The following is a 115,343-nucleotide window of genomic DNA, read 5'->3' as shown; positions in this document are numbered from 1 at the left end:
ATTCAGTCGCTTTCTACGGTTTGTTGCTAATGTATAAATGCCTGCAATCAGTAATAATACAGAAACGGTTGTTAAGACGAAGATCATACTGCATCACCCCCTCCTTCCCACGTCCATGTTATGGCTTCTGCTGTTTTATCAAGTTCAGGTTCCGAACGGGGGACTGTTTCGTTAAGAACAACACCGAAGTGTTCCAATTTGTCCTGTAACGCCTTTGAAGGTTCGGCCACTTTTTCCAACTGTCCATTTTGCCATTCAAATAAGTTTCTTGTTTGTACTTTTCCGTTTTCCATATTCAATATCTCAGCAATTTGAACGACACGCCGGTCACCGTTTATTTGCTCGGCATGGACACCGATATCCAAAGCATCAGCAACCCGTTTAAGGATGACTTCCGGCTCTAATGTAGTATTACCTTCCGATACCAAATCAGGCAACCGGTTATTACACATACTTTCCACATTATCTGCGTGAACGGTACTCATGGAGCCGGAATGTCCGGTCATCATCGCTTGCAGCATATCCACTGCAGTTCCATCACGAATTTCTCCGACTATGATCCGGTCGGGGGCCTGACGCAAACTGTTTTTAACTAAATGCCGGATGGATACCTCACCTTCCCCTTGCAGATTCGGGCCTCTTGCTTCCATCCGTCGCACCCATTTCCCTTTCAGGTTCAATTCTGCCGGGTCTTCAATCACAACAACGGAGTCCATCTCACCCCAGTATTCAGACAAACAATTCAAAAGCGTGGTTTTGCCACTTGATGTACCACCGGAAACCATTAAATTAGCACGCCCGGAAACAGCTTTAGACAAAAAGTCTGCTGATTCTTCCGTAAGCGTGCCACTCTGAATAAGATCATCCAATGTTAAGCTCTTTTTAAACTTTCGTATCGTGACTTGAGTTCCATCTACAGCAATCGGCGGAATAACCGCATTTAACCGACTCCCGTCCGGCAAACGGGCATCCACTCTTGGTTCTGATTCATCCAATCGCTTACCGACAGGGGCGAGGATTTTTTCCAGTGTATTTCTCAGGTGGTCATCGTCACGAAATACTGCGTTTGTTTTCTTCCGTTCCCCGTTTTGTTCAATAACGATTTTGTCATAACCATATATCCAAATTTCAGTTACTTCCGGATTTTGAATAAATGTTTCGATTGGCCCGTAACCCATCACATCTTCAATCAGTTCTTCAATGAATTGATCACGTACCTGAAAATCAAGTCTTAATCCCTGGCGGTGAATAGCATCAAGAATTTGGACCTGTAACTCTTCCCGATTTGGTTTCTTTTCAGCATTTTTGGTTTGTCTTTCCATTTCCGCCAGTATTATCTTTCGGGCATTTTCTAAATCCTGACTCATCCTAATTTACCTCCAAATAACCGTTCTAATAAGGAAGGTTTCTTTTCAGTATCCTTTGGAAGGTAATCCTGAATAAGATTTCGGGCTATTTTCTCAATTTCCATTGCTGCTGGTGATTTACCTTTTAGTGTCAATGGTGTACCTTCTGATAGTGCATCCAATACAGCAGGGTCATCCTGCACCTCTCCAGCAATATCCATACCAATGTATCGTTTAACCTCCTGCGGGTTTAAAGGCGGACGTCCTTTTTTCGGCATCCGATTAATAATTAGTTGTGATTGCGTCAAATTAATATTGTGTTCATTCAAAGATTTCTTTGCTCGTGTCATATCCCGTACCGCCGGTGTATCCGGTGTTGTGACAAACAGTGGATGTGTTGACATAGACATGGCCATAAGCGACGATTTGCGAATGGAATATCCCATATCTACGACAACAATGTCAAACATTTGATGAGTACCGGAAATAACGTGTTTTGCTTGTTCCTCGTTCAGTAAAAATTCCATTTCCGGACGTTCCGGCCCTGCTAGTATCATCACGCCTGATGGTTGATGGAACGTAAACAGGTTTTTTACATAGTCAGGATTAAAGTTTTCATCTTTTGGCCAATCAACAACACTGCCACGTGGGACTAATTGCAAACTGGCTGCAACGTCACCAAAGTCCACGTCAAAGTCAACCAAGCCCACATTAAAAGCATTCTGTGAACCTAAATACTTCATGGACAATTGCCTTAATGCTACCGCAATATTCAAGCTCATAGTCGTCTTGCCAACCCCACCTTTAGGGGAGTACACGGTAACAATCATCTTCGGACGAGGAGGAGCCTGCCCGAACATCTGCATGCCACCACCGCTTTGTTGCATTCCCATTGGTTGTTGTGGCATGCCCATTGGTCTATCCATTGGCTGCCCGTTCATCATCGGATTCATGCTTTGGGGCTGACCCTGCATTTGCCCCTGTTGCCCCTGCATAGACTGTCCACCGAATAGTCCTGCGCCACCACCTGTATTAAACTTATTCTGTGGCTGCTGTGGCTGTTGTCCACCAAAAGGACTGTCTTCCGATTTTTGCTGTGCCTGGAATACCGACGACACGGAAAATTCCTGTGGTTGCCAGGACACATCATTGTTTTGTTCCGGTTGTGCCGGTTCTTGAAAAAGATTCGGCAATTCATCCTGCACCTGATGGAGTGGCTTAATCAGGATAGCAACTGCCCCGACACTTTTCGCTTCCTGTTCCAGCCCGCTGTTTTGCTGGTTCGTTGTCACAACGATTTTCGTCTGTGGTGATTGTTGCGCTAATTGCTGACAAAAGCTTTGCCAGCCTTGTACTTTCTCGTCAATGGCCACAAGAAATGGCGGCTCCTGCCCAATTTTATCCAATGCCAGAGAGATAGATGGCGTTAAGAGGGCTATCTCAGCCCCTTCAACCTGTGAAAGGGCACGCGCTCCTTGCTGTGCATCCTGCTCATTGGTTTCAATTACCATCACTTTCTTTGTTTTGGTCGCTGCTGCCATCACTACTTATCTCCTCCTTCTGTTTCGCTTTCTTCTTGTTCATCGCCCTTATCATCTTTATCTGCTGTTGCGCCTTGTGCATTATAAGGAACAAGTGCTATTTGAATATCATTCATGACTGGTACGATTTTCTTGACCTGTTCTTGACTCAAAGCCAATATCAATCCCACCGGATTATCATCATCTTTCGCAATCCCCAGTACCAGCACATTGTCCGCAAGTAAATAAGATGGTTCGTTGCCATCTTTGGACTGTACATATAAATCTATCTGGTTACCGGGTTGCATGTTTTTAATCATGGGATTTTCCGATGGTAGTGCAAAACCTCTTACGCTAGGATCATCGAAATTAGTCAAGACTGAACTTAAATCACCATTACCCGGTAATGCTAGATGTTCCTTTTGTACCGCATTCCCCTTAACAATTGTGGTCGTTGTGAAGTTTCCGGCAACCGTCTTCATTGATGTTGCCACTTGGTTTGGTAAACCGGAAGCCGGTCTTGTCACTTTCTTCAAATCTTCCGTTTTAATTTGTGTAAATGGTTCGATATCATGTTTGGCTACAATTACCGTCGTGTCTTTCATTGCCTTTGATACCATATTATTGGCAACCAGACCGACAACCACCGCCAGTATTACACCACATACGATAAATACAATACCTTTTGTTGGACGTTTCAGTTTTGGTCACTCCTTTCTGCTAGCACTTTTTCACATGCCAGTGCGAGATCATAAGACATATCATGAAGCCTTCTGATTTGTTCGTTATTTAAATCGCCTGCTAACTTTTCCAATCCCATTTCAGCTGTGACATATATACCATCCAGCACCCTTTCAAGGTTATCTTCATGCTTCGTTAAACCTAAATCGTCATTAAACTGTGCCATGTTGTTTCCCCCCATTAGAATAATGCTATTAACTGTACACTCCAGACACTAGCACCTATCAGCACTGCCCCCGGAAAATGAATGGGCTGAATGACTGAACCGGTCTTGGTTGTGAACCCGATTGCGTCCTGTTTCAACACTGCCAGCAGCGACATTTTTTTCCTTCGACATGCTTTAACCATGGCATATATCGCCATGCCAAATTGAATTAACATATATGCAACTATCGCCGCAGCAACAATCGTGAAATTGGCAACAATAGAACCGGCAACTGCAAATAGCTTCACATCTCCAGGACTTGTCATGCCAAATATATATGCTAGAAAAAAGAAAGCGAACGCAAAGGCCATCGCAATAAACGAATCAACCAGCGTCCCATTAATGGTGTGCAGTAATAACGATAGAATGATACAGGGCAATAAGAACTTGTTATAAATCTTTCGATACTTCAAATCCGTATAAGTCGTAATGAGAACCATTACAGTTAATAAGGCAAAGAAAACTAAAGTCATGATCCCTCCCCTTCCGTGATTGATAAGTCAACTTCGGCAACTGCCGGTACATAATAAGTGGTTTCATCCGTCCCCCAAATATCTGTTACGGTTGTTTGAACAACCGCCAACACACCGGGATTTTGAAACGTATGACGGAATTGAACATCAGATCGTTCAACCGTATAGGGGAGTGACTCTTCATCAATGATGCTGAAATCAACAATTTGAAACCCATTTTCAAAAACACTGTCCTCTGTCGGGTTTAGTGCATTATTCAGCTTCAAATTATCTGTCAGGTATGTTTTAAATTCCTGTTTTGCTTTGTCTTTCGGGATAACAATTTTCGCATTCTCAGATAACTCTTTTGTATCATATTGCATCGTTGCTGCTTTCACAGCACGATTCATCGCTGTTTTAATCTTGTTTTGCTGAACATTGGCATAACCTTCTGATAACACAAAAGAAGCCAGTGAGATAATGAGAACAATAGCAATCATATACCATATTGTTGCAAACCCATTATTACGGGAGATGTTCGGACATAATTGATCCTTCAACCATAAACGTATCGGATTCAATATCATCCCCTCCGATCAACGCCATCACACCTGAGAACATCGACTCTTCCGGACGTTCAGCAACAATTCCAACATGAACCGTTCCACCTCTTTCCACTGGATCGGTTGTCGTATCCGGTGTAAAAGAAACATTCTCCATACCTGTTTCAGCCAGGTTTTGCTCGGTAATTTGCTTTATCTCCGGTGTTACCTCACCTTGTACTGCTGCCATTTGTAAAGTCCGGTTCAATTCCTGCTCTAATGATTGGATGGAGTGCATTTGCATCTGTGTGACAATCGGGAAAAAGATGATAAACGTCATTAAAATGGCTCCAATTAAAAACTCGATGGTGCTAAAGCCTTTTTCGTCTTTAACCATTGATACTACGTTTACCCTCCCCCCATTATTGTAATGGCATCTTTAATGTGATTGGCTGTTCCACTAAAACTATCCTGTAAACTCAAGAATACAGCTAACGCAACGGCAGCGATGACACCTGCACCGACAATATATTCAATCGTCGAAAAACCCATTTCATCCTGAAATATATTAAAATCCATTTTAATCACCCCTTCCCAAAACAATATCCCCCTGCCAAAAGGCAGAGGGATGTTTTGGAGGTTATTCATTTTTAGTTGCCTACCTCATCGACAGCATTAGAGGATTGTTGTCCCGCTTTATCAATAGCACCACCCACATCTTCACCTGTACCACTAATCTGTCCTTGTAGTGATGAGAATACACCAATAGCCAGTGCAGCCATTACGCCGGCACCGATGATGTATTCCAATGTACTCAGACCACTTTCATCTTTCAAAAATTTCTTCACGTTAATTTCCTCCTTTGTTGGTCTATTAATAATGCAGCCCTTTTACGAACAACTTCTTATTTTTTCCAAAAAACAGCCCCCTTTTCACAATAAAAAAGTGGGGCACACCTTTGGAGTTTTTTTACATCTTTAGTTGCCTACTTTATCGACAGCATTAGAAGACTGTTGTCCAGCTTCATCAATAGCGCCGCCTACATCATCACCTGCACCGGTGATTTGTCCCTGTAAGCCGGTGAACACACCGATTGCAAGTGCAGCCATCACACCAGCGCCGATAATGTATTCCAATGTCGATAATCCGGATTCGTCTCTCAAAAATTTTCTCATGTGAACACCCCCTTTCAAAATTTGTGGTCTGTTTACTTCAAGCACCAACCATTTCACCCCTTATATAATTGAACGGAACTCATTCCTTCCCCCGCATTCCCCCTTTCAAATGAAATAGTTTTAACCTTCATCAGTCAGATAATAATCACTGTAATACGTATCGGGCTGTTGTTCTTCAACTGAATCTGCTGCCGGTAGTAGTGTGTAAATAAAAGCACCGAGTGCAATACCCGCAACCACACCAGCGCCGACTAAATACTCCACCGTGGAATAACCTTTTTGCTTTTTCATAACAACACCCCTGAGAATCCATCAAACATATTTAAGGCTTTAATAAAGAATGGATAGAACCATGTCACAATAGCTGAGGCAAATGGAAGAAACAAAAGGGCAGTATAAAAAATCGGCTTAGTCGCCGATCCTGCCTCTTTATTCAAATGCTCCATTTCCGCCAGTTGCTTTTTCCATTCTTTCAAAAACTCGAGTGACCGTTCTCCGCCTCTGACAACCTGTATGAACATGGTTGAACATGTCTTTAATTCCGCAATTTCCAAGTCTCCTAATAATTTTAGGGCTTCCTCCGGCCCACCACGATCCTGCCACTTAAAAAGGACTGGACGGAACGCATAAGGCAACTGTTTTGTTACCACCAAAGCATCCTCAATTGCCACTTCCATTTTGGCTCCTGATTGATACAGGGACAAAAATGTATCTAAAAACACCGGTAGTTCCTGTACCATTTCCTTTTTGACACGTTTTTCTTTTGATTCAATGACGCGTTTAAAGGCAATGCCCACAAAAAAACAAATGGTAAACACAATAAATGCCGGCTGCAAACCACTTGTAAAATAAAGCAAAATACCGACAACAATGCCGGTATAAAAGCCAATCTTTTGTATGATTTCCGCCTTACCGGGTGTCAAGCCAAAAGGATAAGGGATAATGCGTTCAGTCCCTTCCAGTTCCTTTTCCTTTGTGTTATGCGGAATATAATCCAGTATGTTTAACAATTGCCATACGATGTAACCGATAGACCCGGCAATCACGCCAGCAGCACCATAGATCATTTAATCCAGCTCCTTTCGATTCATCAACATGAAAATGGCAAGACTTATCAAAAGAGAGCCAACAATAAACACAAGTGCCCAACGTCCACCGGTTGTTGTCGTAAAGAATGTATAACTATCAGGGCGTATGACAAGGTTCACCAAGAATAGTACAATTGAGCCAATCATCAATATTAAATGAACCAGCCTTACCTGCGCCAATTCAGACCGGTCTTTTTTGGCTTCCATCTGCCGTTTCTTTTGTTCCGCAATCATATTCAAAAGTGGCTGTTCGATTTGTGAGCCTCTATTCTCTTTCATGGTCAACAATGCGGTAAAAAGTCTCACCCAACGATTATTCATTCGACGGGAAAAACCATCGAGCACCTGATTGACGGAATTACCTGCATAAATTTCATTGGACATCCGGCTGAATTCATCTTTAGCTGGTTCGGGGGCTTGTCTTGCCACAACATCCATTGCCTTTGGTACATTCCGTGTAATCGTGTATTCTGAGTAAAATGTTTCAAATGCTGGTATTAACCCTGAAGCAACCTTTTCCCGATACTGTACCGCATAGTAATTTAAGAGCCATGTTGGAATAGCAGCAAGTGTCACTCCAAGCAAAATACCCACGATAATATTTTTTAAGAGAATAGCACCAAGTATAAAACCAACAATCAAACCAATTAGACTCAACAACAACCATCTTGAAAAGGGCATATTAATTCCGGACGCATCCCGTATTGTTGCGATCCAGTGGAACCAGTGCGGCTCTTTTTCCTGCTTTTCCGCCTTACCAGCAACTCGCTGCATGATATTTCTTCGTGCAACAATCTCATCAAAAAAGACACGGATTGCTACATAGAAACAACATGCTATCACAACAGAGATTACCATGTACGCCCATGTCATGCGAAAACCCCCTCTCGTTTGAGGTTTACGCCTTGAAGTTCCAATTTCTCATGGAGTGCTTGAGAGGCATTGTTTGGTGTCACATCCCATGACTCTTTGAATGCGTCAAAACGAATTAAATCGTTAAACTGCACATCCTCCGCCAGTTCCGGGCAATAGACTTCTGCCACACGCCACAGGCGACGAATCCCTGTTTCCGGTTCCAAATGAAGTTGGACGATTGTGTCGATGGAACGGGCTACCCGTAAATAAAGAGACTTCTGATCCCAATTACGCCCGTCTTCCATAATCATATCGGCTAAGTCTTGAATTGCAGCTTCCGGTGAATTGGAGTGAATCGTTCCAAATGAGCCCGGATGACCACGGCGGAACGTTTTAATCATCTGGTCGGCTTCCTCACCACGTGCTTCCCCTAATACAATCACATCAGGTGACTCCCTAAGCATCGTGTGAAACTGTTTAATCAATGTCCGGCCAAGTCTTGGCTGTTCCTCAAAACAAATGACGTTACGATCAGCTAAAAATTGATCCAACGCCAGCTCATATGTGCCTTCTAATACACCCACTCTGAGGTTTGGCCGGATAAATTGTGTCAACCACTTTAACATGCTCGTTTTACCGGAACTGGTTGCACCAATCAAAAGCGTATTGCTCCGTCCCCGGACTAATTTCTTTAATAATTCCGAGCTTTCCCTATCCAGTGTACCCTGCCGGATATATTCATCCTCGGTCATATCAATGGTGTTATGTTTCCGTAGTGTGATGGTTCGCTGTGATGTTTCCGGCGGGCAGGTAAGCGTAACCCGTGTACCATCCAACATTTTGGATTCCACAATAGGATTTGTTTGATTAAGTTCCTGGTTTTCCACCGAAAGCACCCGTTGTTGTACTTCACGAATAGCATCATCATCCGGAAAGGATACATCCACTTTCATGCGTTGTCCTTTCCGTTCAACCCACACATTGTTTTCACCCGGTCCGTTTACCCATACTTCATTGACACTGGGTTCATCGTAAACACCCTGTATCGGGCCAAGTCCCCAATTACGCTTAAAAATTTCCTGTACCAATACGTCAGGGGATAAACCACTGGCCATAATGCGTTCATCTCGGACAACGTTCCAAATACGGTGACGTACACCTTCGGCTGATGTCTGATCGCCTGCACGAGCCAGCCGAAACAGCTGATTCTGCATATCATCCCCGGTTTCCGCCATTCGTGTTTTTACTTTGTCAGCAATCCGGTCTAAATCATGATTCAAATCTCCATTCCTCCCTTCTATCCGGTGTTGAGTAATACCATTCTTCTTGATTTGGTTCCGGCGATTCTTTTTCCCATGACTCCGGCATTACCCATTCTGTCGGTTTCTCATGCTGTTCATAAGAAAATGCTTTTGATTCAAACATGTCCATCGTTTTTGTGAATGGTTCAATCAACTGTTGCTTTACCATCGTATTCGTTTGTTCCATACGATGGATAGAACGTTCTCCAATCTCTTTCAATTTCCTCAAAAATACTTTTGGAAAAGCTTCATCCAAATTCCCCTGATTCAAGGCATCTGTCATTTTCTTTATAACCGGTAAATCACCGGCAAGCCACAAATCCGTCAGTGTTGCAATATCTTTTGCTGTTACAGATCCATGAAATTGATTAACAATGAGTCCTGCTTTCTTCGTTTGTTCATATGGAATAAAAAAGTCATTTTGCCACATCTGCCATAAATTGTGGTATGTCATGAGATATGGTGTTACAACAACTAAAATCACATCTGCCCGTAACAACAATTCCTTTTGTAAAGGGTGTACAACACCAAAACCGGCATCTACAATCACCATCTGTTCTTTGGTTGCTTCTTTTATAGTTCGCATTAATAATTCACTATGTTGCATATTTTTTGGTGGATATTGCACACCAGGTAATAAAGAAAATCCTTCGTGCTGTACCCAATTTTCGTGCAGTGCTTTTTCAATAGTGTCAGCATCCGAATGCAGTAAAACACGGTCAAGGCCGTACTGTGTATCTTCTAGTCCCATCAGTGCGGCAAGCGTGGGACTGAACATGTTGAAATCCATGAGAATAAGGTTATCTTCCTCCATAGCTTTGGCGAGTCCCAGTGTTAATGTACTAACGCCTACGCCTCCTTTAGCTGACCAAACGGCTATCATCATCGTGAAGCACTCCTTGTTACATTTCCTGTTGTAAAGAAGACGCCTGAACGTTGTTGTGCTGTCGAGACAACCGAAATATCCGCTTCATCTAATGCCAATACCACTGTTACATTACCATCTGATGAATTTTCATTACTTACAACTTGTGATACCAGCACATTCGAGAGTATCTTACGAGATTGTTCTGTGTCTCCCGCATTTTCCCAAATATTCACTTCTGTACCAGCTTCAAGTAAAGGACCGCCTGCTTGAACCGCAGGTAATGTTAACGTGTAATGGCTCTTATCGCTATCGGTTTCCGCCGTAACAACCGCAGGTGTAATCCATTCTCCCTCTTGGATATTATTCGCTGCTTTCTTTCCAATCATGCTTTCAATATCAATAGCCGGGACATTTGCTTCGGAATGAACGGTCATCTTGCGAATCATACTTGTATCAATCGTATGCCCTTTCGTTATGTCCTGTCCGGCAATGTAGACAGTTTTCCCTTCCGGTGGTTGTGCGAAAACAAAAAAACCGCCGCCAGCTGTCGCAGCAATGACTAGGGCAATCACCGTTTTGAATATAGATGACTTCATAAGAGATTTATCCCTCCTCCAGGTGCTAAATGCGTCGTTTTTTGAATTTGCCAAAAAATTATAAACAACATGAAAAATGTCAGTGTGAAGCAAAAGGCTCGCATTGGTATAGAAAGCCCTCTAATAAAAAGTAACGGGGAACTCATAAAACCTCCCGCTATAACGGCATATAGCAACTTATTCACCCCATTTATAATTTAAAATTGAAATAGCTGAATATCCAGCTACCGATTCCCCATAAAACAATCACCCCTAATCCCAAACGTGTTATACGATCAATCAGCAAATAATTGAATCTGGAAACCGGAATCCCGATGGATACCTGTAATGGATACAGGAATTTCACTTTTCCCGTTACCATATCCCCTGAAATGTGCGCCAGCATGCCGGCAACTGTTCCAAGTACGATACTTGATGATAAAAATGGCCATAAAATGAACCCTAACACCACCGTAAATAATAACGAATGGGTTAGGGTACGGTGACCAAATATTTTATTAATTGGAATAGCTAAAAAGAAAAACGGTCGTCCAATATGAGAACGTGGTTCATCAATATCCGGAACCATTCCGGCTATTCCCCCGGCAACTGCTCCTTTCCAATCCCCTCCAGTTACTGCAAAACCAGCAACCATGCCACTTAAGCTGTGGGTTGTCCACTCGATGAAGATTTCCTCCTTTCATCTTGTTTATTTTTTCGAAGAGAAAATTCCGCCCCGCAACGCCTGCATTGTTGATACATTTGGTCACGGGCTACATGCAATTCCAATAAATTGCTGCCACAACTGCTACAACGTTTCACTTTATATCAACCCTTTCCCTGAAAGTACCCGCAATTGTCCTTGTATTCCTTCTGCTATGGCACTTTCCAGTTTCCTTAACTTCTTTTTCTTAGTTGCCCGGACCGTTTTTCGTTGAACAGTACTTTTTTTCTCGTTGTCAGAAATCAAGTCTTGCATTTCCCTCGTTGAAAGACCTTTAGCCGCCGCCTCTCGAATATAATAATCCGGATCAAGCGAATTTGCCGCAACACGGTGATGATACCAGTTCATTTCCGGCATACGTGATTGTTTTTCCGGAAACGCCCGATAGACCTGCATTAATACTCTTATTTGTGCAGGACTAACGTTTAACTGTGAAGCCAACCATTTTTTTGATACAGATTTGTTGGCTAAAATGATATTCAACACCTGACCTTTCAGCCACCGAGCTTCCTGTTCACTTTCATCAATCTGGACATAGGTTTGTAACATTTTTTCTAAAGATGGTTCATTATCATGTTGATTTTTTCGATTTTGTTTCAGACAATGTCTTTTCCCCTCCTTCCTAAAAAAACAATATAAAAAAAGCCCGTCATAACAGGCCTTCCAGGAGATTTATTATTTTTGCACAGACTGGTTTCTGATGACTTTTTCAACTATATTTAGTAGTTTACCAGGAAATTTTTGGAATATCAACCTTTATTTTCAATTTTTTCGATTGCTTCCAAAAAATCCTATCCGGTTCTTCCGCCTTCTCTGATCAGCTGCATCTCCCAACGAATATTTTCATGCGGAATTGATTTCCTTCCGCCATCCATGCATTTTCCCAATTAATGAATCGTTTCTTTTCTTTAAGTGTTTAGAAAGCTATCATTTCTTACCTCCTTCTTTTTAGTAAATAGACTTTCCATTGCGTTTCATTTCCGATAGAATGAAACCTAAAGGAGATGATTTTATGACAAAACGTGAATCTCGAATTATTATCGGCTGCCGGGAATGTGAACGAAATCATAGAGAAGCACGTGCAATTAATGGTTTTGCTTCATTCCCGACCACCACAAGCTTCCAAAAACATGATCTCATATCTTTGGCAGAGTCCGGTTATACCTGCCTATTTTGTGGTGACAAATTGGAAATCACCGACACCATGCTGGAAATGTGTCAACAACTAATGGATGGTCCTGCACATATCGTTTCACGTCCTGACACCACCGAGATATTATCAACGGATACCCATGTTCATATTCCGCATAATCAGGTTTATCAATCCCTAGAAACTATTTGGGCGGAATATGGCGTTCAAGTCGAAGGACTGGATGAACTTGTTTTTCATAATCCGCAGGAAGACTTGGCTTTAATCCATCGAGCAATGAACGACTTTGACACGGGCAAGTGGCTGCTCATGATTGAGTCTGCCGGTAATCCGGAACCATATCCGCAGGATGATGCTTTTTGGTTTAGCATACTGGACGACCCGGAATAGGGGGTCCAACCATAGTTTTGACACTTTCCATAAGCAAAAGAAAGGCTGGAGTAGTATGAACTCACAAACTACCTCTTAGCCTTTTTCTTTATCTTTTTATGAAATTCAAGAAGTTGTCCAGCGTCATAACAACCCTCCTCTCAGTACCTTTTCCTCATACATGCTTTCGAGCTCCTCATCAGACATTTTGTCGAGATACTCCTGACTATACCGAGTGCTTGCCTTAATCCATTCCGCTATTGTTTTACGTTCAGTATCGGTCATTTTACTTCCCCCTTTATCAAAATAAATAGTCACCCTTATAAAAAATTAGAGTATGACAGAAGAACATTAAGGGACTGGGACAATCTCTGCTGGACAATGGTTCGAAATCCACTTTATTTTGTTTAGATCCTCAGGTATGTGCTGACGGGCGAGTAATGTTGGTTTCAATGGAACACAGTAACGCCCATGGAGATAATGACCATCTATGAAGCGCACCAACCGTTGTCCCCGAAGTCTTCAGTCCCTCAATACACAAACTGTTTTCCTGCAAGCTGCATACTGATTGTTTTTTGACTTTCTTCACATAATAAAAACCACCCCCAAAATGGATAAGTGGTTCTTAAGAAGTATTTCGTTTTAGGGGGGTGTATATTTTTCTTTACACCCTCAATTCTTAGACGGTACTTTTTGGTATCGGAATCTATATTATAATAGAGTGAGAAAGGGCTTCACTCCTTTTAGCGCCGTGAATCCCGTCATGACAAGGTTTATGGTTAATTTAGGGTGTCAATTTTTCTTTACACATGTGTAAACTTTTGTTTACACCCCCTTCTTATACTACCCCCTACATTACTTAAGTTTTTAAAAAATTATTGATAAATTTCAGCTTTATTGGCATCCATAATCCATTCTCTTGGAATAACCATCCCGTACTCTGCATTCGCAGGGTACCAAATCTTATAAGGTAGCTTGATACGTTGGTCAAGTTTATCAAAATGTGATGTTAATGCAGATAGTGTAGCATCAATTTCATGAATGTCCCCCTTATATACAATTTCCGGATTGAAAAAGAGTGGTCTTTTGGATATTTCAGGATCAAATTCTTTTATCTGTGGCCCATGCAAAAACTCAAAAAGGATTCCTTTTTTGTCTAAGCACTCTATCATTCGACCAGTTTCTTTTTTGTCCTGTTTAAGGGATTCCGCAATTTCACTGAGTGTCATAAAGTCGATAATATTTTTGGCGATAGCGTTAGAATGATCGTGAATCAAAAAAAATAAACTACTCATAAACTGGTATTCATCATTCGACAGATATTCTTCCTCCATCAAACGTTTTAAATTATCTTTCATCACATGTAGTTTAGCCATGTTTTACTCTCCTTTTGTTTCTTTCCGCAATTTTAGATAGGTTTGTCTTCTATATAACCTTCCACCATTATGATTTTGACTGAACCATACCTTCCATGGTAAATATATTTTCTGTTCTTCAATTTTGTCAGAGGAAACAAGAAATTTTGTTAAGGTTAAATCAATATCGTTTCTATCGCCACGATAAGAAAATTCTGGGTTCAATAGCAAAGGACGTTCCGAGACAGAACGGTTAAATTTCAGTAAGTCATTTGCGTCTGTAATTTCAAATATAATTCCTTTCGTAATTAACTTATTCATCGTATTACTAATGCTTGCTCTACTCTTTTTCAGGTACTTTGCTATACCAGTTATAGATAGTAATTTTCCTGTTCCAGGATCAATAATGGCATTACTTCCCATTTCTATTAAAGGAGAGATTGCAGAAAGAAAGCCTAATTCTGTGAATGATAAATAATTATGTTGATTTAAGGCATCTATGTTCTCAATATTTTGTTGTCCAAATGGGGCTTTGTTAGTATCTTTAATTTTGTAAAGTCCGTACCCCATTTCGTTAGCATTCTTCTCCTGTTCGTTAACTTCGGCAAGATTTACCGGTTCTTTTGGCATTATATCCCTCAATTCACATTTAAAACTAAAACGCATTATGGAGTTTGATAAATTCATCAAAAACAGTTGAGACTTCATTGAATATTTTTCTGTATCATAGTCAATTTGCTTATAATGGACGTTTCCATCTATATCTTCATAGAGAGCAAATACTACTTCTCCATCTTCTTTGTGTTGAAAGAAGCATTCGTATTTTCTTTTTAAATAGATTTTGGTCATTTCTTCACCATCTTCTACATTATGAGTTACTAACTCTTGACAAAATAATTCTTTCTGCTTGGGAAATTCTTTCATAAAGCTCATCAATTTCCTCATCATCAACACCAAATAAAGAGGTCATCGATAATTTAGTCTGCAAATTTCTAATCAGTCTTAATAATTCTTTAGTTGTTTTATCTTCCATTTATGACATCCTCGTTTAAACAAATGTTAGCCTGCAAAGTTATTACCTTGCAGACTTTACAGCAAATTTACTATCAATATTGGATAAAATTCTTTTAGCAAGTTTGGTATTGCGTTGTGTTACTTTATTGTTGCCAGCAGCAATATGCATGGCCTTTTTCGTACCGATAAATACCATCCGTTCCTCAGCCCTTGTCATGCCGGTGTAGATTAGGTTTCTTGCCAACATGATGTAATGACTGGTGGACACTGGAATAATCACTACAGGAGCCTGTCCGCCCTGGGACTTGTGTATAGTGATACAATAAGCCAACTGTAATTCATTGAGCTGATCTTTGGTGTATTCCACTTCCTCACCCATGAAGTCACATATCATGACGTCTATGATTTCATCATCGCTTTTAATTTGGGTGATGTCCTTAATCGTGCCAATATCCCCATTAAACACGTCTTTATCGTAGTTGTTTTTCGTTTGGATGACTTTATCACCCTGCCGGAAGATGGTGTTTCCTTTCTTCCATTCCTTTTTGGAAGAACTAGCAGGATTCAGTGTTTCCTGTAAAGCTTCATTTAGCGTTATCGTGCCTATCGGCCCTTTTTTTATCGGACTGAGGACTAATATGTCCTCTAGGGCATACCCGAGCTCTACAAAGCGCACAGCACTTTTTACAAGCATATGAGCAATCTTTTTCGGGTCTTCCTTTTGAATAAAATAGAAATCGTTTTTACTATCATCAATCAAAAGCGACTGACCTTGATTGATCCGGTGGGCATTGGTCACAATTTGGCTTTCCTGTGCCTGCCGGAAAATCTCAGTTAGTTTCACATTCGGAATACCGCCTTCAATCATGTCTTTTAACACATTACCTGGGTTTACACTCGGTAGTTGGTCGGCATCCCCAACAAATAGCACTATTGCATCTTTTTGAATGGCTGCCATGAGTTTAGAAGCTAATCGAACATCAACCATTGACATTTCATCAATGATAATTAATTGTTCTGACAAGGGATTATCCTCACTATATTGCGGAGCTTCTCCCGGCTGTAAGCCAATTAAACGATGAATGGTAGATGCTGCATGTCCTGTTACTTCTGCCAGTTTCCTGCTTGCTCTACCGGTTGGCGCACAAAGGGCAATGTCATCCTTTTTATACACCTTTTTGTAAATATCAATCATAGCCTGAACGACAGTCGTTTTACCCGTTCCGGGGTTACCGGTCAAAATAAGCAGGTTTTCCTCAAACAGCTTTCTAATGGCCTCACGCTGCTTTTCTGCAAGGACAACATTATGCTGTTTTTGGTAGTTTTTGATGTGCTTTACGACAGAAGATACACCTTTCCCGCGGGTGGAACCTTGCATTTTTGCGAGCTTCCACGATAGATTCATTTCATGTTCATGTAAAAACTTCGGATAGACAAAACCATTGTCGTTTACAATACGTTTTTCTTCCAAGTTGCTGATGCTTTGTATGACTTCATTGTTTGTCACTTTCTCATCGGTGTTATGGTTCAAGCATCGTAATGTTTCTTCAATCAGTTCATCTTCCGGTAGATAACAATGTCCCGCCTGAAAACATTTCTCTTTCAATACAAACTGCACACAAGCGTTTATACGGAATCCGGATAAAGGTGTAATGCCCATGTTTTTAGCAATTTCATCGGCCTTATGAAAACCGACAAGATTTAATTCTGTCAGTTTATACGGGTTTTCCTCAATGACTGCCACGGCATTGGAACCATACTCTTTATAAAGTTTCATCGCCATTTTGGCAGAGATTCCATATTGCAGAAGTTTACCAATAATTTTTTGTACCTCAAATGTTGATATAACGCTATCTGCAATCTTTTGTGCTTTTTTCTCGCCAATCCCTTTGATAGCTGTCAGACAGCTTACACCTTCATCTGCAATACGTTCTAATGCGTTTGTTCCCAAATGATTCACGATTTGTTTTGCCCTTTTCTCACCGCAACCCTTGATTAAAGGTGAAGCAAGAAAAGCGATAGCCTGCTCGTCTGTTTTCGGTAATGGACGTTCCCAACGTGTTACCGCAAATTGTTTTCCGTATTTCGCATGGTGTTCCCAATTTCCGTAGACCGTTAATTTTTCCCCTTGTTTAACCCCTAAAATTGAACCCTTAATGGTTGTTTCCTGACTGTCTCCCGAGAATCTTGCAATCAGAAAATCATCATTCCGATAGATTATCTTACTTACCGTTCCAGTGTAAGTTTCTTCTGTCATTGTAACGATACTTCCATTTTCAATGTTTTCACTAATTCCGGAATGATGAAATCTCCATCTGTTAACTCTCGGATTGTCATTTGTTTGTTTGGGTCAATCCGGTCACGTGTTTTATGAAACAGGGAAAACGGGAATACGAATGTTTCTTTTTTACGTTGGATATACGCTTTACAACGCCCAATCATGCGTTTCAATGCACTTTCGTCTTTCACTTGTTCCTGAAGATCGTGAACTTGATCCACTGTAGTTTCCGTTACATCTGTTTCAACTTGCTCGCCTTTCACATTTGCTTGATGGAGAGCTTCCTGTTCGGCTGCAATCTTTTGTTCTTCTGTTTGCGTATCATGGTTCAAACGAACTTCAATATCCGGTTCAACATCGCACGTTTCAAAGAAATAATCCATTTCTTCTTCCGGTATCTCATTCCTGAAAATCTGACAGACTTTCGGAATGCTTTTAATTAAGTGCCAAAGCTCTTTACGCATGAGAGGGAAATTGTCGTTAGTTTCTACAAATATATAGCCAGGCACTGCACTTTTCATTTCTTTTCTTGCTGTACTCTTCCCTCTAAACACTTGTGTAAATGTTTCGAAGGCATGAATAGCCTTTACAAAATGGCATTGTTGCCTTTCCAGCGTATATTTAAGCATTTCCTTCACTTCAATTTCTTCCCCGGTAAAACAACGGACTGCATAAATTGACATCTTATTCCCTCCCAGCTTGTTTCATCACTTGTTGAAGCGATGATCTAACAATTTTTTTAATTTCCTTTTGTTCCAATTCCATCAGAGAAGCAATTTCGGTGTAGCCTCTTCTATTTTCAAAGTATTCCAAGAATATTTGCTGTTCTTTTTCAGTTAGTCCTTCCAGCCATTCACGCGGTATTTTTTCACCACGTCTAATGCCTAAGAAGTTGTAAGCTGTTCTTAAATTCGTTAATCTATATTGAACACGTCGTTTATGTAGATAATTTATGATGTCTTTATCCTCAACGTCTCCACTTAAACTGTCTGTACCATTCGGCAATATTGTTTCCAGCTCGTGGATATGCGCCTTATAATTGGCTCGAAGTTGAAGCGATTTTGACATGCAATCACCTTTTTTAAAGTTCAATTATTTTCTAATAGGAATTTACTGTCTTTCTGTCGAATACTAGTCACATGAAGGAGGAATAATCTTAATAAAGAATTTTTGATGTGATCGTTGATTATTGTCTTAATTCAGCATCGAACTAGGTATTCAAACAATTTATGACCGCATTTTTTGCAGATATGTTGAAAAAAAGTAGAGGTATTACCCTCATATTTGGAGCACCATGTTGTTTTGTTTATTTTTTGGAAACCTGTTTACGCTTTCTCTCATTTGCAATTCGCCTTGCATCAGGCAAGCAAATTGAGTAAAGTTTCAAGGTTTGCTCCTTATTCAACTTGATTCTTAAGGGTGATTCTTTTGACATGATTCATCCCCCTTATTTTTCTTTTGATTAATATATATGCGCATTTAACCGCAATCTTCACGTTCCTATATAAAATAAAGCCAATGAATTAAAAAAACTAAACTTTTTTGGGATTTTCTGGTACTTCAAAAAAAATATAATCATTGAAATCAATATTTTCCGAAAGACAATAGGCGGCTAACTTTGAAAGAAATTTTGGTCCTGCATTACTTTCTGAATTTAAAATCCTATGTAGCTGTCCAGGATCAACATTTAGCTTTCGGGCGAATTTGTTATAATTCCCGTCTGACTTTTTATTCATTAATTGCTTTGTTCTTTGCTTATTTAAATACAAATTCGTCCCCCCTTTGTTGATTTTTTTCAACACTTGATCTACATATATTGACTTAATTCAATGTTGAATATATTCCATAGTATAAATGTTTCATTGAAAAAAATCAACACTTTTTATGGGATTTTTTCAATGGATTTTATGATTTCATTGATTATATACAATAATAATCTTAATATTAAAGATAAGATGTTTTAGGAGGATATTAATCCATGGGTGAATTTAACAAAGGATTATTTGGTGAATTATTAAATAAGGCAAAAGGAAATAGATCTATAAATAATTACGCTCAGCGTTCCGGTGTTGATTCTGCTCATATATCCAGATTAATTAGAGGTAAAGTTGCAAATCCGCCAACGCCTTCTACTATAAAAAAATTATCAGATGTTGCACAAAACAATATAAGCTATAAAACATTGATGATTGCAGCTGGTCATATAGACGTAGACTACAATCAATATGCTTTGAATGATAATGTAACTGATCAGAAAGAATTAAAGGACAAAAATTCTAGGCTAGACGACAGTTTTGTGTCCAATGAAGTAAAAAAAAATATGTCTTTTGAAGAAGCTAAAGACGAGAAAGACATTGCAAAAAGAATGAAACAAATTAGAGAAGATTTATCAAGTGAAGATGGATTAAGTTTTGATGGTGAACCAATGAGCGAGGAGGCGGTTGAATCACTATTAGATGCTATGGAGTATGCTGTACGACAAACGCAACGTATTAACAAAAAATACATTCCTAAAAAGTATAGAGATAAAAAAGGCAACGATTAGGGATGCGGGGAGATTAGTTTGACATGGATCAAAAACATTGTACATCAGGTAGAAAAAAAGTATAAATCAAACAACCCATTTGAAATTTGTTCATTGATGAATATCCATGTTATTCCGTGGGATTTACACAAAGAGATAAATGGATTTTACAAATATGATAGAAGAAATAAGTACATTTTTATCAACTATAATTTGAGCGACGAAATGCAACGTTTTGTTTGCTCTCATGAGTTAGGACATGCTGTTTTACATCCAAGATCAAACACACCCTTCCTAAGAAATAAAACACTGTTTTCAATAGATAAAAATGAAGTTGAGGCTAACACCTTTGCAGTGGAGCTCTTAATGGATGATGAAAAAATTAATAAATTTAAAGAGACTAATCTTTCTATTCAAGAAATAGGTAAAATTTGTGGAGTTCCAGGAAAAGTAGTACATTTAAAAAATTTATCCAATAAATAAGAAAGGAAAAGGATTTATGCGATGCGCAATTTATAGACGTGTTTCTACTGATATGCAGCGTGAAGAAGGCTTCTCCTTAGAAGCCCAAAAAGCACGATTATCTGCGTTTGCAGAGTCCCAGGGTTGGACAGTTGTTGACGATTACTCTGATGAAGGATATTCGGCAAAAAACATGGATAGGCCTGCACTCCAACGTCTAATACATGACATGAAGCAACAGAAGTTTGACGTTATCTTAGTGTATCGTTTAGATCGTTTTGTTCGTTCTGTTGTTGACTTGCATGAGTTATTACAAATGATGGACAGGTATGACGTGAAGTTTAAATCCTCTACAGAAGCTTTTGACACAACTTCTGCTACCGGAAGAATGTTTATCACGATTATTGCTACGTTAGCTCAATGGGAACGTGAAACGATAGCAGAACGTGTGTATGAAAATATGCTAAAACGGTCTGAACAGGGGAAACGTAACGGCGCACCGGCTCCATATGGATACGACGTCATAAATGGTAATTTGATCAAAAATCCTGAAGAAGCTAAATGGGTTCAGTTTATTTTCTCACAATACCAAACCCATGGCTCCCAAAATATTGCCAAAAAGCTTAATACACGTGGAGTTAAGACTAAAAAAGGTGAAATATGGAGTGATTTCTCAATTCGATATACGCTTAAAAACCCAATCTACTCTGGTTATGTTCGCTGGAATTATGAATCCTATTCCGATGGTTATAGAAAGAAAACTGGTGAAGAGATTATTGTGCCAATCGAGCAAGAAGGATTTGAACCAATTATCACGAAAGAAACATGGGATGAAACTCAAAAATTGATAAGCCGACGGTCCCAAATGGCTTTTCGTTCTCAAACACATTATCCTTTTAGTGGTGTAGCAAAATGCGGAAAATGTGGAAAAAGCTTTACTGGTGGGAAAAAGAAAAGAAAATCCGGTGGGTATTACCGTTTTTATAAATGCCAGGGACGTTTTAAATTCGGTACATGTGATGTACAAACCATTGCCGAATCATCAATAGAGAAAGCATTTCTTTCAATACTTGAATTAGAAGATGTAGATCCTAATGTTCATTCAAACATTGAATCAGAGATAAGTCCTGATCAAATCAAATTACAACTTGAAAAAATTGATGAGAAAAAAGAGCGACTGGAAGAACTATACATTGATGGTGACATAAAGAAAGACCGGTACCGAAAAAAAATGAAAAAAATAAAGTTAGAGGAAATGGAAATGGCAAAATTATTAGAGGTTGAAAATGAAGTTGCATCTGATATTGAAGTGAAAGAGGTATTACAGCAAATAAAAAAAGAATGGCATAACTTTAACAATGAGACGAAAAAGCAAGCCATTCATTCACTGTTTGAACATATAACGATTAGAGTCGTTGAACCGACTAAGCCTGGAAAAAACCCAGTTCCGCCGGTTATAGAAATCACTGACTATCAATTTCGGTAGTTTGTTTTTTGAGGGTTACTTATCATATGTGCGCATCTTCATGCATCGGACAGCCTTTAATCGCATACACAGCACCTTCGTCTGTCCGTGAATATTGCTCAAGTCCGCGTTTCAGCATATTCACAATCGTTGACTTTCCGCCACTGACCGGGCCCATCAACAGTAAAATTCGCTTCCTGACATCAAGCCGTTTGGCTGCCGGATGAAAATATTCCTCCACCAGCTTTTCAATCGTTTCTTCCAGCCCAAAAATCTCGTCGCCAAAGAAGTTATACATCTTTCGTCCATCGCGTTCGGTCAACCCCGAGTTTTTAATCATATTATAAACACGTGAATGGGCGGTCTGTGCCACTTCCGGTCTCTCTTTCACAATTTCCAAATATTCGGCAAATGTCCCTTCCCACTTAAGGCGCTGTTCTTCTTCACGATGATGCTTCACTTTGTTGAGAATATTCATTCGCTTTCCTCCATCCAGTGCCTGATTATTACAGCCTATGCAAACGGACACATGATGATGCCGGTCAGGTTTCAGTTTGACTATTTTTTAAATCGCCATAGTTATTAACAAATCTTATTTTTAAATGACAAAATAAGCCTTTCAATTTTTATATTCATAATTCCCGGTCTTTGGCAAAAACTATGGCAAGAAATCTGACAAAGGATGAATCCGAATGAATGTAGCTGAATTACTCGTCAAATGCCTTGAACAGGAGGGCGTCGAATACGTTTTCGGCGTTCCGGGAGAAGAAAATGTCGATCTGATGGACGCGTTTTATGATTCTGAGATTGATTTTATTGTGACCCGGCACGAAACTAGCGCAGCCTTTATGGCGGCGACATATGGCCGGCTGACCGGTAAACCCGGTGTCTGCCTGGCCACACTCGGCCCCGGTGCGACGAACCTGATGACCGGTGTGGCCAACGCCAATATGGACCATGCACCGCTTGTCGCCATCACCGGCCAGGCTGGGCTCGACCGGCAGCATAAAATTTCCCATCAGTACTATGACCTGATCAACATGTATGAGCCTGTGACGAAGTGGAATGCGCAGATTAAATCGGCCAAAATCACGCCAGAAGTGGTACGTAAAGCGTTTCAAGTCGCTGGCCAGGAAAAGTGGGGCGCCACCCATATTGATCTTCCGGAAGATGTTGCCAGTCTGGACATCGACGAGACAACACCACTTCAATTCAATGAGCGGCCCCACACCAGAGCCAGTGAAGCCGTCATCGAGCAAGCGGTGCGAATGATCGAAAAAACGAAACACCCGCTCATCCTTGCTGGTAACGGCATCAGCCGGCAACAAGCTAAAGAAGAATTGCGGGCGTTTGTGCAAAAAGTGCACATTCCGGTTGTCCATTCGTTTATGGGAAAAGGTGCGATTTCCTGGCAGGATGATTTGAGCCTTCTGACAGCTGGCATTGGCGGCAATGATTACATCACGTGCGGCTTTAACGATGCCGATCTGATTTTGACGATTGGGTTTGATATAGCCGAGTACCCGCCGAAAAACTGGAACAGGAGCGACACGCCAATTATTCATATTGACACAGAAGAGGCTGAAACAGATGCCAATTATCCGGTTGCCCTTAATATTTTAGGCGACATCCCAGCGAACCTGGAACAGCTCGGCAAACATATGAGCGCCAAGGAACAAGATAACCAATGGATCACCGATGTCCGGAACAAGGCCCTGAATGAATTGCAGACCTTTGCCGACGACACAAACTTTCCGGTCAAACCACAAAAAATCATTTCCGATTTGCGCGGAGTTTTAAATGAAGACGACATCGCCATATCAGATGTTGGTGCCCATAAAATGTGGATGGCCCGCATGTATCACGCTTATGAGCCAAACACGTGCCTTATTTCCAACGGCCTTGCCTCCATGGGGGTTGCTGTCCCGAGCGCGATTGGGGCGAAAATGGCACATCCAGAACGTAATGTTGTGGCCGTTTGCGGGGATGGTTCGTTTCAAATGACGGGTGCTGAACTCGAAACAGCGAAACGTCTCGACTTACCGATTATTGTCCTGATGTGGCGTGATGACGGCTATGGTCTGATTGAATGGCACCAGCTAAAGAAGTTTGACCGATCATCCTACATCAAATTCGGCAACCCGGACTACCGCCAGCTGGCAGCATCCTATGGTTTTGAAGCGATGTCGATCACAGCAGCGGACGAGCTGAAGCCAGCCCTAGAAAAAGCGATCAACCTGGACAAGCAGGTATTCATCGACTGTCCGGTTGACTACAGTGAAAACATGAAATTGACCGAAAAACTCGGCGACATCATTTGCTAGCTCAAGAGGTGTGAACGCCCGGCGAGCCACCTATTGCTAGTGAATGCCTTCTTATTTTAGAGAAAGGAAGATAGCTTATGATAGGTTCCATCATTAATGGCAAACAAATCAATACAAGTAACGACACGATGGAAGTGACAAACCCGTACAATGGGGAGAAGGTAGAAGATATTGCATTGGCATCCGATGACGTATTTGAGCGTGCTGTCACCACTGCCTTTGAGACGTTCCATGACACAATGCAGGATATGCCGGCGCATGAACGTTCAGATATCTTGCGCCAAACAGCAGATCTGATGGAGGAGCGGGTGGAGGACTTTGCCCAAACGATTGTAAAGGAAGCGGGCAAACCCATCTTTTTCAGCCTTGGTGAGGTAAAGCGCGCCATCCAAGTGCTCCGCTTTGCCTCCGAGGAAGCGAAACATATCAGTGGTGAAGTGGTCCCGATGGATGCAGCCATCGACGGCGATGGGCGCCTCGGGTTGGTTAAACATATCCCGCTCGGCGTCGTGGCAGCCATCACACCGTTTAATTTCCCGCTCAATCTGTCGCTGCACAAAATTGCGCCAGCCATCGCCGCGGGAAATACCGTCGTTTTCAAACCGGCGGAAAAAACGCCCGTTTCTGCACATAAACTGGCCAAACTGTTTCATGAAGCCGGGTTGCCTGACGGCGCGCTGAACCTGCTGATGGGGACCGGGGAAATCGGCGAAAAACTGGTGACCCATGATCACGTACACAAAATATCGTTCACCGGAAGCTTACCGGTCGGACGGTCTATCAAGGAATCAGCCGGTTTCAAAAAGGTGACCCTTGAACTGGGCTCCAACTCGCCCAACATCATTTTTGATGATGCCAACCTCGATGAAGCCGTCAAACTGCTTGTTAAAGGTGCCTTTTCCTTTTCCGGCCAGGTTTGTATTTCCGCCCAGCGCATTTATGTGCAAAAGGGCATTTATGATGACTTCCTGAAAGCCTATATCAAAGCGACAGAAGAGCTGTCCATCGGTGACCCGGCATCTGAGGAAACCGATATTGGGCCGATGATTTCGGAAGAGGAGGCCAAGCGAGCCAAACAATGGATTGATGATGCGGTTGAAAATGGGGCAAAGGTGGCGGCAGGCGGTGAACGCGACGGCACCGTACTGCAACCGACGATCATGACCAACGTGGAAAGCCATATGAAAATCATTGCCGAAGAAGTGTTCGCCCCGATTGTATCAGTCATTCCGTTCGACACGGAAGACGATGTTATCCACTACTCGAATGATTCGATTTACGGGCTGCAGGCGGGCGTCTTCACCAAAGATGTTGACCGAGCATTCCGGGTGGCAGATGCGCTGGAAATGGGTGGTGTCTGGATTAATGAAATTTCCACTTACCGGCAGGACAACCACCCGTATGGCGGGGTCAAACAAAGCGGCGTCGGCAGAGAAGGCGTCAAATATGCCGTTGACGATATGACCGAGACGAAATTTATCGGCTTGAAATTGAAAGAGCAACGCAGCGAATAAGTTAAGGAAGGGGGAGCAAGCTTATCGGTAGGCTCCCCCTTAAGCTATTTGCGGTGGGGGAGATTTATCAGTACGAGCGCGCCTATAGATAGCAAAAAGCTCCCTTCATAACAGGAGCCTTTTCCTTATCGCTGTTTTTTTATTGCCTGCCTGAATACCTCAATAAAGTGTTCCGGCGATTCCTTCAAGGTGTAAACGTGGACACCTTCGCTCGTGTGCAAATACAAAAGGCCGCCGTCATCGCTGACAGGACGATAGGACATGTCCCACACTTTTTCGATGGGAAATACGTGATGCCTGCTGACAATACGGTCGGCATACAAGTAGAGGCGGCGGTTCTCCTCAACATAATGCTGTCCTGTCAGCCCGATTTCACGTTCCATTTTCACGTATGGCTGTTCGGCAAGCCGTTTCATATGGTACCAACCCCCATCTGCCAGATTAAAGATTTTCCAAAAACAGACGGATGACATCAGCCCCGCCGATAAACGTTCCGATTGAACTGCCGATATTCGCCAAAACGACAATCAGGAGGATCCGCGTTACTTTATTGTGCCAAAAGCCTTTCACACTGTAAACGTCTTCGGTTAATTGTTCAAAGTCGCTGACATGCGGTTTCCGGATAATCGCCTGCACAATACCGGCAAACCAGCCAGCCGCAATCAGTGGATTCAATGATGATAACGGTGCCGCGAGAAAAGCAGTCAAAATGGTCAGTGGGTGTCCCAAAGCAATAGCTGTCCCAATTGCCGACAAGCTGCCATTCCATAAGATCCAGCTAACGGTCTGCTGCCATCCGGCTGACGGGTTAGCGAAAAATGTATAGGCAATAATGGAAATGATTAAAATCGGGATCGCCCAGGCAATCACTTTAGGCGCTTTGGACTTCGGCGGCCGTTTTCGGAGCTGCTGTAAGTCGTGTTCCTGACTGATTTCACGGCTGATCCCGGGCACGTGTGCAGCGCCAAGGACAGCGACCACCTTCTCACCCGGCGCTTTTCTAATTTTTTCAGCAAGGTACTGGTCCCGCTCATCAATCAACGGCTTTTTTAACCGCGGGAAATGCTCGGTAAATTCCTCCAGCATACTGTCCAGCATATCCTTTGATTTGAGCTTTTCCAGTTCTTCTTCGGAAATCGTTTCCCGACTGAAAATACTGCCGATCACCTGCATTAAGAGCATCGCTTTGCCCTTGAAACCAAGATTCGCCCAAATACGGGAAAAGGTGATTTGAATATCGCGGTCGGCCAGCACGAGTTCGGCACCGGTATCGTTCGCGGACTCAATCCCTTGAATCATTTCCTGGCCGGCATTAATGCCGAATTGTTTGGCCATGCGCTTCTGGAATGAGGAAATGGCCAGATTCATCAACAAAAGGGTTGCTTTTTTCGCCTTAATGACCTGGAAGATGTCCATATCCTTCCATTTATTGCCTTCGGTGACCGACTTGTACCGCTGCTTATCCAGCTCAATGCAGACGGCATCTGGCTGTTCCGCCTCAATGACGTCCTTGACCTGTTCAGCACTGTTTTTGGAAACGTGTGCAGTCCCGATCAGTATGTACGCCTTATCATCCAGATGGATTCTCGTAATATTCTCTTCGGACATATGGTAAACTCCTGTTTTAATTGTCTGCCGGTTATAGCGGTCCGGCCCGCGAATAAGCTAAACCTTATTTTACCATAAAGTGAAACTTCATTCAGTGGAGTGCTCTTTTCCACTGAATGTTAGTTGAACAGAATCGGACATTTATGGACAGTTATCCCCCGTATTTTGGGGGATTAGTGTCCGTTACATGCGGGATAAAGTGAAACTTCATTCAGTGGAGTGCTCTTTTCCCCACTGATATTAAAGAACAAAGGCTAAAAGCGCCACGTCTTGTGGCAACGCCTTTGTGACCTGCATCCTGCAGGCCCGAACAGAATCGGACATTTATGGACAGTTATCCCCCGTATTTTGGGGGATTAGTGTCCGTTACATGCGGGGAAAAGTGAAACTTCATTCAGTGGGGGTTCGTATACGTCGTAAGTGGTCAGCAATCGGCATAAGTAAACAAAAACCCGGTGCAAGACCAGGCTTCGCTTATCACGCCATCCACTTTGGCGGACTATTTTTATCCCAGTAAATGTCGCCGATTTCATGGTGATTCTCAAAGTCATCACTTTTCACATGATAGTGAAAGTTAAACCAATAGCCTTCCATGGGACGGTTTTCACGCCTGACATCGAATCTGGCAATATCCTTTCCGGTCCGTTCGTCATAAATATTGAAAATCCGTTCACCAAACCCCTCGGATGGCTGCTCGGTGACACTATAATAGTGAAAATCAGTCGCTTTTGTTTCGTCCATAATCAGATGGAGTGCTTCTTCCATTTTTGGCAAGATAACGGTCTGGAACTCATCTTCCACTTTAGCTGTTATTCGCGGTCCCATCTTCATCAAGGCCTGTTCTTGTGCTTTGTCACGCAAGTCCTGGATTGGATCAGGCTCCGAAACATCTGCTTGCACGTCAGGCATCTTGGCTGTCAGAATTGGCGTTTCACGATTTTCATGGTTCGGTTCATCGTGTAAATCCGGGTCAGAATCCGCCGTTTCCTTACTTTGCTCTGCTTCAACATCGACATTTAATTCCGGGATATATAACCCTAATGTGATGACAGCGATTAGTGCTACTGATATTTTACGCAACCAACGTTTCATCAACATGTTCCCCTTTTATGTGCTCTCCTTGAATGTTATCATTTATCTAACAAAAGCGCCATATGGGGGACACTTTTTAACATAAATGAAACATTCTTGATACATATTTGCCGTCATTCCTTATCGCTGGATTTTTCTTAATGACGTTTCATAGGTTGCATAATCGTTCTCTGAAAATAGCACCATCACGACGTTACCGAGGTCATGGTCCGTTAAAAAATCCGTGATCGTCTGCAAAGCTATGTTGGCAGCCAATTCTACCGAAAAGCGGTACACGCCTGTTGAAATCGATGGAAAGGCAATGCTTGTGGCATTATGTGTCATAGCCAATTCAAGGGAGTTCCGATAACAATTGACAAGCAAGTCTTCCTGATGTTGATCACGTTCGTTCCAGACCGGACCGACCGTATGGATCACATAGTTGGCCGGCAGGTTATAGCCATTTGTAATGACAGCTTCACCGGTCGACAGTTTTTCGCCTGCAAGCTGCTCCTGCCGTACTTCTTTGCACGCTTCCAACAATTCCTTCCCAGCTGCCCGATGGATCGCGCCATCAACACCACCGCCGCCGAGCAGTGATCCATTGGCCGCATTGACAATCGCATCTGTCTCCTGCTCCGTAATGTCACCCGTGATTAGCTCAAGTGTGTTCCTGTTTATCTCGGTTTTCATCGTTTCACCCTTTTCTGTTTTAATATCATTTTCGGTGATGACGGGAAACCATGCAGGTAAATGTCCGCTTGGCCGTCCCGCTCGACCGTAACGAATTGGACGTGGATGAAGTGAAAAACAGCATTCCATACAGCTCGGTAACCGTCGATGTGACAGACGGCGGCATGGCGACATCAAGCGGGATCATGTGGAAGACAAAGGCAACGCGAATGATTTAATGTACATCGTCAATGCAACCGTTGAAGTCGGTTATTAAAAATCGTCCAAAACCAATCTTTCACCAGATTGGTTTTTATTGCGCCAGCTCTTCATCCCCGGGTATTATTTTTCAAGAAAAATAATACCGTGTGCCCCTATAATCGAACACCAGGCGGAAATGGGGGCGTCTGACACCTTAAAATTTAATGACATTTTGACTGGCCTGCAAGCTGACCCGCAGCCCGGACTAACCAGGGACCCGCCGCAGTCTGCTGACAGGGAGGGACCCCTATTACATATAAAACTCATGCGCCGCCAGTGTTGTGGCAATGACATCTACCAGCTGGAATCTGAGTTTCACCATTGAATAACCAAACATTTTGCCACCACCTTTCAATTTCGTCTGTATGAACGATTGGTGGTACAGCAACGGTATGCGCACATTCATGGCAAAAAACAGGCTAATCGAATATGGCGGCCAACCCAACAGGCCCCTTGGCAAGTCGGACAAATAAGCGGCTCGGTTTTGTAAAGGAAGGTTAAATACGCTAGGCAGAATGGGTGTATGACCATTACGTCGACTATGTCATCTATAGCATGCTGGCACAGGAGCGGAAAGATCGCAGGCGTTAAAAAAATGCGGGCTTTAACGCGCCCGCATTTTTTATGTCGCTACTTGTTCGTAAAGTTCATCAAAATGGTTCACCATTTCAAAGTCCAAATCGGTCAGGCCCTTCATCTGCCATGACGATATTTTCAAAGTGACCACCTTATAATCAATCGAAATGAACGGGTGGTGATTTTTGCTTTCAGCGTATTCAGCAATCTGATCGACAAAGCGGACACCGTTTAAGTAGTCTTTAAAACGGTAACGTCGTTCGATCCACTTATCATCAAGCCGCTTCCAGTCCGGCAGCTTCGCCAGTTCTTTTTCGATCTGCTCTTCACTCAGACGCTCCATTCCGTTCGCCTCCATTCCATTATTGTTTGCCCGTATCCTGTTGTTATCTCCAGTTTAACAAATTTCCCTGCTATAAACAGCCAATCAACACACTATCCACAAAGTATCCACAGAATTTTGGGGATAACTAATGAATGGGTTCTATATCTGTTGATCTGGCACGAATGCACAAAGGGATGAATCGGTTTTATATACGGCTTATAGATATCGCAATTGCTTTCATCGCCTTCTCGGTTACAAACCCTTTCCTGAAAATTAACGTACGAAAAGAAGAAAAGCGCTAGGATTATACTAATATTATAGTGCTCTTTTGACCGTTAATAAAATGAACAAAAATCCCGGGTAGTAGCTTCCCGAATCATTTTACCTATTAAAAGCTTGTCAAGATTGTTCCACTACCTGCATAAGGATTGACTATCAGGACGTGGAGGAGGTGCTTCCCGTTGCGGACGATGAATATGTCTAAATGGGTTCGTTATGCGGTCGGCTATGTATTTTTGACATCGGGTGTTTTAAAATTGGTTGCCAGTGATTTCAAAGCCATGTTTATGAGTTTTGGACTGCCGTTCCCGGAAACCATGCTATTTCTAGTTGCCATCACAGAAATTGCCTGCAGTGCGCTCATCATAGCGCGGTTGTATGTAAGACAGGCTGCTGCACCCCTGATTTTGATCATGTTTGGGGCGATTTGCCTGACCAAACTGCCGGTATTGATGAAACAGGGTTTGCTGTCATTTGCGTTTGATGCCCGGCTTGATATTGTCATGTTTACCCTGTTAATTATGCTGTGGCAGCATAAACCGGTAAAGGAACCTTGATATCCACAGATTTATCCACATATGCACAAATGTTCGCAGCTATTTTGGTGTGGAATTGATGTTCCATACGAAATATGGAGTTATCTACAAATTATTCACAGTCTGTGGATAACAAACGTTGTAAATAAAGCTATCCTCCCGGGAAGGATAGCTTTAGCATGTAATGGTCAGTAACCTGCCAAAAAACGGCGGACAACTGGCCCTAAATGTCCGATTCGGGTCGGGCCTGCACGATGTAGGTCACAAAGGCGTTGCAACAGGACAAGGAAAGCTGCGACAGCGATACATCGCACGAAGAAAAAGTGCTTTCCTTTTTCGAGGACGTTGCGAACTTAGCCTTTGTTCGGGCCTGCACGATGTAGGTCACAAAGGCGTTGCAACAGGACGTTGCGAACTTAGCCTTTGTTCCTTAATATCAGTGAAGAAAAGCACTTCACTGATTGACGTTTCACTTTACCGTTGTTCAACTAATTCAAATGTGGCTTCCTGCTTCTCACCGTCCCGGTAATACGTCACCGTCAGCGAATCACCAACTTGTTTCTCCTGATATAAAATTTTGCGGAGATCAATCATGTTCATCACCTGCTCACCATCAACCGCTGTTATGACATCAAGCCGCGCGATACCTTGCCTGTCCGCCGGTGAACCGGCATCGACTGACCAGACATAGACACCACCTTCTACCTCATCCGGAAGGTTCAATGTACTTTCCCATTCCGTTTGCGGCACTTCGTCAAGGGAGTAGATTTCCACACCCATGTAAGGCCGCTTCACCTGACCTGTCTGTTCCAATTCATCGACAATTGGCCTTGCTGTATCAATCGGGATGGCAAAGCCGATTCCTTCAACAGCCTCCTGATTGATTTTCATCGAATTGATGCCGATTAGCTGCCCGTCAATATTAATCAGCGCACCGCCGCTATTCCCTGGGTTAATTGCGGCATCGGTCTGGATCACTTCTGCCTGCCAATCAGCACGCCCATCCTGGTTAAAATCCTGGGGGATCGTCCGCTGAGTGCCACTGATTACCCCCTGGGTCACGGATCCGAGAAACATGCCCAAAGGATTGCCAATCGCGATCGCCGGTTCACCAACTTTTATGTTTTCGGAACTTCCCATTTCGATGGTCTTCTGAACCTGGTCACCGTTCATCCGTAACACGGCTAAATCGGAAAACAGGTCACTCCCAAGGATGTCCGCTTCGACGCGGGTATCATCTGAGAGTACGACTTCGACAGTATCCGCACCCTCAACAACGTGGTAGTTGGTGATCACGTAAGCAGCGCCATCTGTGTTTTTATAAATGACACCGGAGCCTGAACCAGCTTCCGTCTGCTCCTGGCCGTCCTGTTGCTGCCAGAAATCACCCTGGCGCTGAATGTTGATCACACCAACAACCGCCGGGCTGATATCATTGACGACGTCCGTTATTTGCGACGACACATCCACCGAGAGATAGCCACCTGACTCGGACGGTTCTGCCAGTCCATTGTCACCGCCCTGACGCGTTTCGGTATTGTTTGTCCATGCTTCCGGCAATAGATCAGACCCTAGCATACTAGGGACTGCCAACAGCGCAATGGCTGCACCAATCACGACTCCAAGCAGTGCCGGGCCCAGCCAGCGCCGTTTTTTTGGTTGATCCGGCTGGTGATCATCATCAAAATAGGCCATTTATCTTTCCCCTTTGTCCATCAAGGTTACATTATTCCATTATAGTATTGCACAAAGGGGAAAGATCTTATCCCACATCATATAGTGTGGTGGGTGTCTTTGGATCGGTATCGCAAATGGCTAGGTCCATGCCGCGTTCTTTTAAAATATTTTCGACAGACATGCGCGCCAGATCTTTCATATTATTATCCAAGCTTAAATGGGCCAGGTAGACCCGGTTCGTTCGATTGGTTATCAAATCCGTCAAGGCCAGGGCACAATCCTCGTTGGAAACATGGCCGGAATCACTTAAAATACGGCGCTTAATGTTCCACGGATAGCGGCCCATTCGCAGCATGCCGACATCATGATTGGCTTCGAATATGTAGGCATCTGCATCTTCCACGGTCCGCTTGATCCGCTCAGAGACGTAACCGAGATCCGTGACAAGGGCCACTTTTTTTCCGTTATTGCGGAATGTGAAAAACATGGGTTCCACTGCATCGTGGGAGACACCGAATGACTCCACGTCAATATCGCCAAAAGTTTTCACGTCTTCCATTCCAAAATGAAATTTCTGATCAAGCGAAATCGAGCCAATCGATCCTTCCATAGCGTTCCACGTTTTTTCATTGGCATAGATGGGCAAGTTATATTTACGGGCAATGATCCCGAGTCCTTTTATATGGTCACTGTGTTCATGGGTGACGAGAATACCGGTTAGGTCGGCCGGATCGACGTTAACCTCACTGAACAGCCGGTCCATTTGCTTACCGCTTAACCCGGCATCCACGAGCAATTTTTCCTGATCCGATTCAATATAAAAAGCATTGCCGGAACTTCCGGATGCCAGGACACTAAAACGTAATGGCATGTAACTGTCACTCCGATTCCTGAATCATTGATAATTTGTCCTTCAAATGGGCTGACATGTACGCCTTTAATTCACTGTCGTCATCATGTTCCTGGATTTTTTCGATCGTATTGGTGACGGCACCAGTTAAAAAGGTCAGTTCATCACTGGAAATAATCAGGTTTTCAATCGCATTTACATAAAAATTCGCCTCATCATTGACGGTGATCGTCCAGGTTGGTGAAAACACCTGCTCTCCGCTCTCCAGTGGAATACGTGTATGAAATCCCATATTGACGTCCGTAATCTCATCGCCGCTTTGCAGCCTGTTGCTATCGAATAAAGCCTGTATGGCCTTGATCGGCTCGATGAGTGACTGTTCTTCCGAAGGGGACACATCGTCATCAAGCATCGTCTCGGTGTAAAACAGCATTTCATTGTCATCATTTAAATAGACAAGCAGGATGCCGCTATAGTTGTAATAAATAGGCAATTCATTTTGTTGCTGGAAAAAAATGAGGACGTTCATGTCTTTATTCCAGCCGCCGAATGTATAATGCTCAGGTGAAAGAACCCGGCTTTCCACTAATTCATTGATTAAACGATTATCGGCATCCTCCGGTATGGCAACCGGTTCCTCAAATCGCGATAGAATGAGATGTTGATTGACAACCTCTGCCTGCTGATTATCCAGATCTTCGAAAAATGCCAACTCATCGTCCGTAAACGATTTTTGGCTCAAAGAGACATAAGGGACATCAAAGTCTCCCTCGGGCAGATCAGCACTGATACTGATATTTTCGGATTCCAACTGCTGCTCAAATGATGATTCAGCCGTATCCGGCAAGGCATATTCCGATTCATCTTGTTTATTGATTAACAGCACCAGTAAATAAATGTTCAGGACGAGGAAGCAGAGGATAAATAACGTTTTAATTTGTTTCCATTGCATCCTCAGTCCCCCCTCTCTTCCGCTTTGTCAAACGCCGAAAAATCGATCTTCTGCCAGCTGCCATTATCATTCATAAACCAGGCCGGCTCCAGGGTGATGGCATCTGCACTGCTGCGGTAATTTAAATCATAGCCGATTTTAATACCTTCCAGATCAGCCAGGTCATAAGTCGAGCTGCTGTCAAGGTACTCGAGCACCTGACTGCCTGAGCGGAGTGTTGTCGAATCATCCTCGCCGAGATAATTTTCCAGACTGTACAGTGGGCGGTTGTATTGATGCAATTCCTCGGCACGATATTGCTGCTCGATGATGGTTGAATAATTACTGCCGAAAACAGGGTAGCCGTCGTAAAACAGCTGATAACGAACAGTATTAGTCTCTGCGTTGACATCAATATCCCTTAAATGATAGTCATCGGTCCATCCCCGGTGATCATTAATGTGCGTCATGCTTTGCGTCAGTAATGCTTCCGGTTCCATTTGTGCGTAGGATGACTGCAGCGGATTCTGGAATTCCATCGTTCGTCTGTTCGGATAGACACGCATAATACCGCGTGCGCTGTCAGTAAAATAAATTTCATTCTCACTTACCTGGCTTCGGGTGACAATGTCGGGATTTGTAAACATGATGTCGACCATGGCACCCGAATCAATCGTCTGTACAGCTATCGACTTGGTCGCAACATCAACCTCATCAGCCGGTATATAGAACGGGTCATCTGCCGCCTCCACCTCTAGAAATTCCGTCAAACCCTCATACGCTGTAAGATCATCCCACAGGCGATCATATTTTTCGGAATTATTGACGATCGCGGTTGCTTGCTGCTCACCGTCCTCAGACAGGAAAATCACATTCAGCGCGTTCGTATCCTGGTTAAAGGTGATGAACAGACGCTCAAATCCCCAATCAGGCCACTCAACATCCTCATTAAATGTGAAAAGTGCGCCCGCCATGTTCATCGGTATGGTATCCGGAAAAATGAATTCAACCTGATACGCCTCAGATGGCGGGCCATTGCTGTCTGTTGTCCGGAAATTATACATCACCCATGATTGCATATCGCTGTATAGTGACTGTTGATCTGTTGGATCTGCGAAGCCGAAATAATGCCCGTCATTCCGGAAAACAATTGATCCCGGCTCGACCAACCTTTCCATCGTTTCCTCGGTGCCGCCGAGATCAGTACTGTCTTCAACAACATCCTCGGTTAAATTTCCCATCTCCGGCCTGTAACTCCACAGGGCAAATGTCAGCAACAAACTGATGCCGATCAGTATCGACAATATAAATGTTTTTACCGTTTCCAGACGCATTAATGACCCCTCCGCTTCTTATTCACCAGCGGAAGTGTAAAGAGTATGGTCGTCCCTTTACCTTCTTTGCTTTTTGCCCAGATACTGCCCTGATGTGCTTCGATGATTTCCCTGGTAATCGCTAGCCCAAGGCCTGTACCGCCCAGCTTGCGTGACCTGGCTTTGTCTGCACGATAAAACCGGTCAAATATTTTATCGACTTTATCATGCGGGATGCCTGTACCCTCATCGGTTACAGACGCAAGCATCTGGCCATTTTGTTTGGATACCTTGAAATGGATCATACCACCTTCTGGGGAATACTTGACCGCATTGGAAATAATGTTATCCAGTACCTGCGCCATTTTATCCTGATCAATCCAGACGTCATACAGTCCTTGCGGCAGATCACGCTCCAGTGTGATGTGTTCTGATACATTCATCTCAAACCGATCTATAACCCCATGGAAAAAGCTGATAAAATCCAGCTGTTGCTGATGAAGCGACTCACTTTTATTATCCATGCGCGAAAGCTGCAGAAGATCATTGACCATTCGAATCATCCGGTCGGTTTCATTTTGGGTGACGGCCAGAAATTTCGGCGCGATGTTTTTGTCTTCCCACGCCCCTTCGGTTAAGGCTTCGATATAACTGCGTATCGTTGTCAGGGGTGTCCGCAGCTCATGGGATACATTAGAAACAAACTCACGGCGATCCCGGTCAACTTCTTCCTGTTCCGTGACATCACTGAGGACGGTAATAAAGCCGCTCACATCATGGTCCTCATCCGAAATCGTGGAAAACTTGGCCCGGATCATGTAAATGTTAGCGTCTTCGCTGAAATCAATGATCATCGAGCCGCTGTCAGGCAGCTCCGAAATATCCACCGAACTCTCTTCCAATTGTAGAACATCCAGCAAAAATTTACCCTGTGCCTCTTCCGGATCCTGATGAATGAGCGCCCCGGCGGCATCATTCAATAACGTAATAAAACCGTTCCGATCCGTCGCAATGACGCCGTCCGACATATTGGACAGGACGGAGCTCAACTTACGCCTCTCTTCTTCGGTCAGAGCCCTGGAATGTTTCAATTTAGCATTCAGATCGTTAAACGACTCGGCAAGCTGGCCGATCTCATCCTTGCCATACACATTAACCTTTTGGGAGAAGTCTTCTCGGGCCATCGTCTGGGCCTGTCTGCGCATTTCCTGAATCGGCCTCGTAATCGCTCTGGCCACTAGAATGCCCAAGAAGGCCGATACGGTAATCGCTAAAATCGAACCCCGTAGAAACACCTGGTTAATATCATTCAGCTGACTGTAGACACCTTCCAATGACGCTTCGATATACAGTGCGCCAACTTGTGTCTCCTCATTGTCAAAAATTGGGACAGTCCGTCTGTAAGTCCGATTACCTTCCTGGTTGTATACATTGCCTTTGTCTTCATGTCCGAAACGCAGCACATTATTGATGAAATCATCGGTTGTTTTCTTGCCGGTGTTGCTGCTACCTGCCGTATCATTGGACGCAATGATACGGCTTTGCATATCGATAACCTGTATGTTGATGATATCCGCTGTGTCATTGACTCTGACAATATCCTGTACTTCTGCTTCAAGTGATGGCGTGTCTTCGTCATCCTCAGAGCGTTCTTTGCTGAAAGCCTGCTCGAGATTGACTTCCAGAATACCGACAGTGGCCTCGATGGATTCCTCAAAGTTCTCTCGCAGTTCGGTTTCCAAACCACGTACAAAATACGCACCGATAACCTGAATCGTGACAAGCAATAACAAAATAAAAATAATGATAAATTTTAGTTGTATGGATCGGAAAAAGCCAACTTTATGCATGGGCGTGACCTACTCCTGTTCAGGATTACGCAAATAATAACCGACGCCCCTCCGTGTCACAATCCACATCGGACTGCTCGGATTATCCTCGATTTTTTCACGAAGGCGTCTGATTGTCACATCCACTGTACGGACGTCACCAAAATAATCATAACCCCAGACGGTTTCCAGCAAATGCTCACGTGTCATCACTTGGCCAATATGACGGGCCAGATAATGAAGCAGTTCAAATTCCCGGTGTGTCAGCTCCACCTGTTCGCCATCCCGTGTCACGGCATAAGCGTCCGGATGAATGACCAGCCGCCCGATTTCGATGTTTTTAGTCGTCTGCACGGCGTCATCCGGCAGCTGCTTCTGTCTGCGCAGGTTTGCCTTGACCCTGGCAATGACTTCCCGGTTGCTGAACGGCTTGGTCACATAGTCATCCGCACCAAGTTCCAGCCCCAGTACCTTGTCAATTTCTGCATCTTTGGCGGTCAGCATGATAATGGGCATCATCTGTGTCTTGCGAATCTCTCGACACACTTCATTTCCATCTTTACCCGGCAGCATAATATCAAGCAATACAAGATCCGGTTTCTCTTCTTCGGCTAGACTGACTGCCTCATCACCGTCATAGGCGATGACCACCTCGTAACCTTCTTTTTCCAAATTAAATTGCAAAATATCCGCTATCGGCTGTTCGTCGTCTACTACCAGTACTTTTTGTGCCATAAACCGTCACTTCCTTTTTTCGGCATTGGTAATCTTTATGATTGATCAGCATGGACGTTCGTCGCTAAGCGTGTTTCGCTTCCGTCATGTCCAACATAGTTTTTTCAAAGGTTTCATATCAGACCGGAAAAACATCCGGCTCTATTGAATACACATTTGTACGTGCTTGATTCTATTCTATCGTATTTTGGCTTAAATGTCTTTTATTCGAAATAGAAATCAGTCTTTGGACACAGGGGAAATCCGGAAAACAGACCCTGACTTACTTCATTTAGCAAATTTCTATGCAACTGCTGAATCAGATGTCATTCCAAAAAGTATGACAAAAAGCAACAATCCTTTAGAAAACAGCCTTTAACAAAAAGACTGACTCATTCCGGGCTTGATTGAGTCAGTCTTGTGTCGTATGTTTTTAAACATGGTTGCTTTTCTTATAAATGATCCTGCGGGTTTTGCCGCGATCCGTTTTGGTACACTTCAAAATGGAGATGGACACCGGTTGAGTTTCCAGTTGATCCCATGACGCCGATTTTGCTCCCTTTCTCGACTTTTTGGCCCGGATCGACACTGATAGATGACAGGTGGGCATAGACGGTCTTCATCCCGTTATTGTGGTTAATCACAACCTTATTACCATAGCCACCGTCATCATAGCCAGCCGAGACAACCGTTCCGTTATCAGCTGCCTGGATTGTACGATTGCTTGTCCCTGAAATATCAATGCCTTTATGTGTTGAGCCCCAGCGTTCACCCATCTTGCTTGTGACATGGCCGCCGGCAGCTGGCCACCCCAGGCTGCCTGTGCCGCGTGATGGCGCCGTTTTCGTCCCCTTGACGACAATCTCTTTAACCGGTTCTTCGGTCGTCTTTTCATCTATTACGTCTTTATTGGTGACCTGGCCATTCGTTTTTTCGCGTGTGTAATGGACGATTTTTTTGCCTTGCTTTCCTTCCTGTTTGACTTCTTTCTCGCCCTCGTACAGGTCATCTGATTCAATAACTTCTTTTTCATAGTCAATCGTTTCTTCCTTCATCTGCTCTTCTTCAACCAGAACATCAACAAATGGCTCGTCATCGGTCACGTTAAGTTCCTGGTCAATCTGCAGGACGGAATCCTCCGTCAACCCGTCGTTTAAGTCCAACAGTTCATCGATGGTCATATCATACGCACCAGCAATATCACCGAGCACTTCCCCTTTTTCGATGTGGTGGACTTTTTTTTCCTGTGCACCTTTCTCGAGGCGTTTCAACCCATCTTTCACCGTTAAGATATCTGACGGCGGCACATCCCGTTCGGCAAAAGAAACGTCTTCCGACAACGTGACGCTGGTAAGCATTGTGTCACCCGGTTCCAATTTCGTGTCATCTTCGTTGTTGACGAGTGTTTGCCGTTTATACACTGACGGCTGATTTTCCTGTTCGTCGGCAGACAGCTGCTCGAGTTTGTCTTTATCAGCGTAGTTTGTCTTGTATTGTTGCAATGCTGTTTCCGCCGCTTCCCGGTCTTTAAAATAACCGACCGATTGATCGGCCATGTTCAACTCAACGGCTTCTGCGGCAATAGATAAGCTATTGTTAAGTTGCTCAGTCACGTCGTCATTGTCGAAAGATGGGTTGAAAACACGTTCCGATACAAACGTGACATCTTCCCGAATCATCAGGTTGTCATCACTATCGTTGTCTTCCGCTGTGTCGATTTTTTCCGTCATCAAGTCTTCAATGACTGATTTATCGTCTACTTTACCTATATGGTCATCATCCACATAAACGTGGTATATTTTTTCCATTGTTTCATTGTCATCGGCATAAACCGGGCTACCTATTACAACCAGCGCCAGACCTGCCATCATGCCGATTTTTGTTAGCATGCCAAACCTCAGCGTTGCGCGTTTCTCAGTCTTTTTATGTACCTGAAGCAAGACTTGTTCCCCCTCACCATTCCAAATACGCTATGTCTCTATCTCTGTTGTCTGTAGACTTTCTCTTTTACCACATCCAAATCTACCACAGTTCCTATTGGGATAAAATATGTCGGACGCAAATGTAATCGAATTGTATAATAACTGACAGTTTTTTACATAATGTAGACGAAAGGTGTTGTTTTGAGGGGGATTGTAGCGGTTTTACTAACTATTACATTTTCATGACAAAAGGTGCCGTATTTACAGGTGGCTAACTGACAATCAGGGGGGATGACAGAACAACAAAACCCCCGCCTGTCCGAGCAGAGGTTTTGCTTTACACGTCTTATTTAGCTGTACACACTTCGCACAATGTTGGTCTGCTTGCGGTCCGGGCCGACGGAGAAAATGGATAACGGAATTTCAGTCAACTGTGAAATCCGCTCCAGATAATGCCGGGCATTTGCCGGCAGGTCATGAATGCTTTTGACGCCGGTAATATCTTCATGCCAGCCCGGCATTTCTTCATAGACTGGTTCACATTCGGCCAGTTTATTTAAATTGGCCGGGAATTCATGAATCGTTTCGCCTTTATAGTTATAAGCAACACAAATTTTCACGGTATCAAGTCCGGTCAGTACATCCAGAGAATTGATGGATAAATCGGTAATCCCGCTCACCCGCTGGGCATGGCGGACGACAACGCTGTCGAACCAGCCAACACGGCGCGGTCTGCCTGTCGTTGTCCCATATTCATTGCCGGTTTCACGGATTTGGTTACCGATTGAATCATTAAGCTCGGTTGGGAACGGGCCGTCGCCGACACGTGTCGTATAAGCTTTTGATACACCGACAACATGATTAATTTTCGATGGACCGACACCAGCGCCAATCGTCACACCTCCGGCAATCGGGTTGGAGGATGTCACAAACGGATAGGTCCCCTGGTCAATATCAAGCATGACGCCCTGTGCACCTTCAAACAAAACACGCCGGCCATCATCAAGCGCGTCATTCAGGACGACTGACGTGTCGCACACATACGCAGCCAGCTGCTGGCCATATTCGTAATACTCGTTCAGGATAGCCTCCACATGGAAAGGTGCCACTTCATACACCTTTTCAAACAGGCGGTTTTTCTCTTGTAAATTTTGCTCCAACTTCATGCGGAATGTTTCTTTGTCCAACAAATCGGCAATCCGTATCCCACTCCGGGCCGCTTTATCCATATAAGCAGGGCCAATGCCTTTTTTCGTCGTACCGATTTTATTCGCGCCTTTTGCTTCTTCCTGAAGGGCATCCAATTTTAAGTGGTACGGTAAAATAACATGAGCGCGGTTGCTGATACGCAAATTGTCCGTTGATACATTGTGTTTATGCAAGTAGGCAATTTCTTCGGTAAACGCCTTCGGATCAATGACCATCCCATTCCCGAGAATACATGTTTTATCATTGAAAAAAATACCGGATGGGATCAAGTGCAATTTATACGTGACATTATCAAATTTAATGGTGTGCCCGGCGTTATTTCCGCCTTGGTAACGGGCCACTACTTCGGCATTTTGTGACAGAAAATCGGTTATTTTTCCTTTTCCTTCATCTCCCCATTGGGTACCGACTACTACAACTGAGGACATAGCGCACCTCCGTATTTCAATATGTGTCTTTTCGTTATTAACAGCGCTAGTTTATCACTAAATAACCCGATTGTCAAAATAATAAACGAACGATATATGTAGATTATCTTAATAATGTTCGCCATCTAACATAAAAAGAAAAGACTTCTCTTTAGAAATAAAACAAAATAAAAACAGCTCCATCAGGTGAAGCTGTTTTTTACACTTGGACCGGCTGTGGCGGCACGTCGCTTTCCGAATAGCGATGATCGAGATCGACGAACTTATTGTATTCTTTGACGAAGGCGAGCTCGACATTGCCGACCGGTCCGTTACGCTGCTTGGAAATAATAATTTCGATAATGTTTTGTTTCTCGGATTCCTGATCATAGTAGTCATCCCGGTATAAAAACCCGACAATGTCAGCATCCTGCTCAATACTCCCCGACTCACGCAAATCCGACATCATCGGCCGTTTGTCCTGCCGTGCTTCGACCCCACGGGAAAGCTGCGACAGGGCGATTAAAGGTACATTCAGCTCACGGGCCAAGGCTTTTAAGGCGCGGGAGATTTCCGATACTTCCTGCTGTCTGTTCTCCCGGGAATTGCCGGTTCCCTGAATCAGTTGCAAGTAATCGATCAAAATCATGCCAAGCCCGTGTTCCTGCTTGAGCCGGCGGCATTTTGAGCGAATTTCGCTGACACGGATACCAGGAGAATCATCAATATAAATGCCGGCATTGGAAAGGCTTCCCATGGCCATCGTCAGTTTGCTCCAGTCATCCGCTTCCAGCCTGCCTGTCCGCAAGCGCTGCGAATCGATATTGCCTTCTGCGCAAAGCATCCGGGAAACGAGTTGGTCAGCGCCCATTTCCAGACTGAAAATCGCAACATTTTCATCGTTGTTGACGGCCACATTTTGCGCAATATTCAAGGCAAACGCTGTTTTACCAACTGATGGACGGGCGGCAATGATGATCAGGTCATTGCGCTGGAAGCCGGATGTAATCTGATCCAGGTCCCGATAGCCTGTTGGAATGCCGGTTATATCACCATCATGATGGTGCAGCTGTTCAATATTATCATAGACATCAATCAATACATCTTTAATCGCCTTAAAAGAACCTGTATTTTTCTGTCCAGAGACTTCGAGAATGTTCTTTTCCGCTTCATTTAAGACATCTTCCACGTCATCTTCATTGGAAAAACCTGACGTGACAATATCAGTGGCTGTCCTTATCAGCCGGCGGAGGATGGCCTTTTCTTCCACGATTTTGCTGTAGTACACGATATTGGCGGCGGTTGGAACACTGCCGGCCAAGTCGGATAAATAGGAAACACCGCCGACCTCGTCCAGTTTTTTCTCATTGGTCAAAGACGTTGTGACGGTGACAACGTCAATCGGTTCACCTTTATCCGTTAACTTCAGCATCGCCTCAAAGATCCGCTGGTGGCTTGCCCGGTAAAAGTCTTCAGGCATTAAGCGCTCAGCAGCTGAGGACAGGGCGGAAGGCTCCAGAAAAATAGCCCCAATAACGGCCTGTTCCGCCTCAATATTATGTGGCGGTGTCCGGTCATTCCAAAGTTCACTCATCGTCTTCCCTCCTTGTGGAGAGATCTATTCCTGTTACGGTCAATCCGTTGTTTACTGCTCCACAACGTGAACTTTGATGGTGCCCGTCACTTCTTTGTGTAGCTTTACCGGTACATCGGTATAGCCAAGCGTACGGATCGGATTATCCAGTTCAATTTTACGTTTATCGATTTTGTAGCCATAATCCTTTTTCAGCGTGTCGGCAATATGCTTCGACGTAATGGAACCGAATAAACGGCCGCCGTCACCTGCTTTAGCTTTGATATCAACGTTTAAGTCAGCAAGCTCTTTTTTCAGCAATTCGGCTTCTTTCTTTTCCTCCTCTGCCTGCTGCTGCTCTTTTTTCTTCTTGGCATCCAACGCTTTCAGGTTGCCGGGTGTCGCTTCCTGGGCCAGATTATTTTTCAGCAGATAGTTGCGGGCATAGCCATCTGAAACATTTTTTACGTCACCTTTTTTTCCTTTTCCTTTGACATCCTGTGTGAAAATGACTTTCATTCGTTTTCCCCTCCTATAAAATAGTCTTCCAATATATCTTTCAAAAGTGCCTCGGTATCATCGATGGTTGTATCTTCAATTTGGGTAGCCGCATTGGTTAAATGCCCGCCCCCATTCATTTTTTCCATAACGACTTGAACATTGACATCGCCAAGTGAACGGGCGCTGACGCCAATCCGCCCATCATGACGCTCAGAGATGACAAATGACGCATTGATGCCGCTCATCGTCAGCAGCGTATCAGCCGCCTGAGCAATCAGGACCCCACCATAAACTTCATCAGGCTCCCCTTTGGCAATGGCAATGGTATCATGATAGATTTTCGCCCGTTCAATTAATCTGCTTCGTTTAATATAAATATCCAGATCCTCTTTCATAAACCGCTGCACTAACACCGTATCGGCACCTTTAGCGCGCAGATAGGACGCAGCATCGAATGTACGCGATCCTGTCCTAAGCGTGAAACTTTTCGTGTCAACAATGATGCCCGCTAGCAATGCTGTCGCTTCCACCATCTTAAGCTTCAAGGTGTTTGGCTGGTATTCCAGTAGTTCGGTCACGAGTTCCGCAGTTGAGGAAGCATATGGTTCCATGTACACAAGCGTTGGATTGTCGACAAATTCCTCGGCCCGCCGGTGATGGTCAATCACCACTTTATATTCTGCCTTATTTAACAACCGCTCATTGGCAACCATTGACGGTTTGTGGGTATCAACAACGACAACGAGACTACGACTGGTCATCAGTGCTTCTGATTCATCCGGGTCAATAAAGTGCTCCCACAAGTCTTCATCTTCTTTTATCTCCTCGACAAGTCGATGGACACCGGTATCAATATCATCCGGATCAAACACGATATAGCCTTCCACATCATTGGCTTTGGCAATGTTTAAAATGCCGACAGCGGCGCCGAACGAGTCCATGTCCGGTGCTTTATGACCCATGATGATGACATTGTCACTTCCCTGAACAAGATCCCTCAAGGCGTGGGAAATCACTCTGGCCCTTACACGGGTCCGTTTTTCCATCGGATTGGTGCGCCCGCCATAAAAACGGACTTTACCGACATCATCTTTAATGACAACCTGGTCACCACCACGTCCCAATGCCAAATCAAGACTTGATTGCGCCATTTCGCCTAATTCCGGCAGAATGCTGTCACCGACACCGATGCCAATACTCAAGGTGACCGGCAAATTCTGTTCGGCGTTCAGTTCCCGCACTTCATCGAGAATATCGAATTTCATTTTTTCCAGCTGATCCAGTGTTTCTTTGGTCAACACAGCCAAAAACCGGTCCTGCGATGTCCGTTTTAAATAAAGACCGTAATCATTGGACCAGCTGTTCAAGACAGATGTCACTTTTGAATTCAACTGGCTCTTGAGCGTATCGTCCATATTCTGGGTAATTTCCTCATAGTTATCAAGAAAAATAATGCCTAAAACAGTTTTCTCATCATGATACCGTGTCTCAATTTTCGATTGCGTGGTACGGTCGGATAAATATAAGAGCCGGTCGTCTTTTTTGATAGTTATTTGAAAATGATAGCCGTCCAGCTCGAGCCATAGCTCATCATCATTTTCCTTAATTTTGGACGCCAGATCATCCGCAAGTATGTTCAGTGACTGGCCGACCAATGTGTCATCTTCGATCAGTCGATTCATATACGGGTTGGCCCATTCGATCTTATAATCCTCATTATATAAGATGATCCCGATCGGCATTTCCAGCAGCGCTTCTTCTCCGACACGTTTGACACGGTGGGAAAGTGTTGCGATATAGTTTTCTGTTTCCTGCTGCAATTTGTATTCTATTCGGATGCTATAGTAAAGAATCCCCGCCAGTACGAACGTCAGCACCAGCCCGAGTAGCCATTGAAAGTACCAGATAAAGCCAAGCAGTATGACAGCTATGAAATAGACCACCCATAAATGACTGCTTAACCCTGATTTCTTTTGAATATCCTGCATATCATCAGCTCCTACCTGAACTCCCACTCATGTTTTATCATTGGAAATGCGATCCCTTAACGAAAAGCCTATATCAATTATACCTAACAGACGAACGAGGTAAAGAAGGATAAACGGCAAAAATAGTGTCAGGATGATACTGGTAATCGGGAGTGCTTTCGACATACGCTTCGTATGAGCATAGTAAAAAATAAACGAAAAGCCTTGCAATGTCATGAAGATTCCGGTAAGCATCAGGACATTGTGTACAGCTGTATACAACATGCCAGTCTGCTCCTGGTTAAAGAATGACAGGATTAACGCAAAAAAGTAAATCCAGATTAATGAAACCGGCAGTCGCAATGACCGAAACGGCGGAAAACACAGCTGTTTACGTTCCAGCCGGTTGATCAGTTTGTAACTAACCCACTGGCTGATCCATGCCAGCACAAGCGCCGCAACCGCTACCCATACCGGCAGTAAGTCTGTCAGCATCGCAAGCTGTTCGGTCACCATGTTCACTTGCTCTTCCGACAATTCGGCTAGGCCAAATTGCGCCATCATATCCTGGCTCATAGTGAGTGACTCCTGCATCGACTGATTGATTTCAGTGACCAGGTTGACCTGGAATGCTAAATGGCCGAAAGCAAAGATAAACACCATCCCAATCACAAAACCGATTGTTCCTCTGGCCAGGGTTTCATAAGCGGAGAAGTTCCGATAAATGGCACTTCCAGCCATGATGCCGCCGAGCCCCATTAATAACGGCAGCGGCAAAGAAATGATGGATGTCAACAGCACTGACAGAACCGACGCAGCGATCAGCATCACCATGGCCGGCTTCCAATCATAACGCGAGGCATAAAAAATAAACGGTACCGGCAATAAAAAGGCAGCGACCAATGAGATAATGGGAATAAAGGCAGCAATCAGCATTAGAGCCATAAATATTGCCGTAAGCAATACCCCATCTGTCAGTTGTTTTGATTGATTCATCAATTGCACCTCTTCAGTTTAATAAATCGTTGTGGTTTATTTAACATGTTTATAGAAGGCTGTTCAAAAAGTTGAACTTGTCCCCCCTTTTGAACGCATGATAAGCATACAAGCTTATTGTTACATGATAACATGATTTGAGCTTTCGTTGGTGTGTGAACTAGACATATACAAAAATTCCCGCCCATATAAACAATCATTTTTCCGGCCAACCGGATACACGGATTGGATAAGCGGCCTAACAGGTACCGGGACACTTCCGGTTGCTGTTATTGCCCGGGAAATATTTACGGAAATTTGTCGAGAATTATTTTTCAAAGATTATTCATAGTCAATAGGTGCTTAATCGGCTATTTTTTATTATAATAAGAGTGTTGTACGATATTGCAACCGGAGATGAAACGTGTGATATTTTTACGAACATTTTTAAACAGTATCAAATTGCCGAATAAGCAGGCCATGTTTAAGCTGAACCGGGTTGGTATGGACATCACGGTCGTCTATATGTTTATCCTGCTGCTGATTGTCTCCATCCCATCAATCACTAATCAGTTGACAACTGGCGCCGGAGCACAAATGAACCTGCTTTTCTTTTTAATCTATTTTTTAATATTTAATTATTTACCCCTGACGATGATCGTTTTTTTGTTTCTGACGCTGATGGCCTATATCGGGACAGGCATAACCAAATTATTGCGACGTAAAGTCCGGTTTCCCATGCTTTGGAAACTGACGGCATACATAACAACCATTCCATTTTTGCTCTATACGGCGCTGGCCTTCTTTTTTGCCATTGGTGATGTGTTTGCCGCCTTATTTAGCTTATATACATTCTTGTTCTTGATCAAACTGATAACCATTTATCCGAAGCGAAAAAAACGAAAACAGGAGTTTTACTGATGCGTTATATATTATCCGCCATTTTGATTAGCGCCCTATTGGTTCTAGCCGGCTGCTCGAGCAAGGAAAACCAGGATGAAACCGAACTGCTTGTGGCGGCTGCTTCCAGTTTAACGGACACACTTTCCGAACTGAAACGGGCTTTTGAAGCTGAACATCCTGACATCGCGTTGACATTAAATTATGGTGCTTCCGGTAAACTTTCCCAACAAATTTTACAAGGGGCGCCTGTTGATGTGTTCCTGTCTGCTGATCAGCAATGGATGGATTACCTTGCCGCGGAAAATAAAATTGTAACGGATTCACGGGTTGACTTCGCACAAAACCGACTTGTCCTCATTGCCAACCAAAACGTTTCCTATTCAGTGAACACATTAAGCGAATTGCCGTCGCTTCCTGTCGAACAAATGGCCATTGGTGACCCGGATACTGTACCAGCTGGAAATTATGCTAAACAGGCACTGAGCAACAGTGATGTTTGGGGTGATTTGGAAAATGCGTATGTTTACACGAATAACGTTCAGCAAGTCCTGACCTATATTGAATCCGGGAACACAGAAATTGGAATCGTTTATGCCAGTGATCTCAAGCGTTCCGGATTGGTCAATAAGCTGCTGACCATCGATCATAAGCTGCATGAGCCAATCCGCTACCCTGCTGCCGTGACAGCCTCAAGCCGGTCGCAAAAAGCAGCTGAAACATTCACACAGTTTTTGCAGACAGATCAAGCACAAGCCATATTTCAAGACCATGGATTTTCCGGTTAGAGGGGTACACGTATGGACTTAACACCATTACATTTGTCGTTAAAAATTGCCGGGATTGCGACCGTTATTGTTTTTGTGGCTGGCATCTTTTTGGCCAGGGTGATAACACGCAGCCAGTTTCCGGGTAAGCGTATCGTTGAATCGCTGCTGATGCTGCCGCTAGTACTACCGCCTACTGTCGTCGGATTCGGGCTGCTCTATTTATTCGGCAGCAGTGGGCCGCTCGGCAAATGGCTGTTGCACTGGTTTGATATACAAATTGTCTTTACATGGACAGGCGCTGTCATTGCAGCGGTTGTCGTTGCATTTCCGTTAATGTATCAGAGCGCGGCTGCCTCGTTTCAAACATATGAGCTCAATCTGGAAAATGCGGCCCGAACCATGGGTGCTTCGAGATGGCGGGTCTTTTGGACCATCTCGTTTCCACTTGCCTGGCCAGGGCTATTAGCCGGACTCGTGCTGACGTTTGCCAGGGCACTGGGCGAATTTGGCGCGACATTGATGGTTGCCGGCTACATACCCAATCAGACTGAGACCATTCCACTCGCCATCTATTTTGCCGTGGAAGCGGGTGATCGAGATGTCGCGTTATTCTGGGTGATTAGTATTCTTGTGATCGGCTTTGCGGCCATTTTATGGCTGAACTGGTGGAGCGGACGAAATATTTTACGTTTTACGCGTGATAATAGGCGGTGATGAGACATGTTGACGGTCAATATACAGAAAAAGCTGCCATCGTTCTCACTTGATGCCCAATTTGACGTTGAGCGAAACATTGTCGTCCTGTTCGGTCCGTCCGGGGCTGGCAAAACAACCATTCTGAATTGTATTGCCGGGATTGACCAGCCTGATTCTGGACACATTACGCTGAACGGGCGGCATCTTTTCCAAACGCATGCGAAACCGGTCCCGATCGCCAAGCGAAATATCGGCTATTTGTTCCAGGATTATGCCCTATTTCCGCACATGACCGTGGATAAAAATATCCGCTATGGTCTGAAGAATGAACGGCTGTTACATCATCTTTCGGCATTGACGGGGATCGATCACTTACGTCCTAAGTACCCGCAGCAGATTTCCGGCGGGGAAAAACAGCGTGTCGCCCTTGTGCGTGCATTAGTGACGCAGCCGGAAACACTGCTTTTGGATGAGCCTTTTTCATCGCTGGACCATGAAACCAGAGTGGAATGCCAGGATGAATTATTAAGGCTCCATAGCACGTGGGACATTCCCATTTTGCTGGTTACCCATGACGCGGAAGAGGCAGGCAAACTTGGGGACCGGATTCTGCATATCGATCAAGGCCAGCTGGTCCGAAAATAATTAAAGCCCGATTCACAGCAAAAAGGCTTGTGAATCGGGCTTTTAATTATTCTGTCACGTATGGCAATAGTGCCATTTGACGGGAACGTTTGATGGCTTTTGTCAGTTTACGCTGATACTTTGCGGAAGTACCGGTTACACGGCGCGGAAGAATTTTTCCACGTTCCGAGATAAACTTCCTCAAAAGCTCAACATCTTTATAATCAATGTGTGTTATCCCGTTCGCTTTAAAGTAACACACTTTCCGACGTTTTGAACGACCTCGGCGAGCTGCCATGTTATAACCCTCCTTATAATGTTTAAACGACAGGAAGTATCGCCTTTCGGATAAATCGGTTAACTTGCCGATTTTCTTTCCAATCCGACACCCTTCCTCTAAAACGGTAAATCATCATCTGAAATATCAATCGGCTCTCCGTTATCTTTGAACGGATTATCGTTTGTCTGCGGTTGATTCGTCTGGTTCTGATTCTGGTTCTGATTCTGGTTCTGATTCTGGTTCCGGTTTGGCTGGAATCCTGATGGCTGCTGATCCCTGTTCTGTGATGATCCTTTTGACTCCAGGAACTGAACACTGTCGGCTACAACCTCTGTTACAAAGACGGTATTTCCATCCCGTCCTTCAAATGTGCGTGACTGCAGTCGGCCATCGACACCTACCATACTGCCTTTGCGCATGTAATTGGCAAAATTCTCGGCAGCACGGCGCCAGACAACACAGTTAATGAAGTCGGCATCCCGATTTCCCTGCTGATTGGAGAAAGGCCGATTAACAGCGACGGTAAAATTCGCTACAGCAACGCCATTTGGTGTATAACGTAAATCAGGATCCTTCGTTAATCTGCCAACAAGAACGACACGATTCAACATCAGAACCACTCCCTATTATTGATCATCTTCTCGAATTGCCATGTGACGAATTATATCATCCGTAAACTTCGCTTGGCGGTCAAATTCATTGATGGCATTTTCATCGCCGCTGAAGTTAATGACGACATAATAGCCGTCACGATAGTCATTGATTTCATATGCAAGACGTCGCTTGCCTTTCTCATCAACTTTATCGATCTCCGCCCCGTTATCGGTCAACACGTTGCTAAAGCGCTCAATCAAATTGGATTGCGCTTCTTCCTCCATGTCCGGGCGGATGATATACATGATTTCGTATTTTCTCATCCGTTACACCTCCTTTTGGTCTAAGCGGCTCTTTTTCAGGAAAAGAGCAAGGAGTAATCTTGATTCCATTACTCACAGTGGAGTATTATATCAAAATATGTCCTAAAAAACAAGCATTCGAGAGATCCTGATTTGTTATACATTTGACGCTATTTCCAACCTGCAAAGGCCTTTCCGTATTAGCGACTTCCTTGTAACCGGGCGTTTGCGCCTTTGATGTTAAACATTAAACCTGAAGTGGATGACATCGCCATCCTGGACAATGTAATCTTTTCCTTCGAGGCGGGCTCTGCCGTTATCCCGGGCCTTGCCCATGGAACCTGCTTCCATCAGATCGTCATATGAAACCGTTTCGGCACGGATAAAGCCCCGTTCAAAATCTGAATGGATAATGCCCGCTGCCTGTGGTGCTTTAATTCCTTTTGGGAATGTCCAAGCACGCACTTCCGGTTCGCCAGCTGTAAAATAAGTCCCCAAGCCAAGTAGGTGATAGGACCGTTTGATCAGCTGATCAAGCCCGGATTCCGTAATCCCCAGATCATTGAGAAACATTTCCTTTTCTTCGCCATCCAATTCAGCAATTTCCTCTTCGATTTTCGCACAGACGACAATCACTTCAGCATTTTCATTGGCGGCATATTCCTTGACCTTCTGCACCTCTTCATTGGCGTCCGGGTTCTGCACATCCGCTTCACTCACATTGGCAGCATACAGAGCCGGTTTCGACGTCAAGAGATGCAGCCCTTTCACCAATTTCCACTCATCGTCGGAAAATTCGAGTGCCCGGACAGGCTTTTCCGCTTCTAGTCCTTCTTTCACCTTTGTGAGAAGATTATATTCGGCAACAGCTTCCTTTTCTTTCTGCCGTGCCATTTTCTCCACCCGCTGCAGCCGCTTATTAACAGTTTCCAAATCGGCCAGTATCAGTTCCAGATTGATGGTTTCAATATCATCGAGGGGATCGACTTTGCCTGATACGTGCGTAATATTATCATCACGGAAACAGCGGACCACCTGGCAAATCGCATCCACCTGGCGGATATGCGATAAAAACTGGTTCCCCAGTCCTTCCCCTTTGCTTGCGCCTTTAACAATCCCGGCTATATCCGTAAATTCAAATGTGGTCGGAATTGTTTTTTTCGGTTGTACCAATTCACTTAATTTATTTAAGCGTTCATCGGGAACTTCCACAATGCCCACATTCGGATCGATCGTAGCAAATGGATAGTTTGCCGCTTCAGCACCCGCCTGGGTGATCGCATTGAACAACGTTGATTTGCCAACATTCGGAAGTCCGACAATTCCTGCTGTCAAAGACATTCAACTTTCACTCCTTAAGGATTCCATTCATATGAACGTTTCAGTCATTCCAATTATAATACAAGCTGTGTAAATGACAAGCAATGAAAAAACAAAAATAAGCATTGAAAAATGCTTATTTTGCCAGATTCCTATTCGGTTATGCTATTTTCCATCCGGCCACATCCAGAAACGGAAAAATTAAACGTCATGGACGAAATTTTGGCCGAATTTTTACGTTTCAGCCTTGTCCACAACTTTTTTCATTTTTTTCGTAAATTCTTTGCGGGGAATCATAACACTGTGATCGCATCCCATGCATTTGATCCGGATATCCATCCCCATACGGATAATTTTCCAGCGATTTTCACCGCACGGATGTGGTTTTTTCATTTGAACAATATCATTCATACCGAAGTCTTTATCTGCCATATATGGTCCTCCTTACCTATCCCTTTCACGGTCGATTTCCAGCGACGTCGGTTCCTGGTTCCGTGAATACATGACAAGGCGCGGTGCTGGTATTTGAATGCCTTGCTTATAGAGCACTTCTTTAACTTCCTTCCGGATAATGCGTGCCCCGGCCCATTGATAGGATGGCAATGTTTCAGCTATTACCCGGATAACATAATGCGACGTTTCCAATGACTGGACCCCGATAATCTCCGGTACCTTGACGATTTCTTCATAGTGATCCGGCAGCCTCTTAGCCGTATCATCAATAATCTGTTCAGCGGTCACCACATCATTTTCATACGGGACATTAATATCCACGACAGCGAGACCGTTATGAATCGAATAATTCGTCACTGGCGTAACGTTGCCATTTGGCAGGACATGTTGCTCACCAGTCCAGCTCTCGATTTTGGTTGTCCGCATCCCGATTTCTTCAACAAAACCTTCAGCATTGGCTACGCGCACATAATCCCCCACCGAAAATTGATCCTCGAATATAATGAAGAAACCGGAAATAATGTCCCGCACCAGATTCTGAGCCCCGAAACCAATCGCAATGCCGGCTACACCAGCACCAGCTAATAAACTTTTTATCGGTAAATTAAATGCACCATCCAGAACCGTGATAAAAGCCAGGAAGTATACCGTATATTTCAATGCATTCTTGATCAGTTTTTTGATCGTTATTTCACGTCGCTCCGTGATGCGTAATGGTGAGTGGGCCCTCGTTTCAAACAGTCGGTTAATGATCTTATTGCCCACCCGGATAATGATCATGGCAACGAAAAGAATGGCAATGGCTTTCAGTACAGCCTCTCCTATATTGATCCAAAGCTCCGGACCGCTAACATAATCCCATAGCTCCCCAAGCTCTTGACTGACAAAGTCCACGTAACCCCTCCCGGCAATCGTTATACAAGTTGATTTTACAACAATGACCGGTTTATGAAAAGAAAAGCGCCGTCACGACTGCTTATGACCAGGGTTACGCCACAATGGATAAAGCAGTAATCGTGTCAGCACGTACAAATTCAAAATACCATATACCGGATAAATATAATTGATGAGTGTTGAAAAGCCTAGCGTTGTGAGTGGCACCATTGCGGCAATACTAAGAGCTGCCAGCAGCCAGATCGGCGCATTCCAAATACTTTGCAACCTGGTGACAATGCCCATTATACCTGAGGCAGCCGTTGTAAAAATCGCAAACCATAAAAGGATCGACATAAAGATAAGTATTTCAAATGGATAATGCCGCAGGATGGCAAATAATGGAATTTCATATAATAGCAGTTCATCAGCAATCTGAATTAAACTGCTGTTGTAAATAAATGAGAGAACCCCCAGAATCAACCCGCTACCGGTTGCCGCAATATAGATTTCCTGTTTCGTTTTAACTTTGTTGCCGATCGCGCCCAGTACAGCAATCAGCGGCAGGATATTCAATGCCGTAAAAGGAAAAGCGGCTGTCCAATTACGCTGTTCATGCAAATGAGATAGCATATTCAATCCTTGATCTCTTGTAAATAAAATTAAAATAAACAACAGACCGCCCAGCAATAACGGTAAGACAACCTGGTTCATGGTCAGCAAACCGCTGATATCTTTTAAAAACAACACAATCAGGCTGACCGTTATGACCAGAACCCCCCACCAGAAGGAAAGATTAAAAGCTTGTCCGGTTGCACCGCTTCCCGCTATCATAACAACAGTCGTCGTCGATAAATATAAAAATATCATGATATCATATACTTTTGTCAACCTGTCCCCCACAATTACACGGAGCACCGGCAAATAGTCATTCGAGGCCTGCTGGTAGCTAACACGCATAATGACATAGCAGCTCACAGAAAAAAACACCGTAAACAGCAGGATAGCCAGTCCACTTTCATAGCCAAAAAATTGCCACAGCTCCTGTCCTGATGCATAACCGGCTCCAATCGTTGTTCCAATGATTAAAAACATCCATTTCAGACCTGCCCGTAACATCGCTTCTCCTCCATTATACTGACCGACGTATAGTTTAATCATTTTTGCCGTATACTAATATCAATATGTTTGTGGAGGAAAAGCTATGAATCTCATGAACCGTTTCATCCCCAAAAAGGAAAAACTGCAAATCCACTATACCGATCCCCTGCTGATGGACAAGATGAACGAGCGAATTATTTCTTGGCTTCCAACAGCCCCGAAGGAATATGTCGTTGTGTGTATTGGAACAGATCGATCGACTGGTGATGCACTTGGGCCACTGACAGGATCTTATTTAATCGAGATGAAACCAAAGCATTTCCATGTGTACGGCACGTTATCCGATCCTGTTCATGCACAGAATATGGAAACGTATGTGCAGCACATTTACAAGCAGCACCAACACCCATATATCATGGCGGTGGATGCATCACTCGGTAAAACAACCTCAGTCGGGACAATCATTACGGACACCGGTTCACTCAACCCCGGAGCAGCTCTGAATAAAAAGCTTCCGCCCATTGGAGATATCCATATGACCGGGGTGGTAAACATCAGCGGATTCATGGAATATGCCACCCTGCAGAATACAAGGCTTTCTCTTGTCGTCGAAATGGCGAAACTTATAGCTGCTTTATTGAACAAAGTCGATCAGCAATTGACTTACAGCCGTTCAATTCCGGCTATCCCGGCACATAACATGACCAACGTTAAAAAAGAAATGTAAAAAACTCTACCACTAATCGTAGTAGAGTTTTTCGTAATGTATGTAAGCCAGCTAAACTAATAAATAGACATAATAGACAAGTCCAACTGTTAAAATGGCCGGCAGCAGATTTCCCACTCGTATTTGAATGATATTTAACAAGTTGAGGCCGATTGCCATAATCATAAGCCCTCCGACTGCTGTTAGTTCACCAATCAGTCCATTTAAAAACGTTTCGGGAATCCAATTATTAATTTGTATTGCCAACAAGGCAATCGCTCCCTGATAAACGACTACCGGTATAACCGAGAATATCACGCCAAATCCGAGTGTCGTGGTTAACACAAGCGCGACAAATCCATCAATGACCCCTTTTGTGATCAGAACTTCATGATCACCGCGTAGACCGCCATCCAGTGCCCCAATAACGGACAAAGCACCAATGACAAAAACTAAAGAAGCCGTAATAAACCCTTGAGTAACACTAATATTGTCATTTGTCGTCGTAAATCGCCTGCCAACCCAATCTCCCAAGCGGTTCAACCCTTCTTCCAAACGGATGAACTCACCTATAATGGCGCCTGATAACAAACTTAACAGCACAACGATAATCGCTTCCGTTTCCAACGCCATTTGCAAGCCGATTAAGATAACCGCCAGCCCTATACCATGCATGACGGTTTCCTTGTATCGTTCCGGGATTTTGGTGAAGAGTAATCCGATCAAACTTCCCACTATGATGCAGATACCGTTAACAATTGTTCCGAATAAAGCCATAAACCCAACCCCAATTTGTCCATGTTTATATCACCTTATATGATTCGGTTATCTCCCCGATTGCATGTAAAAATTGTTCAACTTCTGCTTCGTTATTATACAGACTGAAACTTGCTCTAATGACACCCCGGTCCATCGTTTCCAGCATTTCGTGTGTTAGCGGACTGCAATGAAGGCCGGCGCGGACAGCTATATCGTAATGGGAATCAAGGATCATCGCAACCTCCTGTGACGGGATATCGAGCACATTAAAAGCCACAATTGGCATATGCAGTCCCTGTCCCACTGGTTCGTAGCATGTGACGCCTTCTATCTGTTTCAGCCCTTGTAAAAGCACTTGGCTTAGCATTGTTTCACGTGGAACATTTTCCTGTTCTCGTGTTTCATGGAAAGCTAAAGCAGCCTGTAGCCCGGCTATCCCGGGCGTATTCAATGTACCACTCTCTAGTTTTTCCGGCCATTGTGCCGGCTGAAGCGGTTCTTCGGAAAAACGGCCGGTGCCTCCATGAAGCAGCGGTTGCAAGTCAACATCACCATTAACCAACAACATGCCTGTCCCCTGGGGGCCCAATAACCCTTTATGCCCGGGGAATGCCAGCATATCGATTCCCATCTCCTTCATGTCGATCGGTATATGACCTGCCGTTTGTGACGCATCAACAAGCAGCGGTATGTGCTTTTTTTTAGCCACATGCGCCGTCTGTCCGACTGGAAAGACAGTACCTGTCACATTCGACGCATGCGACATCGCTATTAATTTCGTCTTGGCGGTAATCGATTCTTCAACGCGTCGTATAAAAGCACTTTCATCGCCATCCCAGGTTATGTAAGTGATGTTAACCCCATGTTCATGTTTGATATGTTCGAGTGGCCGGCGTATGGAATTGTGTTCAAAGGTCGTCGCGATAACATGGTCGCCCGCTGACCAGGTGAATCCTTTGATGGCCTGGTTCAAAGCAGCTGTCGCATTCGCAAAAAACAATGCTTGTTTCGGGTTGCTGCAGCCGAATAAACGTGCCGCTTTCTCCCTTGTTCCGGTTATCAAATCTGCTGCCGTCCTGGCGAGCCTATGACTGCCGCGACCGGGATTGGCCCCTATTTCGTTAACTGCCTGTACCATGGCTTCGGCTACTTCAGGTGGCTTTGGATACGAGGACGCGGCCTGATCAAAGTAGATCACTCTAAAACCTCCTCCGCAAAATGTGACTTTCAAGTAAGAAAAACTCGACTCCTTCCTCATCTTCCTAGATGTCAGAGGCGGAAGTCAGAAGTCCGATTTCGGTATTGAAAACGTCGTCCAAAATTTTATACCTTCGTATCTTATAAAAAAAGACCGACCAGATGCTGTTGTATCAAGTCAGTCTTGTGACGCCGTCTAAATAGCACTCCCGGATGACGGAAGGCTGAGGGCATCAATCGTGTTAACCGCCTGCATCCATTCGTCCGAAGCGTTACCAATATTAAATTACTTGTCCAGTGTCTCCAGTATTCGCTCAAGATCATCATTTGAGTAAAATTCAATTTCAATTTTCCCTTTGCGTTTTCCACGGTTAATAGAGACAGCGGTGCCAAGTCGCTCACGGAGAACGGTTTCTCTTTCCTGCAAAAAGATATCTTTTTTCGGTTTGCCTTTCTTCTTGGCCGGCTTGTCATTCATTTTAACAATGAGCTCTTCCACCTGACGCACATTTAGTTTTTCTTTAAGTATCTTATTGACAAGCGGCATGACCTGTTCCTTATCTGTTACGCCAAGTAAAGCTCGTCCGTGACCCATCGACAGCTCACCATTATTGATATAAGCCACAACCTGTTCCGGTAATGAGAGGAGACGGACGATATTGGCGATATGTGACCGGCTTTTTCCCAGCCTTCTTGATAATTCATCCTGTGTGATGCCCAGCTCATTCATTAAATTCTGATACGCATGGGCTTCCTCAATTGCTGTCAAATCCTCACGCTGTAAATTTTCCAGCAAGGCAACTTCCATCATTTTGTCATCTGTCAGATCTTTGACAACCGCCGGCAATGTCGCCAATTCCGCCTCTTTAGCCGCACGGAAACGTCGTTCCCCAACGATAATTTCATAGCCTTTAATACTTTTGCGAACAATCAGTGGCTGAACAATGCCATATTCCAGGATCGAATCTTTTAATTCCTCGATCGCATCCGCACGAAATGTTTTGCGCGGTTGATATGGATTTGGCCGGCACTCATTCACCGGAATTTCCTGAATGACATCATCACGTGTTTCTTCCAGCTCAGATGGAAAAAAAGCATTGATTCCTTTACCCAACCCTCTCGCCATTATTGATCACTTCCTTTGCCAGTTCAAGATATACTTCAGCACCTTTTGACTTTGGATCATACGTTATAATCGGTTCACCATGGCTTGGTGCTTCCCCCAGCCGGATATTTCGCGGTATGACGGATTGATAGACTTTATCCTGAAAGTATTTTTTGACCTCTTCAATGACCTGAATGCCAAGATTTGTTCGTGCATCAAGCATTGTCAGCAAAACACCTTCTATCATGAGCGACTTGTTCAAGTGTTTTTGCACTAACCGTATGGTATTCAATAACTGACTTAACCCCTCCAGCGCATAATACTCACATTGAACAGGGATCATGACCGTATCTGACGATGTAAGCGCATTGATCGTCAGCAATCCTAACGAAGGCGGGCAATCAATAATAATATAATCATAGACCTCTTTAAGGCTTTCTAGCGCTTTTTTTAAGCGAATTTCCCGAGAAATGGTTGATACTAATTCGATTTCAGCGCCCGAAAGTTGAATCGTGGCAGGTATAATGTCTAAATTCTCAACTTGTGTCGGTACACAAACATCTTCGGCAGGCAAATCTTCCACCAAAACATTGTAAATACACTGATCCATATCAGCTTTGTTGATGCCGACGCCACTTGTCGCATTGCCCTGAGGATCTATATCAACAATTAAAACACGATTGTTTAAATGAGCGAGGCCTGCACTCAAGTTTACGGCTGATGTTGTTTTTCCGACGCCACCCTTCTGATTGGCTATGGCAATAATTTTACCCATGCTGTCACCTACCTAACATTCTATACTTATTATTCTATCACTTTTTTAATTAAAGCGGCTATTAAATTATGATTTCATTTGAAATAGTGCAGCTTTTGTTTTTTGGATTTAAAAACCACTCATCTTCTGTAAGAGCAAAGATGAATGGTGTTTTATCAATCAATATGAAGACATGTATTATTTCTTTTTCGGTATTTTGATCGTGATTTGATAAAAATCATCCAGATCCTCTTCATCGGTTTCGACATCAATTCCCGTATCCGACACCATATTCAGCGACTGTCGGATCGTATTCATAGCAATCCGCACATCTTTATTAACACCTTTACGTTTGGGGCGTTTTTTGGCTGGTTTTTCAGCCGTTTGGTTCATTTTTTCGATATGTTCCTCTGTCTGTTTTACGTTCAAGTCTTTGTTTAAAACATGTTCAAGCATTTGGACTTGTTTATCAGGATCATTGATCTTGATTAACGCGCGGGCATGTCGCTCTGTTATTTGCTTGTCCAATACAGCTGTTTGGACTTGTTCCGGAAGCTTTAGTAACCGCATTTTATTAGCAATCGTTGACTGGTTCTTTCCGAGGCGCTGTGCCAATGCCTCCTGTGTCAGTGAATGCAGATCCAGCAGTCGTTCGTATGCGCTTGCTTCTTCAATCACCGTCAACTCTTCCCGCTGAAGATTTTCAATGAGTGCTACCGAGGCAATTTCCGTATCGGTCATCCCCCGAACGATAGCAGGCATGGTTTCCCAACCTAATGATTGGACCGCACGCCATCTGCGTTCACCGGCAATCAGCTCGTATTTATCTTCTTCGTCCAGCTTACGGACCACAACCGGTTGAATCATGCCATGTGTATGGATGGTTTGGGCCAGTTCCTGCATTTTTTCTTCATTAAAAACCGATCTTGGCTGGAATCGATTGGGCTCGATTTTTTCAATTGAAAGTTCGATCACTTCATCTGAATGGTAGTCTTCTTCCACCGGTGCTGGTTCATGTTTATCTCCCATCCCAAATATGCGGTTTAGTGGACTTACCACCAGCAAACACCACCTTTACTATCATGCTCTATGTTCAAGGCTCTTTTTATGTCCTTCTGCCACCGCAGTTGACAGACACATCCCTTTCACGGGTTCTCTCAGGCTAGTCATTATTTATATCCATCACTGATTCAGATGCCCTCTGTGCCTTCAACAAGAAATATATAAAACAGGAATGTTCCACGTGAAACATTTCCGTCTGCTTGTCATTGTCCTTATCGACGTCCGGCTGTTTTATCTTTCTTTTACAACGCGGCTGGAAATAGATAACCCATCACCAGACCACAACGTTCAGTCAAACTCTGTCTACTATTCTATCATATAAAAGCCTGAATGCGTAAGAAATCATCATATAAAATAAAACTACCACCAGCAAAGGAGAAATCGGCAGGAATGGGAAAACGACGGTAATGGATCATTACCCGCATAAAACAGATTCCTTTTCAACCTGTCGTCATACGGACCATGATATAAGACGAAGGCAACAGGTATCGTGAAACCACCATCTTCTCTGCTAATGGTTCGCTGTTCAATCGGGGATCAGCTAATTGGGTCTTTGTTGGGAAGTCCAGGTTTTCGCGGATATTTTTTTGGCGTTTTTCGTTTTTTATGTATTGTAATAATCGAACGCTCACTGTCTTCTTCGGGTAACCGAAATGTATCGATTGCGTCCAATTCGCCACCCAACTTGTTTAGCGCCTGTTTGGCATCATTCATTTCGTCATCAGCCTGTGACCCTTTCATCGCCAAAAAGACACCATTTGGCTTAGCAAGTGGTAAACACAACTCACTTAAAACCGTCATTCGAGCGACGGCTCTGGAAATGACGAGATCAAAGGATTCCCTGAATTGTTTATGTTGCCCGAATGTTTCCGCTCGGTCATGATAAAATGCAACATCTTCAAGACCAAGTTGTTCAGCTAACTGATGTAAAAAATGAATCCGTTTTTTTAATGAGTCGACAATGGTCAATTTTAAATCTGGAAAACATATTTTAAGCGGGATACCGGGGAATCCTGCCCCGGCTCCCACATCACAAATCGTTAAGTCTCTGGCAAAATCATGATAAAATGCGGCTGATACCGAATCATAAAAGTGTTTCAGATACACATCTTCTTCAGCCGTCAAAGCGGTCAGATTAATGTTCGCATTCCAGTCCACCAGTATTTGAAAATAAACAGCAAATTGCTTTTGTTGGGTGTCATTCAAGTCAATACCACGTTCACGTAACGTCTGAAAAAAATGGTCCGGTTTCATGAGTTCATGAGCTCCTTTAGTCACGAATTAGCTGCACGCGCAATTTTACCCTGTTCAATATAAACAAGCAGGATAGAGACATCAGACGGGTTGACGCCTGCTATGCGTGACGCCTGCCCGACCGAAAGCGGCTGTACTTTTTTGAGTTTTTCCTTAGCCTCATAAGCGATGCCGTCAATATCATCATAATCAATATTGTCCGGAATCCTTTTGCTTTCCATCTTAAGCATACGGTCGACTTGCTCATTGGCCTTTTTAATATAACCTTCATATTTGATTTGGATTTCTGCCTGTTCCTTGACAATGTCCGGCAGTAATTCATCCGGCTCGATTACCTGCTCTAGCATTGTGTAGGTAACCTCAGGGCGTTTCAGCATATCGTAGGCTTTGACAGCTTCTTTCAGCGGTGAACCGTTCGCTTCCTGCAACATTTGTTGTACTGCTGGTTCCGGTTTAACGGTCATTTTGGCGAGACGTTTTTTCTCCTGCTCAACGAGACGTTTTTTCTCAACAAATTGGGTGTACCGTTCGTCGTTGATCAAACCATAATCATAACCGATTTCCGTCAAACGCATGTCGGCGTTATCATGACGCAGCAACAAACGATATTCGGCACGGGAGGTCAACAGACGATAAGGCTCCTTTGTGCCTTTCGTCACGAGGTCATCAATTAATACACCGATATAGGCACGTGATCTGTCGAGAATGAGCGGTTCTTTGCCGACAACTTTCGCAGCAGCATTAATGCCCGCCATAATACCCTGAGCAGCTGCCTCTTCATAGCCTGATGTGCCATTGATCTGCCCAGCTGTAAACAGTCCCGGAACGCTTTTAAGTTCGAGCGTTGGCCATAGCTGTGTCGGGACAACAGCGTCATATTCAATGGCATAACCTGCACGCATGATTTCGGCGTTTTCCAGTCCTGGTACCGTTTTGACCAATTCGTGCTGAACATCTTCCGGCAGTGACGTCGACAATCCCTGCACGTACACTTCTTCTGTATCTCTTCCCTCCGGCTCGAGGAAAACTTGGTGACGCGGTTTATCATTAAAACGAACGATCTTGTCCTCAATTGATGGACAATAGCGCGGTCCGGTCCCACGTTTCATACCGGAATACATGGCGGACAATGATAAATTATCGTTAATGATCTGATGTGTGAACTCATTGGTATACGTGAGCCAGCACGGAATCTGATCCGTAATATATTCCGTTGTTTCATAAGAAAAACTTTGTGGCTTTTCTTCGCCTGGCTGCATTTCCGTTTTGGAATAATCAATGGAATGACTGTTGACACGTGGCGGTGTCCCCGTTTTAAAGCGGGTCAGGTCAAGGCCGAGATCTTCAAGGTTTTCGGACAGCTTGATGGATGCCCGCTGGTTGTTCGGGCCACTTTCATATTCGAGATCGCCCATCAACACTTTACCACGCATGAACGTTCCGGTCGTAACAATGATCTGATCGGCGTAATAGGCAGCCTTCGTTTCCGTGAGGACCCCCTTGCACACCCCATCTTCCATAATCAGCTCATTGACCATGCCTTGTCTTAATGTCAGATTTTCCTGGTTTTCCAGGACATGTTTCATTTCTTTAATATAAAGCGGCTTATCTGCCTGTGCCCGTAATGCTTGAACGGCCGGTCCTTTGCGTGTATTCAGCATGCGCATTTGAATGTGTGTTTTATCAATTACCTTAGCCATTACACCACCAAGCGCATCCACTTCACGGACGACAATGCCTTTAGCCGGTCCGCCCAGTGACGGGTTACACGGCATAAATGCGATCATATCCAGATTGAGTGTCAGCATTAATGTTTTCGCGCCCATTTTGGCTGCCGCAACACCCGCCTCTACACCGGCATGGCCAGCGCCAACGACAATGACATCATAATGTCCGGCATTATAGACCATCTTTTTCACCCTTTCTATTGGTGTGTTAATCCGTTTATCTTTTTTATTCTTCTATTTCCCCAAACAAAATTGTGAGAATAGCTGATCAATCAGGCTGTCACTAGCTGTGTCGCCAATGATTTCACCCAAAAATTCCCACGTGCGGGTCACGTCAATTTGGACAATATCGAGTGGCATTTCCATTTCCAGGCTTCCCATGGCATCTTCCAATGCCTGTTTCGCTTGTTTCAGCAATTGGATATGACGGATATTGGAGACGTACGTCATATCGCCCGTATCAATATCACCAGCAAAAAACGTTTCAGCAATGGCGGATTCCAGCTCATCGACGCCTTCTTCTTTGATTAATGACGCCGTGATGACCGGTTTACCCTCAGCGAGCTGGTTAACTTCTTCCAGGTCAAGCTTCTGTTCCAGATCGGTTTTATTGATAATCACAATATAATCCATTCCTTGAACCGCTTCAAACAGCTTTCGATCTTCATCCGTCAGTTCTTCATTATAACTGAGCACAAATAAAATGAGATCTGACTCACCGAGTACCTGGCGTGAGCGGTCAACACCGATTTTTTCCACAATATCTTCCGTTTCACGAATTCCCGCTGTGTCAACCAGTCTGAGTGGTACACCGCGGACGTTGACATATTCTTCAATGATATCGCGAGTTGTCCCGGGTACTTCCGTCACAATCGCTTTATTTTCCTGGACGAGTGTATTCATTAATGATGATTTACCGACATTCGGCCGGCCAATAATCGCCGTTGATAGCCCTTCGCGTAATATTTTGCCTTGTTTCGCAACTTCCAGTAAATGCTCGATCTCCCCGTGCACGTCTTTCGTTTTCACGCGCATCATGTCATGGGACATTTCTTCAACATCATCATATTCAGGGTAATCAATATTCACTTCTACATGAGCAACAGTTTCCAGCAGCTCCTGCCTAAGCCGGCCGATCAGCTCCGAAAGACGTCCATCCATCTGTTTTAACGCAACCGACATCGCTTTGTCCGTTTTCGAACGGATCAAGTCCATCACCGCTTCTGCCTGTGACAAATCGATCCGGCCATGCAGAAACGCGCGTTTGGTAAACTCCCCCGGTTCGGCAATCCGGATACCTTGTTCCAAAACAATTTCCAGCACACGGTTAACCGCAACCATGCCACCATGACAATTAATTTCCACGATGTCTTCCCTGGTGAACGTTTTCGGTGCCCGCATGATGGTGACCATTACTTCTTCCGCCACTTCATGTGTGTGGGGATCGATGATTTTGCCGTAATGAATCGTATGCGACGCAGCATCAAGCAAACTTTCACCCTGAAACAACCTAGCTGTTACTGGAATAGCTTCTTCACCACTCAACCGGACAATCGAAATCGCCCCTTCACCAACCGGTGTTGATATGGCTGTTATCGTTTCTGTCTCCAGCTTTCTCACCTCCATCATATCCGTAATGTTTTATCTATAGTCAATGTGTTAATTGTTCTGCCAACAATATAATAGAATACCACACATTTTAGCAAAAATAAACTTATCCACAGTGTTAATAATCATTAATACCATAAATAAAGCCATCTATCCACATGTGAATAGATGGCTTTATTTATGCAAAAGCTTTATCAACAGGCATCTCCCGGCTTACATCACCATCAACTTTCAACGAATATAACTAAGAAAAAAGACTGACGCGGCTTTTCAGATATCAAAGGTCAGAGGCCGGTAGTCAGACTTGAAGAAATCGGCGAACCAGCCAATTTCACGATTGAAGACGTCACCTGAAATGTTATACTTTTTTATCATTGTACAAAAAACCCCGGAAAGACCGGGGTTGCTTTAATTACCAACTGCTGGTTTGATCATAATGCGCCGATGCGGTTCAGCCCCATCTGAATAGGTTGAAACCTGATCATTTACCTGTAATGCATTATGAATGATTTTGCGCTCAAATGCGGGCATTGGTTCAAGGGTCACAGCTTTATTCAGTCGTTTCGCTTTGTCCGCCATTTTATGCGCGAGCGCCTCAAGTGCTTCTTTCCGACGGTCACGGTAACCCTCCGCATCGACAGTCACACTGTAAAACGTATCCGCATCCTTATTCAGGACGAGATGCACCAAATATTGGATCGCATTCAACGTTTGGCCGCGTTTACCGATTAATATGGCAACTTTATCTCCGGACAAATCAAAGGTGACGTGATCACCGGATACTGTTGGCGTCACCTCAGCTTGTACATTCATTTTTTCGGTGATATCCCGCAGGAAATTTTCTGCTTCCTCAATCGGATTTTGCTTTACCGTTACCTTAACAATTGCCCGTTTGGAGCCAAACACGCCCAATAATCCTTTTTTACCTTCATCAATCACGTCAACGTCAACATGGTCCCTTATGGTGTCTAACTGCTCTAATGCTGATTGGACCGCTTCCTCAACCGTTTGGCCACTAGCAGTTATTTCTCTCACTTTTTGTCTCCTCCAGTTTTTTGATCATTCATCATCGGTTTGCGAATGAATACCGTCTGAGCAATCATAAACACATTCCCCACTACCCAATAGAGTGCTAATGCTGCTGGAAGAATGAAACCCATAACTACAATCATGATCGGCATGACATATAACATCACCATCATTTGCGGATTTTGGGCAGCCGCGCTTCCTGCCATCATTAATTTTTGCTGCAGAAATGTGGCTGCACCAGCAATCAGCGGCAAAATGTAATCTGAAGATCCCAATTGAAACCACAGAAAGGTATGCTCTTGCACTTCAGGTGTCCGCATAATCGCATGGTACATCGCAATCAATACCGGCATCTGCACAAAGATCGGCAGACAGCCAGCGAGCGGGTTTACCCCGTGCTTCTGGAATAAATTCATTGTCTCCTGCTGCAACTTTTGCTGGGTATTCGCATCCTTAGATGCATACTTCTGCTGCAGCTCTTTAAGTTCGGGCTGGATTTCCTGCATCGCTTGAGAACTTTTCAACTGCTTAACGTTCAATGGAAGTAAGATCAGACGAATAATAACCGTCAGGATAATGATCGCTAAACCATAACTGCCACTAAACAACTCAGCAAAATAAATAATGACTTGTGATAAGGGATAAACAAAAAATGAGTTCCAGATGCCTTCGCTTTCAGCAGAGACTGGTTCATTTATTTGTGTACACCCGGAAAGAAGTGCCAGTAACCCGATTAAGGCTACAAGCAACCAAACCTTCTTATGCAATTTATTTCCTCCTAACTGATCAGAAAAACTCAGGGACTCGTCCTCGTCCTACAGCGCGTATAATATATTCTTTTTATCGCTAAAAAACCGTATGTATCGAGTCTCATCTATTTTACCATTAAATAAATAAAAGATTCTATATAAAAACGGGAAACATACCTATTTTTTTATCAACAACTGTTTTTTGCCCAGCAAATGAATGAGACTTTTCTTCACCTCGTGAAAATTCATCCGTTTTGTCGGATTCCGGGCAATAATAATCATATCATAATTTGACCGGACATCGTTTTCCAATTCGAGAAACGCCTGCCGCAAATACCGTTTGATCTGATTTCTCATGACAGCATTGCCGATCTTTTTGCCAACAGACAAACCGATCCGGAAGTGCATCTGGCCGGGTTTTTCAATATAGTACAGAACAAGCTGCCGATTGGCAAACGATTTCCCATATCTAAAGACGTGCTGAAATTCCTGGTTATCCTTTATCCGATATCTCTTTTTCAATACGATCACCTTCATCCATCATCTTTCCCCGGCATAGTGGAAAAAAGACCACTGATGGTGTCAGTGGTCTATGCAGACAATACTTTTCTTCCTTTACGACGACGGCGCTTCAGTACCTGGCGTCCGTCTTTTGAACGCATCCGGGTACGGAATCCGTGTACTTTTTTCCGTTTACGATTATTTGGTTGAAATGTTCGCTTCATTTATCATACACCTCCCTGAGGAATTACAATCGTCACAACCACGTGTTTATGGCAGTCTAAAACATTATAATGAAAAAGGCAGACCCATGTCAACTTCATACCCGCAGAAAAATTATCCACACCCTCATGTGATAGCATTTTTCCACAAAAAATTATATCCACAACCATTATCGACATATTACTCACAAAATCTAGTAGTGTGGATAAAAATTGTCTACAAGGGATGGATTTTGTGGATAAGTGTCGAAAAAGCGTTGCATGGTGCGGCTTTTTTTGGTATTATATTTGTGCTTTACCATGTGTAAAAGATATTCATGTTGAATGTTTTTCCACAGATTGTGGATAGCATGTGGATATACATATACACCTCTGTTTATTAAGTTATCAACGGTGATGTGGATAGCGTTCATAAAATAGCTGATCAGCCTTCACTGTCCATATACACCGTCCACAATCAAATAATCGCATCGATTGCAACAAAAAACCTTTCCGTCTTTCCATAATCCATCATGATTGATCGCGAAAGGGTTTTTCTATCATCTGCCACCTACCAACTATTGAAAGGGGTGAAGCGAATTGCAAAACATCCAAGAGCTATGGGAAGCAACATTGGAAAAAATTGAAGAAAAGATCAGTAAACCAAGCTTTGAAACCTGGCTAAAAAATACAAAAGCTGAGTCACTGGATAACGACACACTTACCATTATGGCGCCAAATGAATTTGCGCGCGACTGGCTGGAGGGGCGCTATACCAGTTTGATTGATGAGATTTTGCTTGAAATTACCGGAGCCAAGCTATCGACACGGTTTATTATTCCCGATACGCAGGAACCTGCTGATGACGCTGATCAAGCACCAAAAAAAGTACCCACGGGCAACAACGGAAAAACAGATTCCGACAAAACGATGCTGAATTCCAAATATACATTTGACACATTCGTTATTGGTTCCGGAAACCGGTTTGCCCATGCCGCATCGCTGGCTGTCGCGGAAGCACCGGCAAAAGCGTATAATCCATTATTCATATACGGCGGCGTTGGACTTGGCAAAACACACTTGATGCATGCGATCGGCCATTATGTCCGGGAGCACAATCCAGAAGCGAACGTTGTTTATTTGTCATCGGAAAAATTTACGAATGAATTTATCAACGCTATCATGGACAATAAAGCAACCCAGTTTCGGAACAAGTATCGCAATGTCGATATTCTATTAATCGATGATATTCAATTCATAGCCGGAAAAGAATCAACACAGGAAGAATTTTTTCATACATTTAATGCGCTCCATGAAGAAAACAAGCAAATTATCATTTCAAGTGACCGGCCGCCCAAAGAGATCCCGACACTTGAAGATCGTCTGCGTTCCCGATTTGAATGGGGCCTGATTACCGACATTACACCGCCGGATCTGGAAACGCGGATCGCCATTTTAACGAAAAAAGCCAAAGCTGAGGGACTTGATATACCGAACGAAGTGATGCTTTACATTGCCAATCAGATTGATACTAACATCCGAGAACTCGAAGGGGCACTGATCCGGGTCGTTGCCTACTCATCTCTCGTTAATCAGGATATTGATGCATCACTTGCAGCTGACGCTTTGAAAGATATCATCCCGAGCAACAAACCACGGACCATCACGATACATGGTATTCAGGAAGCTGTCGGGGAAAAATACAACATCCGATTAGAAGATTTTGCCGCCAAAAAACGCACGAAGTCAATTGCCTTTCCACGGCAAATCGCTATGTATCTATCACGGGAACTGACGGATTTCTCCTTGCCGAAAATTGGTGACGAATTTGGCGGAAGGGATCATACAACGGTTATTCATGCACACGAAAAAGTCGTCAAAATGATGGAAAATGATACGCTATTGCATAAAGACATTGAAGAATTAAAAGAACAGCTGAAATCATTTTAGTTATACACATGTGGATGTTGTGAATCAAAGATCAAACTTGTAAACAACTTTTCCACATGTGTATAACCGCTTTATTTGCAAGTTTCCAATTGTTATCCACATAACCACAGGCCTTAGTACTGTTATTACGGTATTTTATAAAAAAATAATAATAATATACCAAAGGAGAATCCATTTCATGAAATTTATTGTCCAGCGCCAACAATTAATATCCAGTGTGCAGGATGTTATGAAAGCTATCTCGCCAAGAACAGCCATTCCCATTCTGACCGGCATGAAAATTGAAGCGAAAGCTGATGGCATCATACTAACCGGAAGTGACTCGGATATCTCAATTGAATCGTTTATTCCGGCTGAAGAAGACGGCATGATCAACGTCGAACAGATTGAAGAAGGCAGTATCGTACTACAATCACGTTATTTCCCGGACATCGTCAGGAAATTGCCAGAAAAAACAGTGACAATCCAAACAGATGAAAACTTGAATGTTACAATTCAGTCAGGAAAGGCGAAATTTAATCTTAATGGGCAGGATGCCAGCGAATACCCGCAATTGCCGAGAGTCCAGACCGATGACAGTTTTGAAATTTCATCAGACTTGCTGAAGAATCTGATTAGACAAACCGGGTTTGCTGTATCCACCATGGAAACAAGACCCATCCTGACAGGTGTCAACATCAAGATCGAAAATGAAACATTAAGTTTTACAGCGACAGACAGCCATCGCCTTGCCGCGAGAAGTATTCCACTGGAAGGGACACGATTAGATTCGTCCAACATTGTGGTTCCCGGAAAAAGTCTTAATGAACTATCGAAAATTCTCGATGACAAAGGTGAAAAAATCGAAATCAGCGTGACCAATAACCAGGTTTTATTCCGGACCAAACATTTACATTTTCTGTCAAGATTGCTGGATGGAAATTATCCGGAAACATCCAGGCTGATACCGGATCAGAGTCAAACCGTACTTCATATCAAAACAAAGGATTTGATCAATACGATTGATCGTGCCTCACTTCTTGCCAAGGAAGAACGGAACAATGTCGTCAAATTAACGACGAAAGAAAACCAGCTGCTGCAGATTACCAGTAATTCACCTGATGTCGGGCAGGCAGCAGAAGAAGTTTCCATTCAGTCCATTGAAGGTGAGGATTTAAAGATTTCGTTCAGCGCGAAGTATATGCTCGATGCGTTGAAGGTAATTGGGAATGAGGATGTTCGAATTGAATTCACCGGAGCAATGCGGCCGTTTATCCTTAAACCGGTCGATGATGATTCGATTTTACAATTGATTTTGCCGGTCAGAACGTATTAAGAAGAAATCGGCGGTTCAGCCGATTTCTTTCTGCTTTCCATATCTTCAAGACCGGCCATTTCCCGCCTTATTTCAATAAATTAAACCTCCAGCCTTTCCTTAACACGAAATCTTTAGTAAAATAGATAGGAAGTACAAAGAACGTTAGGTCAATCAATGAAAAGTCTGGTGATCAACATGCAGAAACCTGAAAAAATAACGATTCAAACGGATTATATTCCACTGGGTCAATTTATCAAACTGCTGAATATATTTGATTCCGGTGGTATGATCAAGGCATTTTTGCAGGATGTGGGCGTGCTTGTGAACGGCGAAACAGAACATCGCAGGGGGCGGAAGCTTTATCCGGATGATGTTATCGAAATAGACGATATGGGTGTTTACATGGTCACAAAAGACTAGCCATGGGGAATTTGCATGAATATTGAACAATTACAATTAAAAAACTACCGGAACTATGAAAAGCTGGCCATATCCTTTCATGATAAAATTAATATCATCATTGGTGAAAATGCTCAGGGGAAAACGAATCTGATGGAGGCCATCTATGTCCTTGCCTTTTCCAAATCCCACCGTACACCGCGGGAAAAAGAACTTATCCAATGGGAGTGCGACTATGCTAAAATAGAGGGTAGGATAACGAAGCGAAAACAGTCATTCCCCCTGGAAATTATGTTGTCGACAAAAGGAAAAAAGGCAAAATTGAACCGGATCGAACAAAAAAAACTGAGTGATTATATCGGTGCTTTGAATGTGGTCATGTTTGCTCCTGAACACCTGTCGCTTGTTAAGGGAGCACCGCAAACAAGACGCCGTTTTATCGATATGGAACTTGGTCAGATTCAGCCGACTTATATTTACCATCTTGGTCAGTACCAGAAAATCCTGAAACAGCGCAATCATCTGCTGAAACAACTGCAGCGGCGGGAAATACAGGATAAAACGATGCTTCATGTATTAACAGAACAAATGATTGAGCATGCAGCCATTCTGTTGGAACGCCGGTTTGTTTTCCTTGATTTGTTGCGGCAATGGGCCGGTCCGATCCATGCAGGCATCAGTCACGGCACTGAAAAACTGGGAATCCGTTACGCGCCGACGATTGAGGTATCAGAATCAACGGACAAGGATAAACTGGTGGATATATATACCCATACATTCTTTGAGCTGCAGGAAAAGGAAATCGACCGTGGCACCACCTTAATCGGACCACACCGCGATGATATCCATTTCCATGTCAACGCTAAAAATGTCCAGACTTACGGTTCACAGGGACAGCAGCGGACAACTGCTCTATCCGTGAAACTGGCTGAAATTGAGCTGATCTGCAATGAAGTCGGCGAATATCCGGTATTGCTTCTTGATGATGTGTTAAGTGAACTGGATGATCACAGACAATCCCATTTATTAAATACGATCCGTGGAAAAGTGCAAACATTTGTCTCCACAACCAATATCGACGGGATTGATCAACAAACACTGCATGAAGCACAATTATTCCGGGTGGATCAAGGCACGGTTGAAACATGACGCTGGGGGGATACGATGTTTATTCATATTGGCAATGATAATGTCATTCAGTCAAAGGATGTCATTTCGATTATTGATTACAGTGTCGTGACATCATCAGGCATTATGGAAAAAATGGTGGAGCAGGCCGCTGAACAGCAAAAAGTTTACGGCCCGACTGACGAAGCAAAATCAGTCGTGGTAACGAGCGACACCATCTATTACAGCTCGTTGTCTGTTTCCACACTGAAAAAACGCGCCAGTATGATTTCGACGATCAGCAAACTAGATGACTTTTCCGATGAAATCGAGTAACGAATCGTTCTCAAACCATATTGTTTACAAGTATACGAAAACTCATCGCTCGTTATGCATTAAAATTGAACATGACGGAGCGACATGTGAGTTTTTCCAGGAAACGTAGGTGAAAAGATGTCAGCAGAACAAAATATGTCACATGAACAAGCATATGGTGCCGATCAGATCCAAGTGCTGGAAGGACTTGAAGCTGTTCGGAAAAGACCCGGCATGTATATCGGGACAACTGGTGAAAAAGGGTTGCACCATCTCGTGTGGGAAATCGTCGATAATAGTATAGATGAGGCGCTGGCGGGATACTGTGATAAAATCCAGGTGATCATTGAAAAGGATAATAGCCTGACCGTGATCGACAACGGCCGCGGTGTTCCGGTTGATATTCAGAAAAAAACCGGCAAGCCGGCACTTGAAGTGATAATGACCGTGCTTCATGCGGGCGGTAAATTCAGCAATGACAGTTATAAGGTTTCCGGCGGGCTACATGGTGTCGGGGCCTCCGTCGTCAATGCGTTATCCAGCCATCTGGACGTTTATGTTCATCGTGACGGAAACATTTACTACCTCGGGTTTGAAAAAGGTGTGCCACAAGGACCAATCGAAACGGTCGGTGAAACGGCTATAACCGGTACGAAAATACAATTTAAACCGGACCCGGAGATTTTTACAGAATCGACGGAATTTGATTTTGCCATACTTGAGCAGCGTGTGCGTGAATTAGCCTTTTTAAATAAAGGCATTACCATCTCCATTGAGGACAAGCGGACTAATGAAGAGCCGGTTGCGTATTGCTATGAGGGCGGCATCAGTTCATACGTTGAATATATCAACCGTAACCGGGAAGAGCTGCATGAACCGTTTTATGCTGAAAGTGAAGACGAACAAATTACGGTTGAAGTTGCCATTCAATACAATGACGGGTTTGCCAGCAATATTTATTCCTTTGCCAATAACATTCACACATATGAAGGCGGCACCCATGAATCAGGCTTTAAATCCGGCCTTACACGGGTGATTAATGATTACGCACGGAAGAATAATATGTTTAATGAAAATGACCCGAACTTAAGTGGTGATGATGTCCGGGAAGGCATGACAGCGATCATTTCCATTAAGCATCCAAACCCGCAGTTCGAGGGGCAGACGAAGACAAAGCTTGGCAACAGTGAAGTGAAACGCGTAACGGACTCAGCATTCAGTGAAACATTTTCCAAATTCATGTTTGAAAATCCGGACGTGGCCAAAATCGTGGTGGAAAAGGGCCTGATGGCATCTCGTGCACGGATTGCGGCGAAAAAGGCGCGTGAACTGACACGCCGGAAAAGCGCCCTTGAAGTATCTAATCTGCCGGGTAAATTGGCTGATTGCTCATCACAGGATGCCAGCATCAGTGAACTGTATATCGTTGAGGGTGACTCTGCCGGTGGTTCGGCTAAACAGGGACGTGACCGGCATTTTCAGGCGATCCTGCCATTGCGCGGCAAAATCTTAAACGTGGAAAAAGCACGTCTCGATAAAATATTATCCAATAAAGAAGTCCGGGCCATGATTACAGCATTGGGAACCGGGATTGGCGAAGAATTTGATATAACCAAAGCCCGTTATAATAAAATTGTTATTATGACCGATGCTGACGTCGACGGCGCGCATATCCGAACATTATTGTTAACCTTTTTCTATCGTTATATGCGTCCATTAATTGAACATGGCTATGTTTATATTGCACAACCGCCATTATATAAAGTTCAGCAGGGCAAAGCTGCCCATTATGCCTACAATGAGGAGGAAATGGAACGCATTTTGGATGAATTGCCGAAAACACCAAAGCCGGGTCTGCAACGTTACAAAGGGCTTGGTGAAATGAATGCCTCACAGCTTTGGGAGACAACCATGGATCCGGAAACACGGACATTGCTTCAGGTTGAGTTATCTGATGCCATGGATGCTGACCATATTTTTGATATGCTGATGGGTGATAAAGTGGAACCACGCCGCAACTTCATCGAAGAAAATGCTCAATATGTCCAGAATTTGGATATTTGACGAACGATAGGAATGGTCTTGTTTAAATGTGCTGGGCTAAGCGGATGCCAGCGCCTTTGATCTAGGAATTTGGAGGTATTGGAATGGCAGATGAACAACGTCCAAACGTTCAGGAAATTAATCTCAGCCAGGAAATGCGCACGTCTTTTCTCGATTATGCCATGAGTGTCATCGTATCACGGGCATTGCCAGATGTGCGGGATGGCATGAAGCCCGTCCATCGCAGGATTTTATATGCCATGAACGACCTTGGCATGCATGCAGATAAGGCGTATAAAAAATCTGCCCGTATCGTTGGTGAAGTCATCGGTAAGTATCACCCGCATGGGGACTCGGCGGTCTACGAATCCATGGTGCGAATGGCACAGGATTTCAGTTACCGTTACATGCTTGTTGACGGTCACGGTAATTTCGGCTCGGTCGACGGTGACTCTGCAGCAGCTATGCGGTATACGGAAGCCCGCATGTCAAAAATCTCCATGGAACTGTTGCGTGATATCAATAAAGATACCATTGACTATGCGGATAACTATGATGGAACAGAGCGAGAACCGGTTGTGTTTCCAGCCCGTTTTCCAAATTTGCTTGTCAATGGTGCAGCCGGGATTGCCGTTGGTATGGCAACGAATATTCCACCTCATAACCTTGGTGAAACGATTGATGCGGTATTAGCTGTCAGCAAGGATCCGGAGATCACCATTCATGAGTTAATAGAACACTATATTCATGGGCCTGATTTTCCAACAGCTGGTGAAATCCTTGGCCGAAGTGGCATACGAAAAGCCTATGAGACCGGTAAAGGTTCGGTAACCATTCGGGCAAAGGTTCATATTGATGAACACTCGAATGGCAAATCATCCATCATTGCGACTGAATTGCCATATCAAGTTAATAAAGCCAAGCTGGTTGAAAAAATTGCCGAGCTTGTCCGTGATAAACGCGTTGACGGCATTACCGACCTGCGTGATGAATCAGACCGCGATGGGATGCGCGTCGTGATTGAATTACGTCGTGACGCTAATCCGAATATTGTATTAAATAATCTGTATAAATATACTGCTCTGCAAACAACGTTCGGCATCAACATGCTGGCATTGGTTAATGGGCGTCCGCAAGTTTTAACGATTAAGCAATGCCTGGAATATTATCTGGAACACCAAAGAGAAATCGTCAAACGGCGTACAGCTTTTGAACTGCGAAAGGCTGAAGCACGTGCGCACATTCTGGAAGGTTTGCGTGTAGCCCTGGATCATCTGGATGAGGTCATTTCTCTAATCCGTCATTCGAAAACAACCGATATCGCGCGTGACGGACTGATGGAAAATTACGATTTGAGTGAGAAGCAAGCACAGGCCATTCTGGATATGCGTCTGCAGCGTCTGACAGGCCTGGAACGGGAAAAAATCGTGAATGAATATAATGACCTTCTCAAACAGATTGATGAATTAAAAGCAATTTTGGCAGATGACGAGAAGGTTCTTGAGATTATTCGGGAAGAACTGACGGAAATAAAGGACAAATTTGATGACCAGCGCCGTACCGAAATCGTCACCGGTGGTGCAGACTTTATTGAAGATGAAGATTTGATTCCTGAGGAAAATGTCGTCATCACACTGACACACCAGGGCTATATTAAGCGGCTCCCTGCTTCCACGTACCGGACGCAGAAGCGTGGCGGCCGTGGTATCCAGGGGATGGGAACCAATGAGAATGACTTTGTTGAACATTTAGTCTCCACTTCCACACATGATACGGTGCTGTTCTTTACGAATAAAGGGAAAGTATACCGAGCCAAGGGTTATGAGGTTCCGGAGTTCAGCCGTACTGCCAAAGGTATCCCAATCATTAATTTACTGCAGATTGAAAAAGATGAATGGGTTAATGCAGCTATTTCCGTTTCGGAATACAGTGATGACTACTATCTGTTCTTCACAACGAGACACGGTTTAGCTAAGCGCACAAACCTGTCACAGTTTGCCAACATACGCAAAGGCGGCCTGATTGCAGTCGGCTTGCGTGATGGTGATGAATTGATTTCGGTCAGGTTAACGGACGGAGCGAAGGATATCATGATCGGAACCAAAAACGGCTATCTGATTCGCTTTCCGGAAGACCAGGTTCGCCCTATGGGACGGAATGCTGCCGGGGTACGCGGTATTTCTCTAAGGAATGATGATGACGTCATCTCCATGGAGATCCTTGATAAAGGCTGGCAGGTTTTGCATGTGACCAATAAAGGGATGGGCAAACGAACACCGGAAGAACAGTACCGTGTTACGAATCGCGGCGGTAAAGGGATTTTCACGTGTAAACTGGCTGATGACAATGAAGTCGTCGCCGTAAAAGCCGTTACAGGTGAAGAAGACATGATGCTCATTACGGCTGCCGGTGTGCTAATCCGTATTCCGGTTGAGGGGATTTCCCGAATTGGCCGGAATGCACAAGGTGTTCGTCTGATCCGCCTTCAGGATGATGAAGAAGTGGCCACAGTTGCCAAAGTGGAAAAAGAGGATGCGGAAGATATTGAGGAAACGGAAACAGAAGCAGCAGAGAGTCAGGAAGAAGACAACGAATGATAATCAGCTAACAGACTGAAAGCCCTAGAGGTGACCCGAACAGCACGATCACAGTCAATAAGTGCTGATTACCGGGTCACTTTTTTGAAAAATAAAGAAGTATAAAATTTAGGATGACATTTTCAATAACGAAATCGGCTAACGCATCGATTTCTTTTAACCAATAACAACAACCAATACGAAAAGAAGCCTTATAATTTAGATTCTTTTCGTAAATTTCGTTACTCTTAAATTTTCGGAGTTGATATAAATTGCAACACAGACTCAGGAAGTCCAATTGGTAGCATTTAGTAAGGCTCTCTGACGACGCAGCTGGAATATACTCGCTTTCCGTGGGCTCACCACGAGCCTCCTCGCTCGCAAAAACCACTCGCTGTGGGGTCTCTTAGGCTCGCTGTTCCACAGGAGTCTCGCATATTCCAGCTGCTGGTTTCAATGGTTTAAAGTCTTTCTTTTATCCGTCATAAAATATTTTGGTTTCTCAGAGAGCAATACCCAGCGGAGGAAATACACGGAGACTACATGGAGGACTGCGGGACTAAAGGCATCGGTGAGAACCAGCAGTGCGTCAGCAATCTTTTCTGCGAGGAGCGTCTGCCTCACCGAAATTGCTACTAACGTGACGAGCACAAAGCAAAACTTCACCGAGTGCGCTTCAACCTGCGAGGAGCGTCTGCCTCACTGAAATTGCTACTAACGTGACGAGCACAAAGCAAAACTTCACCGAGTACGCTTCAACCTGCGAGGAGCGTCTGCCTCACCGAAATTGCTACTAACGTGACGAGCACCAAGTGTTTTTCCTTCGCTAGTTTTGGATTTACGGCAATAATAGTAAATCGCATCACGCAACTTAACTAGTCCGGGTGAGCGGAGGGCGGTGACTCCTGCGGGAACAGCACGTGCCCGAAGACCCCGGAAGAAGCGTTCTTTGCTTCTGAGGAGGCTGAGGCCGTGCCCGCGGAAAGCATCCGCCCGCAGCGATCCTGGACGGCGGGAATGACACGTACTTATAGAAAACAATCCAGCAACAGTTACGTCGTAGTTTATGGATTTTGTGTCAAATTAGATAACAGCCATAATTTAAAGGGGGGGAATGTGATGCGTGTTGAACCTTCACAGCTGGCACCGGGATGTGTGCTGTTAAAGGATGTCAAAGGAAAAACGACGAAACCAATCATCCCGGAAAAAACAGTTTTAACTGAGGAACACATTACGGTATTACATAAATTTTTAGTGGCGACTGTTGATGTCTCAGCAACATTGGCGGATGGTAGGCCTTTTAACCCTGAAGCAGCAAATGAAGCTAAGCGCACGGCATCCACAGAATGGATTGCATCACGCTCATTTGCCAAGCAATACCAGGATGCTGTCGATGATTATAAAAAACTATTTAAGAACTGGCAGCATTATGCCATGGTTGATATCGCTGACGTACGTCAGGTGCTTATCCCATTGTTTGAATCCATCGACCATGTTGGGCTGGCGGTCTATACATTGGATCAATACGCTACCAGCACAGACTATGTCTATCACCACAGCGTGTCTGTCGGGATCCTGGCGGCTTTTTTGGCCAAACAATTGGGGTATGAGAAAGGTGAATGGCTGCAAGTCGGATTGGCCGGAGCGCTGAGTGATTGTGGGATGGCTCGAGTGGATGAAACGCTCATGACAAAAGATAAGCCACTGAACCGTTCGGAACTTGACGATATCAGGAAACACCCGGTTTATTCGTACCGGATGATCGAAAAAGCTGCTGCACTGACACAAGTCGTCAAACTGGCCGTGCTCCAGCATCATGAACGCCTGGATGGTTCCGGCTATCCGCTGGGACTCGAGAAAGATAACATTCATCGCTATTCCCGTATCATCGCTGTATGTGATATGTATCATGCTATGACGTGTGAGCGGTTTTATCAGAAAAAACAGTCACCTTTCGCGGCAATTAAAAAACTGCAGCACGATCATTTTACGAAACTTGATCATCATATTGTCCAAGTTTTTATCGACGGTTTTGTTCATTTATCATCCGATGCCAGTGCTAATAGCTGACATGTTTTTGCATTAGTAGCTCACCAATCATAAGGGGCACTTTTTCCGATGTCGTTTTTAAAAATGTTTTAATAAAGGGAAAATCCTGTTCCGGTTTGGCTGCCAGCAAATCCCCCCACCATTCCGGTTCATAGCGGCAAAGCATGCTCAAATTGTAGAGAAGCAAGTAATGTACCATGATCTCAGAAACTGGTAAATAATCTTCTCGGCGGACCGGAAAGTAAAGAGCCCCGCGCTCCCTGTCCGTAAAAAACGGACTGTTTTCTTCTGGCTGGAAAGGTTGAGCCAATTCGACCTGAATCATCGAAGCACCTGTTTCGATATGACGAATCCGCGGCAAATATGGTTTGATTCGCTTGATAAAAGCATTGCCCGTCAGATGATAGCTGTCCAATAGCGACGCCGGGAAATTGAATAAAGCAGTTCCCGGCTCGCCGACGGCTATCATCCGTTCGTTGTTGTGAAACCCGAATAACGCGGTCATTTCCGGAATTAAGCTTAACAGGCGCTCCATTTTGATTTTGGAAAAAGGTGATTCTTTAATGGCGAATAGATGCTCCGAAAAATAAGGATACAGTCCGTTATGCTGAATCTTCATCTCATCATCCATAAACGTGTAATCCCTTTTCTTGCGCTTCCGGGTTGAGACGCCGTGTGCGAGTATTGCGGTTGACTCAGGATAATGAGGTCTGCTGGTTAATAAAGCGGCTTTCAGCAAATGGACCATCCCATAAAAAAACAGCACTGGCTGCAGCAATGTCTCCAACTTTTGGCCATTCTCAAAAAACCGTATACCATGATCGAGATACTGCATGAATGCATGGCTGTTTTCAAAACTTTTAACAGCTGCGTCCATGTCGCTCATCTGCTGGTAACAGCCGTATAAATAATGCTGTGCTGTTTGCTGTGATTGGAGGTAGGTATAAAAGTCCGTCAGTTGCTTTGTTTCCATAAAATCCCTCTCATTACCGTACCGAATTGTTTGAATTGCATTTCTTTTATCATATCCGTCTAAGGATATTGAAAAAAACAGCCAGTTCGCGTATTGTATATACCAATAGAATCGTGGATAAACGCCATCTATCACATAGTTTCACCAAGTGGGAAGATAATAATCATATTATATTAACAACATGGTCAGGAGGAGGATAAACATGCGTGATGACAAGTTTGCTAAAGAGGGATTGACATTTGATGATGTATTATTGATGCCTGCCAAGTCGGAAGTCCTGCCAAATGATGTGGACACCAGCACACGTCTGTCTGAGACAATCAAACTGAATACGCCACTGATCAGTGCCGGTATGGATACGGTGACGGAAGCTGATATGGCGATCGCCATGGCCCGGCAAGGCGGATTGGGCATCATTCATAAAAATATGTCGATTGAAGATCAGGCTGAACAGGTCGATCGGGTGAAACGGTCCGAAAGTGGCGTCATTACAAACCCATTTTTCCTGACACCGGAACATCAGGTTTTTGATGCCGAGCACCTTATGGGCAAATTCCGCATTTCCGGCGTACCGATTGTCAACAACAGTGAAGAGCAAAAACTGACTGGTATTTTAACGAACCGTGACTTGCGTTTCATTCAGGATTATGCTACGTCGATTAAAGACGTCATGACGCATGACAACCTGGTGACTGCTCCTGTCGGGACAACCCTGGAAGAAGCTGAGCATTTACTACAGGCACACCGGATTGAGAAACTCCCGTTGATCGATGAACAACGCACACTGAAAGGGTTAATCACCATCAAAGATATTGAAAAGGTCATTGAGTTCCCGAAAGCTGCAAAAGATTCCCAGGGCAGGTTACTCACCGGAGCAGCTGTCGGTGTGACGAGCGATGCCATGACCCGGATTGATAAACTGATTGAGGCCGGTGTTGATGCCATCGTCATTGATACAGCCCATGGCCATTCAGCAGGTGTTTTGCAGAAAGTCCAAGCAGTGCGCGACGCTTATCCTGAACTCACGATTATTGCCGGGAATGTGGCGACAGCAGAAGCGACGGAAGATTTAATTAAAGCAGGGGCATCGGTTGTTAAAGTCGGCATCGGTCCCGGATCCATTTGTACGACAAGGGTTGTGGCAGGCATCGGTGTTCCCCAAATAACCGCTGTTCATGATTGTGCTGTTGCTGCCTCCCGGTATGGCGTCCCGGTGATTGCTGATGGTGGGATCAAGTATTCCGGTGATATTGTTAAGGCACTGGCGGCTGGTGCGCATGTCGTGATGCTGGGCAGTATGTTTGCCGGTGTCGCGGAAAGCCCAGGCGAGACAGAGATTTTCCAAGGCAGGCAATATAAAGTCTATCGTGGCATGGGATCAGTCGGTGCGATGCAAGCAGGCTCCAAGGACCGCTATTTTCAGGATGCGGAAGATGCCAAAAAGTTGGTGCCGGAGGGGATTGAAGGAAGAACCGCTTATAAAGGGCCACTTGCTGATACCGTTCATCAGCTGATCGGCGGTTTGCGTGCCGGCATGGGTTATTGCGGCACCGGTTCAATTGATGCATTACGCGAAGAGGCCCGGTTTATCAAGATTTCCAATGCCGGATTGCGGGAAAGCCATCCACACGATGTGCAAATTACAAAAGAAGCACCAAACTATTCGTAGGACAAACTTCCTTGCAAAACTAGGGAATATTGACCATTCAATAGATAGGGCCCTTCCCTATCTATTTTTTCTCTATTTTTTATGGTAAAATATCAGAGGTATGACACTAGATGAAAAATGACGTTAACATAAAATGGAGGTAGAGAACGTGACACACAACGTGACGAAATGGTTGTCATTATTGCTTGCCACAATGGTGATGGTGACAACGATAACGGTACAGCCGTTATCAGTACAGGCAGCAGACCCGGTCGATATCGAGGGCGAATCCGCGATATTGGTTGATTATGAGACAGGAAAGATTCTTTATGCCAAAAACCCCGATATGGCACTACCTCCAGCGAGTATGACCAAAATCATGACCGAATATCTCGTCCATGAGGCGATCGAAGAAGGTCAAATCAGCTGGGATACGACAACAGAGATCAGTGACTATGCGTATAGCATATCGGCCGACGCATCCTCTTCAGGTGTCGGACTGAAGCAGGATGAAGATTATACGGTTAAGCAATTGTACGATGCGATGGCGATCAATTCGGACAACGCGACAACCATCGCTTTGGCTGAGCTGGTTGCCGGTTCTGAAGGCGAATTTGTCAAGATGATGAACGATAAAGCTGAGGAAATGGGCATGACGGATACGGAATTTGTCAACTCCACAGGGCTTGCCAATGCCTCACTTGGGGAAAACGTACCCGAGGGAACTGATCCGGATGCCAATAATCTGATGTCAGCCCGTTCTTCGGCGCTGCTAGCATACCATTTAATCAACGATTACCCGGGTGCACTTGATGTCACCGAGATTCCTTCAGCTGAATTTGAGGGTGAGCCAATCACGAACTGGAATTGGATGCTCGACCATGACGAAGAAGAAGCCAGTTCATTACAGCAATTCTATTACGAAGGTGTTGACGGTTTAAAAACCGGCCATACAGACCTTGCCAAATATTGTTTCACTGGTACGGCTGAACGTGACAATAACCGTTTGATATCAGTCGTGATGAAAACCGAAAGTATGGAAGCACGTTTCGAGGAAACAGCCAAACTGCTGGACTATGGATTTGATGAATTTGAAACACAGGAAATCTTCCCGGCCGGATACCAGCTGGAAGATGAAGCCACTATCCCGGTATCCAAAGGGAAAGAGGATACGGTCGCCGTTGCCACGAAGGAAGCATTCAGTACGCCGGTTAAAGGAGACCAGGCTGATAGCTACAGCATAACCTATCAGTTGGATGAGGAAAAATTGAATGGAGACGGGGAGCTTGCGGCGCCAATTGAAAAAGGTGAAAAGGTCGGGACAGCTGAAATTGTTTACGATGGTGACGGTGATTATGGATTTATTACCCCGAATGGTGGAAACGGGTCAATCGATCTGGTAGCACAAGATACTGTTGAAAAAAATAATTGGTTCATGCTGACACTTGGTGCCATTGGCAGCTTCTTCGGCAATCTTTTCAATACAGTTGTTGACACAGTGAAAGGCTGGTTTTAAATCAGCAGTACCGAAAACATCTATCGGTCTGCAAGATATAAAATAGTTTTATCCAACAATTATATGGGGGGAAACGATATGACAAACACAGGAACCGATCGGGTCAAACGCGGGATGGCCGAAATGCAAAAAGGCGGCGTCATCATGGACGTGGTCAACGCAGAACAGGCGAAAATAGCAGAAGAAGCAGGTGCAGTCGCCGTTATGGCACTGGAACGTGTCCCTTCTGACATTCGTGCAGCAGGCGGCGTGGCGCGCATGGCCGGCCCGGAAATTACCGAGGAAGTAATGAATGCTGTCTCAATCCCGGTTATGGCCAAAGCCCGGATTGGTCATATTGTCGAAGCACGCGTTCTGGAAGCAATGGGTGTTGACTATATTGACGAAAGTGAAGTGCTGACACCGGCGGATGATTTGTATCATTTGAAGAAATCGGATTATACGGTGCCATTTGTATGCGGCTGCCGTAATTTGGGTGAAGCGGCGCGTCGCATTGGGGAAGGGGCATCCATGCTGCGCACAAAAGGTGAGCCTGGTACCGGCAATATCGTAGAAGCGGTGCGTCACATGCGCCAGGTGCAATCGGAAATCCGAAAACTGTCGTCAATGTCAGATGATGAAGTGATGACGTATGCCAAAGAAATCGGTGCACCTTATGAACTGCTTTTAGACGTTAAATCAGAAGGTCGTCTGCCGGTTGTCAACTTTGCGGCCGGTGGTGTGGCGACACCAGCTGATGCAGCTCTGATGATGGAACTGGGAGCGGATGGTGTGTTTGTCGGTTCCGGTATTTTCAAATCCAACCACCCGGAAAAATACGCCAAAGCGATTGTGGAGGCAACAACCCATTATACCGATTACAAATTGATCGGTGAGTTGTCCAAAGATCTTGGGACGGCCATGAAGGGAATCGAAATGGGGACTTTGGAAGCTCATGACCGGATGCAAGACCGCAGCGAATAGAAAGAAGGTTTTGGTATGAGTGTTATCGGTGTACTGGCATTGCAGGGAGCGGTACGGGAACACATCCGCTCGATTGAAGCAACGGGTGCGACGGCCGTTGAAATTAAACGGAAAGAACAGCTGGATGAGATCGATGGTCTGATTTTGCCGGGCGGTGAAAGCACGACAATGCGTAGACTGATTGACAGCTATTGTTTTTTTGATGCTATCAGGGAATTTGGCGGACAGGGAAAACCCATTTTCGGAACGTGCGCCGGCCTGATTTTAATGGCCAGTCACATTGAGGGGCGGACGGGCGGCCATCTTGGTCTGATGCATATGACAGTGGCTCGGAATGCATTCGGCCGTCAGGTGGCAAGCTTTGAAGCAAATCTTAACGTCAAGCACATTGGTGACGATGTGAATGCTGTCTTTATACGTGCACCGTATATTGTGACGGCAGATTCTGATGTGGACGTGCTGACAACGTATGACAACCGGATTGTGGCCGCAAAACAGGGGCATTACCTTTGTACCGCATTTCATCCTGAATTGACGGATGACAATCGTTTGATTGCATATTTTGCCGGTATGGTGGAACAATCAGAACAGGCACTTGCATCGTCATGAAAAGTCGGCTATGATAGAGCAAAATGACTGAACAGTTATGAAAGGAACCAGTAGCATGATGGCTTTGTCACAGAGAGTCGGTGACCGCTGAAAACCGATGAAAGCTTCATGTGAATCCATCCTTGAACTGGTTTGCTGAAAACGACAGTAGGCAGACCCGGTTAAACCCGTTATCGTGTCCAGAGCCGGAAGCGTATACGGCGCTTCAACAAGGGTGGCAACGCGGGAAATACACTCTCGTCCCTGTTTTATGGGGACGGGAGTTTTTTATATTTTTGTTGAAGGAGGAATAACGATGCTGGATATGAAGTTTTTACGGAATAACTTTCAGAAAGTGAAAGAAAAGTTAGCTCACCGCGGGGAGGATCTATCTGAACTGGAGCGGTTCGAGGAACTTGATGAACGACGCAGAACGCTCATTTCGGAAGCAGAAACACTGAAAGCCAAACGCAACGAAACATCAAAACAGATTTCTGCCCTGAAAAAAGAAAAGAAAGATGCGGAACCGGCCATTAAGGAAATGCGGGAAGTCGGGGACAACATTAAGCAACTTGACGGGGAATTGAAAGAAATTGAAGAAACATTGGAGACGATTATGCTGTCCATTCCAAACATTCCGCATGAGAGTGTACCGATTGGTGATGATGAAGATGACAATGTGGAGGCACGTCAATGGGGCAATTTACCGGAATTTAATTTTGAGGAAAAACCGCATTGGGATATCGCAGCCAATTTGGACATTCTCGACTTTGAGCGGGCAGCCAAAGTGACCGGCAGTCGTTTTGTGTTTTACAAAGGGCTCGGAACACGGCTGGAACGGGCACTGATTAATTTTATGATGGATCTGCATGCGGATGAACATGGCTACACGGAAATGATGCCGCCACAGATTGTTAATCGCGGAAGCCTGACCGGAACAGGGCAGCTGCCTAAATTCAGTGAAGATGTGTTTAAGCTGGAAGCGTTGGACTATTTTCTGATACCGACAGCCGAAGTGCCGGTCACGAATTTTCACCGGGATGAGATTTTGACCAGTGATAAGCTACCGAAGACATATGCGGCCTACAGCGCCAATTTTCGCTCTGAAGCTGGATCTGCCGGGCGTGATACCCGCGGGCTGATCCGTCAACACCAATTCAATAAGGTTGAGCTTGTGCACTTCACCAAGCCAGAAAATTCATATGACACGCTGGAAACATTGACGGGTCATGCTGAGACGGTATTGCAGCGGCTGAACCTGCCGTATCGGGTTATGAATATGTGTACGGGTGATCTTGGATTCACAGCTGCCAAAAAGTACGATATCGAAGTATGGATCCCGAGCCAGGAAACGTACCGTGAAATTTCGTCATGCTCCAACTTTGAGGACTTTCAAGCGAGACGTGCGGGAATCCGTTTCCGTCGTGAAGCAAACGGCAAACCAGAGTTCATCCACACATTGAATGGATCAGGCCTTGCTGTCGGTCGCACGCTCGCTGCTATTTTGGAGAATTATCAGCAGGAAGACGGCTCTGTCGTGATTCCGGAAGCACTTCGGCCATATATGGGCGGTAAAGACGTTATCAAGGCATAAGTAAAATGACTAGGAGAGAGGATGTACGTCCTTTTTCCTAATATTTTTCCAAAAAACATAAAAAGAATTGACACCAGGGATGATACATGTTAAATTAAATCTTGTCGTCAATATGGAGGTATACCCAAGTCTGGTTGAAGGGATCGGTCTTGAAAACCGACAGGCGGGTCAAACCGCGCGGGGGTTCGAATCCCTCTACCTCCTTCATTAATCTAAATCGCATAAAATTTGGAGATACCACCGAACCGCTACAATGAGCATTGTAGCGGTTCTGTATGTTTATATGGATATGGAAATACGAAGCACATCCAAACAGCAATGGATGTGTTTTTATATGGCCCATTTTTCCCGAATCATGTAATATATGATGCAAATTATCGTCTAATAATCAGAAGCTATCATGAAGAAAACCTGTCAAAGGAGGCGGCGGGCTTGAATGAGGAATTGATCACGGACTGGTTTGATGCCTACAGTGATGATATCTATCGATTTCTTGCCTATTACATGTCCACACCCGATGTGGAAGATTTAGTGCAGGAAGTCTTTATAAAAGCGATTAACCGCTATGATTCGTTTAAAGGTGACTCGAGCCCCAAAACATGGCTCATATCAATCGCCCGAAACTTGGCCATTGATGAGGCCCGGAAAAAGAAACGGCAGGACTGGCGTCGATTGATCAAAACGTATGACGATCAAACCGATGTGTCACCGGAGGAAAAACAACTAGCCAATGAAACAAAACAGCAATTGCATCAGGCGATTGCCAAGCTGAAACAGGATTATCGGGATGTTGTGATTTTGCGGGGAATTGAAGAATTATCGGTCGCCGAAACAGCCGGTATTTTAAAATGGCCTGATACGAAAGTGCGCGTCACCTTTCACCGGGCATTGAAGGCTTTAAAGGGCAAAATAGAGGAGGGCTATCATGAATCGTAATGAAGACGAATTGCAAAAGGAGTTAACGTCATTGAAACCATCTGTTTCGTTAGACCCTCAGAAAAAAGAATCAATGAAAACGGCGATCCGAAAGCATGCGGCCCAAAAGCGCCGGCGGACAACATTCAAGCGATCAGCCATCTGGTTATCGACTGCAGCAGCGTTGCTGATCTCTGGTGTAGTCGTCATGACTATAATCAACAATCATCAATCAGTTTCGCCGACTGAGGAGCATGATACATTTGAATACAGCGAAAGTACAAATGAAAAAGCACAGAAACCCGCTGAAAACACAGACGATACAGCGGAAACTCTTGAGGATTCCCAGATACCGGAAGAATTATCGGTGACGGAACAGGGTACTGAAACTCGAAACCTTATGATTGAAGGCATGGCGGAAGAGGTAATGGTTACCAACTACACACTTGAACCATATGGGATTCAGTATCAAATTGAAGAGATTCTGGGTAACTATACCGTGGATGATCAGGTTGTCAGACACTACAGCGATGCCGATAATGCCTGGGTTACACTTGAAGTTATGGAAGATGCCAATCTTGATAACGCCGTTTCCAATATACAATCCGAATATAGCGGTGATTTCAACTATACGGAAGATCCAGCTGACACATCACAGGATGAGAACCCATACCAAGGAATTCGGCAACATTTTTCCGACCCGCCGCAAGGGTATTACGCCTATCAAATCGGGGAAAATGTATTGGTCATTCAATATGAATATGTGATTGAAGCAGGGGATGGTATGGCACCACGACTGCAGGCTTTACGGGAATCGATTGATCAGTAAAAATCAGCCTTTTCAATCTGAAAAATAAGGCTTTCACTAAAAACCTGGTGAAGGCCTTGTTTTATACTTGACAATCAACATATTAGCAGGTATAGTACATAAAAATACATCTTAATTAATAAAAAGCTGCATGTCATGAATAATAACTTTGAAAACGAAGAAGAGGTCAGTAGCAAAATGCGCCCGAAAGAGAATGGAATTCACCGGCTGAAAGATTCCATCGGTGCTGGCTTTTGTGAAACCTGCCTTGGAGTTGTCAGACTAGAACCTGACCGCAGTCTCGCTGCGTTATGAAAACAGAGTGGGCATGCCTGGCATGTCAATGAAGGTGGTACCACGGAAACACCCCACGTCCGTCCTTTGGCTGGATGGATCTGGGGTGTTTTTTATTTTTTAGGAGGTATGTAGATGATTGAAAAATTGACTTTTATCGGTGCCGGATCAATGGCGGAATCCATCCTGACCGGCATCGTAAACAGTGAATTTTTACCAAAGGAACGCATTTTTGTCACGAACAAGTCTGATAAGGAACGATTAGCATTTTTGGAAAAGCAATATGAGGTTCAACATACAGACGACAAGCAAAAAACCGTGGACGGTGCCGATGTTATTATCATCGCTGTTAAGCCTTATGATCTGGAGGCTTCGGTGACGTCGATCAGTGATTGCCTGAGTGCGGATCAGCTGCTCATCTCTGTTGTGGCAGGCGTGGCCACCGATACGATTTCCCAATTGCTTGGTAACGAAATGCCGGTGGTCCGGGCGATGCCGAACACGTCATCAGCAGCGGGTCAATCGGCGACTGCTGTTACCCGGGGGAAATTTGCCTCGGAAAAACATTTAAAGACGGCTATGGAGCTGTTTAGTACAATCGGGACAGCAACCGAAGTAGCTGAAGCGGATATGCACGCGGTAACGGCTATTTCCGGAAGCGGTCCGGCCTACGTCTATTATTTAGTCGAGGCGATGGAGACGGCAGCGGTGGAAGCCGGATTAGATTATGACACGGCCCATGATCTAATCACGCAGACGATTGTCGGTGCCGGGGAAATGTTGCGGACATCCGGCTTGAATCCGTCCAAGCTACGTGAAAATATCACCAGTCCCGGTGGCACCACCCAGGCCGGCTTGGAAACATTGAGCGGCCATAATGTCTATGAAGCAGTCATGGCATGTGTACAACAGGCACGCGAACGGTCAATTGAATTAGGGAAAAAACTGTAGAAACAAGCAACTGGTCAGGCACCACGTTCCTTGCTTTCCCGAGCCGATGCTCCGGTGTGGAGAGTAGCAATCATGCCATAGAATGCATAGAAAAATTCATCCGGCGCGACCACCCGGATATGCCCGACATCGGTTGTATCAAAGCCCAGCGTCGATTCCAGCAGTCGATACGTCGAATAGGCATAAAAGCAAAAGTATATATAGTCGAACTTGGGCATCTTGTCATAAATAACGGCAATCTCATCTATGTAATCATCCAAGTTGTGTGTGGCTTCATCAATGAAAGCCTGCAGATCGGACAAATCAGCTTCTACAACAAGATCCCGTTCATTTTCAGTATGAATGGTGGCCATCGTTATGCCTCCTTTCTGATTCAGTGTCAGTCTCAGCTAGCATACCGCAAACGACGAAGATAAGCGGTGATATAAATCACTGAGAGTGTTTTTATAAGTCTTAATAGTGTTGGGGATTCAACTTAAGATGAAAGAATACGTGTTAAGGATGAGGCAGGTTAATGGAAGACGTCTTACCGGTTAATCGATTAAAAAAGGTGCTCCAATAAGAAGGGTGGCCGGCTACATTCGGCACATCATCCTTCGTCGGGGCACCTGTTGCTTATCTGATCAGCTGTCGTGTTTTCCACTTGCGTGATTGCTGGATAAAATGGCCGATTTTTTCCAGAACCGGTTCAATCGATTTTTCCTGTTCCAGCAAGTCATAATCAGAAATATCAATGCGCAGAATCGGGCAGGCATTAAAGTTATTAATCCACGCTTCATAGCGATCAAACAGTTCTTCCCAATACGATGTTGATGTATTTTTTTCCATTTCCCGGCCGCGGTTGTGAATCCGCTCCATAATATTCTCGAAGGACCCTTCCAGATAAATCAGCAAATCAGGATGTGGAAAGTAAGGTGTCATCACCATGGCTTCAAACAGGTTGGTGTATGTCTCATAATCCGTTTTGGACATCGTGCCGTTTTCGTAGTGCATTTTGGCAAAGATGCCGGTATCCTCATAAATCGATCGGTCCTGGATGAATCCTCCGCCATATTCGAAAATTTTCTTTTGCTCCTTAAAACGTTCAGCCAGGAAATAAATTTGCAGATGAAAACTCCATCGTTCAAAGTTATCGTAAAATTTGCCGAGATACGGATTGGTTTCCACTTTTTCAAAAGACGTTTTAAAGTTCAGGGCATTCGCCAACGCTTTGGTCATGGTGGATTTCCCGACGCCAACCGTGCCGGCAACCGTAATGATGCTGTCATGCGGAATCTCGTATTTATGCCGTAAATTCATGTTAATGTTCCCCTTTATCGTTTGGCTATTGCCTGAAGATTGGCCAGATGCTGTCCCACATGATCGATGATGTCGTCAAGATCCTGCTGGTGATTGACAAAATCCACGTCATCCCCATTGATCCGGATAACCGGTATATTCGGATGGCGCCGTTCAAATTCGTTCATGTAGTCTTCATAATCCTGTGCGAGCTGAGCCAGGTAAGACGACTTGATATTATGCTCAATCTCCCTGCCACGCAGGCGGATTCGTTCTAATATCGTATCAAGACTGGCATGCAAGTAAATCATCATATTTGGCAGGGGCATATCATCTGCTAATATATGGTAAATTTGTTTATATTTGTCAAACTTATCGGCTGGCAATGTCCTTCGCGCAAAGATCATGTTTTTGAAAATATGATAATCAGCTATGACGCCTTTATTCTGATTGAGATAGTATTGTTCGATATCTTCCAGTTGTTTATAGCGATTGCAGAGAAAAAACATCTCTGTCTGAAAGCTCCATTCCTCAATGTTATCGTAGAATTTTCCCAGAAACGGGTTTTCTTCGACGATTTCTTTCAACAGATGGCAACCAAAGTGGGCCGATAGTTTCTCTGCCAATGATGTCTTTCCGATGCCGATTGGCCCTTCAATCGCAATAAATGGCACTTCTGCCATAACGTTCCCTCCCGTCCATCGATGTTCAGTCGACAGATGGTATTATTTTAGCATATAAAAAAAAGCAGTTCCATGTAAAAATAAAAGACACTTTTCATTCGGCCGGAAATTTTGTATAATGTTTATTGTGCTTTTTTCCACTTTTTCATACGTCTGTCTTTCCATTGGACACGTCTTACTGACAAGTGCCCCCGTAGCTCAGGGGATAGAGCAACGGCCTCCTAAGCCGTGTGCGCAGGTTCGATTCCTGCCGGGGGCGTGCCTCATATTACAATCGTAATATATCCGTTCTGAATTTATTATCATTAACATAACAACACGAAATCCAGCAAAGAAAGGAACATGCAGCATGAATCTGACGAAAAAAATCCTGATTGCGCTTGTGTTGGGTGTCATCACCGGTATTGGTTTAAGCTTTGCGCCGGGAGATGTCTTCTCTGCTGTTGATCAGTATGCGCTGAATCCAGTTGGCCAGCTGTTTTTAAATCTGATTATGATGCTGGTCGTCCCGATTGTCTTTGTGTCTATCGTATTAGGGGCTGCAGGACTTAGTGACCCTGTACAGCTGGGAAAGATTGGTGTGCAGACGATTGTTTTCTACCTTGTAACGACAGCAGCTGCCTTATCGATCGGCATTGGTGTCGGCTATGTGCTGCAGCCTGGTGCGGGCGGCCATTTTAACATTAGTGGTAAATCATATGATGAACAAGCACCGCCGCCGGTTATGGAAACGCTTATTAACATTATTCCGGAAAATCCGATAGAGGCGATGTCGAGCGGCGATATGCTGCAGATTATCGCGTTTGCCATTTTTATCGGGGTTGCGCTTGCGGTGTTGGGTGATAAAACAAAACGGGTTCATCAGTTATTTGAAGAAGTAAATGAAATATTATTATATCTAGTTAATCTAGTGATGAAAGCTGCTCCATATGGTGCGTTTGCCCTGATTGCCTCAGCACTTGGTGATGCCGGGTTGGATGCACTCGGTTCGATGGCCATGTATATGGTTGCTGTCATATTGGGTCTCTTGCTTCATGGCGCATTGACGTACAGTCTGGCCATTTGGGGAATCGGGAAAGGCAACCCGCTTGCCTTTTATAAAGCATTTTTCCCGGCAATGTCGGTTGGGTTTAGTACCTCCAGTTCCAGTGCTACACTTCCGGTTTCCATGCGGATGGCACAAGAAAAGCTGGGCGTTAAAAAGTCCATCAGCAGTTTTGTGCAGCCGCTCGGTGCGACCATCAATATGGATGGGACAGGTATCATGCAGGCGGTTGCCACGGTGTTTATTTCCCAAGTCTATGCCATTGATCTCGGGTTTACCGATATTGTAATGGTCATCCTGACGGCTACACTGGCAAGTATTGGAACTGCTGGTGTGCCTGGTGTTGGGCTGGTTATGCTGGCCATGGTATTAAACCAGATCGGCCTGCCAACAGAAGGAATTGCTCTGATTATTGGCGTGGACCGCTTATTGGATATGATGCGGACATCCTTGAATATTACAGGTGATGCGGCATGTGCGTATATCATTTCAGAAAGGGAAAAACGCAGCGAAACAACAGGCCCAGGCACAAATTGAAATAATAAAAATCTCCTTATCGTCATTCGAAGCAAGGGGATTTTTTTAAGGTATTTAACGCTAAATACTTTAAAATTGTCACAAAATGTTCTAAAATAGATAACAAGTTAGCAAAATGTTTATAAAACTTTCTATAATTGGCTTGTTGTTGCAATTATCGTGTGTTTTCAATCAAAACGGTTTTGCAACCGATTACAAATCTTTTAGTTGAGGTGATAGGCATGGATATGCAACGTATTCCAGCACAAGATGGCCAGTACAACCTGCAAAACTATGAAACGATGCGTGAATCATTTTCTTGGGATGAAGTCAAAAAACATTTCAGCTGGCATCAGACAGGTAAAGTGAACATGGCGTACGAGGCGGTTGATCGTCATGCAGAAGATCCGGCCAAACAAGATAAAGCGGCTCTTCTGTATTCCGCGCCCGACCGTGAGGAAAAAATGACGTTTGCTGAATTAAGCGGGAAAAGCAATCAATTTGCGAACGTATTGAAAAAACAAGGAATTGCGAAAGGCGACCGTGTCTTTCTTTTCCTGCCGAGAAGCCCTGAGTTTTATATCACATTTTTCGGTATATTAAAAACCGGTGCGATTGCCGGGCCGTTATTTGAAGCGTTTATGGAGCAGGCCGTCCGTGACCGTCTGCAGGACAGTGAAGCGAGCATGCTGATTACAACACCGGAATTATTGGAGCGTGTCCCGCAGGATGATTTACCTGATCTTGAGAAAATTGTCCTTGTCGGTGAACACAACAAAACAGCTGATAAATATATTGATTATGCTGAGGAAATGAAGGTGGCATCATCGGCTTTTAATATTGAGTGGGTTGATCTGGAAGATGGCATGCTTATCCACTATACATCCGGTTCAACCGGCAAACCAAAAGGGGTCTATCACGTGCACAATGCGATGATTCAGCATTACGCCACTGCTGAATGGGTGCTGGACCTGCATGAAGACGATATTTATTGGTGTACAGCTGACCCGGGCTGGGTAACGGGCACAAGTTACGGCATTTTTGCCCCATGGCTTCATGGTGTGACGAATGTCGTGCGCGGTGGCCGTTTTAGTCCGGATAATTGGTACGGCACGATTGATAACTATCATGTGTCCGTCTGGTATACCGCTCCAACGGCACTCAGGAAACTGGTCAGTGCTGGTGAAGATGCTGTGAAAAAACACGATCTCTCGTCACTGCGCCATGTGCTAAGTGTCGGGGAGCCGTTAAATCCGGAAGTCATCACGTGGGGTTTGCAGGCGTTCGATTTGCGAATCCATGATACATGGTGGATGACAGAAACAGGGGCACAGTTGATCGTTAATCTGCCGTCGTTGGAAATCCGTCCTGGGTCGATGGGCAAACCAATTCCGGGGATTGAAGCATCAATCGTCGATAATGAAGGAAATGAAGTCCCGGCAAATCAGATGGGCAATCTGGCGATCAAAGCACCATGGCCGGCTATGATGCGAAAAATCTGGAATCGACCGGAAAAATATGAAAGCTACTTCATCAATGGCTGGTACGTATCCGGGGACAGTGCTTACAAGGATGAGGACGGCTATTTCTGGTTCCAGGGACGTCTCGATGATGTCATCAACACATCTGGTGAACGTGTCGGGCCGTTTGAAGTGGAGAGCAAACTGATTGAGCATCCGGCTGTAGCGGAAGCCGGGGTTATCGGTAAACCCGATCCGGAACGCGGCGAAATTGTCAAGGCGTTTATGACCTTGAATGATGGCTATGAGGATTCAAAGGAACTGCTTGAAGAAATCCGTCAATTCGTTAAAACCGGTTTGAGTGCCCACGCGGCACCACGTGAACTGGAGATAAAAGATGCCATTCCGAAAACGCGCAGCGGTAAAATTATGCGCCGTCTCCTGAAATCCTGGGAGCTCGGCCTGCCGACAGGCGATACGTCAACATTGGAGGAATAATCGTAAGAAAAAATGCTGACGCGTTTTTTCCAGTGCCAGAGGTCAGAAGCCGGATTGGAAGAAATCGTGCGTTAGCCGTTTTCGTATTGAAAACGTCGTCCACCATTTTATACTTTTGTATCTTTTAAAAAAGGCTGTCAGATATGGCAGCCTTTTTGCATGGAATAAGCTATTTTATTTGGCCTATCGCTATGACACTCGACTTTTATATGAATGACACTTATGAGCAAGGATAAGTAACGTATTTAACGGAATGTTTCAGCTCAGTTTAAGCAGGGTACATTCATGACGTAACATTCTTCAAAGGAGTGAGAACACATGGCTAAAAAAATAGCAACTGTTATAACGGATATGTTTGAAGATGTCGAATATACGGATCCGGCTAAGGCTTTCAAGGATGCCGGACATGAAGTCATCGCCATTGAAAAGGAAAAAGGCAAAAAAGTGACCGGCAAGAACAAGGAAATTGGGGTTACCATTGATGAAGCCATCGATAATGTCAGCCCGGATCAGTTTGATGCGCTGTTCATCCCTGGCGGATTTTCACCGGATCAACTACGTGCTGACGAACGGTTCGTTAATTTTACCAGGCAATTTATGGATGCGGACAAGCCGGTATTTGCCATTTGCCATGGTCCGCAGCTGCTGATTACAGCCAAAGCACTGGAAGGACGCAAAGCAACAGGCTTCAAGTCCATTCAAGTGGACATGGAATATGCCAAAGCAGACGTTCAGGATGAAGAAGTTGTCGTCTGCAACAATCAGCTGGTCACAAGCCGCCAGCCGAATGATATACCAGCCTTCAACCGTGAAACTGTCAAATTATTGCGCTGATAGCTGATGAAAGATCCCCCCAACGCTGTAACAGCGGTGAAGGGGGGTGTTTTAATCGGATTTCCGAATGGTGAAGTTATCCTGTAAGAGCAGCCAGTTCTGCGGAAACGCCAACCCTAATTTCCAGTAGCTAATTCCCCTAAGCCCCAATTCCTTTATCATATCGAATTTTGCCTGAATGGAGCGGGCATCCTCAAACCACACTTCATGGTCATTCCCCTGGCCATCTTGATACGTAAAAAATGGCGCCTGTGCAGTTGTGTCATACTGGATCGCCGCGTTTTGTTCGCGTGCCCGTGTGATCGCTTGCTGAGGACTGAGCGCTTCAGCCGGTTCACCACCCTCTGTAAATGGAAGCGTCCAATCATAGCCGTAAAGATTTTGGCCGAGTAAAATTTTATCTGCTGGCATGACACTTAAAGCGAAGTTGACAACTTCTCGTACGTTGTCAATTGGCGATACGGCCATTGGTGGCCCGTAACTGTAACCCCACTCATATGTCATCAGCACTACCATATCTGCAATCTCACCATGTGTTGCATAATCGTGGGCTTCGTACCACTCTCCCATCTGCTCGGCACTTGTTTTGGGTGCCAGGGCGGTGGACAGCATCAGGTCTTCTTCCGATAAACGCTGCTTGGCTTGTCGTAAAAAATTGTTATAGGCTTCACGGTCGTCCGGTGCCAAAAATTCAAAGTCGAAGTGGACATCCCGGAACCCGACCTCCCGTGCCACATTGACGATATTATCCAATAATGTATTCTGGACAGCTTGAACGGTCAGAATAATATGGCCGAGTTCTCGGCTGAATTGGCCTTCTTCCAGATTGGTTATTACCAGCATCATTGCGGCGTTTTGATTGGCGGCAATTTGCGCGAAATTATCCAGGGGTGGTGCTTGGAGTGTTCCGTCACGATTGACCTGATAGCTAAAAGGGGCAAGGTAGGTTAGATACGGTGCTGCTTTGGTGGCAGAATTGATTAATGTTTGTGAAACGCTTTCTCCCGTGGGTTCAATATACGCATTAGCCGTTATGGCCGGTTTTGGCTGTTCAGGGATATACAAACGTGTGCCCACAGACAAAGTACTATCAACAGGAATTTGATTGATTTGTGCTAGCTCCTCGACGGACAGGCCGAATCGCCGGGCAATTGAATATAATGTGTCTCCCTGCTGCACAAAATAAATCTGGCCAACAATTGGAATCACTAATGTTTGGCCGACAACGAGCTGGTTCGGTGCATCTAATTCATTCGCATCGATCAAGTCCCCCGTTGACGTTCCATACCTTTCTGAAATGGCAGCCAGGGTATCCCCTTCCCGCACAACATGAATCTGCAAAATAAATCCCTCCCTTAAACGGTTATTCCTCTTACAACAGTATGATGGAAGGGTGGAATATATACCTAAATTGGATCAATGCTGGCATTCATGACCGAGCGCATCAGGTAAAGGGCGTGTTCGGTTCCTTCTTTTTCTTCGGATGCCATACCATTCTCGGGGATGTGCATGGTATAATCATACATATCGGGTTGGGTAAAATATGTTCAGTATGCTTCAGCAATTTATCGCCACCGTCAAATTCGAAATTATTTATAATATCAACAAATAAAATAGCGCTGTTATCAATCGACGTGTCCATATTAAATGCTCCTCTCTCCCTTCCAGTTTTTCCTGTGTAGAAGATTTCAAACCCCACGGGAGGTGTTAATGGTGACAGACATCAACTATATGCAGGCGGCCATCCAGCAGGCCGAAAAGGCAAAGCAAATGAATGAAGTCCCGATCGGAGCGGTGATCGTTAATTACGATGACATTATCGCGACAGGATATAACGTCCGGGAAACGTCGCAGACAGGATTATCACATGCGGAGCTGATCGCAATCGAAGAAGCCAATCGTCATATCGGCAGCTGGCGGCTGGAGGACTGTACATTGTATGTCACGCTTGAACCATGTCCGATGTGTGCCGGCGCTATTGTCCAATCACGTATTAAGCGGGTTGTATATGGAGCGCCAGATCCAAAAGCGGGATGCGCTGGGACACTGATGAACTTGTTGCAGGATGAACGGTTTAACCATCAGGCTGACGTGACAAGTGGTATGTTGCAGGAGGAATGCAGCGCATTGCTGACGGGTTTTTTCCGGGAATTGCGTGAACGTAAAAAGAAATAGCTGATGGTTTAGTTTATCAGTGGGTTTTTAACGCGTTTAACAGTACATTTCTGCCAGTTTATCAGCGCTTCCGGCGTTCCATTAACGAAATTCCGCCATCTATCAGTGTTGCGGGTTGAGCAAGTAATGTTAAATGTATCCACTTCATGTTTATTATTGCATTTTGCCGGTATAGTCAGTATAATAAATATTGCCGTGCTAAGCGGGGAGGTAGCGGTGCCCTGTACTCGCAATCCGCTATAGCGAGGTCGAATCCCCATTCGAGGTTGGACGTCTGTAGGGTCTGCCTCAAGGGATTGGTGTTGACGCCCAGGTCCTGCGCAACAGGAACCCATGAACCCTGTCAGATCCGGAAGGAAGCAGCAGTAAGTGGTCATTCTTGTGTGCCGCGGGGAAGCCTGAGCCGAGCCATGAACTTGGGTAACGCTTATGGATATTCGATCAACAATGGGTGCACGGTTTACATAATGAAGAAAGGCTGCATCAATGTCATCAGTGACAGTTGGTGCAGTTTTTTCGCAAAAGTCACATGATTAACCTGTTTGCAGACAAATAAGACAAAGGTTTATTACGGCAAAAGACAATTTTAATCATCTGTATTTTTGAGATATAGGATCAAATAAACCACAGGAAAGTAGGAAGGCAAGGTCAGAAATAAAAAATAGACCTCCCTTGGATTACCAGCCAGGGCGAGGTCTATTCCTGACTCGCGCTGACCCCCCTCTTGAAGTTTTACTCGTCAACATGCCTGCTATGAATTTGTTGTAATGGTTCACATTTACCCCTGAAATCGAGTATAATTTAGATAGAGTCTATATAAATGCAGCCTTATAAAAGGGGAAACATTCATTATGAGCTATCAGGCATTATACCGCGTATGGCGGCCGAAAATGTTCGAGGATGTTGTCGGACAGGCCCATATTACGAAAACATTGCAAAACGCGATTGTCCAGGAAAAGTTTTCACATGCCTATATATTCTCCGGTCCGCGGGGGACGGGGAAAACAAGTGCTGCGAAAATTTTTGCGAAAACGATCAATTGTGAACAGGCCCCTGTCAAAGAACCGTGTAATGAATGTGCATCCTGCCGTGGTATTCAGGATGGTTCGATTAACGATATTATCGAGATGGATGCGGCATCGAACACGAGTGTTGAGGATATCCGCGAGATACGTGATAGAGTCAAATATGCCGCAAGCTCGGTCCCTTATAAAGTGTACATTATTGATGAAGTGCACATGATTTCGACAAGTGCATTCAATGCCCTGCTGAAAACGTTGGAAGAGCCGCCGAAGCATGTTGTCTTTATTCTGGCGACGACTGAACCGCATAAAATCCCGATGACCGTTGCATCACGATGCCAGCGCTTTGACTTCAAGCCGATTTCCAACAAGTCGATAGTCGAACGGATGCGGACAGTTATTGAAACGGAACAAATCGCTGTATCGGATGAAGCACTTGAAACAGTGGCCCTGGCTGCAGAAGGCGGTATGCGGGATGCCCTCAGTATCCTCGATCAGGCAATTTCCTACAGTGATGACCAGGTTGAACTGGACGATGTGCTCGCTGTTACCGGCGGCGTGGCACAGGGCATTTTGACAGATGTTGTCCAGGCGATGCATGACGAGGATGTGCAAAAGGCCTTATCATTGCTTGATGAATTGATTCAGAACGGGAAAGACCCGGCACGGTTTGTCTATGACTTGATTTATTTTCTGCGCGATCTGCTGCTGTATAAAAGCGCCCCTGCGCTTGAAAATATTTTGGAACGGGCGATTGCTGATGATCCATTTAAGCAGCTTACTGATGCCGTTACCAATGATTGGATCCAGGATGCCATTGCCCACCTCAATCAGTGCCAGCAGGAGATCAAATGGTCAACCAGCCCGAAAGTATTTATCGAAATAGCCATTTTGACGATAACCAAACAAGGCAGCCATCAGGAAACGCCAGCAAATGCCTCCGCCGTTGATTCAGAAGCTATGAAACAGCTTACGGGCAGGCTGGAACAATTGGAAAAAGAATTGACAGCCCTAAAGGCATCTCCGGCAGCCGCCAACCAACAAGCACCGGCAAAAGAGCCAAGACGGCCAAGTCCAGGACCAGGAAGAAACCGTTATAATGTGCCATATGAGAAAATCCGCAGTGTGCTGGATGCAGCGGAACGATCCATCTTAAAAGATGTGCAGTCGAAGTGGGCGTCCTTTTTGAGTCAGCTGAAATCGACAAGTGCCCCGGCACATGCTACAATACAGGACAGCAAGCCCGCTGCCGCATCAAGCGAAGCCCTGGTCGTCCAATTTAAATATGACATTCATTGTGCCTTGTTTTTGGATAACCGGGAAACCGTGGAATCAGTGCTGGCAAGTGTGATTGGTAAAAAACAGACGATCATCCCGATTCCGGCAAATGATTGGCAGGAGCTGCGTGATGACTATATAAGTAAGCATGAGCAATCAGAACCCAAAGACGATCAGCAGCAGGAAGACCCGGTGGTAACCGAAGCACGGAAATTGGTCGGGGACGAACTGCTGGAAATTTATGATGAATAGATCATTTTTAGGAGGCGTTTTCCATGAAAGGAAACATGAACAATATGATGAAGCAGATGCAAAAGATGCAGAAAAAAATGGTGAAAGCCCAGGAAGAACTGCATGAGATGACATTTGAAGCGACATCTGGTGGTGGCATGGTTAAAGTTGTGGCTAATGGCAAAAAGGAAATTACCGATGTGCAGATTTCCGAAGAAGTGGTCGATCCGGACGATGTCGACATGCTGCAGGACCTGATCCTGGCGGCGACAAATGATGTCATCCAGCAAATTGAGAACAAAACCAACGATACGATGGGAGAATTCACGAAAGGCATGAATCTGCCTGGTGGCATGTTCTAACGTCAGAAAGCAGCCATTGGGCAGACCTTACAGGAAAAACGCCAGTAAACGCAGACGGACAAATCCGCTGAACCTGAGTTTTTCCATAGGAGGCATACTGATGTATTATCCGGAACCCATTTCCAAACTGATTGACAGTTTTACAAAATTGCCAGGGATCGGCCCTAAAACCGCTGTCCGGCTGGCATTTTTTGTTTTAAATATGAACGATGACGATGTTATGGAATTTGCCAAATCACTGGTGAATGCCAAACGGGAGTTGACACATTGCACCACATGCGGTCATATCACCGATCAGGATCCGTGTGCCATTTGTCAGGATACATCAAGAGATGGTTCGGTCATCTGTGTCGTCCAGGATCCGAAAGATGTGATTGCGATGGAGAAAATGAAAGAATACAGTGGAAAATACCATGTACTGCACGGTGCGATTTCACCGATGGATGGTATCGGACCCGAGGATATTAACGTGCCTGATCTGATCAACAGGCTGAAAGATGAAGCGATCGAGGAGCTCATTCTGGCAACGAACCCGAATATTGAAGGGGAAGCAACGGCGATGTATATTTCCCGTCTGGTGAAACCATCCGGGATTAAAACGAGCCGGATCGCGCACGGACTGCCGGTTGGTGGTGACCTGGAATACGCCGATGAAGTAACGCTGTCCAAGGCATTAGAAGGCAGACGAGATTTATAAAGACAGGTGAAGCGGATGGGAAGAAAAAAGCGAAAACGGGAAGTGGACGAGCAATTATTGGATGCATTGTTTGCCATTGAACGCGAGTGGAAACAAATCCGGACGATTGTGGACAAAAGCATCGAACCAACAGGAGATGGGTTTTACCAGCAAAATCTCGCACAGGCCAAGTATTTATTTCTATTGCGGGAGGCCAGACGGCGGAAAATTAGTGCGATCCGGTATCATCAATAGATTTCTGTTCTTTTTTGCCACCCTTTTTCATATGTAAGTAGAAAGGGACAAGGAAAAGGAGTGAGTCGGCATGAGTTCGACACTGGTTATTTCCATCATGGTTGCTTTAATCGTCATCCTGTTATTTGTGGGCGCCCCGGTTAAACCAATGCGTTTTATCGCCAACAGTACGGTCAAATTAGGGATTGGCATCTTATTTCTATTTTTCTTCAACGTGTTCGGGGGCGCCATCGGATTGCATATCCCGATCAATTTATTTACCGTCATGATATCCGGTTTCCTCGGTATATTTGGACTGGCGTCACTTGCCGGCATTCATTTACTGATTTTGCCGTAACCGAATGTTCCGATCTTTATCAGCCAAAAAGTATCAAGGGATAAGCCCCACAAGCATATAATTTTGTATCGGCTTAAGACGCCGGTCAAAAAGATTCAATGATTATAAGATTTACGTGTATAAAATTCGTTAGATTAGGAGATACTAAGCTAACGGAGGTGGGGACCATGGAACAAAAAATCTTAACGGAACGATGCGGCATTTGTGAAGAAGAGAAAGAACGTGGCATTCATTTATACAAACTATTTATTTGTTGTGAGTGTGAAAAAAATATGATTCACACCGAACCAAGAGAAGAAAAGTACCGCTATTATCTCAAAAAGTTAAAAAATATGAATCAACCAACACTATATTCCTAATCACGTATGGTCGCTGCAAATTTATAGCAGGGACCTTTTTTGTTAGGCTGGTATACAAATAGACATAATAAAGAGGATGGATACATGGTGACACATAACCAGGCAAAAACGCCATTATATGATGCCTTGAAACAGTTTGCTGCCCGTCGTCCTGTTTCCTTTCATGTTCCCGGGCATAAAAACGGCATGATTTTCTCCGGTGATGCCCGGCGGGACTTTGATCCGATCTTACCTCTCGATTTGACGGAGTTGTCCGGCCTGGATGATTTGCACGCGTCACAGGGTATCATTGATGAGGCACAGGAGCTGGCTGCGGAATTTTTTGGCGCCGATCATACACATTTTTTGATTGGCGGCAGTACAGCCGGTAATCTGGCGATGATATTAGCGGTTTGCACAGCTGGTGATAAAATCATTGTGCAGCGTAACAGCCATAAGTCAATTTTCAACGCCCTTGAACTGAGCGGTGCCCGACCGGTGTTTATGGCACCGGTGTTTGACCATGCAGCTGACCGGTATACAGCTCCGGATGCCGATACAGTCAAGACAGCCATAAAGGCGCATCCGGATGCCAAAGCTGTGATACTGACCTATCCCGATTATTTTGGCAAAACCTATGCGTTGAAAGCAATCATTGCGCATAGCCATGAATATAATATACCAGTGCTGATTGATGAAGCGCATGGTGTCCATTTTTCATTATATGACGATTTTCCGGACTCAGCTTTGGCACTTGGAGCAGATGCGGTTGTCCAGTCCGCGCATAAAATGGCACCGGCCATGACAATGGGGGCTTATTTGCATGTTCAGTCAGCACGGCTATCTGACGAACAGATTCAGCATTATTTGCAGATGGTGCAGTCAAGCAGTCCATCATATCCGATCATGGCATCGTTGGATCTGGCGCGCGCGTTTCTGGCAGGACTGACCACAAATGATCTGGAGGCAATCGTGGCAAGCAGCCATCAGGTGAAAAGGATCATGAGTGCAAGTGATCATTGGGATGTTGTGACGGGAAATGATCCGCTGAAGGTTACACTGAAGGCAAAGCCGGGTCTGACCGGTGAGAAAATTGCCCACTTGTTTGAACAGGAAGGTATCTACCCAGAACTTGCCACCCACAACCAGGTGCTGTTCATCCATGGGCTTGCACCGTTTGATGCCCATAACCAACTAAAAAATACAATTGGAAACATTGACGCACAATTAAAAAATACGGTGAATCGTGATATAATAGAAATAGACAATCTTTTCACAGAACGTCTCACAGAACTTGCAATTGATTACGCAGCTATGAAACAGCACAGTACAGTACATGTTCCATTTCAGCAATCACCAGGGTATATTGCGGCAGAGCCCATCACGCCCTATCCGCCTGGTATACCGTTTATCGTAAAAGGTGAACGGATAACCCGTAGGCATATCCGTTTGCTGGATGAGTTCATGCAGCAAGGTGTCCGTTTGCAGCACCGGAATATCAATCAAGGAATCAGCGTTTTTCAATAAAGGAGCAACCAGACGTGAATGGTTATTTTATAACATTTGAAGGTGTTGAAGGATCGGGTAAGTCATCTATTCTGAAATCAGTTGAACAAAAGCTTGCGGACCTGGGCTATGATGTCATGGCGACCCGGGAACCCGGGGGCATCGGCATCGCCGAAAAAATCCGTGACATCATTCTTGACCCGGCCCATACTGCTATGGATGCACGCACCGAAGCACTTCTTTATGCGGCCGCACGCCGGCAACATCTGGCGGAAAAAGTGATGCCCGCTCTCGCCTCAGGAAAAATCGTGCTTTGTGACCGGTTTGTCGACAGCAGCCTTGCCTATCAGGGATTTGCCAGGGGGCTTGGAATGGAAGACGTGTTTGCGATTAATCAGTTCGCCATCCAGGACCTGATGCCGGACAGGACTCTGTTTTTTGACATCGAACCGGAAAAAGGGTTAGCGCGTATTGCCGCCAATCAGGACAGGGAACGGAATCGCCTCGACTTGGAGAATATACGGTTTCATGAACAGGTTTATGAAGCTTACCATCAGCTTGTGATCAAATTTCCAAACCGGATTCACGTCATTGACGCGGACCGGCCGTTTGCACAAGTTGAAGCAAACACAGTGAATCATATGGTTTCTTTTTTAGATCATACGTTAAGGGAGGAAGAGGGACGATGAAGCTACTTATCGCCATCGTACAGGACAAAGACACCAACCGTCTAACGGACGCATTGGGTGAAGAAAATTTCAAAATCACGAAACTGGCTACGACCGGCGGGTTTTTAAAAGAAGGCAACACCACCCTGATGATTGGCTGCGAGGATCAATATGTCGACCATGCCCTGCATGTCATCCGGGATAACTGTTCCAAGCGTGAACAAATGGTCGCGCCCATTTCACCGATGGGCGGCAATGCCGATTCGTATATTCCTAAGCCAGTCAAAGTCGAGGTCGGCGGTGCCACTGTGTTTGTTATGCCAATTGAACAATTCATGCAGTTTTAGGAGTGAAGCGCGGACGTTGCTCAATTTCTCCTCCGCTCGAGGCGGACGCTTTCCGCGGGGCAACGCTTCAGCCTCCTCGCGAGTATTCTCATGCTCGCTGTGGGGTCTTCAGTCGTTGCTTTCTCGCAGGAGCCGCCGCCTTCCACTCCTTCGATTTTTTAAAACAGTAATATGCAACGCCATAAATAATAACCAAAGGAAATATAACAGAGGTTGTTCAAAAAGCAAAAATCAGCTGTCCCGCCGATTTATGCAAATCTGAATTCTAGTACCTGCCAAAAGGAACTGATCTGATGAAAGTGAATCCAGAGTTACAATCCCAAATCGATCCAACAGTCAGGACGGAGCGGACGCCTACTGAGGGCCGGACGTCATTCAACGACATGGTTCAGTCGCGGACACACCAATTAAAACAGCAGGAAATCCAGCAGTTAATGGAATCGATTACACGGCAGGGGGACAAGCTGGCCCGCTTTCGTTCTGTCCGTGATCTAATCAAGTTCAAACGAATGGTCAAACATTTTTTGAAAGAAACAACGGGCAGCGCCCTCGCCTTACAAACATCCCGCAACTTCAGAATGGATGGCCAAAGTCAGCAGCTGGCCATTGTGAAAGCCGTTGATGACAAGCTGGTCGAATTAACCGATGACGTGATGAACGAGGAACAGAAAACCATTGATTTGCTTGGGCTTATCGGCGAAATCAAAGGATTACTCATTAACTTATATACGTAATATAAAAGAGGGAATGACATGAACACGTGGTCCGAAATAGCTCACATCCAGCCACTCGCGCGTAAAACCATCACCAACAGTATTGAAAAAGGCCGTCTATCCCATGCTTATCTGCTGCAGGGTGAACGTGGCACCGGTAAAGAAGCTATAGCGCTGTTACTGGCCAAGACACTTTTTTGCCGGGAGCGGTCCGGTGTTGAGCCGTGCCTGGAATGCCACGCTTGCAAACGGATTGATTCGGGAAACCATCCTGATGTGCATTGGATTGAACCTGACGGGCAATCGATCCGCAAAGAACAGATTGAACACTTGCAGAAGGAGTTTACGTATTCAGGACTGGAGTCCGATAAAAAGGTATATGTTGTCAAAGGTGCCGATACAATGACGGTGAATGCCTCCAACCGGCTTTTGAAGTTTTTGGAGGAACCATCACGAAAGACGACGGCGATTCTGATGACGGAAAACAGTTCATCGATCCTGCCGACTATCCGCTCACGCTGTCAGATGATTGACTTGAAACCCCTTAACCCGGGGGCTTTTCAACAGCAGTTAATCGATCGGGATGTCCCCCGGTCTACTGCTGTTTTATTGAGTGCCCTAACCAATCAATTGGATGAAGCGATTTCATGGAGCCAGGATGAGTGGTTTGCCCAGGCACGAAGATTAATGATACAATTGGTAGAAACGTTTTCAACGAATCCAAATGACGTTTTTTTGTTTATCCATCAAGCATGGATGCCACATTTCAAGGAACGCCAGCAGCAGGAACAGGGACTGGATTTACTGCTTTTGGCCTTTAAAGATATACTTTATTATCATATTGGCAAAGAAGACGATATGGTCGTATTTGCAAAGGATGATGCGCGAATCGAAAATCTGGTGATGGTCTTCTCACAGGAAAAATTGCTTGACATATTGAATAAACTGCTTGATGCTAAACGGAAACTCAAGCAAAACGTCAACCCGACGCTTGTGATGGAGCAGCTCACCATTCAAATACAGGGGTGATTGAATGATTGACGTATTAGGTGTCCGTTTCAAGAAAGCGGGTAAGATATATTATTTTGATCCGGGGAACCATAATATCGAGGTTGATGACTACGCTGTCGTGGAAACGGTCCGTGGGATAGAGTTCGGCAAAGTCGTCTTGACGAATAGACAGGTTGATGAAGAAGATGTTGTCCTGCCCCTCAAAAAAGTGATTCGTGTAGCCGATCAACAAGACAAACGGACGGTTGTGGAAAATAAGGAACTGGCTGATAACGCACTGGAAAGCTGCTCCCAAAAAATCAGGGAACATGACCTTGATATGAATCTGGTGGATGTTGAATATACATTTGACCGCAATAAAATCATCTTTTACTTTACAGCAGATGGCCGGGTGGACTTTCGGAACCTGGTGAAAGATCTAGCGGCAGCGTTTAAAACACGGATTGAGCTCAGGCAAATCGGTGTGCGCGACGAAGCAAAGATGTTAGGTGGAATCGGTCCATGCGGTAGACTGCTTTGCTGCTCAACATTCCTTGGGGACTTTGAGCCGGTATCCATTAAAATGGCTAAAGATCAGAATCTATCACTGAACCCGGCGAAAATTTCCGGATTGTGCGGCCGTCTTATGTGTTGCCTGAAATATGAAAATGACGACTATGAAACGGCCAAACGTGAACTGCCTGATATGGGTGAAAATGTCCGGACGCCATACGGTGAAGGGAAGGTTGTCGGGTTAAACATTCTGGAACGGGTCATTCACATTGAAATTCCGGAAAAAGATCGTGTGATTGAATATACATTGGACGAAATGATCGATGAGGGGATCATTACAGCGCAAGCCACAGAATAGTGGGGTGAATGAGCGTGTCAAAACGACAAATCTTCGACCAGGTATCCGATATGGAAACCCAAATTGGCGAGTTATATGAGCAGCTTGGTGATCTAAAAGGTAAATTAAGCCGGCTTTTAGAGGAAAAACACCGCCTGGAAATGGAGAATCACCAATTGCGCAGCCGTTTGGAGCAAGCGGAAGACGATTTTAACGAACATGAAGTGGTGAAAGAGACCCACAATATACCCGGCGAAGGCTATGATAATTTGGCAAGACTTTATGAAGAAGGATTCCATATTTGCAATGTGCATTTTGGCACGCCAAGAAGGGATGAAGATTGCCTGTTTTGTCTGCAATTTCTCAATAAAGCAAAGTAAGGTGGACCTGAGCTGTCTCTCATTTTGGGGACAGCTTTTCTATCATAACGTGAACGGAAGTGGAACATGGTAACAATGAATGAAGGTGAACGCTTGGATTACTTATTGGCCGAGGACAATATGCATATTATCCAAAGTCCTGATGTATTTGCTTTTTCTCTTGATGCGGTATTGCTGGCCCACTTTGCGTATGTGCCGATCAGGAAAGGGGCCATCCTTGATTTATGCACCGGCAATGGGGTGATCCCATTATTGTTATCACGCCGGACCAATGCCTCGATTACTGGTGTGGAAATCCAAGAGCGGCTTGCCGATATGGCGAAACGCAGCGTCCGGTTAAATGGTCTGGCGAATCGATTGACCATGATTCACGGTGATTTAAAAGACATGAAGTCCGTGCTGGGGCACAGCGCGTTTGATGTGGTCACCTGCAACCCGCCGTATTTCCCGACACCGGCCAAAACGGAACATAATCAGAACGATCATCTGACGATTGCCCGGCATGAGGTTTTCAGCACGCTCGAGGATGTCGTGAAAGCATGCAAACTGCACGTCAGGCCCGGTGGAAAAGTGGCCATGGTACACCGCCCGGGCAGGCTCGTGGATATTATTACGTTATTCCGGCAATATAAAATTGAACCGAAACGCCTGCAATTGGTCTATCCGAAACGCGGACGGGATGCCAACATGTTGCTTATTGAAGGTATCCGGGACGGCAAAGCTGATTTGACCATTCTACCACCTTTATATATTTATAATGCGGATAATACCTATACAACGGAAGCAGAGGGAATCATTTATGGAAAACAATGAGCATATCGTTTATATCCTGAAATGTGCCGATAATACGCTTTACACCGGCTATACCACGGATCTGGAGCATCGGGTAACGATGCATGAAGAAGGTAAAGGGGCCAAATACACACGTGGACGCGGTCCGTTTCAAGTCGTTTTTATGGAAAAGTTCCCGACAAAAGAAGAAGCGATGCAGCGGGAACACGAGATCAAACAGCTTACCCGTAAAGGCAAGGCCCAATTAATCCGGGACAAGCTGAAAGAAGTGATGACATATGAAAATCCAGAAGAGCTTTAGTGAACAGGCGGAAAATGCAGTTTATGTAGTGCCGACGCCTATTGGCAATCTGGAGGATATCACCTTTCGGGCGTTAAAGACATTGAAGGATGTTTCCGTGATTGCTGCGGAGGATACACGGAATACGAAGAAGCTGTTGCAGCATTTTGACATCGCCACACCGCTTATCAGTTATCATGAACATAACAAGGAAAACCGTGGCAGGCAGCTGCTTGACCGGCTGGAAACGGGTGATTCGATTGCTGTTGTCAGTGACGCCGGCATGCCCGCTATTTCAGATCCTGGTTACGAACTTGTAACGTCAGCGATGGCATCAGATTACCCGGTTGTTGTTTTGCCGGGGGCCAATGCGGCGTTATGTGCGCTGGTTGGGTCCGGGCTGCCAAGTGATGAATTTTTGTTTTACGGGTTTTTGCCACGCAAGAAAAAGGAAAAGGAAGCAGAGCTGGACCGATTGAAGAAGGTGCCGGCGACCTTGTTACTGTATGAATCGCCGTATAGAATAAAAGATACGTTAATATCGCTCCAGACAGAACTTGGTAACCGGCAGATTTCAGTTGCCCGTGAACTGACGAAAAAATTTGAGGAATATATACGGGGAACGGCTGATGAGCTGATAGACTGGGCGGATAAAGCAGAAATGAAAGGGGAATTTTGCCTGGTCGTCGAAGGGGCTTCCGGCGCGTCTGTTCAGGAAAATAATCTTTGGTGGAGCCACCTTTCGATTGTGGCACATGTCACTTACTATATGGATGAAACGGGTCTCTCTAGTAAGGAAGCGATAAAACGAACGTCAGAAGACCGGCAGATGGCCAAGCGGGATGTCTATCAGGCGTTTCATGTTGATCACTGATTTTATTCGGGAGGGAAATCCCATTTAAAAACGGCTGACGTTGTTAAGAACAAGGCGTCAGCCGTTTTTCGCACATGCAGTGAGTTTAAACCAATGTTTTGTTATTTGTTTATGCGTGATTGAATTTCGCTGATTAATTGCTCTGCGCCCTCAGGACTCAGAACAATCTTGCCATTTGCCAATGATAGATTATGATCGGAGGTTTCCCCGGTGACTTGACACGTCATACTTGGTGTATACTTTTTCAATACAACTTTGTCATCATCGATGTAAATTTCCAGGGAATCTTTCTCGTTGATATCGAGTGTGCGCCGCAATTCAATTGGAAGGACAACACGACCGAGTTCATCAACCTTCCGTACAATCCCGGTAGATTTCATTTTCTCCATTTCTCCTCTCTCCAATGGCTGTGTTCGGTGCAGCCGCCGTTCTAAAAAATTTTCGGCATGTTTCGACAGTTTCTTATGGAATATAGTACCAACCTTCCTTAAAAGTGTCAATAAATATGCGAAAGAAGATAAAAATAAATTTGAAAATTACCTTAACTAAACAAATGGTGCGTTTTTTGGTAAAATGACGTTTATCAGAAACTTTCCGAGGGTTACCGATTATCGAGTACAGACAGTCTGTATTGGAAAAACTGTTTAAAAAAGCTACAATAGAAATCATGATGGAGGAGGTAGGCCAATGCCAAACGAAAAGGAAACATTTTATATAACAACACCAATCTATTATCCGAGCGGTAATTTACACATCGGACATGCGTATTCAACCGTTGCTGGGGATGCGATGGCCCGTTATAAACGTCTGCGCGGCTATGATGTGATGTATTTGACAGGCACGGATGAACACGGTCAGAAAATCCAGCGAAAAGCACAGGAAAAGGGTATGGAGCCACAGGCATATGTTGATGAGATCGTCAGCGGCATTCAGGATCTCTGGAAAAAATTAAAGATAACACATGATGATTTTATCCGGACGACAGAGGAACGACATAAAAAAGTGGTCGCCCAAATCTTTGACCAGCTCGTTCAACAGGGCGACATTTATCTTGATGAATATGAAGGCTGGTATTGTACGTCGTGCGAATCGTTTTTTACGGAGCGCCAGCTTGATGATGGTCATTGTCCGGATTGCGGCGGCCCTGTCGAAAAGGTAAAAGAAGAATCCTATTTCTTCAAAATGAGCAAATATGTGGACAGGCTTCTCACGTTTTATGAAGAGAACCCGCAATTCATCCAGCCGGAAACCCGGAAAAATGAAATGCTGAACAACTTTATCAAACCGGGCCTTGAGGATCTGGCCGTCTCGCGAACGACCTTTGACTGGGGGATTAAGGTTCCGGGTGATCCAAAGCATGTCATTTATGTATGGATCGATGCACTGACCAACTATATAACAGCCCTAGGCTACGGGACGGATGACGATGCGCTGTATCAAAAATTCTGGCCGGCGGATGTGCACCTAATGAGCAAGGAGATTGTCCGTTTCCATACGATTTACTGGCCGATTATGCTGATGGCGCTGGACTTGCCATTGCCAAAGCAGGTCTTTTCCCATGGCTGGATTTTGATGAAGGACGGGAAAATGTCCAAGTCAAAAGGGAATGTCGTCGACCCTGTCCAGCTGATTGACGTGTACGGGCTTGATGCGTTGCGTTATTATCTTCTGCGTGAAGTGCCATTCGGTTCGGACGGCGTCTTTACGCCGGAAGGATTTGTTGAGCGGACGAACTATGATCTGGCAAACGATCTCGGGAATTTATTGAACCGTACCATCGCCATGATCAGCAAATACTTTGCTGGTAAAATGCCAACCTATAAGAAAGCGGAAACGGAAATCGAGCAATCCCTGGAAGAGCAGCAGCAGGAGACGATTCAAAAAGTGGCGGATTCGATGGATCATATGCAATTTTCAGTCGCCTTGTCGTCACTGTGGCAGCTGATCAGCCGGACTAATAAATATATTGATGAGACTGAACCATGGGTCTTGGCGAAAGATGATGCCAACAAGGATCGCCTCGGCAACGTCATGGCACATCTTGCCGAATCATTGCGCAAAATTGCTATCATGCTGCAACCATTTCTCACCGAGGCACCTGGCGAAATATTCCAGCAGCTGGGCGTTCAGGACGAATCACTGAAAGAATGGGACAGCCTTGGCCGGGACGGTGTGATTTCAAAAGGCACGGCTGTGCAAAAAGGCCAGCCGATTTTCCCACGGCTTGATGTCGATCAAGAAGTGCAGGCCATTAAAGCGATGATGCAAAAACCGGCCGGGAAAAAAGAAGAATCGGAGCAACAGGCGTCTGAACAAAAGGAAGAGGTGGCCATCGATGACTTTATGAAACTGGATATGCGTGTCGCGGAAGTGCTGAAAGCTGAACCGGTGAAAAAAGCTGATAAACTGCTGAAACTACAATTGGATGTTGGGACCGATAAGCGGCAGGTTGTCTCCGGCATAGCCGAGCATTACAGTCCGGATGTGCTTGTCGGCAAAAAAGTCATCTGTGTCACGAACTTGAAACCTGTCAAATTACGCGGTGAAATGTCAGAGGGTATGATCCTTTGCGGGGAAGATGACAGTGGTCAGCTTGTACTGGCTTCTGTTGAACAAAACCTGCCGAACGGTTCTGTCGTGAAATAAATGATGAAGCTTGAAATCGGCTAAACGCCGATTTCTTCTGCCCTGATTTCCGGCATCTGGCCTCTGAAAAAACGAGGCAATGCCGATTTTTTCTGATGAGGAGTGATGGTATGTTATTTGATACACATGTCCACTTGAATGCGGACCAGTTTCTCGAAGATCGGGACGAAACAATTCAGCGTGCCTTTGATGCCGGGGTAGAGTATATGGTCGTTGTCGGGTTTGATCGTCAAACGATTCCACTGGCGATTGAGATTGCGGAACAATACGACACCATCTATGCGGCTGTGGGCTGGCACCCGGTCGACGCCGTTGATATGACAGACGACGACCTGGCTTGGATTGAGGAGCTATCAGCCCATCCAAAAGTCGTGGCCATCGGTGAAATGGGGCTGGATTACCATTGGGACAAGTCACCGAAAGAGGTGCAAAAAGACGTTTTCCGCAAACAGATCGCGCTTGCCAAAAAAGTTGGCATGCCGATTATCATCCATAACCGGGAAGCGACTGAAGATATCAGGGACTTGCTGCAGGAGGAAAATGCCAGGGAGGTCGGTGGTATCATGCACTGCTACAACGACTCGGCCGACTACGTCCAGTCGTTTCTCGATATGAACTTCCACATTTCACTCGGGGGCCCGGTGACATTCAAAAATGCCACCCTGCCAAAAGATGTCGCGGTTGACGTACCATCCAACCGGCTGCTGGTAGAAACGGACGCACCCTTTCTGGCACCACACCCAAATCGGGGAAAACGCAATGAGCCGGCTTATGTCAAACTGGTTGCCGAAAAAATTGCCGAATTACGCGGTATATCATTCGAGGAATTGAGCAAGATGACGACAGATAATGCATTTACCTTTTTCAACATCGACCCGAAAGCATGAAACGTGTTGATCATTTAGCATCAATTAGAGCCAATCGATCGTATCACCGACCTGCCTGTATGGCGGGTCAATTTTTTGCCCAAATGTTGCCAATCCAGCTACGAAAGCAGTCTGTCATATGATTGTTATCGCATGTAATCCAATTGTAAATGAACCGTAAACGGATTTTCGTTGTAATTGCATAGGACTGTTACTATAATCAAAGTCGCGGTGAAAGGAGGCAAAAAGCATGAAAAAATTTTCAAAGCTGTTGCCGAACTCAACCCGAAATTGGATTCTTTCGGGGGTTGGACTATTGGCACTTGTGGTTTTTTCCGGATTTATCATCATGGAGACAACCAAAGCAGAAGTCGTCATCACCGATAATGGAACTGACCAAACGTTAAAGACACACGCTGATACGGTTCAGGAATTGCTTGCCGAAGCAGGTATCGCGTATTCAGAACACGACGAATTATCCCATAACATCGATACACCAATAGAAGACGGTATGACCATTACATACGATACAGCCAGCCAGCTGACCGTCGTGATTGATGATGAAAAGGAAGATTATTATACGACGGCTGATACCATCAGTGAATTTCTTGAAAAAGCCGGCATATCTGTCGGCAAGCATGATGACACCTCACATGATGGGCAAGCAGACGTCAGTGACGGTATGACGTACACACTTGATAAAGCGTTTAAGGTGACAATTAATGATGGCGGTGAAAAGAATGACGTCTGGACGACCGGCGGAACGGTCGGGGAGCTACTGGAAGACAATGAGATTTCCCTTGACGACGATGCAGACAAATTAGAGCCGGCCAAAGACAAAAAAGTGAAGGAAGATCGTCCCGTCACCATTACGCGTGTTGATAAAGAAACAGACAAAGTCGAGGAAACCATTGATTTTGAAGTGGAAGAACGAAAAGATGACAGTTTGGAAAAAGGTAAAGAGAAGGTTATCTCCGAGGGACAGAAAGGCATTGTTGTGAAAACCTACGAAATAACAACGGAGAATGGTGAAGAAGTCGATCGTGAGTTAACGGACGAAACGACCAAACAGGAAAGTGAAAACCGCATCGTCGCTCTTGGCACAAAAGAAAAAGAGCCGGAGAAAAACTTAACAACGTTGTCAGCAGACAGCAACAGCGACGATGACGATAATAAAGACAGCAACAACGACGGCGATGGCAACGTCATGCATATGAATGCGTCAGCTTATACGGTTGATTGTCTTGGCTGCAATGGCAGCGGTCATACGGCAACAGGCATTAACTTAAAGGAAAACCCTAACGTTGTCTCGGTTGATCCGAATGTTATCCCGTTAGGATCAAGAATCTGGGTTGAAGGATATGGCAATGCGATTGCCGGCGATACAGGCGGTCATATTAAAGGCAACCGGATCGATCTTCACTTCGAGTCGAAAAGTAAAGCGAACAGTTTTGGCCGAAAAACGGTGAAGGTCAAGGTTCTTGATTAAGATATGATATAATGCTCCTACCAAACATTTGTGGTAGGAGCATTATTGTACCCCGCATTTAGGGTCAGTAACCCGCCAAAAAACGGCGGATAACTGACCCTAAATGTCCGATTCTGTTCGGGCCTGCAGGATGCAGGTCACAAAGGCGTTGCCACAGGACAAGGAAAGCTGCGACAGCGATAACATCGCACGAAGAAAAAGTGCTTTTCTTTTTCGAGGACGTGGCGCTTTTAGCCTTTGTTCCTTAATCTCAGTGGGGGTGGAAGGGAAACCTCCTCTGAATGAAGTTTCACTTTATCCCGCATATAATGGTCAGTAACCCGCCAAAAAACGGCGGATAACTGACCTTAAATGTCCGATT

124 protein-coding genes, 2 tRNA genes, 1 other RNA gene, 2 pseudogenes and 2 other annotated features (1 of these 131 running past the window's edge) are annotated in these 115,343 nt (G+C 44.7%); of the genes and pseudogenes, 56 read left to right on the top strand and 73 right to left on the bottom strand.

Annotated features, from left to right (window positions below):
- The 19 genes from ACFQ4A_RS13615 to ACFQ4A_RS13525 form a co-directional block, all read right to left on the bottom strand.
- Positions 1-87 carry the beginning of a type II secretion system F family protein gene (locus tag ACFQ4A_RS13615; RefSeq protein ID WP_382401537.1) on the bottom strand. The gene continues 753 nt to the left of window position 1, outside the view, so the window shows 87 of its 840 coding nt (coding positions 1-87); the start codon lies at positions 85-87; its stop codon lies off the left edge, out of view.
- Complete coding sequence (locus ACFQ4A_RS13610; RefSeq protein ID WP_382401535.1) at positions 84-1,367, bottom strand: CpaF family protein; 1,284 nt, start codon at positions 1,365-1,367, stop codon at positions 84-86. Before ACFQ4A_RS13610 ends, ACFQ4A_RS13615 begins: the two co-directional genes overlap by 4 nt.
- Entirely contained in the window at positions 1,364-2,887 is a 1,524-nt protein-coding gene (locus ACFQ4A_RS13605; protein ID WP_382401907.1) for a nucleotide-binding protein, read from the bottom strand. The genes ACFQ4A_RS13610 and ACFQ4A_RS13605 overlap by 4 nt, the downstream gene beginning before the upstream one ends.
- A 2-nt stretch (positions 2,888-2,889) precedes the next feature.
- Positions 2,890-3,513 (bottom strand): SAF domain-containing protein, encoded by a 624-nt coding sequence (locus tag ACFQ4A_RS13600; protein ID WP_382401533.1) that lies wholly within the window; start codon positions 3,511-3,513, stop codon positions 2,890-2,892.
- 50 nt (positions 3,514-3,563) lie between these two features.
- Positions 3,564-3,773 carry a hypothetical protein gene (locus ACFQ4A_RS13595; RefSeq protein ID WP_382401531.1) on the bottom strand — a complete coding sequence of 70 codons (210 nt, stop codon included), beginning with the start codon at positions 3,771-3,773 and terminating at the stop codon, positions 3,564-3,566.
- A gap of 14 nt (positions 3,774-3,787) precedes the next feature.
- Positions 3,788-4,285, bottom strand: a complete 498-nt coding sequence (locus tag ACFQ4A_RS13590) for a prepilin peptidase (RefSeq protein ID WP_382401529.1) — start codon at positions 4,283-4,285, stop codon at positions 3,788-3,790.
- Positions 4,282-4,845 (bottom strand): hypothetical protein, encoded by a 564-nt coding sequence (locus ACFQ4A_RS13585; protein WP_382401527.1) that lies wholly within the window; start codon positions 4,843-4,845, stop codon positions 4,282-4,284. The genes ACFQ4A_RS13590 and ACFQ4A_RS13585 overlap by 4 nt, the downstream gene beginning before the upstream one ends.
- Positions 4,790-5,203: a hypothetical protein gene (locus ACFQ4A_RS13580; RefSeq protein ID WP_382401525.1), complete on the bottom strand. Its 414-nt coding sequence runs from the start codon at positions 5,201-5,203 to the stop codon at positions 4,790-4,792. The genes ACFQ4A_RS13585 and ACFQ4A_RS13580 overlap by 56 nt, the downstream gene beginning before the upstream one ends.
- An 11-nt stretch (positions 5,204-5,214) precedes the next feature.
- Positions 5,215-5,385 carry a hypothetical protein gene (locus ACFQ4A_RS13575; protein WP_382401523.1) on the bottom strand — a complete coding sequence of 57 codons (171 nt, stop codon included), beginning with the start codon at positions 5,383-5,385 and terminating at the stop codon, positions 5,215-5,217.
- 71 nt (positions 5,386-5,456) lie between these two features.
- The gene (locus ACFQ4A_RS13570) at positions 5,457-5,654 is read right to left on the bottom strand and encodes a Flp family type IVb pilin (RefSeq protein WP_382401521.1); all 198 of its coding nucleotides are present in this window, start codon (positions 5,652-5,654) and stop codon (positions 5,457-5,459) included.
- 129 nt (positions 5,655-5,783) lie between these two features.
- On the bottom strand, positions 5,784-5,981 hold the full coding sequence (locus ACFQ4A_RS13565) for a Flp family type IVb pilin (protein WP_382401519.1): 198 nt from the start codon (positions 5,979-5,981) through the stop codon (positions 5,784-5,786).
- 120 nt (positions 5,982-6,101) lie between these two features.
- Positions 6,102-6,272: a hypothetical protein gene (locus ACFQ4A_RS13560; RefSeq protein ID WP_382401517.1), complete on the bottom strand. Its 171-nt coding sequence runs from the start codon at positions 6,270-6,272 to the stop codon at positions 6,102-6,104.
- On the bottom strand, positions 6,269-7,048 hold the full coding sequence (locus ACFQ4A_RS13555; protein WP_382401515.1) for a hypothetical protein: 780 nt from the start codon (positions 7,046-7,048) through the stop codon (positions 6,269-6,271). Before ACFQ4A_RS13555 ends, ACFQ4A_RS13560 begins: the two co-directional genes overlap by 4 nt.
- Entirely contained in the window at positions 7,049-7,942 is an 894-nt protein-coding gene (locus ACFQ4A_RS13550) for a type II secretion system F family protein (protein WP_382401513.1), read from the bottom strand.
- The gene (locus ACFQ4A_RS13545; RefSeq protein WP_382401511.1) at positions 7,939-9,204 is read right to left on the bottom strand and encodes a CpaF family protein; all 1,266 of its coding nucleotides are present in this window, start codon (positions 9,202-9,204) and stop codon (positions 7,939-7,941) included. The genes ACFQ4A_RS13550 and ACFQ4A_RS13545 overlap by 4 nt, the downstream gene beginning before the upstream one ends.
- A complete protein-coding gene (locus ACFQ4A_RS13540) occupies positions 9,194-10,111 on the bottom strand; it encodes an AAA family ATPase (RefSeq protein WP_382401509.1) in 918 nt (305 codons plus the stop codon). Before ACFQ4A_RS13540 ends, ACFQ4A_RS13545 begins: the two co-directional genes overlap by 11 nt.
- Positions 10,108-10,689 carry an SAF domain-containing protein gene (locus ACFQ4A_RS13535; protein ID WP_382401507.1) on the bottom strand — a complete coding sequence of 194 codons (582 nt, stop codon included), beginning with the start codon at positions 10,687-10,689 and terminating at the stop codon, positions 10,108-10,110. Before ACFQ4A_RS13535 ends, ACFQ4A_RS13540 begins: the two co-directional genes overlap by 4 nt.
- 190 nt (positions 10,690-10,879) lie before the next feature.
- The gene (locus tag ACFQ4A_RS13530; protein WP_382401905.1) at positions 10,880-11,353 is read right to left on the bottom strand and encodes a metal-dependent hydrolase; all 474 of its coding nucleotides are present in this window, start codon (positions 11,351-11,353) and stop codon (positions 10,880-10,882) included.
- A gap of 138 nt (positions 11,354-11,491) precedes the next feature.
- Complete coding sequence (locus ACFQ4A_RS13525) at positions 11,492-11,875, bottom strand: hypothetical protein (RefSeq protein ID WP_382401505.1); 384 nt, start codon at positions 11,873-11,875, stop codon at positions 11,492-11,494.
- 529 nt (positions 11,876-12,404) lie between these two features.
- Between ACFQ4A_RS13525 and ACFQ4A_RS13520 the strand changes: the two genes are divergently transcribed.
- Positions 12,405-12,932 (top strand): hypothetical protein, encoded by a 528-nt coding sequence (locus ACFQ4A_RS13520; RefSeq protein WP_382401503.1) that lies wholly within the window; start codon positions 12,405-12,407, stop codon positions 12,930-12,932.
- 123 nt (positions 12,933-13,055) lie between these two features.
- Here the strand turns inward: ACFQ4A_RS13520 and ACFQ4A_RS13515 are convergent, their stop codons facing one another.
- The 9 genes from ACFQ4A_RS13515 to ACFQ4A_RS13475 form a co-directional block, all read right to left on the bottom strand.
- Positions 13,056-13,196: a BH0509 family protein gene (locus ACFQ4A_RS13515; RefSeq protein ID WP_382401501.1), complete on the bottom strand. Its 141-nt coding sequence runs from the start codon at positions 13,194-13,196 to the stop codon at positions 13,056-13,058.
- Positions 13,197-13,786: 590 nt separating this feature from the next.
- Positions 13,787-14,287 (bottom strand): hypothetical protein, encoded by a 501-nt coding sequence (locus tag ACFQ4A_RS13510; RefSeq protein WP_382401499.1) that lies wholly within the window; start codon positions 14,285-14,287, stop codon positions 13,787-13,789.
- Between the two features lie 3 nt (positions 14,288-14,290).
- Complete coding sequence (locus tag ACFQ4A_RS13505) at positions 14,291-15,199, bottom strand: hypothetical protein (RefSeq protein WP_382401497.1); 909 nt, start codon at positions 15,197-15,199, stop codon at positions 14,291-14,293.
- Positions 15,135-15,299: a hypothetical protein gene (locus ACFQ4A_RS13500; RefSeq protein WP_382401495.1), complete on the bottom strand. Its 165-nt coding sequence runs from the start codon at positions 15,297-15,299 to the stop codon at positions 15,135-15,137. Before ACFQ4A_RS13500 ends, ACFQ4A_RS13505 begins: the two co-directional genes overlap by 65 nt.
- 42 nt (positions 15,300-15,341) lie before the next feature.
- Positions 15,342-17,537 (bottom strand): SF1B family DNA helicase RecD2, encoded by a 2,196-nt coding sequence (gene recD2, locus ACFQ4A_RS13495; protein WP_382401493.1) that lies wholly within the window; start codon positions 17,535-17,537, stop codon positions 15,342-15,344.
- Positions 17,534-18,241 carry a transcription termination/antitermination NusG family protein gene (locus ACFQ4A_RS13490; RefSeq protein ID WP_382401491.1) on the bottom strand — a complete coding sequence of 236 codons (708 nt, stop codon included), beginning with the start codon at positions 18,239-18,241 and terminating at the stop codon, positions 17,534-17,536. The genes recD2 and ACFQ4A_RS13490 overlap by 4 nt, the downstream gene beginning before the upstream one ends.
- 1 nt (position 18,242) lies before the next feature.
- Positions 18,243-18,626 carry a hypothetical protein gene (locus ACFQ4A_RS13485; RefSeq protein ID WP_382401489.1) on the bottom strand — a complete coding sequence of 128 codons (384 nt, stop codon included), beginning with the start codon at positions 18,624-18,626 and terminating at the stop codon, positions 18,243-18,245.
- A 238-nt stretch (positions 18,627-18,864) separates the two neighbouring features.
- Positions 18,865-18,993, bottom strand: a complete 129-nt coding sequence (locus ACFQ4A_RS13480; protein ID WP_382401487.1) for a hypothetical protein — start codon at positions 18,991-18,993, stop codon at positions 18,865-18,867.
- A 97-nt stretch (positions 18,994-19,090) separates the two neighbouring features.
- Positions 19,091-19,327 carry a helix-turn-helix domain-containing protein gene (locus ACFQ4A_RS13475; RefSeq protein ID WP_382401485.1) on the bottom strand — a complete coding sequence of 79 codons (237 nt, stop codon included), beginning with the start codon at positions 19,325-19,327 and terminating at the stop codon, positions 19,091-19,093.
- Between the two features lie 209 nt (positions 19,328-19,536).
- On the opposite strand from ACFQ4A_RS13475, the gene ACFQ4A_RS13470 reads away from it, so the two are divergent.
- The 3 genes from ACFQ4A_RS13470 to ACFQ4A_RS13460 are packed head-to-tail and all read left to right on the top strand — an operon-like array spanning position 19,537 to position 22,030.
- Entirely contained in the window at positions 19,537-20,103 is a 567-nt protein-coding gene (locus tag ACFQ4A_RS13470; protein WP_382401483.1) for a hypothetical protein, read from the top strand.
- Between the two features lie 18 nt (positions 20,104-20,121).
- Complete coding sequence (locus tag ACFQ4A_RS13465; RefSeq protein WP_382401481.1) at positions 20,122-20,565, top strand: ImmA/IrrE family metallo-endopeptidase; 444 nt, start codon at positions 20,122-20,124, stop codon at positions 20,563-20,565.
- A gap of 16 nt (positions 20,566-20,581) precedes the next feature.
- Positions 20,582-22,030: a recombinase family protein gene (locus ACFQ4A_RS13460; RefSeq protein ID WP_382401479.1), complete on the top strand. Its 1,449-nt coding sequence runs from the start codon at positions 20,582-20,584 to the stop codon at positions 22,028-22,030.
- Between the two features lie 34 nt (positions 22,031-22,064).
- On the opposite strand, the pseudogene ACFQ4A_RS13455 reads toward ACFQ4A_RS13460, so the two are convergent.
- A pseudogene (locus ACFQ4A_RS13455) lies at positions 22,065-22,487 on the bottom strand (protein prkA); the annotation flags it as partial.
- Positions 22,488-22,701: 214 nt separating this feature from the next.
- Here ACFQ4A_RS13455 and ACFQ4A_RS13450 point away from each other — a divergent pair.
- Both ACFQ4A_RS13450 and ACFQ4A_RS13445 read left to right on the top strand, forming a co-directional pair.
- Complete coding sequence (locus ACFQ4A_RS13450; RefSeq protein WP_382401477.1) at positions 22,702-24,333, top strand: acetolactate synthase large subunit; 1,632 nt, start codon at positions 22,702-22,704, stop codon at positions 24,331-24,333.
- A 77-nt stretch (positions 24,334-24,410) separates the two neighbouring features.
- The gene (locus ACFQ4A_RS13445; protein ID WP_382401475.1) at positions 24,411-25,847 is read left to right on the top strand and encodes an aldehyde dehydrogenase family protein; all 1,437 of its coding nucleotides are present in this window, start codon (positions 24,411-24,413) and stop codon (positions 25,845-25,847) included.
- A gap of 125 nt (positions 25,848-25,972) precedes the next feature.
- On the opposite strand, the gene ACFQ4A_RS13440 is transcribed toward ACFQ4A_RS13445, so the two are convergent.
- From ACFQ4A_RS13440 to ACFQ4A_RS13425, 4 genes are all read right to left on the bottom strand, one after another.
- Positions 25,973-26,263 (bottom strand): hypothetical protein, encoded by a 291-nt coding sequence (locus ACFQ4A_RS13440; protein ID WP_382401473.1) that lies wholly within the window; start codon positions 26,261-26,263, stop codon positions 25,973-25,975.
- A gap of 25 nt (positions 26,264-26,288) precedes the next feature.
- On the bottom strand, positions 26,289-27,455 hold the full coding sequence (locus tag ACFQ4A_RS13435; RefSeq protein WP_382401471.1) for a TraB/GumN family protein: 1,167 nt from the start codon (positions 27,453-27,455) through the stop codon (positions 26,289-26,291).
- 477 nt (positions 27,456-27,932) lie between these two features.
- A complete protein-coding gene (locus ACFQ4A_RS13430) occupies positions 27,933-28,547 on the bottom strand; it encodes a YpjP family protein (RefSeq protein ID WP_382401469.1) in 615 nt (204 codons plus the stop codon).
- A 120-nt stretch (positions 28,548-28,667) separates the two neighbouring features.
- Positions 28,668-29,219: an O-acetyl-ADP-ribose deacetylase gene (locus tag ACFQ4A_RS13425; RefSeq protein ID WP_382401467.1), complete on the bottom strand. Its 552-nt coding sequence runs from the start codon at positions 29,217-29,219 to the stop codon at positions 28,668-28,670.
- Positions 29,220-29,263: 44 nt separating this feature from the next.
- Between ACFQ4A_RS13425 and ACFQ4A_RS13420 the strand changes: the two are divergent.
- A pseudogene (locus tag ACFQ4A_RS13420) lies at positions 29,264-29,475 on the top strand (Lin0512 family protein); the annotation flags it as partial.
- A 234-nt stretch (positions 29,476-29,709) separates the two neighbouring features.
- Here ACFQ4A_RS13420 and ACFQ4A_RS13415 read toward each other — a convergent pair.
- Together ACFQ4A_RS13415 and ACFQ4A_RS13410 are read right to left on the bottom strand one after the other, a co-directional pair.
- Complete coding sequence (locus tag ACFQ4A_RS13415) at positions 29,710-29,904, bottom strand: hypothetical protein (protein ID WP_382401465.1); 195 nt, start codon at positions 29,902-29,904, stop codon at positions 29,710-29,712.
- Positions 29,905-30,081: 177 nt separating this feature from the next.
- The gene (locus tag ACFQ4A_RS13410) at positions 30,082-30,378 is read right to left on the bottom strand and encodes a 4a-hydroxytetrahydrobiopterin dehydratase (RefSeq protein ID WP_382401463.1); all 297 of its coding nucleotides are present in this window, start codon (positions 30,376-30,378) and stop codon (positions 30,082-30,084) included.
- A gap of 452 nt (positions 30,379-30,830) precedes the next feature.
- On the opposite strand from ACFQ4A_RS13410, the gene ACFQ4A_RS13405 reads away from it, so the two are divergent.
- Positions 30,831-31,196: a DoxX family protein gene (locus tag ACFQ4A_RS13405; RefSeq protein WP_382401903.1), complete on the top strand. Its 366-nt coding sequence runs from the start codon at positions 30,831-30,833 to the stop codon at positions 31,194-31,196.
- Between the two features lie 453 nt (positions 31,197-31,649).
- Here the strand turns inward: ACFQ4A_RS13405 and ACFQ4A_RS13400 are convergent, their stop codons facing one another.
- From ACFQ4A_RS13400 to ACFQ4A_RS13345, 12 genes are all read right to left on the bottom strand, one after another.
- A complete protein-coding gene (locus ACFQ4A_RS13400; RefSeq protein WP_382401461.1) occupies positions 31,650-32,870 on the bottom strand; it encodes a S1C family serine protease in 1,221 nt (406 codons plus the stop codon).
- Positions 32,871-32,937: 67 nt separating this feature from the next.
- Entirely contained in the window at positions 32,938-33,723 is a 786-nt protein-coding gene (locus ACFQ4A_RS13395; protein ID WP_382401459.1) for an MBL fold metallo-hydrolase, read from the bottom strand.
- 7 nt (positions 33,724-33,730) lie between these two features.
- Positions 33,731-34,654: a two-component system regulatory protein YycI gene (locus ACFQ4A_RS13390; protein ID WP_382401457.1), complete on the bottom strand. Its 924-nt coding sequence runs from the start codon at positions 34,652-34,654 to the stop codon at positions 33,731-33,733.
- A gap of 2 nt (positions 34,655-34,656) precedes the next feature.
- Entirely contained in the window at positions 34,657-35,967 is a 1,311-nt protein-coding gene (locus tag ACFQ4A_RS13385; protein ID WP_382401455.1) for a YycH family regulatory protein, read from the bottom strand.
- A complete protein-coding gene (gene walK, locus ACFQ4A_RS13380) occupies positions 35,967-37,796 on the bottom strand; it encodes a cell wall metabolism sensor histidine kinase WalK (protein ID WP_382401453.1) in 1,830 nt (609 codons plus the stop codon). The genes ACFQ4A_RS13385 and walK overlap by 1 nt, the downstream gene beginning before the upstream one ends.
- A 9-nt stretch (positions 37,797-37,805) precedes the next feature.
- Positions 37,806-38,510, bottom strand: coding sequence for a response regulator YycF (gene yycF, locus ACFQ4A_RS13375; protein ID WP_382401451.1), 705 nt, complete (start codon positions 38,508-38,510; stop codon positions 37,806-37,808).
- Between the two features lie 431 nt (positions 38,511-38,941).
- Entirely contained in the window at positions 38,942-40,429 is a 1,488-nt protein-coding gene (locus tag ACFQ4A_RS13370; protein ID WP_382401449.1) for a peptidoglycan DD-metalloendopeptidase family protein, read from the bottom strand.
- Between the two features lie 332 nt (positions 40,430-40,761).
- Positions 40,762-42,048 (bottom strand): adenylosuccinate synthase, encoded by a 1,287-nt coding sequence (locus tag ACFQ4A_RS13365; RefSeq protein ID WP_382401447.1) that lies wholly within the window; start codon positions 42,046-42,048, stop codon positions 40,762-40,764.
- A gap of 199 nt (positions 42,049-42,247) precedes the next feature.
- Positions 42,248-43,621, bottom strand: coding sequence for a replicative DNA helicase (gene dnaB / locus ACFQ4A_RS13360; protein ID WP_382401445.1), 1,374 nt, complete (start codon positions 43,619-43,621; stop codon positions 42,248-42,250).
- A gap of 51 nt (positions 43,622-43,672) precedes the next feature.
- A complete protein-coding gene (gene rplI / locus ACFQ4A_RS13355; protein WP_382401443.1) occupies positions 43,673-44,119 on the bottom strand; it encodes a 50S ribosomal protein L9 in 447 nt (148 codons plus the stop codon).
- On the bottom strand, positions 44,116-46,089 hold the full coding sequence (locus ACFQ4A_RS13350) for a DHH family phosphoesterase (RefSeq protein ID WP_382401441.1): 1,974 nt from the start codon (positions 46,087-46,089) through the stop codon (positions 44,116-44,118). The genes rplI and ACFQ4A_RS13350 overlap by 4 nt, the downstream gene beginning before the upstream one ends.
- Positions 46,090-46,116: 27 nt before the next feature.
- Positions 46,117-47,064 (bottom strand): YybS family protein, encoded by a 948-nt coding sequence (locus ACFQ4A_RS13345; RefSeq protein ID WP_382401439.1) that lies wholly within the window; start codon positions 47,062-47,064, stop codon positions 46,117-46,119.
- Between the two features lie 405 nt (positions 47,065-47,469).
- On the opposite strand from ACFQ4A_RS13345, the gene ACFQ4A_RS13340 reads away from it, so the two are divergent.
- The 4 genes from ACFQ4A_RS13340 to ACFQ4A_RS13325 are packed head-to-tail and all read left to right on the top strand — an operon-like array spanning position 47,470 to position 50,054.
- The gene (locus ACFQ4A_RS13340) at positions 47,470-47,964 is read left to right on the top strand and encodes a hypothetical protein (RefSeq protein ID WP_382401437.1); all 495 of its coding nucleotides are present in this window, start codon (positions 47,470-47,472) and stop codon (positions 47,962-47,964) included.
- The gene (gene modA, locus ACFQ4A_RS13335; RefSeq protein WP_382401435.1) at positions 47,964-48,731 is read left to right on the top strand and encodes a molybdate ABC transporter substrate-binding protein; all 768 of its coding nucleotides are present in this window, start codon (positions 47,964-47,966) and stop codon (positions 48,729-48,731) included. Before ACFQ4A_RS13340 ends, modA begins: the two co-directional genes overlap by 1 nt.
- Before the next feature lie 12 nt (positions 48,732-48,743).
- Positions 48,744-49,427, top strand: a complete 684-nt coding sequence (gene modB, locus ACFQ4A_RS13330) for a molybdate ABC transporter permease subunit (protein ID WP_382401433.1) — start codon at positions 48,744-48,746, stop codon at positions 49,425-49,427.
- Between the two features lie 6 nt (positions 49,428-49,433).
- Positions 49,434-50,054 (top strand): ATP-binding cassette domain-containing protein, encoded by a 621-nt coding sequence (locus ACFQ4A_RS13325; RefSeq protein WP_382401431.1) that lies wholly within the window; start codon positions 49,434-49,436, stop codon positions 50,052-50,054.
- Between the two features lie 46 nt (positions 50,055-50,100).
- Here the strand turns inward: ACFQ4A_RS13325 and rpsR are convergent, their stop codons facing one another.
- From rpsR to ACFQ4A_RS13290, 7 genes are all read right to left on the bottom strand, one after another.
- Positions 50,101-50,331: a 30S ribosomal protein S18 gene (gene rpsR, locus ACFQ4A_RS13320; RefSeq protein WP_382401429.1), complete on the bottom strand. Its 231-nt coding sequence runs from the start codon at positions 50,329-50,331 to the stop codon at positions 50,101-50,103.
- Positions 50,332-50,429: 98 nt separating this feature from the next.
- A complete protein-coding gene (ssb, locus tag ACFQ4A_RS13315) occupies positions 50,430-50,924 on the bottom strand; it encodes a single-stranded DNA-binding protein (protein ID WP_382401427.1) in 495 nt (164 codons plus the stop codon).
- A gap of 15 nt (positions 50,925-50,939) precedes the next feature.
- A complete protein-coding gene (gene rpsF / locus ACFQ4A_RS13310; RefSeq protein ID WP_382401425.1) occupies positions 50,940-51,230 on the bottom strand; it encodes a 30S ribosomal protein S6 in 291 nt (96 codons plus the stop codon).
- A gap of 219 nt (positions 51,231-51,449) precedes the next feature.
- A complete protein-coding gene (gene ychF / locus ACFQ4A_RS13305) occupies positions 51,450-52,550 on the bottom strand; it encodes a redox-regulated ATPase YchF (RefSeq protein ID WP_382401423.1) in 1,101 nt (366 codons plus the stop codon).
- Between the two features lie 213 nt (positions 52,551-52,763).
- The gene (locus ACFQ4A_RS13300; protein WP_382401421.1) at positions 52,764-52,961 is read right to left on the bottom strand and encodes a DUF951 domain-containing protein; all 198 of its coding nucleotides are present in this window, start codon (positions 52,959-52,961) and stop codon (positions 52,764-52,766) included.
- 12 nt (positions 52,962-52,973) lie between these two features.
- Positions 52,974-53,876: a mechanosensitive ion channel family protein gene (locus ACFQ4A_RS13295; protein ID WP_382401419.1), complete on the bottom strand. Its 903-nt coding sequence runs from the start codon at positions 53,874-53,876 to the stop codon at positions 52,974-52,976.
- Positions 53,877-53,948: 72 nt separating this feature from the next.
- Positions 53,949-54,974 (bottom strand): YkvI family membrane protein, encoded by a 1,026-nt coding sequence (locus tag ACFQ4A_RS13290; RefSeq protein ID WP_382401417.1) that lies wholly within the window; start codon positions 54,972-54,974, stop codon positions 53,949-53,951.
- 85 nt (positions 54,975-55,059) lie between these two features.
- On the opposite strand from ACFQ4A_RS13290, the gene yyaC reads away from it, so the two are divergent.
- Positions 55,060-55,683 (top strand): spore protease YyaC, encoded by a 624-nt coding sequence (gene yyaC / locus ACFQ4A_RS13285; protein ID WP_382401415.1) that lies wholly within the window; start codon positions 55,060-55,062, stop codon positions 55,681-55,683.
- Positions 55,684-55,734: 51 nt separating this feature from the next.
- Here yyaC and ACFQ4A_RS13280 read toward each other — a convergent pair whose 3' ends face one another.
- The 5 genes from ACFQ4A_RS13280 to noc form a co-directional block, all read right to left on the bottom strand.
- Positions 55,735-56,439, bottom strand: a complete 705-nt coding sequence (locus ACFQ4A_RS13280; RefSeq protein WP_382401413.1) for a DUF554 domain-containing protein — start codon at positions 56,437-56,439, stop codon at positions 55,735-55,737.
- Between the two features lie 25 nt (positions 56,440-56,464).
- Positions 56,465-57,619: an aminotransferase class V-fold PLP-dependent enzyme gene (locus ACFQ4A_RS13275; protein WP_382401411.1), complete on the bottom strand. Its 1,155-nt coding sequence runs from the start codon at positions 57,617-57,619 to the stop codon at positions 56,465-56,467.
- Positions 57,620-57,904: 285 nt separating this feature from the next.
- The gene (locus ACFQ4A_RS13270) at positions 57,905-58,744 is read right to left on the bottom strand and encodes a ParB/RepB/Spo0J family partition protein (protein ID WP_382401409.1); all 840 of its coding nucleotides are present in this window, start codon (positions 58,742-58,744) and stop codon (positions 57,905-57,907) included.
- A complete protein-coding gene (locus ACFQ4A_RS13265) occupies positions 58,725-59,498 on the bottom strand; it encodes a ParA family protein (protein WP_382401407.1) in 774 nt (257 codons plus the stop codon). The genes ACFQ4A_RS13270 and ACFQ4A_RS13265 overlap by 20 nt, the downstream gene beginning before the upstream one ends.
- 177 nt (positions 59,499-59,675) lie before the next feature.
- Positions 59,676-60,536 (bottom strand): nucleoid occlusion protein, encoded by an 861-nt coding sequence (gene noc / locus ACFQ4A_RS13260; RefSeq protein ID WP_382401405.1) that lies wholly within the window; start codon positions 60,534-60,536, stop codon positions 59,676-59,678.
- 184 nt (positions 60,537-60,720) lie between these two features.
- Here noc and ACFQ4A_RS13255 point away from each other — a divergent pair, with 184 nt between their 5' ends.
- A complete protein-coding gene (locus ACFQ4A_RS13255; protein WP_382401403.1) occupies positions 60,721-60,861 on the top strand; it encodes a hypothetical protein in 141 nt (46 codons plus the stop codon).
- A 215-nt stretch (positions 60,862-61,076) separates the two neighbouring features.
- Here the strand turns inward: ACFQ4A_RS13255 and rsmG are convergent, their stop codons facing one another.
- From rsmG to rpmH, 7 genes are all read right to left on the bottom strand, one after another.
- Complete coding sequence (gene rsmG, locus ACFQ4A_RS13250) at positions 61,077-61,793, bottom strand: 16S rRNA (guanine(527)-N(7))-methyltransferase RsmG (RefSeq protein WP_382401401.1); 717 nt, start codon at positions 61,791-61,793, stop codon at positions 61,077-61,079.
- Between the two features lie 20 nt (positions 61,794-61,813).
- Entirely contained in the window at positions 61,814-63,703 is a 1,890-nt protein-coding gene (gene mnmG / locus ACFQ4A_RS13245; RefSeq protein WP_382401399.1) for a tRNA uridine-5-carboxymethylaminomethyl(34) synthesis enzyme MnmG, read from the bottom strand.
- Positions 63,704-63,754: 51 nt separating this feature from the next.
- Complete coding sequence (mnmE, locus tag ACFQ4A_RS13240) at positions 63,755-65,131, bottom strand: tRNA uridine-5-carboxymethylaminomethyl(34) synthesis GTPase MnmE (protein WP_382401901.1); 1,377 nt, start codon at positions 65,129-65,131, stop codon at positions 63,755-63,757.
- Positions 65,132-65,536: 405 nt separating this feature from the next.
- A complete protein-coding gene (jag, locus tag ACFQ4A_RS13235; RefSeq protein WP_382401397.1) occupies positions 65,537-66,163 on the bottom strand; it encodes an RNA-binding cell elongation regulator Jag/EloR in 627 nt (208 codons plus the stop codon).
- Positions 66,160-66,924 carry a YidC family membrane integrase SpoIIIJ gene (gene spoIIIJ, locus ACFQ4A_RS13230; protein ID WP_382401395.1) on the bottom strand — a complete coding sequence of 255 codons (765 nt, stop codon included), beginning with the start codon at positions 66,922-66,924 and terminating at the stop codon, positions 66,160-66,162. The genes jag and spoIIIJ overlap by 4 nt, the downstream gene beginning before the upstream one ends.
- Before the next feature lie 159 nt (positions 66,925-67,083).
- Complete coding sequence (rnpA, locus tag ACFQ4A_RS13225) at positions 67,084-67,428, bottom strand: ribonuclease P protein component (RefSeq protein WP_382401899.1); 345 nt, start codon at positions 67,426-67,428, stop codon at positions 67,084-67,086.
- Between the two features lie 68 nt (positions 67,429-67,496).
- Entirely contained in the window at positions 67,497-67,631 is a 135-nt protein-coding gene (rpmH, locus tag ACFQ4A_RS13220; RefSeq protein WP_382401393.1) for a 50S ribosomal protein L34, read from the bottom strand.
- A gap of 576 nt (positions 67,632-68,207) precedes the next feature.
- Here rpmH and dnaA point away from each other — a divergent pair.
- From dnaA to ACFQ4A_RS13180, 8 genes are all read left to right on the top strand, one after another.
- On the top strand, positions 68,208-69,557 hold the full coding sequence (dnaA, locus tag ACFQ4A_RS13215; RefSeq protein ID WP_382401391.1) for a chromosomal replication initiator protein DnaA: 1,350 nt from the start codon (positions 68,208-68,210) through the stop codon (positions 69,555-69,557).
- 178 nt (positions 69,558-69,735) lie between these two features.
- Positions 69,736-70,872 carry a DNA polymerase III subunit beta gene (dnaN, locus tag ACFQ4A_RS13210; protein WP_382401389.1) on the top strand — a complete coding sequence of 379 codons (1,137 nt, stop codon included), beginning with the start codon at positions 69,736-69,738 and terminating at the stop codon, positions 70,870-70,872.
- A gap of 177 nt (positions 70,873-71,049) precedes the next feature.
- Positions 71,050-71,274: a S4 domain-containing protein YaaA gene (gene yaaA, locus ACFQ4A_RS13205; protein ID WP_382401387.1), complete on the top strand. Its 225-nt coding sequence runs from the start codon at positions 71,050-71,052 to the stop codon at positions 71,272-71,274.
- Positions 71,275-71,289: 15 nt separating this feature from the next.
- Positions 71,290-72,402, top strand: a complete 1,113-nt coding sequence (recF, locus tag ACFQ4A_RS13200; RefSeq protein ID WP_382401385.1) for a DNA replication/repair protein RecF — start codon at positions 71,290-71,292, stop codon at positions 72,400-72,402.
- 15 nt (positions 72,403-72,417) lie between these two features.
- A complete protein-coding gene (gene remB, locus ACFQ4A_RS13195) occupies positions 72,418-72,696 on the top strand; it encodes an extracellular matrix regulator RemB (RefSeq protein ID WP_382401383.1) in 279 nt (92 codons plus the stop codon).
- A gap of 117 nt (positions 72,697-72,813) precedes the next feature.
- Complete coding sequence (gene gyrB, locus ACFQ4A_RS13190) at positions 72,814-74,739, top strand: DNA topoisomerase (ATP-hydrolyzing) subunit B (protein WP_382401381.1); 1,926 nt, start codon at positions 72,814-72,816, stop codon at positions 74,737-74,739.
- An 83-nt stretch (positions 74,740-74,822) separates the two neighbouring features.
- On the top strand, positions 74,823-77,315 hold the full coding sequence (gyrA, locus tag ACFQ4A_RS13185) for a DNA gyrase subunit A (RefSeq protein ID WP_382401379.1): 2,493 nt from the start codon (positions 74,823-74,825) through the stop codon (positions 77,313-77,315).
- A gap of 1,098 nt (positions 77,316-78,413) precedes the next feature.
- Complete coding sequence (locus ACFQ4A_RS13180) at positions 78,414-79,364, top strand: HD-GYP domain-containing protein (RefSeq protein WP_382401377.1); 951 nt, start codon at positions 78,414-78,416, stop codon at positions 79,362-79,364.
- On the opposite strand, the gene ACFQ4A_RS13175 is transcribed toward ACFQ4A_RS13180, so the two are convergent.
- Positions 79,354-80,316: a YaaC family protein gene (locus tag ACFQ4A_RS13175; RefSeq protein ID WP_382401375.1), complete on the bottom strand. Its 963-nt coding sequence runs from the start codon at positions 80,314-80,316 to the stop codon at positions 79,354-79,356. The genes ACFQ4A_RS13180 and ACFQ4A_RS13175 overlap by 11 nt on opposite strands.
- A 202-nt stretch (positions 80,317-80,518) precedes the next feature.
- Between ACFQ4A_RS13175 and guaB the strand changes: the two genes are divergently transcribed.
- From guaB to proC, 9 genes are all read left to right on the top strand, one after another.
- Positions 80,519-81,985 (top strand): IMP dehydrogenase, encoded by a 1,467-nt coding sequence (gene guaB, locus ACFQ4A_RS13170; RefSeq protein WP_382401373.1) that lies wholly within the window; start codon positions 80,519-80,521, stop codon positions 81,983-81,985.
- Between the two features lie 148 nt (positions 81,986-82,133).
- Positions 82,134-83,480 carry a D-alanyl-D-alanine carboxypeptidase family protein gene (locus ACFQ4A_RS13165; RefSeq protein ID WP_382401371.1) on the top strand — a complete coding sequence of 449 codons (1,347 nt, stop codon included), beginning with the start codon at positions 82,134-82,136 and terminating at the stop codon, positions 83,478-83,480.
- A 78-nt stretch (positions 83,481-83,558) separates the two neighbouring features.
- Positions 83,559-84,443, top strand: coding sequence for a pyridoxal 5'-phosphate synthase lyase subunit PdxS (gene pdxS / locus ACFQ4A_RS13160; protein ID WP_382401368.1), 885 nt, complete (start codon positions 83,559-83,561; stop codon positions 84,441-84,443).
- 15 nt (positions 84,444-84,458) lie between these two features.
- A complete protein-coding gene (gene pdxT, locus ACFQ4A_RS13155) occupies positions 84,459-85,052 on the top strand; it encodes a pyridoxal 5'-phosphate synthase glutaminase subunit PdxT (RefSeq protein WP_382401366.1) in 594 nt (197 codons plus the stop codon).
- 28 nt (positions 85,053-85,080) lie between these two features.
- Positions 85,081-85,300, top strand: a binding site (T-box leader).
- Positions 85,301-85,347: 47 nt separating this feature from the next.
- Positions 85,348-86,625, top strand: coding sequence for a serine--tRNA ligase (gene serS, locus ACFQ4A_RS13150; RefSeq protein ID WP_382401364.1), 1,278 nt, complete (start codon positions 85,348-85,350; stop codon positions 86,623-86,625).
- Positions 86,626-86,739: 114 nt separating this feature from the next.
- Positions 86,740-86,829, top strand: a tRNA-Ser gene (locus ACFQ4A_RS13145).
- A gap of 228 nt (positions 86,830-87,057) precedes the next feature.
- Positions 87,058-87,561 carry an RNA polymerase sigma factor gene (locus ACFQ4A_RS13140; RefSeq protein ID WP_382401362.1) on the top strand — a complete coding sequence of 168 codons (504 nt, stop codon included), beginning with the start codon at positions 87,058-87,060 and terminating at the stop codon, positions 87,559-87,561.
- A complete protein-coding gene (locus ACFQ4A_RS13135) occupies positions 87,551-88,369 on the top strand; it encodes a hypothetical protein (protein WP_382401360.1) in 819 nt (272 codons plus the stop codon). Before ACFQ4A_RS13140 ends, ACFQ4A_RS13135 begins: the two co-directional genes overlap by 11 nt.
- 148 nt (positions 88,370-88,517) lie before the next feature.
- Positions 88,518-88,733: a binding site (T-box leader), on the top strand.
- 44 nt (positions 88,734-88,777) lie between these two features.
- Positions 88,778-89,593, top strand: coding sequence for a pyrroline-5-carboxylate reductase (proC, locus tag ACFQ4A_RS13130; RefSeq protein ID WP_382401358.1), 816 nt, complete (start codon positions 88,778-88,780; stop codon positions 89,591-89,593).
- 14 nt (positions 89,594-89,607) lie between these two features.
- Here the strand turns inward: proC and ACFQ4A_RS13125 are convergent, their stop codons facing one another.
- From ACFQ4A_RS13125 to ACFQ4A_RS13115, 3 genes are all read right to left on the bottom strand, one after another.
- Positions 89,608-89,946 (bottom strand): hypothetical protein, encoded by a 339-nt coding sequence (locus ACFQ4A_RS13125; RefSeq protein WP_382401356.1) that lies wholly within the window; start codon positions 89,944-89,946, stop codon positions 89,608-89,610.
- A gap of 262 nt (positions 89,947-90,208) precedes the next feature.
- Positions 90,209-90,892 carry a deoxynucleoside kinase gene (locus ACFQ4A_RS13120; protein WP_382401354.1) on the bottom strand — a complete coding sequence of 228 codons (684 nt, stop codon included), beginning with the start codon at positions 90,890-90,892 and terminating at the stop codon, positions 90,209-90,211.
- 14 nt (positions 90,893-90,906) lie between these two features.
- Positions 90,907-91,554: a deoxynucleoside kinase gene (locus ACFQ4A_RS13115; RefSeq protein ID WP_382401352.1), complete on the bottom strand. Its 648-nt coding sequence runs from the start codon at positions 91,552-91,554 to the stop codon at positions 90,907-90,909.
- Between the two features lie 187 nt (positions 91,555-91,741).
- Here ACFQ4A_RS13115 and ACFQ4A_RS13110 point away from each other — a divergent pair.
- The 4 genes from ACFQ4A_RS13110 (at position 91,742) to ACFQ4A_RS13095 (ending at position 95,907) form a co-directional block, all read left to right on the top strand.
- A tRNA-Arg gene (locus ACFQ4A_RS13110) sits at positions 91,742-91,813 on the top strand.
- 90 nt (positions 91,814-91,903) lie between these two features.
- The gene (locus ACFQ4A_RS13105; RefSeq protein WP_382401350.1) at positions 91,904-93,136 is read left to right on the top strand and encodes a dicarboxylate/amino acid:cation symporter; all 1,233 of its coding nucleotides are present in this window, start codon (positions 91,904-91,906) and stop codon (positions 93,134-93,136) included.
- A gap of 221 nt (positions 93,137-93,357) precedes the next feature.
- Positions 93,358-95,073, top strand: a complete 1,716-nt coding sequence (gene acsA / locus ACFQ4A_RS13100) for an acetate--CoA ligase (protein WP_382401348.1) — start codon at positions 93,358-93,360, stop codon at positions 95,071-95,073.
- Between the two features lie 318 nt (positions 95,074-95,391).
- Positions 95,392-95,907, top strand: coding sequence for a type 1 glutamine amidotransferase domain-containing protein (locus ACFQ4A_RS13095; protein WP_382401346.1), 516 nt, complete (start codon positions 95,392-95,394; stop codon positions 95,905-95,907).
- 51 nt (positions 95,908-95,958) lie between these two features.
- On the opposite strand, the gene ACFQ4A_RS13090 is transcribed toward ACFQ4A_RS13095, so the two are convergent.
- Positions 95,959-97,248, bottom strand: a complete 1,290-nt coding sequence (locus ACFQ4A_RS13090; RefSeq protein WP_382401344.1) for a LysM peptidoglycan-binding domain-containing protein — start codon at positions 97,246-97,248, stop codon at positions 95,959-95,961.
- Positions 97,249-97,351: 103 nt separating this feature from the next.
- Positions 97,352-97,549: a hypothetical protein gene (locus ACFQ4A_RS13085; protein ID WP_382401342.1), complete on the bottom strand. Its 198-nt coding sequence runs from the start codon at positions 97,547-97,549 to the stop codon at positions 97,352-97,354.
- A gap of 68 nt (positions 97,550-97,617) precedes the next feature.
- Between ACFQ4A_RS13085 and tadA the strand changes: the two genes are divergently transcribed.
- The 18 genes from tadA to rsmI all read left to right on the top strand — a co-directional run bounded on the left by tadA (position 97,618) and on the right by rsmI (position 109,981).
- A complete protein-coding gene (gene tadA / locus ACFQ4A_RS13080; protein ID WP_382401340.1) occupies positions 97,618-98,082 on the top strand; it encodes a tRNA adenosine(34) deaminase TadA in 465 nt (154 codons plus the stop codon).
- 193 nt (positions 98,083-98,275) lie between these two features.
- An RNA gene (gene ffs / locus ACFQ4A_RS13075) (signal recognition particle sRNA large type) lies at positions 98,276-98,541 on the top strand.
- A 392-nt stretch (positions 98,542-98,933) separates the two neighbouring features.
- Complete coding sequence (gene dnaX / locus ACFQ4A_RS13070) at positions 98,934-100,634, top strand: DNA polymerase III subunit gamma/tau (protein WP_382401338.1); 1,701 nt, start codon at positions 98,934-98,936, stop codon at positions 100,632-100,634.
- A 23-nt stretch (positions 100,635-100,657) separates the two neighbouring features.
- Positions 100,658-100,975: a YbaB/EbfC family nucleoid-associated protein gene (locus ACFQ4A_RS13065; protein ID WP_382401336.1), complete on the top strand. Its 318-nt coding sequence runs from the start codon at positions 100,658-100,660 to the stop codon at positions 100,973-100,975.
- 100 nt (positions 100,976-101,075) lie between these two features.
- Complete coding sequence (recR, locus tag ACFQ4A_RS13060; RefSeq protein ID WP_382401334.1) at positions 101,076-101,672, top strand: recombination mediator RecR; 597 nt, start codon at positions 101,076-101,078, stop codon at positions 101,670-101,672.
- 15 nt (positions 101,673-101,687) lie between these two features.
- Positions 101,688-101,906, top strand: coding sequence for a YaaL family protein (locus ACFQ4A_RS13055; RefSeq protein ID WP_382401332.1), 219 nt, complete (start codon positions 101,688-101,690; stop codon positions 101,904-101,906).
- A 70-nt stretch (positions 101,907-101,976) separates the two neighbouring features.
- Positions 101,977-102,243 carry a pro-sigmaK processing inhibitor BofA family protein gene (locus ACFQ4A_RS13050; RefSeq protein ID WP_382401330.1) on the top strand — a complete coding sequence of 89 codons (267 nt, stop codon included), beginning with the start codon at positions 101,977-101,979 and terminating at the stop codon, positions 102,241-102,243.
- Between the two features lie 167 nt (positions 102,244-102,410).
- Positions 102,411-102,602, top strand: coding sequence for a sigma factor G inhibitor Gin (locus tag ACFQ4A_RS13045; RefSeq protein WP_382401328.1), 192 nt, complete (start codon positions 102,411-102,413; stop codon positions 102,600-102,602).
- A gap of 84 nt (positions 102,603-102,686) precedes the next feature.
- Positions 102,687-104,108: an aminotransferase class I/II-fold pyridoxal phosphate-dependent enzyme gene (locus tag ACFQ4A_RS13040; protein WP_382401326.1), complete on the top strand. Its 1,422-nt coding sequence runs from the start codon at positions 102,687-102,689 to the stop codon at positions 104,106-104,108.
- A 14-nt stretch (positions 104,109-104,122) separates the two neighbouring features.
- Positions 104,123-104,776 carry a dTMP kinase gene (gene tmk, locus ACFQ4A_RS13035; RefSeq protein ID WP_382401324.1) on the top strand — a complete coding sequence of 218 codons (654 nt, stop codon included), beginning with the start codon at positions 104,123-104,125 and terminating at the stop codon, positions 104,774-104,776.
- Positions 104,773-105,102 carry a cyclic-di-AMP receptor gene (locus tag ACFQ4A_RS13030; protein WP_382401322.1) on the top strand — a complete coding sequence of 110 codons (330 nt, stop codon included), beginning with the start codon at positions 104,773-104,775 and terminating at the stop codon, positions 105,100-105,102. The genes tmk and ACFQ4A_RS13030 overlap by 4 nt, the downstream gene beginning before the upstream one ends.
- Positions 105,103-105,395: 293 nt before the next feature.
- A complete protein-coding gene (locus ACFQ4A_RS13025; protein WP_382401320.1) occupies positions 105,396-105,836 on the top strand; it encodes a YaaR family protein in 441 nt (146 codons plus the stop codon).
- An 18-nt stretch (positions 105,837-105,854) separates the two neighbouring features.
- Positions 105,855-106,844, top strand: a complete 990-nt coding sequence (holB, locus tag ACFQ4A_RS13020; protein ID WP_382401318.1) for a DNA polymerase III subunit delta' — start codon at positions 105,855-105,857, stop codon at positions 106,842-106,844.
- Positions 106,845-106,848: 4 nt separating this feature from the next.
- Positions 106,849-107,676 carry a PSP1 domain-containing protein gene (locus ACFQ4A_RS13015; RefSeq protein ID WP_382401316.1) on the top strand — a complete coding sequence of 276 codons (828 nt, stop codon included), beginning with the start codon at positions 106,849-106,851 and terminating at the stop codon, positions 107,674-107,676.
- A gap of 14 nt (positions 107,677-107,690) precedes the next feature.
- Entirely contained in the window at positions 107,691-108,035 is a 345-nt protein-coding gene (yabA, locus tag ACFQ4A_RS13010) for a DNA replication initiation control protein YabA (protein ID WP_382401314.1), read from the top strand.
- 66 nt (positions 108,036-108,101) lie between these two features.
- The gene (locus ACFQ4A_RS13005) at positions 108,102-108,848 is read left to right on the top strand and encodes a tRNA1(Val) (adenine(37)-N6)-methyltransferase (protein ID WP_382401312.1); all 747 of its coding nucleotides are present in this window, start codon (positions 108,102-108,104) and stop codon (positions 108,846-108,848) included.
- Positions 108,835-109,128, top strand: a complete 294-nt coding sequence (locus tag ACFQ4A_RS13000) for a GIY-YIG nuclease family protein (protein WP_382401310.1) — start codon at positions 108,835-108,837, stop codon at positions 109,126-109,128. The genes ACFQ4A_RS13005 and ACFQ4A_RS13000 overlap by 14 nt, the downstream gene beginning before the upstream one ends.
- Positions 109,106-109,981: a 16S rRNA (cytidine(1402)-2'-O)-methyltransferase gene (gene rsmI / locus ACFQ4A_RS12995; RefSeq protein WP_382401308.1), complete on the top strand. Its 876-nt coding sequence runs from the start codon at positions 109,106-109,108 to the stop codon at positions 109,979-109,981. Before ACFQ4A_RS13000 ends, rsmI begins: the two co-directional genes overlap by 23 nt.
- Positions 109,982-110,082: 101 nt before the next feature.
- Here rsmI and ACFQ4A_RS12990 read toward each other — a convergent pair whose 3' ends face one another.
- The gene (locus tag ACFQ4A_RS12990) at positions 110,083-110,361 is read right to left on the bottom strand and encodes an AbrB/MazE/SpoVT family DNA-binding domain-containing protein (RefSeq protein WP_382401897.1); all 279 of its coding nucleotides are present in this window, start codon (positions 110,359-110,361) and stop codon (positions 110,083-110,085) included.
- A gap of 307 nt (positions 110,362-110,668) precedes the next feature.
- Between ACFQ4A_RS12990 and metG the strand changes: the two genes are divergently transcribed.
- The 3 genes from metG to ACFQ4A_RS12975 all read left to right on the top strand — a co-directional run bounded on the left by metG (position 110,669) and on the right by ACFQ4A_RS12975 (position 114,982).
- A complete protein-coding gene (metG, locus tag ACFQ4A_RS12985) occupies positions 110,669-112,627 on the top strand; it encodes a methionine--tRNA ligase (protein WP_382401306.1) in 1,959 nt (652 codons plus the stop codon).
- A 110-nt stretch (positions 112,628-112,737) separates the two neighbouring features.
- Positions 112,738-113,514, top strand: a complete 777-nt coding sequence (locus tag ACFQ4A_RS12980; RefSeq protein WP_382401304.1) for a TatD family hydrolase — start codon at positions 112,738-112,740, stop codon at positions 113,512-113,514.
- A 229-nt stretch (positions 113,515-113,743) separates the two neighbouring features.
- The gene (locus ACFQ4A_RS12975; protein ID WP_382401302.1) at positions 113,744-114,982 is read left to right on the top strand and encodes a ubiquitin-like domain-containing protein; all 1,239 of its coding nucleotides are present in this window, start codon (positions 113,744-113,746) and stop codon (positions 114,980-114,982) included.
- Positions 114,983-115,343 lie beyond the last annotated feature (361 nt).

It is taken from the genome of Lentibacillus salinarum (genome assembly GCF_042679865.1).
GTDB lineage: Bacteria > Bacillota > Bacilli > Bacillales > Amphibacillaceae > Lentibacillus > Lentibacillus salinarum.
Note: the sequence above shows the minus strand (reverse complement) of the source record. Positions and strands in the feature narration are given on the sequence as shown.

Bases quoted from the DNA above. Each gene is read 5' to 3' on its own strand.
- ACFQ4A_RS13610 (WP_382401535.1), bottom strand. From the start codon at position 1,367: ATGAGTCAGGATTTAGAAAATGCCCGAAAGATAATACTGGCGGAAATG.
- ACFQ4A_RS13605 (WP_382401907.1), bottom strand. From the start codon at position 2,887: ATGGCAGCAGCGACCAAAACAAAGAAAGTGATGGTAATTGAAACCAAT.
- ACFQ4A_RS13595 (WP_382401531.1), bottom strand. From the start codon at position 3,773: ATGGCACAGTTTAATGACGATTTAGGTTTAACGAAGCATGAAGATAAC.
- ACFQ4A_RS13590 (WP_382401529.1), bottom strand. From the start codon at position 4,285: ATGACTTTAGTTTTCTTTGCCTTATTAACTGTAATGGTTCTCATTACG.
- ACFQ4A_RS13580 (WP_382401525.1), bottom strand. From the start codon at position 5,203: ATGGTTAAAGACGAAAAAGGCTTTAGCACCATCGAGTTTTTAATTGGA.
- ACFQ4A_RS13575 (WP_382401523.1), bottom strand. From the start codon at position 5,385: ATGGATTTTAATATATTTCAGGATGAAATGGGTTTTTCGACGATTGAA.
- ACFQ4A_RS13565 (WP_382401519.1), bottom strand. From the start codon at position 5,981: ATGAGAAAATTTTTGAGAGACGAATCCGGATTATCGACATTGGAATAC.
- ACFQ4A_RS13560 (WP_382401517.1), bottom strand. From the start codon at position 6,272: ATGAAAAAGCAAAAAGGTTATTCCACGGTGGAGTATTTAGTCGGCGCT.
- ACFQ4A_RS13555 (WP_382401515.1), bottom strand. From the start codon at position 7,048: ATGATCTATGGTGCTGCTGGCGTGATTGCCGGGTCTATCGGTTACATC.
- ACFQ4A_RS13550 (WP_382401513.1), bottom strand. From the start codon at position 7,942: ATGACATGGGCGTACATGGTAATCTCTGTTGTGATAGCATGTTGTTTC.
- ACFQ4A_RS13540 (WP_382401509.1), bottom strand. From the start codon at position 10,111: ATGATGATAGCCGTTTGGTCAGCTAAAGGAGGCGTAGGCGTTAGTACA.
- ACFQ4A_RS13535 (WP_382401507.1), bottom strand. From the start codon at position 10,689: ATGAAGTCATCTATATTCAAAACGGTGATTGCCCTAGTCATTGCTGCG.
- ACFQ4A_RS13520 (WP_382401503.1), top strand. From the start codon at position 12,405: ATGACAAAACGTGAATCTCGAATTATTATCGGCTGCCGGGAATGTGAA.
- ACFQ4A_RS13515 (WP_382401501.1), bottom strand. From the start codon at position 13,196: ATGACCGATACTGAACGTAAAACAATAGCGGAATGGATTAAGGCAAGC.
- ACFQ4A_RS13510 (WP_382401499.1), bottom strand. From the start codon at position 14,287: ATGGCTAAACTACATGTGATGAAAGATAATTTAAAACGTTTGATGGAG.
- ACFQ4A_RS13505 (WP_382401497.1), bottom strand. From the start codon at position 15,199: ATGAGCTTTATGAAAGAATTTCCCAAGCAGAAAGAATTATTTTGTCAA.
- ACFQ4A_RS13500 (WP_382401495.1), bottom strand. From the start codon at position 15,299: ATGGAAGATAAAACAACTAAAGAATTATTAAGACTGATTAGAAATTTG.
- recD2 (WP_382401493.1), bottom strand. From the start codon at position 17,537: ATGACAGAAGAAACTTACACTGGAACGGTAAGTAAGATAATCTATCGG.
- ACFQ4A_RS13490 (WP_382401491.1), bottom strand. From the start codon at position 18,241: ATGTCAATTTATGCAGTCCGTTGTTTTACCGGGGAAGAAATTGAAGTG.
- ACFQ4A_RS13485 (WP_382401489.1), bottom strand. From the start codon at position 18,626: ATGTCAAAATCGCTTCAACTTCGAGCCAATTATAAGGCGCATATCCAC.
- ACFQ4A_RS13480 (WP_382401487.1), bottom strand. From the start codon at position 18,993: ATGTCAAAAGAATCACCCTTAAGAATCAAGTTGAATAAGGAGCAAACC.
- ACFQ4A_RS13470 (WP_382401483.1), top strand. From the start codon at position 19,537: ATGGGTGAATTTAACAAAGGATTATTTGGTGAATTATTAAATAAGGCA.
- ACFQ4A_RS13460 (WP_382401479.1), top strand. From the start codon at position 20,582: ATGCGATGCGCAATTTATAGACGTGTTTCTACTGATATGCAGCGTGAA.
- ACFQ4A_RS13450 (WP_382401477.1), top strand. From the start codon at position 22,702: ATGAATGTAGCTGAATTACTCGTCAAATGCCTTGAACAGGAGGGCGTC.
- ACFQ4A_RS13445 (WP_382401475.1), top strand. From the start codon at position 24,411: ATGATAGGTTCCATCATTAATGGCAAACAAATCAATACAAGTAACGAC.
- ACFQ4A_RS13440 (WP_382401473.1), bottom strand. From the start codon at position 26,263: ATGAAACGGCTTGCCGAACAGCCATACGTGAAAATGGAACGTGAAATC.
- ACFQ4A_RS13435 (WP_382401471.1), bottom strand. From the start codon at position 27,455: ATGTCCGAAGAGAATATTACGAGAATCCATCTGGATGATAAGGCGTAC.
- ACFQ4A_RS13430 (WP_382401469.1), bottom strand. From the start codon at position 28,547: ATGAAACGTTGGTTGCGTAAAATATCAGTAGCACTAATCGCTGTCATC.
- ACFQ4A_RS13425 (WP_382401467.1), bottom strand. From the start codon at position 29,219: ATGAAAACCGAGATAAACAGGAACACACTTGAGCTAATCACGGGTGAC.
- ACFQ4A_RS13410 (WP_382401463.1), bottom strand. From the start codon at position 30,378: ATGGAGCGTCTGAGTGAAGAGCAGATCGAAAAAGAACTGGCGAAGCTG.
- ACFQ4A_RS13405 (WP_382401903.1), top strand. From the start codon at position 30,831: ATGAATATGTCTAAATGGGTTCGTTATGCGGTCGGCTATGTATTTTTG.
- ACFQ4A_RS13400 (WP_382401461.1), bottom strand. From the start codon at position 32,870: ATGGCCTATTTTGATGATGATCACCAGCCGGATCAACCAAAAAAACGG.
- ACFQ4A_RS13395 (WP_382401459.1), bottom strand. From the start codon at position 33,723: ATGCCATTACGTTTTAGTGTCCTGGCATCCGGAAGTTCCGGCAATGCT.
- ACFQ4A_RS13390 (WP_382401457.1), bottom strand. From the start codon at position 34,654: ATGCAATGGAAACAAATTAAAACGTTATTTATCCTCTGCTTCCTCGTC.
- ACFQ4A_RS13385 (WP_382401455.1), bottom strand. From the start codon at position 35,967: ATGCGTCTGGAAACGGTAAAAACATTTATATTGTCGATACTGATCGGC.
- walK (WP_382401453.1), bottom strand. From the start codon at position 37,796: ATGCATAAAGTTGGCTTTTTCCGATCCATACAACTAAAATTTATCATT.
- yycF (WP_382401451.1), bottom strand. From the start codon at position 38,510: ATGGCACAAAAAGTACTGGTAGTAGACGACGAACAGCCGATAGCGGAT.
- ACFQ4A_RS13365 (WP_382401447.1), bottom strand. From the start codon at position 42,048: ATGTCCTCAGTTGTAGTAGTCGGTACCCAATGGGGAGATGAAGGAAAA.
- dnaB (WP_382401445.1), bottom strand. From the start codon at position 43,621: ATGAGTGAACTTTGGAATGACCGGACACCGCCACATAATATTGAGGCG.
- rplI (WP_382401443.1), bottom strand. From the start codon at position 44,119: ATGAAAGTCATTTTCACACAGGATGTCAAAGGAAAAGGAAAAAAAGGT.
- ACFQ4A_RS13350 (WP_382401441.1), bottom strand. From the start codon at position 46,089: ATGCAGGATATTCAAAAGAAATCAGGGTTAAGCAGTCATTTATGGGTG.
- ACFQ4A_RS13345 (WP_382401439.1), bottom strand. From the start codon at position 47,064: ATGAATCAATCAAAACAACTGACAGATGGGGTATTGCTTACGGCAATA.
- modA (WP_382401435.1), top strand. From the start codon at position 47,964: ATGCGTTATATATTATCCGCCATTTTGATTAGCGCCCTATTGGTTCTA.
- modB (WP_382401433.1), top strand. From the start codon at position 48,744: ATGGACTTAACACCATTACATTTGTCGTTAAAAATTGCCGGGATTGCG.
- ACFQ4A_RS13325 (WP_382401431.1), top strand. From the start codon at position 49,434: ATGTTGACGGTCAATATACAGAAAAAGCTGCCATCGTTCTCACTTGAT.
- rpsR (WP_382401429.1), bottom strand. From the start codon at position 50,331: ATGGCAGCTCGCCGAGGTCGTTCAAAACGTCGGAAAGTGTGTTACTTT.
- ssb (WP_382401427.1), bottom strand. From the start codon at position 50,924: ATGTTGAATCGTGTCGTTCTTGTTGGCAGATTAACGAAGGATCCTGAT.
- rpsF (WP_382401425.1), bottom strand. From the start codon at position 51,230: ATGAGAAAATACGAAATCATGTATATCATCCGCCCGGACATGGAGGAA.
- ychF (WP_382401423.1), bottom strand. From the start codon at position 52,550: ATGTCTTTGACAGCAGGAATTGTCGGACTTCCGAATGTTGGCAAATCA.
- ACFQ4A_RS13300 (WP_382401421.1), bottom strand. From the start codon at position 52,961: ATGGCAGATAAAGACTTCGGTATGAATGATATTGTTCAAATGAAAAAA.
- ACFQ4A_RS13290 (WP_382401417.1), bottom strand. From the start codon at position 54,974: ATGTTACGGGCAGGTCTGAAATGGATGTTTTTAATCATTGGAACAACG.
- yyaC (WP_382401415.1), top strand. From the start codon at position 55,060: ATGAATCTCATGAACCGTTTCATCCCCAAAAAGGAAAAACTGCAAATC.
- ACFQ4A_RS13280 (WP_382401413.1), bottom strand. From the start codon at position 56,439: ATGGCTTTATTCGGAACAATTGTTAACGGTATCTGCATCATAGTGGGA.
- ACFQ4A_RS13270 (WP_382401409.1), bottom strand. From the start codon at position 58,744: ATGGCGAGAGGGTTGGGTAAAGGAATCAATGCTTTTTTTCCATCTGAG.
- ACFQ4A_RS13265 (WP_382401407.1), bottom strand. From the start codon at position 59,498: ATGGGTAAAATTATTGCCATAGCCAATCAGAAGGGTGGCGTCGGAAAA.
- rsmG (WP_382401401.1), bottom strand. From the start codon at position 61,793: ATGAAACCGGACCATTTTTTTCAGACGTTACGTGAACGTGGTATTGAC.
- mnmG (WP_382401399.1), bottom strand. From the start codon at position 63,703: ATGGTCTATAATGCCGGACATTATGATGTCATTGTCGTTGGCGCTGGC.
- rpmH (WP_382401393.1), bottom strand. From the start codon at position 67,631: ATGAAGCGAACATTTCAACCAAATAATCGTAAACGGAAAAAAGTACAC.
- dnaN (WP_382401389.1), top strand. From the start codon at position 69,736: ATGAAATTTATTGTCCAGCGCCAACAATTAATATCCAGTGTGCAGGAT.
- yaaA (WP_382401387.1), top strand. From the start codon at position 71,050: ATGCAGAAACCTGAAAAAATAACGATTCAAACGGATTATATTCCACTG.
- recF (WP_382401385.1), top strand. From the start codon at position 71,290: ATGAATATTGAACAATTACAATTAAAAAACTACCGGAACTATGAAAAG.
- remB (WP_382401383.1), top strand. From the start codon at position 72,418: ATGTTTATTCATATTGGCAATGATAATGTCATTCAGTCAAAGGATGTC.
- gyrB (WP_382401381.1), top strand. From the start codon at position 72,814: ATGTCAGCAGAACAAAATATGTCACATGAACAAGCATATGGTGCCGAT.
- gyrA (WP_382401379.1), top strand. From the start codon at position 74,823: ATGGCAGATGAACAACGTCCAAACGTTCAGGAAATTAATCTCAGCCAG.
- ACFQ4A_RS13180 (WP_382401377.1), top strand. From the start codon at position 78,414: ATGCGTGTTGAACCTTCACAGCTGGCACCGGGATGTGTGCTGTTAAAG.
- ACFQ4A_RS13175 (WP_382401375.1), bottom strand. From the start codon at position 80,316: ATGGAAACAAAGCAACTGACGGACTTTTATACCTACCTCCAATCACAG.
- guaB (WP_382401373.1), top strand. From the start codon at position 80,519: ATGCGTGATGACAAGTTTGCTAAAGAGGGATTGACATTTGATGATGTA.
- pdxS (WP_382401368.1), top strand. From the start codon at position 83,559: ATGACAAACACAGGAACCGATCGGGTCAAACGCGGGATGGCCGAAATG.
- pdxT (WP_382401366.1), top strand. From the start codon at position 84,459: ATGAGTGTTATCGGTGTACTGGCATTGCAGGGAGCGGTACGGGAACAC.
- serS (WP_382401364.1), top strand. From the start codon at position 85,348: ATGCTGGATATGAAGTTTTTACGGAATAACTTTCAGAAAGTGAAAGAA.
- ACFQ4A_RS13135 (WP_382401360.1), top strand. From the start codon at position 87,551: ATGAATCGTAATGAAGACGAATTGCAAAAGGAGTTAACGTCATTGAAA.
- proC (WP_382401358.1), top strand. From the start codon at position 88,778: ATGATTGAAAAATTGACTTTTATCGGTGCCGGATCAATGGCGGAATCC.
- ACFQ4A_RS13125 (WP_382401356.1), bottom strand. From the start codon at position 89,946: ATGGCCACCATTCATACTGAAAATGAACGGGATCTTGTTGTAGAAGCT.
- ACFQ4A_RS13120 (WP_382401354.1), bottom strand. From the start codon at position 90,892: ATGAATTTACGGCATAAATACGAGATTCCGCATGACAGCATCATTACG.
- ACFQ4A_RS13115 (WP_382401352.1), bottom strand. From the start codon at position 91,554: ATGGCAGAAGTGCCATTTATTGCGATTGAAGGGCCAATCGGCATCGGA.
- ACFQ4A_RS13105 (WP_382401350.1), top strand. From the start codon at position 91,904: ATGAATCTGACGAAAAAAATCCTGATTGCGCTTGTGTTGGGTGTCATC.
- acsA (WP_382401348.1), top strand. From the start codon at position 93,358: ATGGATATGCAACGTATTCCAGCACAAGATGGCCAGTACAACCTGCAA.
- ACFQ4A_RS13095 (WP_382401346.1), top strand. From the start codon at position 95,392: ATGGCTAAAAAAATAGCAACTGTTATAACGGATATGTTTGAAGATGTC.
- ACFQ4A_RS13085 (WP_382401342.1), bottom strand. From the start codon at position 97,549: ATGGACACGTCGATTGATAACAGCGCTATTTTATTTGTTGATATTATA.
- tadA (WP_382401340.1), top strand. From the start codon at position 97,618: ATGGTGACAGACATCAACTATATGCAGGCGGCCATCCAGCAGGCCGAA.
- dnaX (WP_382401338.1), top strand. From the start codon at position 98,934: ATGAGCTATCAGGCATTATACCGCGTATGGCGGCCGAAAATGTTCGAG.
- ACFQ4A_RS13065 (WP_382401336.1), top strand. From the start codon at position 100,658: ATGAAAGGAAACATGAACAATATGATGAAGCAGATGCAAAAGATGCAG.
- recR (WP_382401334.1), top strand. From the start codon at position 101,076: ATGTATTATCCGGAACCCATTTCCAAACTGATTGACAGTTTTACAAAA.
- ACFQ4A_RS13055 (WP_382401332.1), top strand. From the start codon at position 101,688: ATGGGAAGAAAAAAGCGAAAACGGGAAGTGGACGAGCAATTATTGGAT.
- ACFQ4A_RS13050 (WP_382401330.1), top strand. From the start codon at position 101,977: ATGAGTTCGACACTGGTTATTTCCATCATGGTTGCTTTAATCGTCATC.
- ACFQ4A_RS13045 (WP_382401328.1), top strand. From the start codon at position 102,411: ATGGAACAAAAAATCTTAACGGAACGATGCGGCATTTGTGAAGAAGAG.
- ACFQ4A_RS13040 (WP_382401326.1), top strand. From the start codon at position 102,687: ATGGTGACACATAACCAGGCAAAAACGCCATTATATGATGCCTTGAAA.
- ACFQ4A_RS13030 (WP_382401322.1), top strand. From the start codon at position 104,773: ATGAAGCTACTTATCGCCATCGTACAGGACAAAGACACCAACCGTCTA.
- ACFQ4A_RS13025 (WP_382401320.1), top strand. From the start codon at position 105,396: ATGAAAGTGAATCCAGAGTTACAATCCCAAATCGATCCAACAGTCAGG.
- holB (WP_382401318.1), top strand. From the start codon at position 105,855: ATGAACACGTGGTCCGAAATAGCTCACATCCAGCCACTCGCGCGTAAA.
- ACFQ4A_RS13015 (WP_382401316.1), top strand. From the start codon at position 106,849: ATGATTGACGTATTAGGTGTCCGTTTCAAGAAAGCGGGTAAGATATAT.
- ACFQ4A_RS13005 (WP_382401312.1), top strand. From the start codon at position 108,102: ATGGTAACAATGAATGAAGGTGAACGCTTGGATTACTTATTGGCCGAG.
- ACFQ4A_RS13000 (WP_382401310.1), top strand. From the start codon at position 108,835: ATGGAAAACAATGAGCATATCGTTTATATCCTGAAATGTGCCGATAAT.
- rsmI (WP_382401308.1), top strand. From the start codon at position 109,106: ATGAAAATCCAGAAGAGCTTTAGTGAACAGGCGGAAAATGCAGTTTAT.
- ACFQ4A_RS12990 (WP_382401897.1), bottom strand. From the start codon at position 110,361: ATGAAATCTACCGGGATTGTACGGAAGGTTGATGAACTCGGTCGTGTT.
- metG (WP_382401306.1), top strand. From the start codon at position 110,669: ATGCCAAACGAAAAGGAAACATTTTATATAACAACACCAATCTATTAT.
- ACFQ4A_RS12980 (WP_382401304.1), top strand. From the start codon at position 112,738: ATGTTATTTGATACACATGTCCACTTGAATGCGGACCAGTTTCTCGAA.
- ACFQ4A_RS12975 (WP_382401302.1), top strand. From the start codon at position 113,744: ATGAAAAAATTTTCAAAGCTGTTGCCGAACTCAACCCGAAATTGGATT.